This window comes from Mesorhizobium sp. M1027, from assembly GCF_040318745.1.
Lineage (GTDB): Bacteria > Pseudomonadota > Alphaproteobacteria > Rhizobiales > Rhizobiaceae > Mesorhizobium.
In genome coordinates, this window is record NZ_JAMYMW010000011.1 from 1 (window position 1) to 115,343 (window position 115,343).

The following is a 115,343-nucleotide window of genomic DNA, read 5'->3' on the forward strand; positions in this document are numbered from 1 at the left end:
TGACCATCAAGAGCCGCCCATCCGTATCGACGGCAACGTGTCGCTTGCGGCCGACAATCTTCTTGCCGGCGTCGTAACCCTTGTTCCAGCTTGCGGAGCCTTGACAGACTGGCTGTCGATCACCGCCGACGGGCTCGCCTCGCGTCCGGCCCGCTCACGATCCAGGATCAGCGCCACATCGTGGACGGTCTGGAACAGAAACCGCCGCGCCAGCTCTCGAAACCAGCCATAGACCGTCTGCCAGGGTCCAAAGTGGATCGGCAGCATCCGCCAGCCGCAACCCGAACGGACCAGGTAGCGCACCGCATTGATCACCTCGCGAAAATCAACCTCGCGCGGACGGCCACGCCGCCCAGGCTTGGGCATCAGCGGCGCGAACTGCTCCCACTCCTCATCCGTCAAATCAGACGGGTAGCGCAAGGTCTTCTTGGCGGATCTGGGCCATCCGGCCACGGCTCTGTCCGCATCCAAAGCTTGAATCATAACCCAGCCCCAGACGGAACCCATAGTCAGCCGATTTTCAAAACGGTCTCTGAGAAGCTGCTATACATCAATAGACATTACGATCCGAAAGCACCAGTACAGCGGTTGTCCAAATTATCTTGAGATCGAGCTGCACGCTCCAGGACTGTATGTACCAGAGGTCATGCTCTACGCGTTTTTCCATCCTCCACAGCTCCTTCGTTTCCCCTCGAAAGCCATTGATCTGAGCCCAGCCTGTCAAACCGGGTTTTACACGATGGCGATAAGCATAGCTCGCAATAATCGCACTATAGGTATCGTCATGAGCGACGGCGTGGGGTCGCGGCCCCACGAGGGACATTTCCCCCCGAAGCACATTAAATAACTGCGGCAGCTCGTCGATATTTGACTGGCGCAATATTCGGCCAAGTCGGGTAACCCGCGCATCATTACGCTGAGCCTGGCGAATTTCCGCACCGTTCTCCTGCACGGTCATTGATCGGAACTTGTAAATATTGAATGGCTTACCACAAAAACCCCGCCGCGTCTGCCGAAACAGCACTGGGCGACCGCTCTCGAGCGCGATGGCACACGCGACTACGGCCATCAACGGAAACAGGAAGAGCAGTAGCAGTGATGCAAAGGCAATGTCGAATAACCGCTTCAGCAGGCGTTCGGCAGGCCTCAAAGGCGCGCGCTGGACTTCGAAGGCTCGCTGCCAGCCGGTGTGCAGCGAGCATCCGGCCAGAATCTTGTCTATGTAGGCATCGGCGAAAAGATAGATCGGCAGCGGGAGGCGGGACATTTCGTCCAGGATGCCTGCGATCAACTTCCGCTGATCCCAAGAGCAAAAGAGATAAACTGCCCCATACGGGTCACTACGGAACGCAGCCTGCGCAGCTGCGACGGCGGCTTGCACCGGTCGTGCTGCGATCGTGCCATCATGGTTCTCGATGTTCGAAACACCGCAAACCGCGATGCCCTGTTGCCCGAGCTTGCCGATTATCCCCTTTTCCATTCCAGGACCGCCAGCGTAAAACAGATAAACTGTGCGCAGGACGAGCTTCTCGGCGGCCAGAAGCCGTTTCAGCACACGCGCTAGAACCACGTGGCCAGGCAGCAGGGTTGGGAATCCGACCGCAAACGCCAGCGTCAAGGAACCGCGGGAGAACGTCGACGTCGTCTTCGTGAGAAAGGCGAGCCAGAGAATTGAAAAGAAAACGAATAACCACCCGGTGAAGAGTGTTTTGATCACGCGGTGATCGTCCAGGATGCCACTGATCGTGTAGGCGCCTCTGGCCCCCATGAATGCGACAAGCAATAGGCCGGCGGTAACACTTAGATAAATCGTCTCCCAAATATCTGGCGGGCTCACGCCGACGTACCTATGATAGACGTCATTTGACGCAAGAAGTATCGTCTCTCCAAGGAGGAAATCAGCAGTTGCAAGAAACACGCAAACTGCTCCCACAGGAAGCCGTAGCGGTTCTACGCTCCGCTTCAAGAACGCACGCGACGCCTGGGTTGGTGCATGCCGCATGGAGACAAGCCCCCGAATCCTGTTGTATCCCTTCTCCTTCTTGGGGCATGGCACACGCCGTCCCATAGAAGGGGGTTATCCCAACGGCTTTCAGTCGATCACATTTGATTTAAACTCTCTCAGAGACAGGGTCGCTGTTACCCCGGGCACATAGGAGTGCCTATTTTATGCTATCCTAATATGGTAACACTTCTGTCTGAGCGCTCTTGCGCGAGAACGGCCCGAAATCGGGCTCGTTCTAAGAGGTAGTCAAGGCAACGCTTTTGGGGACCGGGGCGCTTTACCCTATCAGGGGGGCAGGAGCCATGGCAGATTGCGGCGCTGAGGTCCGGGTCAAACAGCTCGATAAAATACGCTTATTTCAGCAATTTGACCCAAGTATTCTTAGTGAACTGGCGAAAGTGGCCATTCTACGAAGGGTTCCGAAGAATAAAGTCTTAACTCGCCTTGGCGACGTGCCAATTTATATTTACTACATAATTCAAGGAAAAATTCGGCTTAGTGCTCCCATCTCGGATGGACGTGAATTCATCTTTGCAGATCTTGGTCCCGGTGACACTTTCGACCTGACTAGGTTGTTCATCACGCGAAGAAGTAACATGAATGCTGAGTCAGTTGCGGACAGCGACTTGCTGCAAATCGAAGTAGCTTTCATGGTTAGGGTCTTCGACAAACACCCCGATCTCGCATTAAAGGTGATCCCGTACTTGTGCGAAGCAACCCACGACGCGCAGGAGCGAGTGATCCAAAGTGCGGCCAGTGCCCTATCCACTCGATTGGCGAGCACGCTCTTGCGATTGACAGAGAGGCCGCACAGCACGACTACCGTGGATAGAGCTCTGAGTATCCACATTTCGCAGACCGACCTCGCGGCAATGGTCCCGGCTTCTCGAGCGAAAGTGAATCGTTGCCTGAGAGAATGGGAACGGCGGTATATGACCCGATACGACCACGGCTCGCTGACGATCCTCAATCGCGCCGCGTTAGAGTCTGTTGCTCTTGGCGAGATCGCCTTTGATCGTTCAATGATGCATATCCCACGTGCTCGAGCATCTCCGTGGCATGCTCCGGGGAGACAATGAAACCGGAAGTGGTGCCGGTCGTCCTCGCATCCCTCGGTAAAGTCCTTCTCGTCGGCGTCGTAAGTCGCCGCACCGGACATATGCGCCTTCTCACCGGCGTCAGCGCCAATGAGACAGAATTGGGTTAATTGAGAGCGCAGGGTTTCTGAGTCATCGGAGCCTTTCAAAGGCGCAGAAGGTTTTCGCGCATGGATTCCGTCGGCCAGTCGCGCATGGGCCGGCTGCACGGGGGCCGTCGCGACAAACTCGAAATCAGCCCGAACCCTGAGGGCCGGCCGTCGGCCTAGCGCGGTGGCGCCGGCACCGCCCTGGTCGGCGACGCGGCGACAATGGCGGAGCGGATCGACGAATACCGCGCATTGGGATCGATACCTTCATCCTGCCCGACTATCCGCATCTGGAGGAAGCCTATCGCTTCGGCGAACTGGTGCTGCCGCTTTTGCCGCTCGATCACGAGGTTTCGACGCGGCCAACGGCCGTGAACATGGGGCCGTTCGGCGAGACGTGGCTGGCGACCATCGGCCGTCGGCGCTGCGCGCGAGCCAGTCTTGGGCGTGCGTCGTCTGCTTCCAAGCGTCGTGATGAGGGGAGCGGGCCTTAAGACTACCGGTAACAAGATGCGGCTCAGTTTTTTCAGATCACTACGATCAGTGAATGTCGGTATCGGTGGTTGCGCGTCCCTGATTTGAACCTGCGCCGGCCAAGAGCCGATAACTATCAGGCAGCACGTTTGATGGTCCTCTTGCTCAGCTTTACGACGAAAGCGTTCCCCTTCTTTATGGATGGCTACCGTTTTCCGGCATGTAGTTCCAAGTGGGGCCGCCAGACGGGTACGCAGGGGTAATCCTGCGTGATCAAGATAGGTCGAGATGAATGTGCACCAGCCTCACGGTTGATCGCGACATTCGCGAACCCGTCTGCTCGCAATCGCATTGCGCGTGTCTGCTTTCCGGTGCAGGGCCAATGTTCGTACAGGCGTAATCCCGCCGTGTGCATGTCTTTTCAAGATGCCGCCGCCGAATCTAGGGTGAGGGCTTTGCAGGCCTAGGGGAGGGCAGGGCGCTACGCTAACTTATACCAACGGCCCTCATAAATGACCTGAATGTGCCCACTTCCGCATTCCGATTGAGGTGATTGCGTCGGGCTTTGCGGCAAGCCTTTTCCATGCGTCGCAGGCAGCGTCGATGATGTCGCCATATGTGTCGAAGACGCGGTTGGAGAGGAAGTTGGCGCGCAGATATTGCCAGACCTGCTCGACCAGATTGAGCTCCGGAGAGCGCGATGGCAGCAGGATCGGCGTGATGTTTTTTGGCCAGACGAGATTGCCGGTGGTGTGCCATCCGGCTCGGTCCAGCAGCAGCACGGCGTGAGCGACATCGCGGTGGAGAGAATGCCAGACCGCTCGTTGTCGGATTTGTTCAAGAGCTCGCGCGCCGTTGAGGCGACGACGGGATGCGGGCCGATCTCTCCGAGATGCGGCGTCGTCATCATCGCTGCCAGAGTGGTCTCGATCGGCCGCTTTGGGTCTGACAGGAATCCCGCGACGCCGGCCAGCGTCTTGTCGGGCTCGGAGTAGAGTACGTGCAGGATCGCCCCGACGAGCAGTGAGTGGCTGGTCTTCTCCCGGTGATTGCGCTTTTCGAGCGAGCCTTCGGGATCGACCAGCACGTCGGCGACATTCTGGACGTCACGCACCTCCCACTCGCCGCGGCGCACTTCGAGAAGCGGGTTGTAGGCGGAGGACTTCCTGTTCGTGGGATCGAACAGCAGCACCCGCCCGTGCCTGGCGTGCCTGGCGCGAAAGCCTGCAGCGAGCTGCCAGTTCTCACCCTTGATATCGTGCACGATGGCCGAGCCCGACCTGGTGAGAAGCGATGGCACGACGAGGCCGACGCCTTTGCCGCTTCTCGTCGGCGCGAAGCACAGAACATGTTCCGGCCCGTCGTGACGGAGATAATCGCGATCGAACATGCCGAGTACCACGCCGTCAGCCCGAGCAGACCGGCGGACTTGACCTCATTCGGTTTCGCCCAGCGCGCCGATCCGTATGTCTCGACGTTCTTCGCCTCGCGCGCCCGCCAGACCGAGATGCCGATCGCCACGGCGATGGAGATGAAGCCGCCAGAGGCGGCGATGAATGCGCCCTCGACGAAGATCGGTGGCGCATAGGTGGCAAAGGTCCTCAGCGGTTCAAATCGGGACTAGCCCTTGCGAGCCGTCGCCAACTAGGGTCAGGACCCATTAATTTGTTGAGTTGATCTCTGTTGGGTGATTCAAGGTGGCAGGAGGTGCCGCCTTGAGTGATTTGCTGATGTTGACGCCGGAGCAGATGCGCCGGATCGAGCCCTATTTTCCTTTGTCGCATGGTGTGCCGCGTGTAGATGACCGCCGGGTGCTGAGCGGCATCCTGTTCGTGATCCGCAATGGTCTTCGCTGGCGAGATGTCCCTTCCGACTACGGTCCGCACAAGACTATCTACAACCGCTTCATCCGCTGGAGTCGGCTGGGTGTGTTCAACCGCATCCTGGCGGAACTGGCCGCGCAGGGCGGCGAAACGGACAATCTGATGATCGATGCCACCCATCTCAAAGCGCCTCGCACTGCCGCCCGCCTCCTTAAAAAGGGGCTCTATCCCGATGTATCGGACGCAGCCGAGGCGGACTGACCACCAAGCTGCAAGTGGTCTGTGACGGCAAGGGACGTCCGCGGCTGCTGCATCTGAGCGAAGGGCAGGCCAATGATCACAAGACTGCTGCGGCAGTGATCGAGGATTTGCCCGCCGCCAAATCCCTGCTCGCCGATCGGGCCTACAGTTCAGCGGCCTTCCGCCAGGCGCTCGTCGAGCGCGGTATCACGCCATGCATCCCACCCCATGCCAAGCATCGTGTTCAGCACAGCTACGATCCTGTCCTATACCGACAACGCCACAGGATCGAGAACATGTTCGCACGCCTCAAAGACTGGCGACGCATCCACACCAGATACGACCGATGTGCTCACACCTTCCTGTCGGCGATCGCCTTCGCTGCAGCCTTCATCCTCTGGATCAATGAGTCCTGACCCTAGCGGGGCTCCTTCCACCTCGGCAGGTCATTTCAGGTCGCGACAGCCTAACGCGGAACGCGCACGCAAGTGCAGTTCTCTCGGTGGCTGCTCTCCACAAGTACCCTACAGATTCGGCCGCGGGCGGGGATCGTTTCCGTGCGTGTCTTGCGCATTCAGCGTGGTTAAGACACGGTGGCAGCGGGGACGGCGGTGGTACGACCTGCTGTAGTGAGGGAATAGATGAACAAGCCCCGCATTTTCCTTGGCTCGTCGGGAGCGCAGATGAAGCTGGTGCAGGCGCTTACGCGCGGCCTCGAAGACGTCGCGCATGTCGATCCCTGGACGACATCCTTCAATCCAGGCACGACCACGCTGACCCGTCTCCTCGAGCTTACGCGTGAAGTGGACTTCGCGGCGTTCGTGTTCGCCCGCGACGACTGGACGACGGCCAGCCTGCACGCTTCCCCTTCCGCTGGTTCCGGCCAGGCTTCTCCGCGCGACCATGTCGTCTTCGAAGCCGGTCTTTCAGCAGCGTCCTCGGCTCGCGCCGAACCTTCATACTGCATGCGAGGGGTTCGAAGCTTCCGACCGATCTCCTCGGATTGACGTGCGTACGATACGGCGAAGCGACAAAGGCTGCCGAGATGAGGACCATCAACCAGAAGCTTCGAAAGGCGATCGAGAGCGAGGGCCGCGTCGCACGCATTGAGAGCCTGTGGTGGCAATTCTCCCTCTCGGCGCGCGGGCCCGCGGGAGCCTTCCGCCGTAGGCCTCCTGCGCATCTCGCGAGCCCTCGACAGTACGCTGGAGCTGCGTGGCCGCTCATGGCTGGAGGACGGCACTCTGTCCGCCAGATACTGGAGCGAAGCCCTGAAGGAGAGGAAGGAGCCTGCCGGCGTATTCTACTACTGGAACCGAGAACGGCCCCGCGACCCTAGCGCACCGCAATTGTGCGGTAGGGGAGAGATCCTGCTGGAGTGCGTCGATCGCGCCGCCGGGTATTTTACGACCCGTTCGGACGGCCCCGAGGGCGTGAACGCGCGGACATCCGGTGTCTACCTGGGCGCCGATCCGGCGGATTGGCCATCCTGGACGGAAACGACGATCGCCAGCGCGCGGAGTTGATCGCAGAGCGGCTGGCGCGCTGGAAGTCGATCGCGAACGCCTGAAATCAGGCGTTCGGCATCTCCTTCGCCCACCACGGGAAAAGCCACCAGCGGCCTTGCCGGAGCTTATGGGCGCTGTTCTCGCTAGCTGTCACGAACGGGCACTGGATCAGTCGGAGCGACGTTGTAGGAATAACATCACACGATATCCCTGCTGCCAAAGACATCCAACACAGTTTATGACGCAGTAGAACTAGAGCAGCGCTCGAAAAAGTGGTCACCGGTTTTTCGAACAAAGCGATGCGCAAACAAGAAGCTACAGCGGTGCGCGGTGATCTCGTTCACGGTACACGACTCAGGCGTGTTTTGAGACCGTAATCGATCGTCGGGGTGCTTTTGCGAGCCATGCATGGGCAGCTGCTTTGGGGCTGTTGAGTATCCAGTTCCTCAGCGCGTCGAGACCGATACGGAACCACGACTTCTCCCGTCTACCGTGGCTTTTGCGCGGTATGGCCTTTATGCCCATGGGTCTGGGTGGCGCATCGATAGGCCCATGTGATGGCGAGCATGACGACGACGACGACGATGAGGCTTGCGAACTTCTCGGGATTGGTGATGTGGGTGTCCTCGAGATTGAGGCCTCGTGTCTTGGTATCACCGAACAGGCATTCGATACCCCACCGCTTTCGGTAGTCGTTGAGGGCCTGCTTCGGATCGGGCGATTGGTGGCCACGATCAGCCATTCGCCGTTGCCAAGGCGTTTGGCGGCAAGACGAAGAGGCTCGCGCGTGGCGCCTACTGTGCCGTTGATGTACCCGACGAGGGTTGCGCATCAGGCCCGCCTGCGCCGCAAGAGCGTGGCGAGCGACCATGAGCGACCGTCCTCGAGGGTGACGGTCATGTCGACCTTCACCCGGATGGCAAAGGGGATATTGTTTTCGTTGGGGAAATCCATCCATTCGGCGCCGATGAACTCACGATCGGCGAGCAGGCAGCGGATGGAGGCAGCAGGAAACAGGCTAAGATAACGGCGCATCAGTGCGATGCGGTGACCCGTGTCGGAGTTGCCCTGATGCGGTAGTAAGGCAAACAGCAGCGGCACCCGGAAGCGCCTTGTGACGATCGCCAGCATCAGGATGTTGATGTCGCGCGATCCGAGCTTCCAGTTGGTTGCGATCAAGCGCCAGATACTTTCGTCGCTCCAGGTTGAGCATGTACACTACGAGCCGCGCCGCCACGGCTTGGTCGAGCCGGACGAACTGGAAGAACCGCTGTAGCCGCCGATATTTCGAGGCATGGCACACCGGGCCGCACAGATGCACGGCCAGATGCGAAAGGTTGACGCTGCGCGACTGGGCAAGCCCGGCGATCAGCACTGCAAGCGTCACAAGCCGGCTCTTGCTCAATGCAAAGTGCCAACCTAACGTCTCGATGAGAGCGGAATGAATCAGTGGCATGGGCGAAGATCCTTTTGCTGAGGAATCTTCAATCCAAACACATCATCCCGTTCTCACCCTGACTGTCGTGTACCGTGAGATCTCGTTTTCACGCGCACCGCTGTAGGCGCCGGATCAGATCACGAAAAAATCGTCGGCCAGCAGCGTCGGCCTGTTCGTCAGCGTCGCGAGCTGTGTCACGCCGCCTGCGACGTTTCCGTTGGAATCGTAAAACAACGCACCCGTAGCCTTGTCATAGACGATGTGGTCGTCGGCGTCGTGCGCGCTAGTTCCAGCGAAGAAATACCTTGGCTCGAGGGCTCCGGTGGCTCCCAGCTCCTGCATTACCGCATTCTGGAGCCTGAATGTATCGGCCGTATGGTTGAAATCAGTGATGATGTCGCGGTTTGCCACTGAGAGCGGCGCGCTGAAAACGAAGGAATCGTTGCCGCCGCCACCAGTAAGCTGGTCAATGCCCAGACCGCCCGTTAGTGCATCGTTGCCACCCCGCCCAAGCACGGAATCATTGCCTCGGCCGCCGTCCAGGTTGTTGTCGCTGTCGTTGCCGTCGAGCACGTTGTCGAGGGAATTTCCCGTGGCTCCGACGTTGGCGTTTCCGGTCAGATGCAGATTTTCTACCAGCCGGCGATCGACCGCCAGTGAGTACGTGACCAAGCTGAAAATCTGGTCGAGGCCCGCTTCGTCGATGACGTTGTCCAGTACATTGTCCACATAATAGGTATCGTTGCCGGCACCGCCATTCAACAGGTCGGCCCCGGTCCCGCCATCGAGCCGGTCCGCGCCATCATAGCTAGATAACCGGTTGTTCCCATTGTTCCCGGTCAGCTCGTTGTCGGAAGAATTGCCTTGGGCGTTGATGTTGGCGACGCCCGTGAGAGTCATATTTTCGACATGGCTGGGCAGTGAATAGGTGATCGAGCTGAATACCCGGTCGTTGCCCGCCGCGTCGCCCTCGACCACGCGGTCGAGCGCATTGTCAACATAGTAGGTATCGTTGCCTGCGCCGCCCTCCATCTTGTCGATTCCGACCCCGCCGGATAGCAGGTTCCTGCCGGCGTTGCCGACCAGCGTGTTGTCGAGTTCGTTACCCATCGCGTCGATGTCGGCAACGCCGGTGAGCGTGAGCTGCTCTATTTGCCGGCCGGACAGCGAATACGATATCAGGCTGGAGACCAGATCGATTCCGGCGCCCTCAGCCTCAATGACTACGTCGAATGCGTTATCGACGCGGTAGGTATCGTTGCCCAGACCGCCGGACATTCTGTCAGCACCACCTCTGCCGTTCAGAACGTCATCAAAATTGCCGCCCTTCAGGATATCCGCCGCACCCGTCCCGGTCAGGTGCTGCTCCATCACGTTCGGCGCGGCATAGGCGCGGACGTAGTCGACCACCATCTTGTACGTGCCGGACGCCTGCTCGACCTCTTTGGGATTCATGGCCAGCGAGACCACCATATAAAGTGGCGTGCGGAAGAACTCGCTCATTGGAAAGCGGCTCAACTCTTGGCCGTCATAGTAGACGGTGATCCAGTCCGTCGTGATCCTCGCGCCATAGGTGTGAAACGCCCCGTCGAACATCGAATCGGCCAGGCGCGTATAGTCGCCCCGAGCGTAACTTTCCGAAGTGCGCAAGTGCACCGCCCGGTGATGACCATCAGGATCGCCGCCATACGCTTCAACGATATCGACCTCAGGACGCGGTACGGAGGTATCCTGCGGCAGCATCCAGAAGGCCGGCCAGGCTCCCGCCCCGCCGTGAAAGGCGGCGCGCATCTCGAAATACCCGTTCACTTGCGCGAAACCCTGGCCGGCGCTGTTAACCGTTTGCATCGTTCCCGACTGCCAGACGCCGCCCGCCTGCTTCATGGTAATGGTCAGCTTCCCGTCAGAGACAGAGAACGGATTCGTTGCCCCCACCGGCGACATGAACGTGGCGGCCCCGTAGGGGGAGTGTACCGGCGCGAACCACTTGCCGGTGCCGTTGTTCGGCACGACATCAAGCGTGTTGAACTCGTCAGAAAAGGAGAGCTTGAACCCCGAGAGGTTCAGTTTCGATCCCTTGTACTGTCCGGTCCAATCGCCAGGAAGATCCGTCGCAGCCATTGATGGGCACCTCGTTCTCTCAACATTCTTGCGGTTAACCCCACCAAGGCCTAATCGTGTAGTGGACACCCATTCCGTCGCAATGCGGCCAGTACGGTTATCCCCAACATTTCATGAGAAATTTGGGAGATGTCGCAAATCGGTTGACGTAGCCGGCACACGATACTGCGTATCCTCCGATACCGTGACGCCTGGCTCGAACGCGCCGCAACCAGCCGCTCCTTCACCGCCCGCGACCAGCGCCGCCGGCGCTGCACCAAGGTGATCACTTCCACGCGCGGAATCGTCATAGGACTCCTCCCAGGATTATTCCCCGGACTTGCAATGTTCGTCCCAAGGCGACAAGGCGGCCTTCACCGTAGGCTTGTAGGCCGGCGGAGGCGGCCTTCAGTCGGAGTTTCAAGAGGCTCACGGGCGTCTCGCCAGCGGGGTGGCGCGACGGTCGGCGCAGATGGATGGCCGAACGTCCGTTTTCTCAATCCGATTCGGACCTGCAATCTCGCCTCCGGAATGACCATTAGGGGTGTGCGCCGTGACAAGGCGGCACTTTCCAGTGGGTGCAAGCCCCACCCGGCAACCGCTCCAGCCGGAAGCAATCGGAGCAGTCATGGAGGTGACGAAATGGCTGAAGCCGTCGATTAGCGGGTCACGAATTGGTGACCGCGCGAGTGTGCAGGCCGCAACGTGAGTGAACGCTGAGCAAGCCTCGAAAAGGTCGATGTGCAGGCCGACCCGACAGCCCTTTCGGGGAAGGCTGATACGGATGGGTGAATTTGAGCGACGTTTGAGCCCATCTGCTGCACCGGGGTAGTGGCGGCAGCATGTACACAAGGAAAGTGCACGCAACACGGGAAGCCCCAGGACGTGGTCAGGGATGACCAACCGGATGCCCGCGAGGGACAGGCCGGGCGCCCTGGGGTGGCGGAGAGGTTCGTAGTACCGCTGAAGCCGGGTAACGCCGGTGGAGGGAAGGCACCTCAGTTCAAGACGAACGCAATAAGCGGAGAGGGACCTGGCGATTGGGCAACCTATCAACTCCGAAAAGTGTTCAGGAACTTTCAGACGGCGTTACATGCGAAAGCGAAGGCAGAAGCCGGTTATCGTTTCTATGCCCTGTACAACAAGATCAGCCGCGAGGATATTCTGGCGTACGCCTATGCCCAGTGCCGCTCCAACAAGGGCGCGCCGGGCGCAGATGGTCGGGACTTTGCGGACATCGAAGCCTATGGGGTCGAACGGTGGCTCGGTGAACTGGCGCTTGCACTCAGGCAGGAGACTTACCGGCCGGAAGCGGCTGAACCGGATGCTGCGCGGATGGGCCAACCCTCCCCAGGGACACGCCGAAGGGGACTCTACTCCCTCCCTGACCGACATCAATGCCATGTATGAATCGTACATTGGTACGGTGCTGGGCCGCAACTGTCAGGAATGTTTGGCTAGAGTTTCTGAGCCGGTGATCGGATATATTGGCTCGCGCGAGGACCTCCCATGCCCCTCTCGACCCTATAGAGCGCTCCTCGATCCGCCTTTCGTCCCACAACCTGGGTCGGTCGTCCCGACGTACACCGGAGGGTTGAACCAATGGAGAGCGCCATGCCGCTATTCGCGAAGGTCGAACGCGACGAACAGGCCAAAGGCTGGGGCAAAATCGACAATAAGCCCCACCAGATCGCAGTCAGTTTCCGCCAGATGTGGCCCGTCTCGACGCACCGCTGCGATAGTCTCTTTGACGGAAATGATTTGGCCGCGCCGGTCTTCTAAAATCAGCTCTTCAACAAGCTCATTGGCAGTCACTTTGTTGGGTCGGCAGTTCGTCCGAACGTTCATCCAAGGCCTCCACCTCAGCGATACCCAAGGGAACATTGATGATCCTCTGTCGGGAAAAATCAAGGGGAATGTTTGTAGGAATTTTCTAAGAGGGGATCAGAGAAACCAGCACGGAGCGAGCCTCTGTTTAACGCTTAGCCAGCCCGCTACCTTCTTCGGTCGGCCCCTGTTTGGCCCGATCAATAGCCGCGAGTAATGACGCTAGGGTCGGCGGCAGTTCTGGTTCGACTTCTAGCCTTAACAGCTTGTGCATGTGACGACGATTGTCTTCAGAACGGATCAGTTTCCGAACTGCTTTGGAGACGGACTGATAATCTTCTTTGTTTCTCTTTGTCATGTTCGGGGCGTCCCTTCCCAGTCAGCCGCAACTCGCGTAGGCGCGGATGAGGGAACGATGTAGGCCCTCGCGGGTTTAGAGCTCGCAGCGGTCGATTCTTCGTGGATGTGCAGCCGCTGTGGGGGGTCCGTCGCCTCTCCCTCACCGCGGCGGGCTCCTTTCGCGAAGGCGGTGTTGGTCAGAGACACATAGAACCTCATACCGCAATCCAATTTAGCTAGTTGTCCTTGGGGGGAGTAACGTCCCCTCCTCTTTTGCAGCAGCCAGGAATGCCTTGCGGGCCTCCTCAGGTTCCATCTCGTCGAAAATCACTGCGATGCAAACGCGCACCGCGAGGTCCCACCAAGGGCCACGGATGGTCCACTTCATCAGCTCCTCGCCGGCTGCCTCGGCATTGTTGACGTTGCGGATGATCCCGGGACGCTCGGTCTTGACGGGGACCGGAGGGTTGAACCAGTGGGGGGCCATGAAGGGACCTCAGGGCGGCTAGCGGGTTTCGTCTCTACCAACCGGCTCAGCGATGAGGACGGTTAACCGTTTGTTAGGCATGTCTGAGTCCGTGACGGGCTGTTTCCAAACGTTCATCGACGGTTGTCCGAGCGGTCGGTACGAAGCCGGTATACGCTTGCCGCGGCATGCCGAATCGACGGCTAACAGTCCTTGGGCCGAAGTCGGGCGCGGTTTTCCCTGACCCCAGTCGCGCCGCCATGCGCGGTATCTAGTTTTCGCACATGGCGGACAGTTGGGTCAGCCGTAAACCTGCTTCGGAACGGCCTTGCTCATATCCAAAGCTGGTAGCGGGAATGGTTCGACTTGTCCTCCGGTCTTGTCCAGATACTGCATCAAGGCCGTCACGAGATGGTAGAAAATGCTCGCGGGGACCTCAGTCGCCAGTGACCTTCCGCGCTCGTCAATCCTGTCGACCCACAAGCCAAGCGGTGCGGGATCGATATGCCATTTGAAGAGGCGGGCGACACGAGCTTCGATCTCTGGTTTCAGATCGGGCCCGCCAATTCCGTCCAGGGCGATGGACGCCTTGATGGCTTCGCATTGCGGCCAGCTGCGGGAGAGCCGGTCGAAGGGCATTCCCTGCCGCGACACGGCTGCATAAGCCAGCCCCGTGGCCCGGTTCAATCCGCTGGCGATCGCCGACGAATAGAGCTTCCTTGCGTACGCTGCCAAGTCTCTCTGCCCGCTCGCCCGCGCGAAATCGACGAGGAGCGAGGCCCATTCGAAATGGTGCCCTGGTTCGGTCCACTGTCCCTCGTCTCCCGGCAACGGTAGCCACTCGACATCGAAATGTTCCCCAAGCGTCCAGCTCTCCTGGTCGAAGAAATGGCACCGAAAGAGATCGACGATGCGTGCCGCCCGACGGAGATATGCACGGTCGCCGGTGACCCCATGCCAAGCAAGGAAGGATTCCAGCATGTGCATATGCGGGTTCGAGAACCGCACCCCGTCCCGGCCGGAGGGTTCGAGAAAGCCGTTGAGGTTATCGTCCTCGAGATGGGTGTCGATGAAATGGAACGTCTCTTGTGCCAGCCGTAGGGCGTCCTGATGGCCGCATCGATGAGCATGGGCAAGCGCCAGGAGAACGCAGGAATGATCGTAGGCGTCCTCCGCCGGGTCAGCCACGCTACCGTCGGAATTAAGGGTGCGCACCCAGCCACCGCGATCGGTGCGGCCGTGTCTCGCGATGAAGTCGATGCCGTGGTCGATGAGCTTGTCGGCCGGACCGACCCAGCCGCGTTCTTTGGCCACCGCGAACGCGTAAATCTGGCGAGCCATCGTGCGCATGCGCTTGCGTTTCCCCAGCGGCCTTGCATCGAAACCGAGAGCCTCGTGGAAGCCGCCATACACATCGTCGACACCTGCAGTGGACCACAGCGGCAGGGTTTCGTTGAAGAGCCAGTGCTCGACGCGCTTGCGCCATGACCCGCTGATGATGACCCGGTCTTCCGACGCCGTGAACTTCGTCTCGAGTCGTCCGCTCTTCTCGAGTTGTTCGACGACTTTCTTGACATTCTGGCTGTGGCTGACAGGAGCGACGAAAACCGCGTCCGGTGTTGTCACCACCGCCACATTTTTCATTCCGATGACTGTCAGCAGTCTGCCCTGGCTCCGGAGATAGGAGTTGCCGCAATCCAGGGCGACAACGTCGCCGATTACGACATTGCCGTCGCGGTCCGTCGGGCTGGCTTCCAGCAGCGATTGCCACGATCCAAGGTCGTTCCAGCGGAAGGAAGCCGTGACCATCGCAATACCGCGTGCATGCTCCATGACTGCGTAGTCGATCGACGTCGATGGGACAGCCGAATAGAAGCCCTGGGGCAGGTAGATGCCCGAGACGTCGGTCCGTGCAGTTTTATAGGCCCGTTCCGCGGTGTCCCAGATGTCCGGCCGGAAGTCGAGAAATGCCTTCCGCATCGTGTCGGCACGAAACAGGAAGATGCCGGCGTTCCAGTAGAATCTTCCCGAAGACACATATTTGCGGGCCGTCTCGGCATTGGGCTTTTCGACAAAGTGCAAAACGGAAACGGCGGCCCCGCCGTCACTATTTGCCGTAACCTCGATGTAGCCGTACCCGGTTTCGGGATGCGTCGGCCTGATGCCGAAAATGACAATGCTTCCTGAATCGGCGGCGGGTATGCCCGCCTCGACGGTTTCCCAGAATTGCGTTTCGGTCGATATCTGATGGTCGGAGGGGACCACGAGCACAAGCGCGTCACCGCCATATCCGGAGATCGTGTGCAAAGTGGCTATGGCCACCGCCGCGGCGGTATTGCGGCCGACGGGTTCGAAAATCGGTCTGCCGCCATTTAGGCCAAGCGGACCGATGTCCGAGATAACACGGTCGGCATGCCGCTCGGAAGCTATCAGGTAGATCGGCGTCTCGCCGTCCTTCCGCGCCTTGAGGCGCCGGACAGTCTTCGCAAGCATGGAGCCGTCGCCCGAAAGGTCGTGGAATTGCTTGGGATTGTCTTCGCGCGAGAGCGGCCACAGCCGTGAGCCGACGCCCCCGCTCATGACAAAACTTACGATCCGCTCCGGCATGGTCCAGTCCCTCTCAGAATGTCTGGTTGTAGGCTCCGACCTCTGGATTGCGGCGCCGCTCGGCATCGAGAGCCCCGAACATCTCGCGACGTCGCGCCGGAGACCAGCACCATCTTGCTCCGCCCTGGCGCGGAACAGCCCTAGCACGCTGCCGGGCGCAGGCCCCCTCATGAATTCGAGTAGTCCTAACACGCTGGTTCGCGCCCCCTCATCCAATGGGAGCATCCATGCCGATGGCCGAAATGATGACGCGTCCAGGCGTGGTAGTGTATTCCTGAAGCTGCACTCTGCTCGGGCGCCGACGACAAGGATGCGTTGCAAGATGCCGCGGCCCGCGGGTTCCTTGTCCGCGAGAATGTCGGCGAAAGGTGTTTCTGACGCTTGGCTCGCCTTCTCGAAGGCATTCAAGGAAATCCAACGGCATCCGCGGAACTCCGCCCCCCGTGCGAAGAAGGATGACGGACTGTGCGCCGTTCGCACTGGAGGCGATCGAAAACGGCGAGACCCCGAACGTATGTGCGCGAAGATCGATACCTCACGCGGAATGTAGCGATCAACCGCGGACGGCGAGTCTCGTTGGAACCGCAATATCATTTGTCGACAGATCGAGAACGAGGCCTGCCGCGCATTCTCTCCTCCCATAGGGCGTAGGCCCATACGCCCATTGGCGGCGTTTACCTTTCCTGGCGCAGGGGTAGCCTTTTGCGGCACTCTGGGAACGCCGGGCCTTCGCTTTCATGAAAACATCGGCCGAATGCCATGGACCGCTTGCGTCGAGACGGCGTGCGCGCAGGATTTTTCCGCACGCGTGCTGGAGAACGTGATTGGATCGCATATCCCCCCACCAATGGGCCTCGACAACTGACTTGCAGCCTTCCGCTAGTCAGGAGTTTATCAGCCTCGCCGATATAGCCGGATTTCTGAGGCGCTATTTCGGAACGATCATTGCCTGTGTGGCCGCAGCTGTCTTGGTGGCCTGGTTTCACAATTTGACCACCGACCCAGCTTTCACTGCCAGCACGCAAATCCTGATCGAGCCGAAACTGCCGCAACACCTGCAGGAGGGGGGCGAAGTCAATCTGTCATTGGACACTGCCCAAGTGGAAAGCCAGATCGCAGTCATGCAGTCGGAAAAGATTGCGGTCATGGTCCTCGATCGGTTGAAACTCGTTGACGATCCCAAGTTCAACCGTCCACAGGTTCCGATTTTGGTGGAGAGAATCAGGAAAATAAAAGCGATCCTGGTTGAAGCTTTCGAGCTCCAGAAAAGCGCTTGGCTCACCTCGCTTTGGGAGTTTTCTGGCTTGGACGTGCCTGACACGCCTGTGATGCTGACCGATTACCAGAAGTCCCGGCGCACCATGTTGATTTTCCGCCAAGGCCTCGACATCCGCAGAGTTGGCGTTTCCTACGCCATCAACATATCCTTCACCTCACTTGATCCCGAAGGCGCAGCCAGGATTGCGAACGCCACTGCCGATGCTTTCGTGCGTGAGCAGATCGAAACCAAGGCCGAGGCAGCAAGGGAAGGCGGCGCATGGCTGGAGAAGCGCCTTCGCCAATTGCGCACCCAGATGAACAGGGCCATGGCGAAAGCGCAGGAGTTCCGTTCACGGCACGATTACAGCGTCGGCGAAGAAGGCGAAGCGGAGGACGGGGCAAACGCCGTCCCGACGCTTGAGGAGCTTGAGGTAACTGCCGAAACCTACCAGAAGATGTATGAAAGCTTCCTGCAGGCATACACCAACTCGGTGAGCCAGCAGTCGTACCCGGTTGCAGACGCAAGGGTGATTACAGCTGCGACGGCGCCGCTCCAGCCGAGCGCTCCAAGGCCGAAGCTGATGCTGGCTTTCGCGGCGGTTTCCGGGTTCATTCTCGGTATCGGCGTTTCGTTAGCAAGGCATACGCTCGACTGGACCGTAAGGTCGCCCCGACACATCCGGGAGAATCTAGGTGTGGAATGCGTCGGAGAACTACCGGCCATCAGCAGGAGGAGGGCATCAGGCCACGTCGACGAAGTGGCAAGATATCCGCACTCCCGATACAGCCAGAGCCTCAGGAAAGCGAGGACCGAAATCAGCCTTGCGGAAACCAACCACCCGATCAAATTCCTTGGGTTAACCGCTGTATCCAATGACAGTTCGAAGAGTTCCGTTGCCAGCAATCTTGCCACCCTTTACGCGATGTCCGGCCTGAAGTCATTGGTGATCGACGCCGACGTCTGGCGGCCGGCTATGACCAAGCGGCTACTCGGCCCATCGGGCGCCCTGGACAAACCGTTCCAAGATCCTGTCCGGCTCAACATCGTCTGCGCTCCGGGGCGGTCGTTCGACCTGCTTCCAAGTTCGGTCGTCCAGGCCAAGAACCTGCTGGCACCACGTAATATGGAGGCGTTTCTCTCGGACCTTGCCGCCTGCGACATTACCCCCTACGACATTGTCATCTTCGACTTGCCGACACTTGCCTCGGGAGCCGACATGCTGATGGTCGGATCCGTCCTGGACGGCGTGGTCATCCTCGCCGAGTGGGGTAAGGTACACGTCGAAACGTTGCGGGGACTAGTCAGAACGCTGCAGGCCAGCAGGACGCCCGTCCTTGGCGTGCTTCTGACGAAGGCGCGCGCCAAGCACCGCAAAGCATGAACGGATGGCGAGGTATTCTCCTTCGAAAGTCGCAAAAGCGTGTGGGGGATCATTCCTTGGGATTAGCGTGGGATTAGGGGGATAGTTCAGGACCGCCACGCTACCTCCTTTGCCTTTCTTGCCGACGAGCTCCGACCTTGGAAAAGTGTGGAGAACAATTCGAAACAGCGACCCTCCCATGACAACGAATGCCGTCGAGAAGCCGTCGCATCAGGGAACCCCGATCTGGGTTCAGTCACCTCGACTGTCGGCGACCGACAGCAGAACGATAGCACTGCCCGTTATTCCCGCGCCCGACCAGGACAGTGCCGGGACAGTGTTGACAGACCTGTCGCCCGCCACCAGTACACGAGCGACGGAGCCTCCCTTGGGAGGTCTCCTGAAGCGGATCATGGATCTGGTCGTAGCGGTCATGGCACTTGTGATCGCCGCGCCAGTGATGATCGTCGTCGCCCTGCTGATCAGGGTGACGGCGGGAGGCCCAGCAGTGTTTTCGCACAGCCGAGTTGGCTTCGGCGGGAAACCGTTCAATTGTTACAAGTTCCGCTCGATGGTTGCCAATTCGGAAGAAGTTCTAAAAGCATATCTCAAAGCCAATCCGGGAGTCGTCTTGGAATGGGAGGAAACCCACAAGATCCGGGACGATCCTCGCGTCACATTCCTTGGGTGGATGCTTCGCAAGTCAAGCCTGGACGAACTCCCCCAGCTCTTCAACATCATCCGCGGCGACATGAGCTGTGTGGGTCCAAGGCCCATCGTGAATGACGAACTCAAACGGTACGGCGACCACCTGGGGGAATACCTTCGGACGCGGCCGGGACTCACTGGCCTGTGGCAGGTGAGCGGAAGAAGCAGCATGGACTACGCCAACCGCGTGGCGCTGGACAGCCAGTACGTGCGGAACTGGTCGGTCTGGGTCGACGTCGTGATCCTGTTCAGGACCGTGTTCGCGGTCATTCGCATCGACAGAGCTTGCTGAAGTCCGCAAGGATCACCGTTCGTCCCGCCTCCGGTGCACGGAAAGGAACAGACCTACGATATAAGCGCAGGCCAATGCGAATGCCAGGATCAGGAATTTGGCGACGGTCACGTAGCCCGGCAGCCCTAGGGAATTCCAGACAAAACTCCCGATCAGTAGCAGGCCGGTGGCCGCGATAAGGGCGGGAGCCTTGAACCGCACTCCCAACATAACGCCGACCGCCGATACGGCCACTACACTTATGAGCACGATATCTCCACTGGTATCCCGCGGGACCAATTGGCTCTTTGCGGCAGGGAAGGTTCAGTCAGGGTGTGATTTCTGTCACGTTTGGCGGCTCCCTGATAGGGTGCCTCAAAGTACATGGCAACTGCCCCGGTTCACGCCAACGCGTCAATTCTGTGGGTGACCGATCAACGAGCGAACGAGGCGAAGGCCGCGCTGGACCATACAACTTGATCAGTTGGCGCCCAGAACCGCTATCGGCTCCGCCTGAGAGCTGCCGCCTGCAGGCAGCGCAGCCAAGCCTGACTGCGGCAGTGGGATCTCGATCTTCACGGTATCGCCGGGCTCGACCGGCGTCGTTTCCTCAACCGTGAGTTCTTCCGTGCCGCTGTCGGACGTCCTCACGATCTTGAAGATCGGCTTGGCCCTTTCGGAGCGTTCCCTGAGGGCGAGCAGAGCAGGGGCCGTGACCTCGGTTTCGTGCAGCAACTGTACTGCGGTGTCGACTTTACTGCCGACTTCATTGAGCTGTAGCTGCGTCTCCCTCAACGTCTCGGCGACCTCGCTGGTATGGCGATTGCTGAGGTCGAGGATCTCGATGTCAGTCTTGCTTATCTCCTGCCTGACCCGCAAGAGCGAGGTCTCGGCAGCCAACCTGTCGCTTTGCATCTGGGCGACCATTCCCGCCAGAGAGAATTCCCGCGGAGCAACCGCAAGCCCTTTCTCGACAAGGGTCGAAACGCCCGCAAGCTCCTTCTGGACGAGTTCGACCCGTTTGTCGTGGAAGGTCAGCTGCTTCTCGAGCGAGACCAGTTCGTTTTCCAGGAACTCCCTGAGTTCGTGAAGTGCACGGAGTTGCGTCGTCAGCGCGTCCTTGCGAACAGCGAAGATCTTGCGCTCCTGCTCCATCGTCAATCCGACCGTTCCATTCGAAGCCCTGTTCTTCAGTTCTGCAGGGAAAGAGATGTCGTTGCTGCCAGCCAGTTCGGATTCCAGTCGCGCCTTGCGGGCAAGCAAGCTGACGTTGGTCAGCGCCAGCAATCCCACGTCACCTTGGCCCGCGATCACTTCACGCTCGAGTCTCAAGACGTCTTCCTCGCGTGTCCGCAGGCCGCCCGCGATCCCCACCGCCTGCAGCACCGTCAGTCCGGGCCTATAGGGAAACTCGCCGGGCTGCGCGACGTGGCCGACTATGTAGAACGGTCTGTACTGGACGATTTCGACGGCGACATCCGGCTGGCGGCCGAGGCCCATATGCTGCGTCAGGCGGTCGCTGATCGCGCGGGCGAGGTCGCCGGGGGCGGTGCCTTGCGCGCGTATCTGGCCCGCAAATGGAAGGAAGAGCGTGCCGTCGGCGCCGACAACGAAATCGTCGTTGAGAGCCGTCCATTCGAAGATCACATCGCGTGATGCGCGCCACTCGTAAATTTTGAGCCTGACCTTATCCTGCGGTCCCAGGAGATACTCGGCAGCCACCGTCGGCAAGGGGCAGGCCGCGGCCACGTGTGAAGCCGCCACCACCCTGACCAGCCATTTTCGCATTGTCTTCCTCACATCAGATTTTCAGGATGTATTCGGGTTCGATCCGTCCTGTAGCCACGTGCAGGATCGCAAGCATGTTGCCCCTGAGCCTGCCCCTCCGATCGACAAACGGCTCGGGCCACAGGCTCTTTGCGAGGTTGGCCGCTATGTTCCTGAACATCAGGGGAAGCGCGAAAGAGGCCGGAACAGTGCCCTTCTTGATCAGGTAGATCGCATTCGCAACCTGGGAGTATCCGAACCGCTCTCCGCTGACACGCCCTGTCTTGATGCCGAGATGCACGCCCGTGATTGAAGTCACGCAGACCACTCGGCCCCGGGACCTCATCTGGCTGGTGAAGTCGATGTCTTCCTGCCAACCATAGAGGACGAGCCGTTCGTCGAAGCGCAAGTCGTCCACAAACGAGGAACGGAAGGACATGTTACATCCGTATGCGCCGAGATGGTCGACCACCGATGGTCCGTCTTGTTTTTTACCCTCGGCCTCCCGCAGGGCGGCTTCGGCGTCTTCCCAGGTGAGCCCCGCGTTGTTGGCCCCGTCCCTGACGACCGCGCCCGTCACCACCGCCCAGCCGCTATTTTCAACGAAAGCCTTCTCGACCTGCTCCAGGTATTCGGCGGACGGAACGAAATCGTCGTCGAAGAATGTGATGATATCGAAGCGCTCCAGGGAGGGTACAAGAGCCGTGTTCCGCTGGGCAGACGATCCTATCGGCCCGAAAACGAGCGACAAAAGGAAAGGACAGCTTTCCGGCAGCTCGACATGCGCGGCGTCGGGCGCCGACACTATGACCTCGTCGGGAAGTCTCGTCTGGCCACCCAAATATCTGAGCAGGCGCGCGACCTGTCCGCTGCGGCCAAGAGTCGGGATGATTACGGCGAGTCTCATGCTGGATCCCGTTTCGGTTCCCGCGGACCGTAAGCCGACGAGAGGACCGAGACAGCCTGCATAAAAGGAGACGGCAGGAGCTTGGCCTACCTCGGGACACAGGCTTTCGGAGTACAGCCGGTGAATGCCCCACAGCCATATGTACTAGGCAGGCATGCACCCGGATCAACCTGTAACCGATCGGACAACTTGCCGGAGCCATAACACGGAATGGAAACTGCTGGCCTGCTGAGGCTAGGCGAACCATGCTCCACGAACGCTCTTCCGATTTGGCCATCGCGGCCAAGGTCAACGTGCCGATCGAGGAGTTGCCCGCCGCGCCGGGGCCCGACGTCGACAGGTACGCGAAGATCGCGGTCGTTCATGACTGGTGCCCGAATTTCCGGGGAGGTGAACGGGTTCTGGCGCAAATTTGCAAGCAGTTTCCTAATGCCGAAGTCTTCACGCTTTTCGATTTCTTGCCAGCCGATGTAAAGGAGAAATATTTCCGCGACGTAGAATTCCATACGTCCGCAGCCAACCGCATACCAATGGTGCACAAATTCTATAGGTCTCTCTTCTTCTTTTGTCCCTTCCTGATCGAACAGTTCGATGTGACAGGTTACGACGCGGTGATCTCGTCGTCGGCCGCATTTTCGCGCGGCGTGATCACCAGGCCGGACCAACCGCACCTTTGTTATGTGCACAGCCCCGTCCGCTACGCCTGGGACGAGCAGTTTTCTTATCTTCAGCAAGCGCGGCTTGGTTTCGGTCCCAAGGGAATGCTCTATCGGTACATGCTGCACCGCCTGAGGACGTGGGACACCAGGACCGCGCACGGGCCGGATATGATGCTGGCGAATTCGAACTACGTCCGCTCCCGAATCCAGCACATTTATGGGCGCCAGGCACGCGTCGTTTTCCCGCCTGTCTCTCTGGGAGAACTGCCCTGTGTGGAGGACAAGGACGACTACTACGTTTCGGCGTCCTTCCTCGCCCCTTACAAGCGCACCGACCTCGTCATCCGGGCCTTCAACGAAATGCCGTCGCGGCGGCTAATCATCGTTGGCGAAGGGCAGCAATCATCCACTCTGCGAGCGCTTGCCGGCCCGAACGTCACCTTCTCGGGTTATCTGCCTCGGAAAGACTATGTGGACAGCTTGGCGCGGGCAAAGGCCATGGTCTTTGCGGGCTGCGAGGATTTCGGCATAGCGCTGGCCGAGGCGCAGGCCTGCGGAACGCCACTGATTGCCTTCGGCCGCGGCGGGGCGGCAGACATCGTGCAGCGCCTTGGATCATCCCTCGAACCGACAGGAGTGCTGTTCAAGGCTCAAACTGTCGATCACCTCAAGGAGGCAGTCGAATGGTTCGAAGAGAACAGCTATGCCATCACGCCCAGCGCCTGCACCAGGAATGCAGGACGCTTCTCCGAAGAGAACTTCGACCGCGCGATCCTGGAATCGCTCGGGGCTGTCCAGGCACTTCACGAGATCATGTAAGTTCGCGCGCTCTGACGACCTTCGTTTCCGTATCGATTCCGTCAGCAGCAGCCATTACCTCGAGATAGCGTAAGGCGGTAGCCCTCCAACTGTATGCCGAGGCTCTCGCCCTGCCCTTGCCTATCAACTGGAGTCGCAAGGCCTGAGAACCGTGAAGCTGCACGAAGCTTTCGAACCATGCTTCCGGGTCGTCGGGAGGTGCAAACAGGGCTGCGCTCCCGCAGACTTCCGGCAGGCTGGCGCGGTCGGAAACCACCACAGGGCAGCCGACCGCCATCGCCTCGAGGACCGGGAGGCCGAAGCCCTCTGAAAGGGAGGGGAAAGCTAGACACAGCGAGTCCCTCAGGAGGGCCGCCAACTCGCCATCGGAAATGCGCCCGAGCCAGTGGATGTTTCGGGCTTCGGCCCGGGCTGATGGTGATCTAAAAACACGAGAATCCGACATCCCGACAATCGCGATCCTGAGTCCGGCCTCGCCAAGATGGTCAGCCATGTTCAGGATGAGCTCCACATTCTTGTGGGGTGCGGCACTGCCGATCATAACGATGGTTTCCCGCGAGGCCGCCAGGCGTGTCGCTACCGAGTGTTCAGGCCTCCACCGCAAGGCATGCTCATGGCCGTTCGACGCTACGAAAGCCCCTTGTGCCGGGATGACGCCGCGGCGGACCAGTTCGCCCAACGAGTAATCGGAAACCGTCGAAATACCCCACGCCGTCTTGCCGAGCCATGGCAACAGATTCCTATAAACTACTCTAAAGGCGATGGAATAGCTCTGCGGAGCGTTCCAGACGTTTGCGTCATGAATGCAGACGATGTGCTTGTGGGAAAGCAGCGGTCCGGTGTTGCAGAGGCTGAGCAGTCCGCTGCCGTTTAGCGATGACGGGAGTTGCACCTGCTCCCAGACATGCCCCCTCTTGCTGCCGATCTCGCGGCGTTCTATGGAAACGAGGGGGATGTCGCCCGACCCCGGCGGACAATGCAGTCCGACTTCGAGACCGCGGGCGAGAGGCTCCTGTTCCGCGATCAAAGCGTCGAGCGAACGGACGACCTCGCGCGCATAGCGCTGGACGCCTGTCGTCGGTTGGGAAAGAAAACGCCCATTTATCGTCCAACGCCGTGCCATGCGTTCCCCTTTTTAACCCTCAGTGTGCAGCCGCGAAGACGGGCGGTCATCACGGCCATTGGGTCATCGGGGCTGACCGGGAATCATCCAGATAGGCGAGGGGGATAGTGTGCCTACCTCAAACGTCTGAGGACCCTTGCACCCCCGAGAATGCTAGTCTGGCTCGCGACGCCGAAAGGGCGGGGGAGCGACATGGGCAATCTCGAAACCGATACGACAAAGTGGCCACCAAGACGGCCCAAACAGGTGAACAGAAACAGCGCCGACACAGTGCTGGCGAGATCGCTTGCCGAAGATCCCGAATATCTGGTCGCGCATCCCGGCAGGACGTGGGCGGACAGCGAAACTGCGAGGCGGCGTTGGACGATAAACGGCGACTTCACCACGCTCAGACCGACCGGAATAGCTCGCTACGCCAGCGAGGTGACCATGGCTCTCGACGCCCTCATTTCGGAAGGGCACCCGCTTGGTCGCGATCTGGAGATCGATCTCGTGGTGCCGCGTCCGCTTTCCGAACCTTTCCGCCTCAACGCCATCTCCACCCGAGTCGTTCCCGAATTCAACTTGCCGCGACTTCCCCAATTGTGGGTGCAGGCGCAGTTGCCCTGGCACGTGCCCGGAGGATTGCTAAGCTTTTGCAACCTCGCTCCCATCGTGCTGAAGCGCCAGATCGCGTGCATCCATGATATGCACACTAGGCTCATGCCGTCGAGCTACGGGCGGGGTTTCAGGTGGGCGCACCGACTGATCTTGCCGGCACTTGGCAGGCGAGCCGCCCGCATTACGACGGTGTCGCAACTCTCGCGCAGCCATCTTGTCAAATTCGGGATCGCGCCAGCGGAAAACATCGTCGTCACTTACAACGGCAGCGACCATGCCAAGAGATGGAATGCAGCAAGATCGTCACTGACCGTGGACCGCGGCAGGCCGTACGTCCTCTGTCTTGGAAGGCGGGACCAAGAATACAAGAACATGGGGCTTCTCGCCAAGCTGGCCCCGCTCCTCGATGGGATGGGTCTCGATCTCTGGATGCCCGGCGATGTCAATGAGAACACGGTCCTGCGGTACGTCCCGGAAATGCCCGGGAACATCGTCCTCCTTGGCCGCATAGGGGACGACGACTTTAAGAAGGCGCTCGAAGGCGCCCTGTGCTTCCTGTTCCCGTCACGGATCGAGGGTTTCGGGCTACCCGCCGTCGAAGCGATGGCGTCGGGCTGCCCGGTCGTGGCCTCGACCTCGCCGTGTCTTCCCGAAATCTGTGAGGATTCGGCTCTCTATGCCGATCCCGACGACGTCCATTTGTGGGCCGAAACCGTCCGCCTGCTGATGCTCGACCCAGCGTTGCGGGAGCGGTTCATCACCAAGGGATACGCCAGGGCGAGCAGTTATTCCTGGCGATGGATTGCGTGGAAATACCTCGAACTCATGATACAGGTCGACGCTGATTTTGGGGAGTTCCGCAATTGACCGGCTGGCAATCTGCGGCAAGCAGAGCCAGGAAGCCGAAAACAGTGAAGGGCTAGCGGGAGAGCCAATTGGCAAGCCTCGACGTCGTTATACCGTGCTACAACTACGAGCATTTTCTGTCCGAGTGTGTCGGCAGCGTGCTGTCCCAGGATGTCGAACGCCTCAGGGAGATCATCATCGACAACGCTTCGACGGACGATAGCATCGGGGTGGCAAGGTCTTGCGGCACAGGACCCGAGGGTTGAAGTCGTTTGCCACGAGAAAAACCTTGGGCGCAACGTCTCCTTCAACGAACCCATCGACAGGGCCGAGGCCGACTACTTCATGAACCTTTGCGCCGACGACATTCTCGCAGCAGACACGCTCGGCCACGGAGCGAAGGCGCTCAAACGCGCAACAGCGGCCCTTCCGGAAAAAGTCGGAATTAAAGGGATCCGGCAGATAAGAGTCGCAGGATTTTTGCCTTCCTCGTGATCTTGCGCCATGGGTAGATCCAGTTGAGCCTGTTTTTTGTCCGCCGCCTATGCGAAATTCCCGCGCGCATCTGAGCCTCAGGCGGCTTCGGCGTTTTCACATCGCAGTCTACGAGCAGCAGCTCTGCCATCCGGTGGAATCTGTTAAAATACTCGTCCCAAGGCCATCCCGGCCTATCCCAAGGCTTTGGCCCGCCGGTGAAGTGCCAAATTGCCGGCGCGAACCCGTTCCTACGCGGGTCGAGGACCATCATGTGCTCGCTCTGGTAGTTGTATGTGAGCGGCAGCATATCAACGCGGCCGTAGGCGGCGTGATTCAGCGCGCTCTGATCTGACGAGCGGCAGCGTTCAGGGTGCTCGAATAGGAATTCCAGCGCCTCCGGAACGATGCTGTTCCAAGCCTCGCGCGACGTGTAGATCACACCCGAATTGAAGTAGCTGTCTGCATCGCAGTCCAAGCCGTTCAGGTAGGCGAGCTCGTGCTTCTTGCCCCGGCTTTTCTCGTCCATGAACATGCGCATTACATCCGGGGCCGCCATGATCCTTCCGGGGGAAGGCCGCACAGCCAAGAGGCTGTCCAACTCTCCGTCGACCATCGTGTCTCCGTCGATGTAGAAGAATCTGTCTATTTCCTGGTCGAGCAACCCGTCGAACCAGAGCCGAGCCAGTGCGATCGCGGGCAGATATCTGTCGCGGTGGAACCGGGTTGCTTCCTCGAGCTGAGATAGATGAGCCGCCTCTATCCTGATCTTGGTGCCCGCCACCGCATGGTCGAACTGGCTGGCCCATCCGGGATCGGAATTGACCACGAATATATAGACCGGCACATCAGCCGCTGTGTGGTGATCAGCCGAAAGAGCCGCCGAGAAGGTCGGCAGCAAATAGTTCTCGTTACAAATAAGGACTATCGCAGAGCCTTTTGTTTCCGAAGGAGTTGCTGACAGAACATTCTCCTATGCGCAAGCCTCATTCACCCGGGCGGAGCTTGGCTCGCCGGAATACCGGGATGGTCTTCATTATCTCGTCAAAGAGCGGATGTCGGGTAAGAATCAATGCTGTTGCCCATCCGCTCAACGCAAACAATCCCGCCCCGAATGCCTGCCCGAACAAAAGGGCGAAGCCGGAGCCTGACAAAGCGATCACGGACAGCGGAGCAGCCGCGCTCGCCATGGCCACGACAGCGCTTCTCCATAGCGCTGCAGCGATGTCCCTGCGTCTCAGTCCCAGCCTGCGCCGAACGAAGCTCAAGGCAACGTATGCCTGGAAAGGAAGGTCACCAGCATGCACCAGGCGGCCGCCTGCAGTCCGCCGAAGATCACGGCTATGGACAGGAGAATGCCGGAAAGCGGGAAGACGATCAGTGCGCGGATAAACAAGTCGCATCCACCGCAACCATCACCGGGTAATTGAGTTCGAAACTGAAGGAGAAGAGGAGCGCGACTGCGACGACTTGCACGAGCGGAGCGACCTCGATCCATTGATGACTGAGCACGACCACGACGGGGTAAGCCAGAACCGAAAGCACGAGGAGAGCGGGCCAGCGGAGTGCGGTGACAAGAGAAAGGGCGGCGAGATACGGGCCCTTCAAATCCCTGCCTTGCCTAACCTCGGCGGAGAAGGCGGGCAGCACGACCGTCATGGCACCTCCGAGGACCAGTTTGTCGGGTATCTGGCCGATCAAGAGGGTTCTGCTGAACAAGGCTGCCGTATGCGGTGACACGAGGCGCCCCAACAGGAGTAGGGGCAGGGCGTCAAAGATGCCGTAAAGTATGGCGACAACGCCGTTGTATCCACCGAACGAGGTCATTCCGCGCCAGTTGACCAGGGACGGCTTGAACATCCAGAAATGGGGTCGCAAGGCGAGGGCGACGCCTGCGGCAAGACCGCTGCCGATCAACCAGCCCCAGGCGAAGCTCATGTAGGTGAAGCCCGCCAACGCCAGCGCGATTGTTGCCGCGGAACCCGTCGTGGTCCCTGTTATGTTGATGGCCGCTACCTTGCCGAAGGATTTCCCGCCGCAGGAGAGCGTTGATCAGGATGAATGAGGCGTCGAGGAAAAGGCAGATCGAGATGACCCGTAAGTAGGAAACAAGATTCGGCTCCCCGTAAAGCGACGCCACGCCAGGGGAACGGCGACAAGAACGGCGGCGATGATTCCCGTAAGGATGAATATCACCATGAAGGCCCCCGATATCCTCGCGGCTCAGTTCGTCGCGCTGGATGAGGAAGTTCGAACTGGAGAACTCCCTAAATGGACATGACAATCGCCAGGATGGCCATGCCGATCACCGAGACCTGATCTCCTCGGGCGTCAATATTCGCGAGACTACGGCTGCAGTGACAAAATTCGTAACGAGCAGGACGTAGCGTTCACCTGTGCTCATAAGGAGTCGCGTTTTACAGAAAGCATGCGTGCCCTTCTTCCCCAACAGGCCGGGCGCGGCCGCCTGGATGCGGCACGGATAGTCCGACACACCGGTTGGAAGGTCATGCCGTCTAAAAGGCTAGGGAAGGCCCCCGTCTAAAGGAGTAGCGGTGCAAAACGCAGCCCCCTATCTGCAGTCGTCGAGTGGACGGCCGATTTCCCCCGGAGGCCGCGATGCCCCCAACACGCGGACCTGCTTTTCCCGATCCGACGACAAGTGCGTAGCCGACGACACCGATCGCGAGATGGCCAGAAAGGGGATTGAGTGAGGAAAGGCAGGGAAGCCGAGTAGCGGACCAACATTATGATTGAGTTTTGCACCAGCCCGCCACCCTCCGGCAACATAGCGGTTGCGTGCTTGAGAGCTGGCCAAGGCAGACGCTGTCGAAAAGCCATGCCTCGGAAAGCATGCTTGCGCTTCTTCACTCCAAGGCGATTTCGGGGAGTTCGACAGTTAAGCGGCTGCCAGTCCGCGGATTGATCTCCAGGAGAGCACGATGAACGAATGGACCGACCCGCACGGACCAGACGCCGCGGGCCTGCCGGCCACCCTATCAGTCGTGTGTTCTTTGCCTGCCCGCTCCGAGTCACATCGCTCCGTCAATCCAACTAAGGCTCGAGAAGGCCCTGCCTCCCTACGCCATCTATGAAGGCGGCTTGTTTTCAGCCACCTGGCCTACCTTGCCGAGCCAGGACAGGAACGGGCCATAGCACGCATCGTAAGAAAAGAGATTGGCGAAGACACGGGCAGTACCTTCGGATTTCTGACGCCGGAGTTCCGTATTGCTCAACAGCGCGATGACCGCCTGCGCGAAGTCTGCAGCGCCGTTAGCGACGATCGCTCCCTCATCGAGTTGATGGGCGTCACCGGCGTCCACCCCTATTGAGGTCGTCACGAGGGGGCGGCCGTAAGACATGGCTTCGGCCACCTTGATCTTGACGCCGGCAGTACCGGATACGAGCGGAGCCACGACAAGCTGGGCGCGTCGATATTCGGGACCAAGGTCCGGGAGCGGCCCCACACGCTCGAGGCCGTCCGCCTCCGGCGTAGCCTCACGCGTGGAGGCAATAGTTCCGACGATCCGAAACCTTGCCGTGGGGCAGAAGGTTCGAACCGCTGGCCAGATCTCCGACAGGAACCACGAGAGCGCGGCACGATTCGGGTCTGTGGCATTCCCAACAAAGAGGGCGACGGGCTCATTGCTTTCCGGCGGCTTTTCGTGATTGCTGAAGCCCATGCCGAGAGGGATCACGTGTCTTACCCCGAGTCGGTCGCGGGCGTAGGAAGCGTCATCATTGCTGTTGAAACCGACGCACTCCGCCGCGTTCAGCGAGTGGGACAGTCTCTGCTCCTCAGCCAAGATTTTGCCCACGCCATGGTTTCCTCCAGCCTCCCAGTGCGACGCCCCACTGCGGTGCTGAAGATGGCCAACGAGCGAGAAAATCCTGTGACCGTTGCGAGAGAGAGAGGGAGCGAAATGTACCGCCTCATGGAACAGTATGACTGCGTCCGGTCTCAGTGCATCGATACGTTCCAGCACCCACTGAATTTCTCCCTCGGGACATTCCGTCCCTGGGGGAACCGGTGCGGCTCTCCGTCCGAGGAACGATCCGGCCAGATTTCTGAGGCCAAGCAGTTCTGTGGATAGAAATGTCCTCCGGCCCAACCTGATGCTTTTACGAACCTGCCACGAAAAATATTCTTCTATTTCATATGCACTCCTGCAGATTGGGCTCCTTCGTCCGCGCGCTATGTCGGATACATACCCGTGTACCTCGTGCCCGGACTTCAAAAGATATTGGCCGAAGGCCTGAATATAGGCACCGTCCCCGCCGAAGAAAGCGTCGTACGGATAGCTATGGACGATTGCTATAGCAGCCATGTCCTACCCCTAGGGGCTTCTCTCGGGCAGTAAGAGTTTCGCCGCCCGGCGCCAATCTATCCAAAACGTCAGGCGATCCGAAGGCGTGTTTCCACAGCCAAGACATTCATCCTGCGCGCCAGGCCTCGCCATTGCCAACTGCCTCAAGCGCCGGCCCGCGCCTCGCCTCGGAAGCTCAGCAGCACATCCTGGAACAGCTTGATCTGCCCCAACACGAACAGCAAGACGAATCCGTAGATACTGGTCAGGACCACCCCTCCCGCCACGAGCCGCAGAAGCGAAGGAACCTCGGGGCCGAGATAGCGCTGGACTGCCAGCGCACCCGCCGAGGCCACGATGCCGGACATCCACGGCCTCATGATCGTCCGCAACAGATCCCCGACTGAAACCGGCGTACGATGCAGGCTCCACGCCAGGTGGGGATAGAGCCAGAGCAGCAGCGCCGTCGAGTAGCTCAGAGCCACTCCCTCGGGGCCGAAGGAAATCCCGACGCAGTAGGAAACGATGACGAGAGGGGCGATGGCAAAGGCCAGATACAGGCTGCGCTTCTGCCTGCCGGTCGAGATGAGCAGCCAATATGTGGGGTTGATGATCCCGAACACCAAGATGGTAGGGGTGAGCAGCCGGAAGATAGTCGCCGCCTCCGTCCACTGCGAGCCTAGCACCACGGTGATGATTTCGTGTGCGAACAGGAACGAGAACATTGTGATGGGAACCGTTACCGCGATGACGATCGAGTATCCCTTGAGGTAGAAGTTCCGTAACCGCGCGGGATCATGCTGCATCCGCGATAACGCCGAGAACAGTACCGCACCGACGGCGCTGTTGATGGTCGCCGTGGGAATGCCGATCAACTGGAAGGCCCGGGCATATAATCCAAGTGATCCGGCGCCCCAGAACCGCCCGAGAAGGACTTTCTCGGCATTGTAGCCAATATAGACGACAAGGCCGTTCAGCGTGACAATTCCACCGAAATGCAAGAGCGAGCCGATATTGGCGCCGCGCCGAGGGAGTCCAGGAATCCACCCAGTGGCGATCCAGTAGCCCAGGCTGCTGACCGCCGGTGAGATAAGGGTCGGGGCGATCAGTGCCCAGTACCCATCGCCACGGAACGCCAGCAGCACACCGGCCATGATGCCCAGGCACAGGGCGCCTGTATCGATTCCGCTCAGGGTGACATAACGCAGATTGCGCTCCAGCAGAGCGGCATGCTGCACACCGGCCGCGTTAAGCAGGAAACCTGGAGCGATCGCGATGGTGATCCAGAGCAGGCGCGGCTCATGGTAGAAGGTGGAGATGAGGTAGGCACTTGCGGCGCAGACCAGTGTGAGGAGGATCCCTACCAGTACATTGATCCAGAACAGGGCCGAGACCTGCTCGAACGAAATCTCATGCCTTTGGATTGTCGCGGAGGAAAGCCCGGCGGTGGTGAAGACATCCAAAATGCCTGTGAGTGCCACCACCATCGCGACCAGACCAAAATCGTTAGGGCTGAGCAGGCGTGCCAATGTGGCAATGTAGCCCACCCTGAGCATCAGGTTCGCGCCCTGGCTCACCATCCTGGCAACGCCACTTTGAATGGCTTCGCTCTTAAGGTTACGGCGCTCGCCTTTCGCGGTCGGGGTCTTGTCGGTCATGTATCACTGGCTGCATGTGCGCTTGGCTCCGTTTGAGCGGTCTGCGCGTGCCTTCTCTGATCAGTCATGTCGCCAGAGGCCCTCTCGAGCCATATCTCTCGCCACCAAGGATAGATGGCTCTTGGGCACTGCATCCGGCAATCGCTATACCGCGAGTTGCACCAGACTTTCTCCAAGATAACGGCCGGCCCTCTGAGATTGGTAAGAAGTCCGGTCTTTTCATTAACGAACGTTGTCACGCGTGATCTGACTTTGAAGATATGACCGCAATAGGGAACCATCTCCGCATCGAAAGTAAGACCCTGGCTCTTGTTGTCGGCATCCAAGGTCGCGAGGATTTCTTCATAGGATCTAACCCTGATCAACTCGCCGGGTTGGAGATCAAGCTTGACAGTCGGAACCGGCTGGCCGGTAGGGATTGATCCCCGATATCGCGGGAAAGGAACGCCACCATAGAGGTGCTGCACCTTGTCATAAACCCAGCTGACACCCAAGGACAACCTGGTGAGGCCTAAACGGCGCGTGTAATGATAGCAACTGAATATCGTTGCATAGACGAACCCGGCGAAGAGGCGCCATGCGCCGGCATTTCCCGATGCATAGTCTTCCGCATATTGCCGAACATCCCACCAAGGAAGAGGGGTAGTCGCCTCCAGAAGTTCTGTGGCTTGGCATGAGTATCTCGGACCACCCGACAAAGGCTGATTCTTGGCGCGCGCACCAGCCAGCACATCGCTTTCTGTGCAACCCGTTCCGTCCGCCATCTTAGTCGGAAGCGAGACAGCCCCATTCGAGGACGGCGAGTCCACAGGCTTAAGCCATGCCTCCTTCCAGAAAACCAGGCACGCCGCCTGACAGCCTCCAAACGCGTTGCCGTCGCACCTCAGTTTTTCAAGATGGATGACGCCGGATAACTTACGTCCGCCAGCAAAGTTGATCGTGTCACACGTCTTGTGCGCGCGCTTGTAAACACGAAAGCGGAGGCCACAATATCGAAACATTTGTGGCATAAAAGGGAGCTTCTCAAGCCGACCATTTTTGTCGAGTGTACGAAGGATTTCTTCCTTAGACCGCACCTCGACCCAGTCTCCGACCCTCAGTGACATGCAGCACCCCCGTTCACAGCGCGCTTCGGAACAATGTCATTTGCCTAGTGTCAAAACCATACCATCTCTAGACTCTGACAGCCGGCCCCGAATTAGCGGTAGCTACCCTCCACTTTTGATTGAGTGGACCAGTAGCTATCCTATTGTTACGATGCAAACGTGGGCCCACGCAGAAGTTTCCTGACCACCGAAAGCGGCTCGGTGCGAAGATGTCGGATCGCTAGTGCGGAGCGGTTTCCCGACGCTGTGCAATAATCTTCTGGAGTGTGCTCATGCCCAGCGTCGACGTAGTCATTCCGAACTATCAGTTCGGGCGCTTCCTGCCCGGCTGTATCAAAAGTGTGCTGTCGCAGGATGTAGAGAATTTGCGCGTGCTCGTCATAGACAACGCGTCGACTGATAACAGCCTCGAGGTAGCCCGTGCTTTAGCGGCCGCCGATCCGCGGATCCAAGTTATCGCCCATCCGGTCAATGTCGGGCTTATGGCCTCCATGAACGAAGGCATCGACCAGGCGAGAGCGGATTACTTTATGATACTTTGTTCCGACGATATTCTTGTGCCCGACAGTCTGTCACGTGCCATCTCTATAATGGAGAAACATCCTACACTAACCGTCGCGCAAGGGGGGGCACAAATCCTTAATGTCGAGGGTGCTCTGCCGACCGAGTTGACCGCTGCAGAGCCGCCGGCTTGGACAATTATTTCTGGATCAGAATATATAGAGGATGTCTGCCGCCGCCCCTTGCAACGGCCGGTCGGGTTCATATTGGTACGAACGGTCGCGCAGAAACGTGCAGGCTATTACATCAGGGAATTGCCGTTCACCAATGACCTTGAGATGCTGATGCGGCTGGCCAGTATCGGGGATGTTGCTGAGACAAATACTATTCAGGGAATCCGAAGGGAGCACAGGAGCAATATTTCGAGCGCTTACTGGCAGGACTTCAAGCTTAGACTGGATTCCGTGTATATGGCCATCGAGACCTTCTTATCGTCCTACAGCATGGTCAAAAACCAATCAGGCAAGTTGCTTATGCTCGCGCGAGTGAGTTTGGCCTGTGATGCCTACTGGTCGGCCGTATCACATCTGATCCGGGGTAGGTATCGTGAGGCCTTTGGTCTGTTCAAGTTCGCCTTCAGCCTGTCGCCGCATTTGGCAGTCCTCCCTCCCGTTGCTCATCTTTTCAGGAGAAAGGATGTTCTCTCTCGGATCCGAGTGGTATTCTCCGAGGTATTTGAACGGGCTGATAAGAGAGGTCGTGCCGCCTCGTATGGACCAAGTATTAGTGCAGCGGACCAGAGTGCCAACCGCAAGCATTGCACAAAAACAGAGACTTGAAGTACCCCGCGTGAATCTTGCCAGGCGCAACGCGCTTTTAAAGAGATCCGGCAGACAGAAATCGGAGAATCTTTCACTTCCTCTGCGTCCCGCTCGGATAGTCTGACAAACCGGGTGAAGGTCATGCCGTCCAATAGGCTAGGGAATGAACACCGTCTAAAGGTCATGCCGTCCAAATAGGCTAGAGAATGAACACCGTCTAAAGCGGTAACGAGAGCTTCCACTCAACCGTATGAGCAAATTGCGCCCAGCGTACGCAATCCCCACTATCCCGAATTTCGAAGTGGGGTAGGGAGGCCCGTGTGCCGTGTCGTTTCGTCTTGCAATCGCTGCGGCCTGCCTGCTCGCAACAGCTGCGCCTGCATCCGCCGATTTCCTCTGGGGCATCAATGGCCATCCAATAGTTTCCTATCCGGGCATCCCGGTCGAAAGGCAACTCGATTTCATCAAGGATCTCGGCCTCAAATCGTACCGGGTCAACGTCACGGCAGAGGACCAGGTAGATAGCCTTGCCCACCTTGTCGAAGCGGGAAAGACGAGAGGGATCGAGATCCTGCCCCTCATCACGCCCGGAGTCGACCTGGACAAGGACAACCCGGACGAGCTCTACGGGAATGCCCGGAGACTGGCGGTCACCCTCGGCACCAGGTTCAAGAACGACATTCGGGTTTGGGAACTCGGTAACGAGATGGAGAACTATGCCATCATCAAGCCCTGTGAGAAACGCGACGACGGCTCGCAATATCCATGTGGATGGGGGCCGGCAGGAGGAATGGGAACGCTCGACTACTTCGGCCCGCGCTGGGTGAAGGTGAGCGCCGTCCTCAAAGGCCTGTCCGACGGCATGACAGAGGTCGACCCGGGGATCAGGAAGGCTTTGGGCACCGCCGGATGGGGCCACACCGGCGCGTTCGCGCGGATGAAGCACGACGGGATCGCCTGGGATATCTCGGTCTGGCACATGTACGGCGAAGATCCAGAATGGGCTTTCCGCGAAATTTCTGGTTATGGCAAGCCGATCTGGGTCACCGAATTCAACAATCCTTCCGGAAGTCAGCGCAGCGAGCGGCAGCAGGCCGACGGTATCAAGCAGGCAATGACGCGGCTTCGCGAACTCAAGGAGAAGTACAAGGTCGAGGCCGCACACATCTACGAACTGCTCGATGAGACCTACTGGGCCCCGAGCTTCGAAGCCAATATGGGGTTGGTGAGGCTCGTGGGTCCCTCCGATGGCAAATGGGTGACCGGTGAACCGAAGCCTGCCTACAAGACGGTACGGGACTTCACCCGCGGTCCTTTGCCGCTGACCAAGCCGCATCGGGACTGCGACACCGAGACCATGGCTGCAGACCAGTCCACGCAGGTGCGGCAGGCAAGTTTCGTCTACTGCCTCATCCTTGGCCACAAGGGCGACACGGCCAGCGTGAATCAATGGTCGGCGGCACTTGAAAGCGGAGACACCAAACTCGCCGACATGATCATGGAAATGATGCGCTCGGACGAATACGAAACCAGATATGCCACGATCGGCCTAACGGACCGCGACTATGTCGGTTTTTTGTATTTGCTGCTTCTGAACCATCCCGCGGACGGTTACGGACTGGAAAGCTACACCCGCCAGTTGCGTGCGGGTTCCATGACGCGTGAGGCCGTGGCCTTCGGAATCATCACTTCGGCGGAGTTCAAATCCAGGCACGCCGCCATCCGCGAAACCTCCACGGTGCCGAACCCTGAGTGAGCAGAGCCAATGAGCGCCATACGTGAGCCACGGGAGGTCGCGGCCTTGCCACGACCGCAAGGCGAGGCAGCGGCAACCGCCGGCGGCAGGGAACCGGGCATCGCCATCTTGGGCCTGTTCGGCTGCGGCAACCTTGGCAATGACGGCTCGCCCGAATCCATGCTCTGTTCCTCAAGGAGAAGCGACCCAACGCGCGGATCGCGAGAGGAGAGGGGATCGCCGGCCTTCTCGACTGCATTTTCCTGAAAATCCCCCGCAAGGTGATGGATTTCCTCCGTGCAGTCCGGCACATCCGCAAGGCGAAAGTCATAGTCGTGCCTGGAACGGGAATCCTTGACTATTTCGGCGACCGCCCGTTGGGCATGCCCTTCGACGTCTTCAAATGGTGCCTTGCAGCGCATCTCGCGGAACGCGCATTGCTTTTGTCAGTGTAGGTGCCGGGCCGGTGGGACATCGCGTCAGCCGATGGCTGATAACAAGCGCGGCCCGCATGCCGGACTACCGGAGCTACAGGGACACTGCCTCGAGGGAATTCATGGCAAGCGTCGGCGTCGACACCAGCCGGGAGTCGATGGATCCCGATCTCGCTTTCACGCTGCCCGTTCCGCAATCTGCCAATGCCGACCCTTCACACCCGCTCACGGTCGGTGTCGGCGTAATGAACTACCGCGGCTGGTGCGGTTTCGAGGAGCGCGGGCTGGGCATCTCTGAATCTTATTTGCCAAAGTAGCGATATTCGTCACCTACCTCCTGGCCAGCGGCTACAATGTCCGCCCTCGCACAGGCGACGAAGGTGATACTCCCGCGGTCGAGGCGGTCCTGGCGGCCCTGGGCGAAACTGATACCCAAGGGCTTTCGTGCCCACCCGTCCATTCCCTTCGCGACGTCTTCGGCCAACTCGCCCTGACCGATCTCGTGGTGGCGATCCGCTTCCAGTATTGTGGCCGCCCTGATGGCGGGAAAGCCCGTGATATCACTGGGCTATGCGCTGAAGAACGACCAATTGCCCGGTCAGAGCGGTTCCGTCAGAATCTTGCCAGCGCGTCGAAAGCTTCGATGTCGAAATCTTGATCAGGCAGTGGCTTGTGGCGCATCGGGAAAGAACATGCGCGCAGGGTCCGTAACAGCGTCGAAAAATTCAGGGAGAGCCTCGAAGTCCAGCACGAATTCCTGCTCTCGACCATTCTTTGACGGAAAAGCCGTCGAAAGGACTAGGGGCTCACCGCCCGAAAGAGGTAGCCGACGGTAAGGCTTCGTCCAACGGGGCATCCTGATCGCCCATTGGCGTTCTCCCCCACTCCTCTCAGCCCACGTAGCCTCTGCGTGATCATATCCGCCCGAGAAGAGGTGTGCGATGAAAGTCATAGTAACCGGTCATCAAGGCTATATCGGCTCGGTGATGGTGACGATGCTGCTCCGTGCTGGGCATTCGGTAACAGGCTACGATAGCGACCTGTACCGGCGCTGCACCTTTGCTTGGGGAGGAGAGCAGGCTTCCGTCCCGTCCATCCAAAAGGACGTCAGGGACGTGCAAGCGCGCGACCTCGAAGGATTCGACGCCGTCATTCACCTGGCGGCTCTTTCCAACGACCCGCTGTCCGACTTCGATCCAGACATCACCTACGAGATCAATCACAAGGGTAGCGTCCGCTTCGCGAAGGCGGCCAAGGAGGCGGGCGTGTCGCGCTTCCTCTTCGCGTCATCGTGCAGCAATTACGGACAGGCGGGCGACGGAATGGTCGACGAAACGGGCGAGCTCAAGCCGGTTACGCCCTACGGCTGGTCCAAGGTGCTTTCCGAACGGGATATTTCCGAACTGGCCGACAGCAGCTTCTCTCCGACCTATTTCCGGCCCGCCACGGCCTACGGGCTGTCGCCCCGGCTCCGCTTCGACATTGTGCTGAACAATCTTGTCGCCTGGGCCGTTACCAGAGGGGTGATCCTCCTGAAATCCGACGGGACACCGTGGCGGCCGATCGTCCACATCGAGGACTTTTCCAGGGCGTTTATTGCCGGACTGGAAGCACCGCGCGAGATCATTCACAACGAAGCCTTCAATGTGGGTCGGACGGATCACAATTACAGGATCCGCGATATAGCCAAGATCGTCGCCGAGGTCGTGCCGGGCTGCCGACTCGAATTCGCGTCCGATGCTGGACCCGACAAACGATCCTATCGCGTCAGCTTCGACAAAATCGCGCGTACCCTGCCTGCCTTCAAGCCGCAATGGGATGCGCGTAAGGGTGCCGAGCAGCTTTACCAAGCTTACCGCAAGTCGAATGTTACTCTCGAGGAATTCGAGGGGCCCCGCTTCCAGCGCATCGGGCATATCCGGTATCTTTTGGCCAACGGACTTTTAGTCGGGCGCATGCGGGTCGCTGAACGTTCGACAACGCTGGATGTCGCAGCCGAGTAATGGGAATGGAACACCTGAACCCCTACGGACTCGGGCCGCGGCCGTCTTCTATCGGCGTCGGCCAGGAAATCTATGCCTTGGTCGAACGTCTCTTTCCGATCTGCAGGAGCATCACCGGAGATGGGGTGCGACAAACGCTGGATATCCTATCGGGACACGTTGATTTGGAAAGGCACGAAGTGCCCACCGGGACGCAGGTGCTCGACTGGACTGTTCCGAGGGAGTGGAACATCCGCTCGGCGAGCATCACAGGCCCGGACGGGAAAACGGTCGTGGATTTCGCCGACTCCAACTTGCACGTCGTCAACTACAGCGTACCCTTCAAGGGAGTCCTGCCGCTCGACGAACTGCGGCCGCACATCCATACGCTGCCTGAACAGCCAGAGGTGATCCCATACCGCACCTGCTATTACGCCCCGGCATGGGGCTTCTGCGTGGCCTACGAATGTGTCGCCAAGATGCCCGACGGCCTCTATCGGGTGGAGATCGATGCTGAACTCAAGGACGGCAGTCTCACTTACGGCGAATACCTGCACTGCGGGCAGACGGAGCGGGAATTCTTTCTTTCGGCACACATCTGCCACCCGTCACTGGCCAACGACAACTGTTCAGGCCTGGCCCTGCTGGCAACCCTTGCTAGAAGCCTGAAGGCAAGGAAAACAAGATACAGCTACCGCTTCCTGTTCGCTCCGGGTACGATCGGCTCCATTGCATGGCTGTCGCTCAACGAGGACCGGACACATCTGATCGACCACGGTTTGGTGCTGTCATGCGTTGGCGATGCCGCTAGCCCGGCATACAAGCGCAGTCGTCAAGGCGACGCCTTCATCGACCGTGCCATGGCCCATGTGCTCGGGCAGGAAGCAGGGGCAAAGTTGATGGATTTCTCCCCTTACGGCTATGACGAGAGGCAATATTGTTCGCCGGGCTTCAATCTTCCAGTCGGCATGTTTCAGCGAAGCGTCCACGGCACCTTCCCCGAATACCACACGTCGGCCGACAATCTCGACTTCATCGGCCCGGAGCACCTGGAAGACTCCTTCCGGATTCTGACGGATGTGATCGACATCGTCGAAGGGGACTGGACGCCTTCGAACCTTTTTCCCAAGGGCGAACCACAGCTCGGCAGACGCGGCCTCTACGCAGCCCTGGGAGGGCAGAAGTCTTCGGGAGCAACCTCGATGTCCCTGCTTTGGGTGCTCAATCTCGCCGACGGACAGCATTCGCTTCTTTCGATGGCGGAGTGCTCGGGTCTGCCATTCAGGGAATTGGCCGCCGCCGCGAGATTACTGTCAGATCACGGTCTCCTGGCCGAGGGGGCCGCATGAGCGCTGTTGAACCTTTCGCTTCCAGTCTTTCGGTTCATTAGGGGACCGGCTTCTTGACCAGCGGCCACGTCCTGTCCTTCTCCGACATCGCGGTCGGCATCAAAGGCCAGTTTATCGAAATGGCGGGGTCGCTGTAGCGGACGCCTTTCGATGCGTGGGGTGTATAGAACTGCGATATGAGATACGAGACCTCGGCGTCCTTCGTCAGGGTCTGGAGCCCGTGGGCGAACCCGGCAGGGATGTAGACCTGTTTCATGTTTTCGGGCGTCAACTCGAAGCTCAGCCAGCTGTGCCGCGTCGGCGAGTTCAGGCGCAAGTCCACGACGACATCAAAAATCGCGCCGCGGACACAGGAGACAAGCTTTACCTCGGCATACGGATCCTCTTGATAATGCAGCCCCCGGAGGGTTCCCTTTTCGACCGAATGAGCGCGGCTGTGCTGGACAAAGCGCGTCACCAGCCCGCAATCAGCCATTTCTTTTTCGCAGAACAGGCGGGTGAAGGAACCGCGGTCGTCAATCACCGGCGTCGGCTCGATCAGCCAGACACCCTTCAGCTCCGTTTCGGTAAACTGCATGTCAACCTTAGCCCCAGTTGCCGGGTAAGGGCCGGCAGTCCAATTGTTGGCATCGCCCGCTCGGGCTGGAAGAGCTACCTAAGTCTTAGGTGGCTTCTCCGATAGCGGTATGCCGGGCCGGTCGCTTACCCGATCGAGGGTCTTGGCGGCTTCACTGCCCCTACGGTTTGCCTATTAGGATTAAGGCAACCCAACGGATTGGCAAATCGAACCCGCGCGCGCACCGTCCTAAGCTGCCGCTGCCATAAAAGAAGCACCTCCTGCGGAGTGCGGCGGCAAAGGTTCTTGGTCAGGCCAATGCGTCTCCGTCTTTTCAAACCGGCGGGACAGGAGCACGGAATGAACATTCAGGCTGTCGAAATCGTTCGCGACCATAACGGGGCACGCCGGACTGCCAGCTGCAGACTTTGCGGATCGCGCCTGTGCCACACACTAGTTGATCTAGGCATGTCGCCTCCTTGCGAGGGCTTCCTGCGGCCGGACCAGCTCGACCAGATGGAACTCTATTACCCGCTCAAAGTACTGGTCTGCGACAGCTGCTACCTGGTGCAACTCAAGGAGTACATGAGCCCCGAGACCATCTTCAGCGAATATGCCTACTTCTCTTCTTTCTCGACAAGTTGGGTAGCCCACTCGAAAGCCTATTGCGAGGCGATCACGAAGCGGCTTGGGCTTGGAACTCACAGCTTTGCGGTGGAACTGGCAAGCAACGACGGTTACCTGCTGCAGCACTTCCTGCCGCTCGGCGTTCCCGTGCTTGGCGTCGAGCCGGCGGCCAACGTTGCGCGCGCTGCGGTCGAGAAGGGCGTGCCTACCCGAGTCGACTTTTTTGGAGCGCGGCTGGCAAATGAAATGGCGGCCGAAGGGCTTCACGCCGATCTCATCATTGGCAACAACGTCCTGGCGCAGGTGCCGAACCTCAACGACTTCGTCGCGGGAATGAAAATCCTTCTCAAACCAGAGGGCGTAATCACTCTCGAGTTCCCGCACATCGAGCGGCTGATGGCCGAGAACCAGTTCGATACCATCTACCACGAGCATTTTTCATATTTCTCGCTGCTGACGATCGATCTGATGGCGGCCCGCCACCGGTTGCGGCTCATTGATGTCGAGGAACTGCCCACCCATGGCGGCTCGCTGCGTGTTTATCTCGCCAACGAGGGCAGCAGCTGGGCCGTGGATCACAATGTCGGCGAACTCCTCGACCGTGAAAAGAGGCACGGGCTGACTGTAATGACGACCTACACCTCCTTCGGCTACAAGGCGCAGCGCGCGAAGCGAGATCTCCTAGCGTTCCTGATTTCGGCTAAAAACGAAGGCAAGAGGATCTGCGGGTACGGCGCGCCTGGCAAGGGCAACACGCTGCTCAACTACTGCGCTATCGGCACCGACTTCCTCGATTTCACGGTGGACCGCAATCCATATAAGCACGGCCGCTTCACGCCGGGCATGCACATCCCAATCAAGCCCATCGACGCGATCGACCAGGCCAAGCCAGATTACATCCTAATCCTTCCGTGGAACCTGAAGGACGAGATCGTCCAGCAGATGCACCATGTCGCCGCTTGGGGCGCGAAATTCGTGGTGCCAATTCCTTTCGTGACAGTGATCGATTCATCGGAGTTACCAAGATGAAAGTCATCCTTTTCTGCGGAGGCCGCGGGACCCGGATCCGGGACTATTCCGAAAGCATACCGAAGCCGATGATTCCGCTCGGCCAGCAGCCGATCCTGCGCCACGTCATGCAGTGGTACAGCGATTACGGACACGACGAATTCGTCTTGTGCCTGGGCTACAAGGCAACCGTCATTAAGGATTTCTTTCTGAACACCCGGCCACAGACCTTTTCCGATTGCGTGGTCACCCATGGTGGCCAAGACGTGAAGCTGCTTGGCGACATCGTCAAGGACTGGAGCATTACCCTGCTCGACACAGGCATCTGGCGCAACATCGGAGAGCGCCTCTGGGCCGCGCGGGATCACGTCAGGAACGAGAGGATGTTCCTGGCCAACTACTCCGACGGCCTGACCGATGTCGACCTCGACGATATGATCGCGAAGTTCGAGGCCAGCGGCAAGATCGGCTGCTTCCTTGCCGTGCACGCGCCGCTGACATACCACTTGGCCGACATCGCGGAAGACGGCCGCGTGCGCGAGTTCCGCACGACGGAAACGTCGGAGATCTGGATCAATGGCGGCTACTTCGTATTCCGCCCCGAAATCTTCGACTACATACGCGACGGCGAGGAACTCGTTCTCGAACCCTTCGGACGACTCATCGCTGACAACAAGCTGATGGCGTACAAGCACGAAGGGTTCTGGCGTTCGATGGACACGCTGCGCGATTGGCAATCACTCGAAGACATGGTCGAAAAGGGCGACATGCCCTGGAATATGAAGGTCACCGCCGAGAAAAACAGGCGCAATGTGCTGCTGGCCGTATCATGAGGGGGCTTGGCCTCGCACGTCGCGGGGAGGAACTCTCGATCCTCTGCCTTGGTGCCCATTCCGACGACATCGAAATCGGTGCGGGAGGCACGATACTCGGCCTGATCGCGTCGGGCGTCAAACTGGACGTCCGCTGGTGCGTGCTGAGCGCAGGCGGTCGACGGGTCGCGGAAGCCAGGGCTTCGGCCGAAGCGTTCCTCGAAGGATCGAGCTCGTCCACTGTCGACGTTGCGGATTTCGAAGACAGCTACTTCCCTGCCCATAGCCGATCGATCAAGCAGTGGCTGACGGATGTAAGATCACGGGTTGATCCCGACGTAGTGTTAACCCACGCCAGGTTCGACGCCCATCAGGACCACCGGGAGGTTAACCAACTGACCTGGAACGTCTTCCGCGATCATCTAGTGCTCGAGTACGAGATCCCGAAATGGGATGGCGACCTTTGCCAGCCCAATGCCTACGTGCCGCTCACGGCCGACGTGCTGAAGCGCAAGATCGAGCTCCTCTACGAACATTTCGGGACGCAGCGCTCCAAGGACTGGTTCGACCGCGAGACATTCGCCGGGCTTGCGAGGTTGCGCGGAATGGAATGCCGAGCACCAGAGCATTTCGCCGAGGCCTTCACGCTCCGGAAGATCAAAATTCTTTAGCAGTTGGCCCATATTCTCCTGTGAATAAGGGTGGATCCACGAATTGATCGAGTGAAACAGCTTGTATTCACCGCCTGAGTTGATAAGAAAAAGAATACATACATTAAATATAACGAATTTTTACTACCATTTTGAATTTGAGGGGTTCACATCAAAATGGGCAAAGCAAAAATAGCTTCTGGATTGTCGTTCAGCGAAGTCCGGATCGGAACGGTCGATGGCGGAGAAGCCGGAGTTCTGGTGTGGAAACGCGACCAACTGGTGGCGGTCCTTACCCAGATCGACGAGGAAGTCTACTCCACGAAAGGCAAATGGTTTCTCGAGACGGGATTCGGGCTGCTGAGCGGGCAGCACAAGAATTTCGACACGATCGAGGAGGCCATACGATGGGTTGGCAGACACACCTATCCCGAGCCTGCTTAGACTGCAGATTGAGCGGCCGATTCCGCGGCAGCAATTAACCCGACTTACGCTCAACTGGGCAAACTGACGATCGTGCCGAAGACCCATGACGGAGGCCCTTCGACTTCCGGGACCCAAGGCAGGCAGCATTATGCCTGGGTCACTCTTGAGCCAGAGTTCCTTCCGCGAGGAGATCGTTGACCTTGTAGGCGACTTCCGTGCGGTTGGTCGCCTTCAGCTTCTTCATGATATTTCGGATGTGGACCTTCACGGTGCTTTCGCGCAGATTCAGTTCGTAGGCGATGATCTTGTTCGCCTTGCCGCGCCGAAGCGCTTGGGCAACCTCGGCCTGCCTGAGCGTGAACATGCCTGTCAAAGGCTGCGTGTCGCGACTGCCCGAATCTATCAGGTGCCGCATGGAAAGGACACTGCTCGCTGGCACGAAGATGCCGCCCGCTGCCGCAAGGTTGATAGCCTCGACACAGACGTCGATACCGACTGAGGTCGGAATGTAGCCGCGTGCGCCGCATTCGAGAGCGGTCAGTATCTGTGCAAGCTCTTCGGTGTCGGCCAGGATGACCACAGGAACTGATTTGAACTCGGACGAAATATGACTGATCTCGTCTGCGATGCCATGATCGGTGACCTTCCGGCCGCCAAGGTTGAAGAGTATGGCTGCAAGGGGAAGGGCCGAACCCTTCTTCACGCGCCATTCGCCGATCGAACCCATGGCGACGACCTGCATGCCGACATCGTGGTCCACGAGAGCCGATGCGAGACACTCGCGGTCTAAGGCTCTTCCGTCCAGGATGAGGAGACATTCCCTGCCTGCTTGCCCGCGGACGCTTTCCGTTCCGTCGGACGGAACTCCTGACCGATTGGCCGAAGTGTAGTTATGCAGTTCTGCTGTGGAATCCATATCAATACCCACTCTTTCCCGAACAAGCCGCCTTGCGGCGGCCGATATAGTATCCTCATTCCCTAGCATTGAAGGTTTGATACCACGCCTTGTGAAAGGTCGAGGCTCGATTACCCCACTAAACCCTTTTGCAGTTCTCCGCCCTCAGCGAGACCAGCTTGGGAAGTGTAAGGTTTATTATTAAGCAGTCTCTAACATAGGTTGTCTTTTCATAATTTTTAGACAATCCCATGCCGAGCTGGACTGCAATCTGGCTGAAGACGCAGGCATGGACCGCCGCAGGCACTAGCGATCGACGTTCGACTGCCTGCTGGCGATGGCCAAGCGGCCCAACGCTTTAGCTCGAGAACGCTTGGTCTACCTGTACTATGTGGGCACTTGCAGATATTTCGGCAGTGCGCCGGTCCTCGCGACAGACCGTGTTGCCGTCGCGGCTGCCGCCGTCGAGACATACGCGGCCCTGCCAGGTATGCGGCGCACGACCAGTTGTCCGCAAACGTCGTGTCTCCCAGCGGAAAATTTACTGATGGCCGATGCGCTGCCGCTCGAACAGAGATACCCGTTACCTGAGATACTCTTTATCGAATCCGGCTGTTTCAACCAGCTTCTTGCGGTTGATCACCTCTACATGGCCTGACTTGAAAGAGACGAGATCGGCCTTGCGAAGTTCCCTTAATGTTCGGTTGACGTGAACGGTGGTCATTCCAAGAATGTCGGCCAGTTCATTTTGGGTAAGGGGACAATCATATCTTCCATGGGCCGACAGCCCAACCATGGAGAGCCTCTCCTCCAACTCGAGCAGGAAATGGGCCGTGCGCCTCATCGCGTTCCGCCGCCCGGTATTCATAAGATGTTCGGCAAGGATGGCGTTCAGGCGGGCCAGGGAGTAGGCGATCTTCTTGCCGAGGCGGCCGTCCGACAAGATCGCCTCTACCAGTTCCTTACTGGAAATTTCATAAACGGCTAGTTCGGTTATGGCCGCCAGTGACGCTAGACGGGGTCCGTCCGCACCACGGAAACCGACAATGTCCCCCCTAAGAGGAGTGTCGATGATCTGCCGTTCTCCGTCCAGTAATCCCTGGTAAAGGATGGCCCAACCCGATTTTACGATGAATATCTCGCTGTTGTCGTCATCCTGGCGGCATATCACCGAATGGGGTTTGTAGATTTTTGCGGTAACACCGAGAAAATCGTCGTTCCCCCACTCGTTCTTTGACAATGTCCCCCCTATGGGATGAGAGCTTATGAACTGCAATAATGTTTGCATGGAGTATCACGAGGCTGCTTCTATTTCCCATCACCTTCAATGTAATCTCCATTATCTCCCGGATAATTTCGACAGAACGACCTCTTACCCTAGGGGCAGGCTGGCCCACTGTCCTCGTCTGTTTGAATGAGGTAAACTGCGTCTAGCTAGGGGTGCTGCAAGGGCGGTTAAGCCTCCGAGTATCCACCGTAAGGAGGAGTGCCTGCCGCGTCCTGCAGTTGCGGGATCTTAGGCTACGCCCTTTGGCTCTCTTGCCCGGAATACCCACCTGCCGAAAGATGAGCCGCCGGACAGCGTCCTGCGTGCGCACACCAGGGCCAAACCAAGCGGGAGGGCCGATCAACAATGCAGGTCTCTTTACCGGGCTTGCTGGTGTGCGCGGCTATTTTGGTCGTTGCCTACTATTCCAGGGGAATGCTGATCATAGGCCTGATAGCTTCCCAGGCGTTCGGCGCGACGGCCCTCATGACCCTGACCTTTTTAGGTGGATCATCTCCACTGATCTACACCATGTTTGCGGCCCTGCTCGTCATGGCGGTTACTGCAAGGCGTCGCATCTGGTTCGACCTTGGCAGCGTATTCGGAAGCATCCGCCCTGTTTGGGTTCTCACGAGCCTCATAGCGTACGCAATCATCGGAGCATGGCTGTTTCCAAGATTCTTCGCAGGACAGACCGCCGTCTTCGTACAGTCGAAAACCCGCGGCGCCGTCGTCGAAGCTTCTCTCGCGCCGGTTTCGGGCAACGTTTCCCAGACGGGCTACTTCATTCTTGGCGGGCTCACCGCCATCGCGCTTTGTGCGCTGCTGCTGCACTCCAACAGGATCGATCAGGTCCGCCGCGGCTTCTTTCTGTGGTGCGGTCTGCACACAGGCATGGGGCTGGTCGATTTCATTGGCAAGAACGCTGGGGCGGGAGATTTGCTCTCCCCGATCAGAACCGCGAACTACGCCCTTATAACGGAGGCGGTCGAGGCAGGATTCGTTCGGATCACGGGACCTTTTTCGGAGGCCTCTTCCTTCGCTGGCGTTTCCCTCGCCTGCTTGGCATTCTGCTACACGTACTGGAGAAAGACTAAATCACGCCTTGCCCAGTGGCTGGCAGGCGTCCTGCTCTTCCTGACCATTCTGTCGACATCATCGACCGCCTACGCTGGTCTGATTCTCCTGTGCATTCCGGTCGCCTTCTCGACGTTGCTTTCGGTCCTCAGGGGGAAGGTTCAGCGCGAGGAGATACTGATAACCGCGCTAATGGCCACAGGCGTGGTGGCCATAATAGGCATCAGCCTCTACAATGCCGAGGTCCTAGAACCGTTCGTCAAGCTAATAAACGCCACCATTATCAACAAGGCGGATTCTGCCTCCGGCGAGGAGCGCACCTACTGGAACATCAAGAGCCTGCAATCCTTCCTGGACACCAGTGGCCTTGGCGTCGGTTTCGGCAGTTCGAGGGCATCGAGCTGGCCGATCGCAGTTCTGTCCCAGCTTGGCGTCTTCGGATCGCTCCTGATGACCATCATGCTCGGTGTCGTCGTCCGCGGAATGGGCCGGGTACGCAAATGGGTGGACCCGGAGACCGATGCAGTCGTGACGAGCGTCAGAAACGCTTCCCTCGCCAGCATAGTTGCCGGCTCAGTGTCAGGTGGCGGCGCCGATCCAGGCATTCTCTTCTTCACCGCATTTGCCGTCGTTGCCGCCACGAGGACGCATGCTCGGCGCACCATGGCAGCAAAACGATCAAACTGGCTACTGATCAAGCATAGCGATCAACAAGCTCGCGACGGTGATGGCGAAGCGGTCTTGGCGGAGGCCTCCGGCCGAACTGTGGCGACGATCGGCGCCGGAAAGCGTGCAGGCACAAAACCTTTTGCGATGAGCGGCTTCGCAGCAGGCAGTGGCGGCGTCGTGTGGGACAGTAACCCGGGCGCACCCAGGGACAAGCGTGCTACCAAAAAAGCAAAGCCGTCCCAGCCCCACCGGAAAGCTGCCTCGCGCACTGCCGAGGCAAGAATGCCGGAGTTCATCGCCCCTCAAATGTGCGAGACCCTGTCCCGACCCCCTGGTGGGCGCGAGTGGGTCCACGAGATTAAGCTCGACGGCTATCGAATCCAGCTGCGTGTTCAAGCCGGCGCCGTCACGCTGAAGACGCGCAAAGGCCTGGATTGGACCTACAAGTTTGCGGCAATTGCAAAAGAGGCGTCAAGCCTTCCCGATGTCATCATCGATGGCGAGATCGTGGCGCATGGCGAAAACGGAGCGCCGGATTTTTCCGCCCTACAGGCAGCTTTGTCGCTGAGGAGAACCAATGACCTTGTCTTCTTTGCCTTTGACATATTGTTCGATGACGCTGGCGAGTTGCGGCAAATGCCGCTCTGCGCCCGGAAGGAGCGCCTGAAACAGATGCTAAGCAATGTTCATCATGGGGAGGGCAGTCAGCTCGTCCGTTATGTGGAACACTTCGCAAATAGCGGTCATGCGGCCCTGCGAGTTGCGGGCATCATCTCGAAGAAGATCGATGCGGTGTACGTGTCGGGCAGAAGCGATGGCTGGGCGAAATCAAAATGTCGGTCTGGCCATGAAGTGATTATCGGGGGGTGGTCATCCACCAACGGCAAGTTTCGGTCGTTGTTGGTTGGCGTCAATCGCGGTGACCATTTCGCCTACATTGGCCGGGTAGGGACGGGCTACAGTAAGGCGAAGGTCAAGCAGCTTCTCCCACGTCTAAAGGCTGCCGAGGCTAAGACGTCGCCCTTCGCCGGCAATGGAGCCCCAAAAGAAGATCCGGCCGTATTTTGGACCAGACCGGAACTTGTTGCAGAAATCGAAATGGCGGGCTGGACACGCGGTGGCAATGTTAGGCAGGCTGCGTTCAAAGGTTTGCGCGACGACAAGTCAGCAAAAGACCTGGGAGCCGAACGCCCCGCCTACGCCGGAACATCGAGGCGCCGAACCCTCAAAAAAGGCAAGTAGTTAAGCCGGCTGGCCGGCACAGGGCCTCATGCATAGGAGACGAGCCTCATGGAAGATACCTGATTTGTTGGTTTGGATATTCACAAACAACGGATTTCGATTGCGGTGGCGGAGAGTGGACGCTCCGGATCTCATGAGATCCGGGTTCCGATGAACGGCTTTTCCGTGGCTCTGTTTGGGCGCTCCAACTTGAGAGCGTAGTCATTGCCTCTATACTAAGGCCGCTGCCAACACTTAGGCCTGCCTCAATCCGACGCCGGGAGTCCCCTGCGAGTTGAGGGAAGCGGCTATTCAATTGCGAAGCATCGGGTGGCCGCAGTTGGACCGCGCGGGCAAGGGATGATCCAGGAGCTCTTGCCTTCTGTTGTCAGATCGGCTTCCTAGTTTGGCGGGGCGTCACCTTTCGGCTCGGACAACTTTACGAGTCGGGCAGACATCGTTTGATGCTGTAAGTCACCGGGTTCGCCACCCCATCCGAGTAGCTGCGAAGGATCCGGCTGGGCTGACCACCACTTGCCTTTGTCTTGGTTGCAAAGGCAGCCAATTGGGCACCCATCCCTTGGCGATCATGTACAAAACGATCTCGCTGATGAAAGTGGTAGGCGGAAAAACAGGTTCCGAAACGCTAATCACTTGCGGTCGCATTAGTATGGCTTGGTCGTGGAATGCAAAGGCTGACCCGATGTCGTCCCGCGATGCGGTACAATCAGAGATCAAGCAAAACGTCGCCTTGTGGGCGGCTGCAGCACGCCAGGACGTAGCCTGCCGATTTGTCCTCCAAGGTCAGCCCGCCTACGTCATCCATGACGACTTCGCCGGACAGCTTGGCGATCCGGCACGTACCGCAAACTCCCTGCTGGCAGGCGGTCGGGACGTAGACGCCACATTGGCGCGCCGCTTCGAGCAAGGTCTCTCCAGGCGCGCAGTGATGCGCAATGCCGGAGCGGGCGAAGCGGACCGAAGACGAAATCTCTGAAGCCAGTACCGAACGCGAATTGTTGCCGCCTCCGAAGCTCTCCTCATGATACTGTGAAGGGGCGAGGCCGATTGCGGCCAGGCAGCCGCGTGCCGCCTTCATGTAGGATTCCGGCCCACAGGCAAAAACGGTGCGGCTGTGGAGATCGCGAACCAGGTTCAGGAGCATCTGACTGTTAATGCGTCCGGTTGGACCGGTCCAGGCTGGGTCTTCCTGACTGCAAATGCAAGTCACTTGAAGATTGGGAAAGCGAGCGGCAAGTGCGTCCAGTTCGAGCCGAAAAATGATGTCGTCCGGCGTTCTCGCACTGTGAATGAAGTGGATATCCTGGTCGGCTGCGCGGTCGGTAAGTGCCCGCAGCATCGACATGACGGGAGTTATCCCGCTGCCACCCGAAAGGAAGAGGGACTTTCCATGCGGCAGATCGTCGAGATTGAACGAGCCGAGCGGCCCTTCGATCTCGATCCCATCGCCCGGCCTCAAATTGTCATGGAGCCAATTCGAAACGAGCCCGCCCGGCGTCCGTTTCACGGTAATCTGAAGGTCGAGCGGTCGCGTTGGCGGTGACGAAACAGAGTAGGAGCGCGTCGCCGCGGCACCGTCGATTCTCAGGTGCACCAGGACATACTGGCCAGCGCTGAAGCAGAACATCCGATCTGAAGCGGGTGTGAGAACGAATGTTTTCACATCGTGCGTTTCGTCGATCACGCGCCGGCAGAGCACAAGTTGCGGCGTGCTCTGGGCCCACTGCCGATGACGCTTGGTGGGGACGAAGCCGGAAGGCCCAAAGTCGGCGTGTGCGTTCATCATTCAACTCGGGTTTGAAGTCGAGCCAAGATGCCATTTCAAAATCCGCTGAACAGCCGCGCAATCCTACCTTTATGATCGGCGATTTCGATTAAACTTCCAGTGACATGACAGCCACCTGGAGGGCTCGGATGCCTTTGCGAATAATGGGTTCGTGTTTGCGGCGCGCGAGTATCGCGGTATGGACTGGCTGGTGCAGCGTCGGCGCTCCCTCGACGAGGAACGATGGGAGTTCAGCTGTGAACCTGTGCGCATCATCGCTGCGCATGTAGCAGGTGCCGCCCGTTCGCCGCAGCATGATCTCCGCGAGAGTTTCCGATCCCGTCGAAAGCCGGCAGATCGCCAGTTGGGCCAGGAGTTCTGCGTGCGTCTTTTCCAGCACGGCGGTGTAGCCCGGGCGAATGTAGGTTTCAGGGTCGACGTCGGACAGCGTTCTGGCAGCCGTCGAAACCATCACATATTCCTCCACCATCAAATGTTCGTAGGCGATCTCAGGCAGGTAGCGAGGCGCATAAAGGACGGCGATATCCAGATTTCCCATGCTTAGGTCGCTGACCATCTGGTTCGAATAATCCGACTCGACATGGATCGAGGATTTTGGAAGCGCCTGGCACAATGTCTCGACCCATCCGGGCAGGACCGAGCGGGTCATGCCCACCTGTGCGGCGATGCGCAAGGTGCCCTCGAAACGGTTGAACGCTCGTACGTCGTGTCGAGCTTGCGACCAGGTCGACAGCAAGGACCTGGCGTAGGCTTCGAACCGCCGTCCGGCGGCTGTCGGCTCAGCACCGGCGCGCCCGCGCTGGAAGAGCTCGGACCCGATCGCGCTCTCCAGATTCTTGATCCGGGTGCTGATCGTCGACTGGGTCAACCCCAGCCGATCGGCGGTACGATTGAAATTTCGCGACTCGATGATGTCGAGAAAGGTTTCGATGTGATCTAGCTGCACGCGACCTCCGATCGAAAAAGTCGATCATATTGCGCAGGATCATAAGCTTGATCAAACAATACTCAAGGCCGAAGCTGCACTCGGTGAAATCGGCCGGCAGATCGACCAGGCTGAAGCTACGGAGCTGAGCAACGTGTTCATAGTCGACTGCGATTGTCACAATTACTGGTCAAGCGCGACCGTGTTGGAGCCTTACCTTTCCGGCCTATGGAAGGACATGTTCGTCGAAGGCGAGAAGACAGGTCCCGTTGGCGCCTTCCCGCATGGCCATCGTCCCTGGTTTCATCCGCAGGACTTCTCCCGCAAGGACGTCCGTCCGAAGACGGAAGCCGACAACTATCTCATCATGAAGGAGAAGCACCTCGACAAGTACAAGGTCGATGTGGCGATCCTGACTGGCGATGAGCCGATCGAGGCTTCCACTCTCGCCAATCCCTATTATGCCAGCGCCCTCGTCAGCGCCTATAATGACTACCAGATCGACCAATGGCTGCCGAAGGACGACCGCTTCATGGGCTCGATCATCATCGCGCCACAGGATCCGAAGCTCGCGGCCGCCGAGATACGCCGCCTGGGCAATCATCCGCGCATGGTTCAGGTTCTTGCCTCGCAAGGCTCCGTCAAGCCCTATGGCGATCCGTTTTACCATCCGATCTACGAAGCATGCGCCGAGGTGGGGCTGCCCTTTGCCATACATCTGGGCGGCCATGGCGGCGTGAATTCGACTGCGATTGCTCCTGCGCCAACGACATTCTTCTGGGAGACCCATGCTATCCTGCACATGTCGGCAATTTCGCATGTCGCAAGCATGATTGCGCATGGCGTCTTCGAAAAATGGCCGGACCTCTACTTCGTGGTCATCGAATGCGGCGTCGCCTGGGTGCCGTCGGTGCTGTGGCGCCTGGACGCAGATTACAAAGCCCTACGAAAAGAGACGCCATGGCTGAAGATGCTGCCTTCCGAATATTGCCGGCGCAACATCCGCTTTTCCACACAGCCGCTGGAGCAGCCCGCAAATATTCAGCATCTCTGGTCCACTCTCGAGGCGATGGACGGTGAAAACACGCTGATGTTTGCCTCCGACTATCCGCATTGGGACTACGACGATGCCAACACGCTGCAAATCCCTCCTGCCTGGAAGAGCAAAATCATGGGGCTGAACGCGCTGGAGGTCTACAAGCGCATCCCTCGCGCGCAAGCGGCGAATGCCGCCTGAGGAAGCACACGATGCCCGAGAAGACATACATCTGCAGAGTCGACGAGATCGAAACCGGATCTCCCTTCATCGCCAAGATCCGCAGCCTTTCGGTCGGCGTTTTTCGCATCGGAGATTCATTCCACGCGCTGCTGAATGTTTGTCCGCACCGTGGAGCTCCGCTTTGCGAGGGACCGCAATGCGGAACAACTGCACCGGTCGAAGAGGCGCAATTCATCTATCACCGCGAAAACGAGATCGTGCGCTGCGCCTGGCATGGCTGGGAATTCGACATCAAGTCAGGCGCGGCCCTGGTCGATCCGTCCGTTCGCGCGCGCACATTTCCAGTCACTGTCGAGGCGGGCAGCATCTATGTGACGGCCTGATTGAGGTGCGGATTTGAGCAGTCAGAAGAAAGGGTGATCGCAGCTAACAAGCAGATTTCTACACAGGGTGCGTGACGAACAATAACGCGGAAAATCCGCAATGGGAGAGTCAAATGTCAGAATCTGAATACAAGCTTGGTATCGCTCAAAGCCTGATTGGTCGCGGCAAGATTTCCCGTCGCGACTTCATTCATCTTGGGCTGGCCGCTGGGCTGACGCTCACCGCTGCGGACAAGCTCTTCGTCAGCACGGCGCGGGCCGAACCGCTGCAGGGCGGCTTCGCTAAGCTCGGCATGGCACATGGCGCAACGACAGATTCGATCGATCCGGCCGGCTACCTGGATACGTTCACACAGACCGCGTTCTCTGGCTCTATGTCCAACAGCCTCACCGAGGTCGACGCGAAAGGCAACGTCCAACCGGACCTTGCCGAGAGCTTTGAATCGTCGGACGGGGCCAAAACCTGGGTCTTCAAGCTACGCAAGGGCGCAACCTTCCACAATGGCAAGAATGTCACGGCGGACGACGTCGTGGCTTCGCTGCGCTATCATATGGGCGACGAAACCAAATCGGCGGCGAAGCCGCTGCTTGAGCCCGTCGCAAGCATCAAGGCGGATGGCCCGGAGACGGTTGTCTTCACGTTGAAGAGCGGCAACGCCGATTTCCCCTACATCATGAGTGACTACCATCTGGTCATCATGCCGGCCAAGGACGGCAAGGCGGATTGGGGATCGGGCGTTCGCACCGGCGCTTTCGTGCTCGAGAATTTCCAGCCCGGCGTTTCGGCCAAACTCAAGCGCAATCCGAACTATTTCAAGAACGGCAAACCCTACCTCGATGAGGTGGAGTTCATCGCCATCACCGATCTCGCCGCCCGCATGGCCGCGCTATCGACAGGGGAGGTGGACTATATTGGCCGCGCCGACCTCAAGACTCTCGGCATGCTGAAACGCAACCCCAAGGTGGAGATCGTCGAGGTCACCGGCTATGGCCACTATACCTTACCGATGAATGTCACGATGGCGCCGTTCGACAATCCGGACGTCCGAATGGCTTTGAAATGGGCGATCAACCGTCAGGAGATCGTCGACAAGATATTTCTCGGCCACGCCACTGTGGCCAACGACAACCCGATCGCGCCGGCGATCAAATTCGCTACGAATCCGCAGCCGCAACACAGTTTTGATCCCGAAAAAGCCAAGCACTATCTGAAAAAGGCCGGAATGGAAAAGCTGAAGGTTGACCTGTCGGTCGCCGATGCCGCCTTTGCAGGCGCGGTGGACGCGGCTGCGCTCATCCGCGAGACGGCAGCCCAGTGCGGAATCGATGTAAACGTCGTGCGTGAGGCCGAGGACGCCTATTGGGACAATGTCTGGCTCAAGAAACCTTGGTGCGCTTCCTATTGGAGCGGTCGCGCGACGGCCGACTGGATGTTCACGCAAGCCTTCGCCGCAGACTCCAGCTGGAACGAGTCGTTCTGGAAAAATCCCCGCTTCAACGAGTTGCTTGTCCAGGCGCGCGCCGAGACGGACGAGGCCAAGCGGGCGGCAATGTATGCCGAGATGCAGCAACTGACCCATGATGATGGCGGCAGCATCGTGCTGGTGTTCAACAATTTCGTCAGCGCCAAATCCAGCAAGCTAGCACATGGCGAGGTGGCGCCGAACTGGGAGAACGATGGACTGAAGATGGCCGAACGCTGGTGGATTGCCACTGCGTGAAAGTGCGGGTCGGACCCGCGATGGTTATTAGGCTCCGGCTTGCAACCGCGTGCCCTGACTGGTGTGGCAGGGCGGCGGCAGCAACGAGAAACGCGTACCCATGAACCCCGTCGCAAGAACGGTTCTGCAGCGCCTTGGCCTCGGCCTGGTCACGCTGTTCATCGTGTCCATCATTATCTTCTCTGCCATTGCAATGCTGCCGGGCGACTTCGCCAAGGCGATGCTCGGGCAATCGGCGACACCCGAAACGGTCGCCGCCTTCCAGCGAGAAATCGGCATCGACCGTCCGCCTGTCGAGCGCTACTTCGTCTGGGTCGGGCAGATGCTCCACGGTGATTTCGGCTCTTCATTCGCCAGTCGCACCGGGTACCGGCGTACCGTCGCCGACATCATCGCGCCACGCCTCTACAATACGATGTTCCTTGCATCGATGACCGCGCTGATTGCAGTTCCGCTAGCCCTGGGACTGGGCATCCTCGCTGCGCTCTACCGCAATGGCTGGTTCGACCGGCTGGTGAACGCAGTGACGCTGACAACGATTTCGTTCCCGGAGTTTTTCGTCGCCTATATGCTTGCCTATCTCGTCATCTCGCGCGACACGTTCATCGGATCCGAGTTCGCACAATCACTGCCACACTGGCTTGCGGTCTCATTGAACTGGATACTCAATGCAGTTCCCAAGTTTCCGACATTGTCGAATGTGAACGACCAGACGCCGTTCTGGGAGCATGTTTGGAGAGTAGCCTTGCCGGCGATCACGCTTACGCTCGTCATCGTGGCGCACATGATGAGAATGACACGAGCGGCGATCATCAACATGCTGGCAAGTCCCTATATTGATATGGCGCGGCTCAAGGGAATGTCGCCCATGGCTATCGTACTCAGGCACGCCTTGCCCAACGCATGGGCGCCGATCGTCACGGTGGTGGCGTTCAATCTGGCTTATCTCGTCGTCGGAGTGGTCGTGGTCGAAGTGGTGTTCGTCTATCCCGGCATTGGTCAGCTGATGGTTGATGCGGTCAAATCCAGGGATGTTCCGGTTGTCCAGGCCTGCGCCCTGATTTTCGCGGCGACCTACATCCTCCTCAATCTGACTGCCGATGTCATTTCCATCGCCACCAATCCAAGGCTCTTGCATCCACGATGACCAGCTACGAACCCATCGCTCAGGTTCCCAGGCTGAGGCACTCGCGCGCCACCCGGGCCAAAACGGCGCTGAAGAAAGCACCCTTCAGTGCCTGGTTCGGCATCCTCGTGATCCTCGGCTATGTCATCGTTGCGGTGTTCGCGCACTGGATCGCCCCATATGGCGAAACGCAGGTCTTCAGCGAAGCCTTCGCACCGTGGAGCCAGCAGTTCAAACTGGGAACCGACCAGCTCGGCCGCGATATGCTCACGCGCTTGATCTATGGAGCTCGCAACACCATCGGTATCGCGGTTGCGACCACATTGCTCTCCTTCGCAGTCGGCGTCTCGCTCGGCCTTCTCGCGGCATTGTACAGGGGATGGCTCGACCAGATACTGTCGCGTGCGGTGGACGTGTTGATGTCGATCCCAAGCCTGATCTTCGCCCTGGTACTGCTCTCGATCTTCGGCTCGTCGATCACCAGCCTGATAATCATCATTGCGCTGCTCGATTCCACCCGCGTCTTTCGGCTCGCACGCGCCGTCGGGCTTAACGTGGCGGTGATGGAATATGTCGAGGTGGCCCGATTGCGCGGCGAAGGCCCGAAGTGGATCATCGCCAAGGAAATCCTCCCCAACGTCATGCCGCCGCTCGTCGCGGAGTTCGGCTTACGATTTTGCTTCGTATTCCTCACGATCGCGGCACTGTCCTTCCTGGGCGTCGGTATTCAGCCACCGACCGCTGATTGGGGGTCGATGGTGCGCGAGAATGCAACCCTGATCACCTACGGGGATGTCACGCCGCTGCTGCCGGCCGGCGCCATCGCCCTCCTCACGGTGTCCGTGAATTTCGTCGTCGACTGGTTCCTCCACGCAACAAGTGGGTTGCGGGATGAAAAATAGCGCCCCCGGCTTGCGCGAAAAAGGCAAGGATCTGCTTCAGATCCGCAATTTGCATGTGGAAGGCTTCTCGGACGAGCGGTGGCATCCCATTGTCCGCGGGGTCGATCTGGCGCTGAAGCGGGGGGAGGTTCTTGGCCTGATCGGCGAGTCTGGCGCCGGCAAATCCACCATTGGCCTTGCGGCGATGGGCTACGCCAAGCCGGGCTGCCGGATCACAAAGGGCTCGATCCTGTTCGACGGTATCGATCTTCTGGCAATCAGCGAAACAGGACGTCGCCGCCTCCGAGGCTCGCGCATCGCCTATGTCGCGCAAAGCGCCGCGGCCTCTTTCAATCCAGCCCACCGACTCCTCGATCAGACTGTCGAAACTGTGGTGGCTCATGGGATTGCCAGCCGAGAAAAAGCGAACCGGAGTGCGGTCGATCTCTATCGCCGTCTTCAGCTTCCAGATCCGGAGACCATCGGCTTTCGCTATCCTCATCAGGTTTCCGGCGGACAGTTGCAACGGGCAATGACCGCGATGGCAATGGCTTGCCATCCGGACCTCATCGTCTTCGACGAACCAACGACAGCGCTCGATGTGACGACACAGGTCGAAGTTCTCGCCTCCATTCGCAATATCGTGGAGGAATTCAACACCGCTGCAATCTATGTGACGCATGACCTGGCGGTGGTGGCGCAAATGGCGGACCGCATCATGGTTTTGCGCCATGGACTTACCGTGGAGGAGGCAGAAACGCGCCAGATGCTCGCCTCGCCCAGCCAGGAGTATACCAGAACGCTCTGGGCCGTGCGCAAGCTCGCAAAGCCCGAAGTTCCGGCCGATGACTATCTGCTTACGATAGACAACGTCACGGCGGCCTACGGCCGAGCGGTCAAGGTGCTTCAGGATGTCTCCATCAAAGTTCCACGTGGAAGAACAGTGGCCGTGGTCGGCGAATCCGGTTCCGGGAAATCGACGCTCGCCCGCGTCGTTACCGGCCTGCTGCCACCGCTTTCGGGGTCGATTTCCTTTGCCGGCCAGACCCTTTCCAAGACCCTGAAGACGCGCCCAAAAGAGATCCTGCGCCGCATACAGATGATTTATCAAATGCCCGACAACGCACTAAATCCGCGCCAGACGGTCGAAGAAGTCATAGCTCGGCCGCTTGAGTTCTACCTTGGCCTCCAGGGTGCGCAGAGGGACCGGCGGATCGACGAACTCATGCACATGGTCGAGATGAGCGAAACTTACCTTGACCGTCTGCCGGCCGAACTATCGGGGGGTCAGAAGCAGCGCGTTTGCATCGCTCGGGCCTTGGCCGCCGACCCGGAACTCATTATCTGCGACGAAATCACGTCCGCGCTCGACCAGATTGTGCAAGAGGAAATTCTGAAGCTGTTAATGCGGCTTCAGCGCGACCTCGGCATGAGCTACATTTTCATCACCCATGACATTGCCACCGTGCGAGCCATCGCCGACGAAATTGTGGTCATGCACCAGGGTAAAGTCGTTGAGCAGGGATTAAAGAGCGAAATTCTCACGCCGCCGCATGCACCCTATACCGAACGGCTTTTGTCCTCCGTGCCGGAAATGGATCCGGACTGGCTCACAAGGCTGCTCGCCAGCCGGAGGATGTGATCGTCGGGCAAAGTGTTCTTCCATATCGCCAGGACTTATAGGCTTCGCGGTGGGCGCTGGGCGAAGCAGCGGTCGATCGCACCGTCCATACGAGGATAGCGAGCCTTTGCCGCCGTTCGGCTTCTGAAATGATGATTGAACACGCGCAATTCGGGAGCCAATAGTCCATGCCAACAAGAAGCGATGCTAGTGAAGCGCGCCGGTGGTTTGCCGAAGACCTGCGTGTCTCGTCACCGGTCTTGCACAACCCTGCGGTCATCGAGGCCTTCGCAAAGGTTCCGCGCGAACACTACCTTGGCAACGGACCATGGCGTATCCATTCGAGATTGCAGATCGGGGCGGTCCATACCAGCCCTTCAGCCGCACTTCATGAGATTTACCACGACGTTCTGGTCTCACTTGACGAAAAGCGCGGATTAAACAGCGGTTTGCCGTCGCTTTGGGCCTTGGTTTTCGACCATGTGAACATCGCTCCCGGCCAGACCGTCCTTCAGGTAGGCGCCGGTGTCGGCTATTTCACCGCCATCCTCGCTGAACTGACGGGTTCTGAAGGACGCGTGATTGCCTATGAGATCGACGAAGAACTCGCCCGGCGCGCGCAAAGCAATCTTGCTCATTATGCCCATGTCGAAGTGGTATCCGGTGATGCAACGCAGGCAGTTGATCTGCCGGACCTCGATGTCGTTGTCGCCTTTGCCGGAGTGACGCACGTGCCGGAACGGTGGCTTTCAAATTTGTCCGACGCTGGCCGGATGGCGCTGCCGTTCACGGGCGAAGACCAACGAGGCTTCATGATGCTTCTGGAAAGGGCTGGCGATACCTTTCCCGTACGATCACTTGTGCCATGCGGGTTTTACCCCTGCAGCGGAGCCAGGCGCAGTGACGAAGAAAAGGCCTTGATGGCCGCCCTCAAGGCTGCGCGAGGCAAGGTTACCCGTCTCGCGCAATATCACCGAGGGCGACCAAAAAATGGCAGCGAGAACGCTTGGTTGGTGACCGACACATACTGGATTTCGAAAGCCTAGAGATCGATGTCGAACTTGCGTGTCACCGTAGTAGCGTGCGGCACGGCATTCCACGAACGATCTATACCATCGGGAGCGGTCCGAAACATCATTGCGTCCTGAGTTTCCCCGATCCGCGCGTGCGGATTGCAGGCGCGGTCCTGGCCGGCTGCAGCACAGGCTTTCTCTTGTCCGACGACTGACCAGACCCACGCGGGGTTGAAAGCGGCGGTGCTGTCTTGGTCAGGCCGGACGGCTTTGTCGCGTGGCGGTCATCGCACGGCGTGCCTGATCCCGTACAGGTGCTGATCGAAACACTTGACGGGTTTGGTTTCCGCACGCAGGCACACGAACACCGTCGGTGAGCGCGCGGATACCTCCTGCGTTCCGCCGCGCCGATGGGCCACCGTGGCCTTGGCAGACCGAATGTCGCCATTACCGCAAATGGTCAATCAAACCGTTCAGCAGGAGCAGCAACGCCCCAGCGACGACAGCCGCGGCGGCATCGTCCAGCATAATGCCGGCCCCACCCCTTACCTTGTCGTGCATGATACGGATGGGCCAAGGCTTGACGACGTCGAAAAACCGGAAAGCAAGGAAGCCTGCTGCCCACCAGAGTGGGTCGATCGGAAGCATGGAAAGTGTCGCGGCGGCGCCGAAGGTCTCATCGATGACGACGATCTGCGGGTCCTCCGTCCCGGTTCGGGAGATGACATGCGACGACGCCCATACGCCGACGGCGAACAGGGCCGCATAGGCAAGCACAGTCAGCCAAGGCGATGCCGGTATCAGAGCTGCGGCAACAGCCACTCCAACCATTGCGCCGGCCGTGCCCGGCCATATTGGAGATAATCCCGCGCCAAGAGAGGTCGCGAGCAGGTAAGCAAACTTGGGTGAAAATCTATGCATCGAGTTTCGGCCGGCTTCCGACGGATGGCAAGCAGTCATAGTCACATCGTTCGGGCGCGGCCGCCAGACCGCCGGTCGATTTGCGCCGTCGGCTTGGCGAGCGCCTTAATCCGCCGGCCGCATTCGCCGAAAGAAATCGCTGTTGCGGCGAGTTGGGAATGTTGCTGAGCCCGGTCTCGGCCCGCTTTGACCAATTGGAACGGTAGCGACGGTGGAACAAACCCGCAAATTGCTGGTAAAGCTCGGTGAAACGACATCATCAGAGGAGCCGCCATGATCGCCGGTCTCATGAAAAGTCGCATCGACCCGCTATGGGAGCAGGCCGCTTCTCCGCTGATCGGGATCGGCATGACGCCGAACCAGGTTACGGCCAGTGGGCTCGTGCTAGTCGCTTTGTCGTCGGCGGCCTACGTCTATCACCATTCAAGCCTTGCCTTTGGCCTTTGCCTGGCGTTTGCCTTCACCTTCGATGCGCTGGACGGTGCTGTCGCCCGCCGAACAAATATGATCACCAAGGCCGGTGGCTATTTCGACGCTGTCGTCGACCGCTATCAGGAATTGGCCGTCTTTGCGGCTATCGGCTGGGTCGCCGATCTGTGGGCGATCGCAATGGTCGCGTTCGCCGGCGGGATACTCACAAGTTACGCCAAGGCGCGGACGGCGCTGGAAATCCCTGTGGAAAACTATGGTTGGCCGGATTTCTTCGAGCGGATGGAACGTCTGGTTTTCATTTGCGTGCTGCTCGCCGCCGACGGAGTCGCGGCCGCCCTGGGCGCGGCATCGCCCTGGATTCTGGCGGGTGGGTTCGCGCTTTACGCAGTGCTGGCCAACGCCACAGCGCTGCAACGGATCAGTCGCGCATTCACGATGCTGAAACGAGCCGACGGAAAGCAGCCGTGAGACTGCAGCCCACTTGCGCGTAGTCTCACATGAAGGTATATCATGCTTCACATGAGGAGGCAGTGATGATGCTGGCGTTCGGAAATGTCGCCGACGTGCTGGGCTTGCCGCCCAAGGAAACGGCTGCACGGTCGCCATTCGGGCTGATGGCTCGAATTGAAGACGGATTGCCCATCGGCGCGCTCGAACGCGTCTCACAATTGCTGGCACCGGCCGATGCCCAGTTCAAATATCGCCTCGTTCCAAAGGCAACCTATGAACGTCGCAAGAGGGGTGCTCTTCGACTGTCTTCGGAAGAGGGCATGCGGGTGGCACGAGTTGCTCGTGTATGGGACTTGGCCCTCGACGTCTGGAAGGTCGAAGATGAGGCTCGTGACTTTCTATTTCGGCCTCATCCCATGCTGGAAGACCGGCGCCCGATCGAAATGGTCATCCAAAACGAGATCGGCGCCGAGCTGGTGATCGATATCCTTGCAGGCCTGAAGTACGGCACCGCCGCTTGACGGCGCAGATACTCGATCGGACGCTGCTGTGCTTCAGGATCGGCGATCCTGCCGGCACTTATCCGATCTTTGACGCGACGGGCTCGACGATTGCGCCCGGCCGCTGGAACACGCCCGGCAGCCCGGTGATCTACGCCAGCGAGCATTATTCGACTGCCTTGCTGGAAAAGCTAGTGCACGGCAGCGGCAGACTGCCGCCCAACCAGCACTACGTCCAGATCATGGTTCCGCGCGGGCTGAGCTACGAGACCTTTTCTCAGCCGTCGCTGCCGGGTTGGGACGTAATGCCGGCAAAGGTGAGCAAGGAATTCGGTGAGACTTGGTGTATCGAGCGCCGCAGCGCGATCGTAATCGTACCAAGCGTCGTGGCTCGCCTCGACAACAACGTGTTGATCAATCCGGCCCATCCGGAGTTTGCCTTGATCACAGCCAGCCTGCATCAGCCCGTGTATTGGGACAGGCGGCTGTTCGGTTCCTGAGCGGGGCCGGGAGGGGAGGTTCCTGCCTCCTGCGGTCGATTGCTCAAACTCGTCAGCGCCAGCCCAAGCCCGGAGCGACATGGGTCAGGATCGCCTCGATGACGTGGGCATTGTAGTCGACGCCGAGCTGATTGGGGACGGTAAGCAGCAGCGTATCGGCCTCGGCGATGGCTTCGTCGCCCTTTAGCTGCTCGATCAGGACGTCCGGTTCGGCGGCATAGGAGCGGCCGAAGACGGCAAGCCTGTCTGCCTCGATGTAACCGAAATGATCTCCGCTTTGGTTGCCGCCGAAATAGGCCCGGTCGCGATCGTCGACAAGCGCAAAAATGCTCCGGCTCACCGACACCCGCGGCTCGCGCGTGTGTCCGGCCGCCTTCCAGGCCTCACGAAAAGCCCGGATCTGTTCGGCCTGCTGGATGTGAAACGGCTTTCCGCCCTCGTCGAATTTGAGCGTGGAGCTCTGCAGGTTCATCCCCAGTTTCGCCGCCCATTCGGCGGTGGCGTTTGTGGCGGCGCCCCACCAGATGCGCTCGCGCAGGCCCTCCGAGTGCGGCTCGACGCGAAGCAAGCCAGGCGGGTTGGGAAACATCGGCCGCGGGTTGGGCTGCGCAAAGCCTTTGCCCAGCAACACTTCGAGCAGCACTCCGGTGTGTCTGCGGGCCATGTCGGCATCGCTCTCGCCCTCTTGCGGGGCGTAGCCGAAGTAGCGCCATCCCTCGATTACCTGCTCCGGCGAGCCGCGGCTGATGCCCAGTTGCAGACGCCCTCCGGCGATTAGGTCGGCGGCACCGGCGTCCTCCGCCATATAGAGCGGGTTCTCGTAACGCATGTCGATCACCGCCGTGCCGATCTCGATTCGGCTGGTCTTCGCCCCAACCGCTGCCAGCAGCGGGAAGGGCGAAGGCGAGCTGGCGCGCGAAGTGATGCACGCGGAAATACGCGCCGTCTGCACCCAGCTCCTCGGCCGCGACGGCCAGCTCGACGGACTGCAAAAGCGCGTCGGCTGCCGTCCGGGTCTGTGATTGCGGCGAGGGCGTCCAGTGCCCGAACGAGAGGAAACCAATCTTCTTCATGAAATAGCCAGCCTAGAGGGAAGACAGTGCAGACTATGCTTCGACGCGGAGCAAAGCACTTCAAAAATGTTGCCCTGACGGCACTCTTGAAAGCCGCTCCGGCCGATTTGGGAGTGAGGGCAGGCGACGAGTTTTGGCAATGCAGAAGCACATGTGCTACCCGAAAATGGACGCGTGGCGAGGTGTGACGCTGGTCGACACCAACGTTCTGCTCAATCTTGTCACCAATGATCCGAACTGGGCGGATTGGTCGATCGCCCAGCTTGAGGCGCAAAGCCTGAATGGACCGCTGTTGATCAACGATGCTGTCTATGCCGAGTTGGCTTTCCGATACGGGGCGCATCGAGGATCTCGACGCGTTTCTTGACAAAGCTGTCTCGAAATCGCTCCGATACCATAGGCAGCACTGTTCCTCGCGGGAAAGGTCTTTACCCAATACTACGCGAGATCGAGCGGGTTGAGCACCGGCGTGCTGCCTGACTTCTTCATCGGCGCGCCCATGCCGCGGTCAATGGGCTGCCGCTGTTCACGCGCGATGCTGGTCGCTATCGCACCTATTTTCCATCACTCAAGCTGATCGCACCGAACTCGTGAATAGCCCGCCGAATAGGGTCCGCTAGGAAAGCGCCGCGAATGCGAGCACTATCGCGATGAGGATCAACAGCGGCCCCATCCATTTAAAATGGGTTCCAAAGTTCGTCCACCATGCCTGCCGTTGGCCGGGGCGAGCTTGAGAGGGGTCCGAGAAGAATCCGAAGCCGACGCCAGCCATCCACAACCCGGCGCAGAACATGATGAACTCGTCGATGTAATCCGCGACCACGCTTCGAAGCTTTCGAATTTATGCCGCCGCTACATGCGCCGAATTCGAGCCGATATAGTTACGGATCGTTTCGATGATCCGGTCCTGGTCAGCCTCGCTCAGATAGGGATGCATCGGCAGGCACAGGATGCGCTTCGGCAGCTCTTCCGAAACGGCAAGGCCGGTCGGGGTGCGCGGATAATCGCGATAGGCAATCTGGCTGTGCAGCGGTTTCACATAGTAGATGACCGACGGAATGCCCTTTTCACCGAGATGTGCCTTGAGCCCGTCGCGTTTCGGCGTTTCGATGGCGTATTGCGCCCAGGCCGAGCGGCCGCCGCCCAGATTGCGTGCCGCCTTGACGATATCGCCGAGACCTTCGGCATAGCGATTGGCGACCGCTTGCCGCGCCACCATCTCGTCCTCGAGGATGGCCAGCTTCTCTATCAGGATCGCCGCCTGAAGCGTGTCGAGCCGTGAATTGATGCCGACGCGGACATTGTCGTATTGCGTTTCGCCTTTGCCGTGAAAGGCGAACGAGCGCAGCTGTTCGGCCAGCGCATCGTCATTGGTGAACATCGCACCGCCGTCGCCATAGCAGCCGAGCGGCTTTGCCGGATAGAAGCTGGTCGAGCCGACGGTGCCGAACGAGCCGCACATCTTGCCGTCGGCCGAGCCCCCGGTCGCCTGCGCCGCATCCTCGATGACCATCAGGCCTTCGCGATCGGCGATGGCCATGATCGCCTCGTAATCGGCGGCGAGGCCGAACAGGTCGACGGGAATGATTGCCTTCGGCCTCAGCCGGCCTTCCGCCTTGATCATGGCGATTGCCGCCTCGAGGCTGGCGGTGTCGATATTGTAGCTGTCGGCATCGACATCGACGAACACCGGTTCGGCCTTGGTCAGCGCCACCACTTCGGCCGTGGCGGCAAAAGTGAAGCTCGGCACGAACACCGCGTCGCCCGGGCCGATGCCGGCGGCAAACAGCGGCAACAGCAGCGCATCGGTGCCGTTGGCGCAAGCGACCACATGCTTGGTGCCAATATAGGCGGCGAGCTTGTTTTCGAATTCGGTGACCTGAGGTCCGAGGATATAGCGGCCTTCGTCGACGACCCGGTCGATTGCCGCTTTCAGCCTGTCGCGGATGCGTTCGCGCTGCGCGCCAAGATCGATGAACTGCATGTCGGCCTCAAACGGTTTAGTCAGATAACCGGCCGCTGGTAGCAGACTTGGCACGGCCGAGAAAGCCGCAGGGCAAAACCCTGAATTGCTCAAATGTCGCAGCCTGTTACCGCTGACTTCCGACCTGCCCTCTTAAACGCGGGGAAATCCGGGCTTCGGCCGGCTCGATATGGACCTCACAGCCCGTCCCGCCGGGTCGACGAAACATAAAGTGATCGCGGCAGGCAGGTCCTTGAGCGTGTTGCCAGCCGGTTAGGCAATTTCATGCCGCGACGGCGGGTTGGCGCCGGCCCGCGAGACCGTCACAGCCGCGGCTTTCGCGCCGAGCGTCAGCGCCTTATGGATGGCTTCTTCCGGCAGGCCGGCGATGGCCGTCTTCGACAACAGGCCCTGTTCGTGCAAGGAGGCAAGGATGCCGGCATTGAATGTGTCGCCGGCGCCGACCGTATCGACCACCTCGACCTTGTCCGGCACGACCGTGACCCGGTGCCGGCTGCTGTAACCGACCGCGCCCTCGCTGCCGTGGGTGACGACGATCAGCTTCGGACCGCGGTCCAGCCAGTTGCGCACGACGTCCTCATGCGAGCCGGCTTCGTCGAACCAGTTCAGATCCTCGTCCGACAATTTGACGATGTCGGCCATCGCCATCATGCCGCGGATGCGCCTGAGGTGCTTGGCCTTGTCGGGAATGAAGTTTGGCCGGATGTTGGGGTCGAGCATCATCACTCGGCGCTCATGCTCGCGTCGCATGAACTCTTCATAGGCCGACCCGGCCGGCTCCGAGATCAGGCTGATGGCGCCGAACAGCATGGCCTCGATCTCGCTGCCGAGTTCCGGCAGGTCCTCGATGGTCAGCATGCGCCCGGCGGTGTTCTCGTCGTAGAAGGTGTAGGTCGCCTGGCCGTTGTTGAGCCGCACGAAGGCGAGCGTAGTCGGGCGCGGCGAGGTGTGTGCATAGGTGGAACTGACCTTGCTGGCTCCCAGTGCCTCCCTGAGCTGGCCCCCGAACAGATCCGACGACAGGCCGGAGAAGAAGGCAGCGGGCGCGCCGAGCCGGCCAAGCGCAATTGCCGAGTTGAAGACGGCACCACCAACATAGGGCGCAAAGGCCGACTCGCCCTCCGTCGTGGTCCGCGGCAGCATATCGATCAGGGCTTCGCCACAGCAGAGGATCATGAAGTCTTGCTTTCCGGCGGATAGATCACGCCCTTGCGAATGATGATGTTGGCATAAAGCCGCGGCTCGCTCGTCGCGACAATTGCATGTGCGGCCTTGACCCGTGCATAAAAGTCGGCGCCGGCAAGCGCAACCACCTTGCGGCCCGGCGCACGGCTGGCGCAGATCGCTTCCATCTCATGGTGAACCGGATCGGCGAGCAGGGGATCGCCTTTGGCCGAGGCGCGAAACAGCGCCTGCGGCACGGCGTCGTCGACCGGCAATACGCTCAATACCGCATCGAGCACCGGGACGAGATGATGACCGTCGGCGCGGATCAGCCGGTGTGCCTGCTGCTCGGCCGGGTAGTTGCCGTCGACCAAGGCTATCTCGTCGCCATGGCCCATGGCGCGCAATATCGCCAGAAACTCCGGGCCGAGCAGCGCCGGGATGCCGATCAGCATGCTCAGAAGCTCCGGGAAATCGTGGTCGAACCGATGAGGAAGCGCTCCGACAGCGGCAGGCTGGCGCCACCCAGCGCCCGCGCATGGATGCCGACGGTTCCCTCACGAATGGCCGGCAGCCTCAGGCCCTCGCCGTCGATCCGGCCGATGGCCTGGATGACGGCATCGACAAGCCGACTGCGCACGGCAAGCGGCATCCACCCGTCGATCACCGCGGCTTCGAAATCAATGACGGAGGACGCCGAAACGATGGCATAGGCGAGCGCCTGCGAGGCGCTGGCGATCCAGTCGTCGAGCTCGGCGCCGATCTCGCCCCAGTCCCCCGGTGATGTCCACAGATGCGAGGCCTCGATGCCGCGCGCGTTGAGCGCCTTTTCCAGCATGGCGATCGACGCCACGTCGATCAACTGCGTCGGCTTGCCGTCCGGCCCGGGCACGGGCATCGAGCCCAGCGCGCCGGCATTGCCGGTTGGGCCGCCAAACAACCGGCCGTTCAGCACGATGCCGCCGCCGGCAAAGGCGCCGATGTAGAAATAGACGAAATCGCGTGCCGCACCTGCCGCGTGACCGAACACGAGCTCGGCACCGCAGGCCGAGGTGGCATCGTTCTGCAGATAGACTGGAAATTCGCATTGCGCCTGGATGTCGGCGCGGATGTCGCGATGGCGCCATTCGTCCATGATTTCGCGCGGCGCGCCCGCGGTATCGGCCCAGTTCCACAATTCGAACGGCATGGCGATGCCAAGCCCGGCAATGCGCTTGTCTTGCGCCGGGGTGAGCTCGCCGCGCATCTTGTTCATGCCGCCTGTGACGAATTCCACCGTCTCGCGCGGGGCAGGGTAGCGGTAGGAATGCTGCAGCATCGAGCGTACGTTGCCGAGGAAATCGATCAGCACCAATTCGGCGCTGCGGCGGCCGATCTTCAGGCCGATGAAATAGGCACCGTCGGGATTGAGCGCCATGGGTATCGAGGGCTGGCCGATCTTGCCGCGCAACGGCGCCTGGCGGACGAGCAGGTCGTCCTCCTCCAGCTCGCGCATGATCACCGAGACCGTCTGCGCCGAAAGGCCGGTCATGCGTGCAATGTCGGATTTGGCCAGGCTGCCATGCTGGCGCACCAGCGACAGCACCAGCCGCTCATTGTGGTCCCGCATGCCGCTTTGATTGGTGCCGCGGTGCAGACGGCTTTCGGCCGCATTGGGCGAACCGTGCCTCGTAACGCCGGTCTCCACCCTGTTCCTCCGTCGTTTCCCCTCAATGCTTTTGGTCTAGAGTGGGTGAACAATCCTGCGTTGTCAATAATAAATAAGAGTGATTTAATTATTGACAGTGCTGGCGGACTGGTGTCTCTTGGGATCGGCGCCGATGCTGGGAGATTTCGTCGGACGCGCTGCAGATGTCGGTTGGCCGGCATCCTAAATGGTTCCATGGGAGGAAAATCGTGACCACGTCAAAACTGTTGAAATCCACCGTGTTCGCCGCGGCCGGACTGAGCCTGATGGCCTTTGCGTCGACGGCGTCGGCCGCCGGGGTCGGCGCCTGCTTGATCACCAAGACCGACACCAATCCCTTCTTCGTCAAGATGAAGGAAGGTGCGACGGCCAAGGCCAAGGAGCTTGGCGTCGATCTCAAGACTTACGCCGGCAAGATCGACGGCGACAGCGAGAGCCAGGTTGCTGCAATCGAGAGCTGCATCGCCGACGGCGCCAAGGGTATCCTCATCACCGCGTCCGATACCAAGGGCATCGTGCCGACGGTGAAGAAAGCGCGGGACGCCGGGCTGTTGGTGATCGCGCTCGACACGCCGCTTGATCCGATCGATGCGGCTGACGCGACCTTCGCGACGGACAATCTGGAAGCCGGCAAGCTGATCGGCGCATGGGCCGCCGCGACACTCGGCGATAAGGCCAAGGATGCCAAGATCGGCTTCCTCGACCTGACGCCGTCGCAGCCGACGGTGGACGTGCTGCGCGACCAGGGCTTCATGATGGGCTTCGGCATCGACGTGAAGGACCCCAACAAGATTGGCGACGAGGACGACCCGCGCATCGTTGGCCATGACGTGACGAACGGCAATGAAGAGGGCGGCCGCAAGGCGATGGAGAACCTTCTGCAGAAGGACAACACCATCAACGTCATCCACACCATCAACGAGCCGGCAGCTGTCGGTGCCTACCAGGCGCTCAAGGCCGTCGGTCTCGAAAGCCAGGTGCTGATCGTCTCGGTCGACGGTGGTTGCCCCGGCGTGAAGTCGGTCACCGAAGGCGTAATCGGCGCTACCTCGCAGCAATATCCGCTGCAAATGGCGGCGCTCGGCATCGAGGCGATCGCCACTTTCGCCAAGGACGGGACGAAGCCGAAGCCGACCGAAGGCAAGAACTTCTTCGACACCGGCGTCAACCTTGTCACCGACAAGCCCGCCAACGGTGTGAAGTCCATCGACACCAAGGAAGGCCTCGCCAAGTGCTGGGGCTGAGGCTGGCCTGACCGGCAACAGATCGCGATCGGCCGGGGCTTGATCCCCGGCCGCTCAGGGTGGACGATGTGCCGGTCTAAACGCAAATAGTCCCGGCGGCAGACCGGAAGGCGTGGACGGCGTTGGCTCTTGGCTGAAGCCCAGGGGAGGAAACATGTCTCAAGCACAAGAATTCGAAAAAGTTCTATCGAGCAGCGACACAAGCGTCGCCGCGTTCGACGAGCATAAATCGGCCGTCAAGCGCGCCCAGCATTTCCTGCATTCCACGCCGGCAGCGGTGCCGCTGATCGTGCTGGTTCTCGCGATAATTATCTTCGGCATCACCATCGGCGGGCGTTTTTTTTCATCCTATACGCTGACGCTGATCCTTCAGCAGATCGCCATTGTCGGCATTCTGGGCGCCGCGCAGACGCTGGTAATCCTGACCGCCGGCATCGACCTGTCGATTGGCGTGATCATGGTGATTTCGGCTGTGATCATGGGCAATTGCGCGGTCAGCTACGGTATGCCGGCCGTGCTCGCGGTGGCAATCGGGCTTGTCGCTGGTGGCGCATGCGGCCTGCTCAACGGGGTGCTGGTCGCCTACATGAAGCTGCCGCCATTCATCGTGACGCTGGGCACCTGGAACATCGTCATGGCCACCAACTTCATCTATTCGGCCAATGAGACGATCCGCGACACCGACGTCGACGTTCAGGCGCCTCTGCTGCACCTGTTTGCCTTGAGCTTTAAGGTCGGCACGGCCGTGCTGACGCTTGGCGTCATTGCCATGGTCGTTCTCGTGTTGGTCCTCTGGTACGTGCTCAACCACACGGCGTGGGGCCGCCATGTCTACGCGGTTGGCGACGATCAGGAGGCCGCGAAACTGTCGGGCATCCAGACGAAGAAGGTGCTGGTGACGGTCTATGCCCTTGCCGGGCTGATCGCCGCCTTCGCAGCCTGGGTCTCCATCGGCCGCAATGGCTCGATCTCGCCTTCCGCCGCCGTGACCGACTACAATCTTCAGGCCATCACCGCGACGGTGATCGGCGGTATTTCGCTGTTCGGCGGGCGCGGCTCGATCCTCGGCACGCTGTTCGGCGCCATGATCGTCGGCGTCGTCTCGATGGGCCTCAACATGCTGGGCGCCGATCCGCAGTGGAAGGTGCTGCTCACCGGCGTGCTGATCATCGGCGCCGTGGCGATCGATCAATGGATCAGAAAGGTTTCGGCATAGCCATGACCCAGGAACCCATCCTCACAGCGCGCAGCCTGGTCAAGCGCTACGGTCGCGTTACCGCACTCGACAATGCCGATTTCGATCTCTATCCGGGCGAAATCCTTGCCGTCATCGGCGACAATGGCGCCGGCAAATCGTCGCTCATCAAGGCGATTTCCGGCGCGGTCGTGCCCGATGAAGGTGAGATCCGGCTTGAAGGCAAGCCCGTCGCCTTCAAGTCGCCGATGGAGGCCCGCGAGGCCGGCATCGAGACCGTCTACCAGAACCTGGCTCTGTCGCCGGCGCTGTCTATCGCCGACAACATGTTCCTCGGCCGCGAGATACGCAAGCCGGGGTTCCTCGGCGAATGGCTGCGCATGCTCGATCGCCCAGCCATGGAAAAGCGCGCTCGCGACAAGCTCACGGAGCTTGGCCTGATGACCATCCAGAACATCAGCCAGGCCGTGGAAACGCTTTCTGGCGGCCAGCGTCAGGGTGTGGCGGTGGCGCGCGCCGCCGCCTTTGGCAGCCGGGTGGTGATCATGGATGAGCCGACGGCGGCACTTGGCGTCAAGGAGAGCCGCCGCGTCCTCGAATTGATCCTCGACGTGAAGAAGCGAGGCCTGCCGATCGTGCTGATTTCACACAACATGCCGCATGTCTTCGAGGTGGCCGACCGCATCCACATTCATCGGCTTGGCCGTCGCCTGTGTGTCATCGATCCCAAGCAGCATACGATGTCCGACGCCGTCGCCTTCATGACCGGCGCCAAGGTGCCGCCGGAAGCGGCGCTGGCAGCTTGAGCAAGAGCTTGAGGCCCATCGCCGAGGAACCCGAACGCGCTGTTTCCAAATGCCAAATTGCCGCAGGGCAACCCGGCTTTCGGTCGACTGAATCGATTGAACATCCTGTGGGATACACTAGCATTGGTAGAGATGGTGAAAGCCGCATGATCCTGGCAACGTCACGAGAGGCAGCATGACGCGCGCGATGACAACCGAAGCTCCTCCGCCCACGCTCGAAAACCCGGATCCCAAGACGCTCGCCGACGAAGTCTTGCAGGCCCTCAAATACAGGGTCGGCAAGGGCACCAACGTTGCAACCCAGTACGATTGGCTTACCGCCTCAATCAAGGTTGTGCGCGACCGCATCGTCGATCACTGGATGCAGGCAACCCAAGAGGCCTACGCCCAGCAGGAAAAGCGGGTCTATTACCTGTCGCTGGAATTCCTCATCGGCCGCCTGATGCGCGATGCCTTCTCCAATCTCGGCCTGATGGACAATATGCGCGAGGCGCTGTCGTCGCTTGGCGTCGACCTCGACATCATTGCAGCGCTCGAACCGGACGCTGCCCTTGGCAATGGCGGTCTTGGCCGGCTCGCCGCCTGTTTCATGGAAAGCATGGCTACCGTCGATATCCCCGCGCATGGCTACGGCATTCGCTATGCCAACGGCATGTTTCGGCAGGAGATTCATGACGGCTGGCAGGTGGAACTGCCCGAGACATGGCTCGATCACGGCAATCCCTGGGAGTTCGAACGCCGCGAGCGCTCCTTCGAGGTCGGCTTCGGCGGCTCGGTGGAATCGATCACCTCGAAGGACGGCAGGCTCGAGCGCCACGTCTGGAAGCCGACCGAACATGTTCTGGCCGTTGCTTACGATACGCCAGTGGTCGGCTGGCGGGCCAATCGCGTCAATACGCTGCGTCTGTGGTCCGGCATGCCGGTCGACCCGATCCTGCTCGACAAGTTCAACGCCGGCGATCACATCGGCGCGCTCGCCGAAAGCAACAAGGCCGATGCATTGTCGCGCGTCCTTTACCCGGCCGATTCCCACAAGGCCGGCCAGGAGCTGCGACTGAGGCAGGAGTATTTCTTCTCCACCGCCTCGCTGCAGGACATCGTCCAGCGTCATCTTAGCCAGTATGGCGACTTGCAATCGCTGCCCGACAAGGCGGCGATCCATCTCAACGACACCCATCCGGCGATCGCCGTAGCTGAGCTGATGCGCCTGTTGATGGATGTCCACGGCATGGATTTCGACCAGGCCTGGAGCATCACCAAGCGCACCTTCGGCTACACCAACCACACGCTGCTTCCCGAAGCGCTCGAAAGCTGGCCCGTGCCGCTGTTTGAGCGGCTGTTGCCGCGCCACATGCAGATCGTCTACGCCATCAACGCCGAAGTGCTGCTCGAGGCGCGCGCCTCCGACCAGTTCTCGGACGAGCAGATCAGCCGCATCTCGCTGATCCAGGAAAATGGCGATCGCCGCGTGCGCATGGGCAATCTGGCCTTTGTCGGCTCGCACTCGATCAACGGCGTCTCGGCCCTGCACACGGAATTGATGAAGGAGACGGTGTTTGCTGATCTCCACAGGCTCTACCCGGACCGCATCAACAACAAGACCAACGGGATTACACCGCGGCGCTGGCTGATCCAGTGCAATCCCGGCCTCACGACACTCACCCGAGAGGCGATTGGCGACGGTTTCCTCGACGACATCGACGAGATAAAGCGGCTTGATCCTTTCGCCGGGGACGCCGCCTTCCGCGACAAGTTCGCCGCCGTCAAACGGGCGAACAAGACGAGGCTTGCCAATCTTGTTGCCGACCGGCTCGGCATCAAGGTGGACCCCTCGGCGCTGTTCGACATCCAGGTCAAGCGCATCCACGAATATAAGCGCCAGCTCTTGAACATTCTCGAAGCGGTCGCGCTTTACGACCAGATCCGCTCACATCCAGAGCGCGACTGGATGCCCCGCGTCAAATTCTTCGGCGGCAAGGCGGCACCCAGCTATCACAATGCCAAGCTGATCATCAAACTTGCCAACGACGTCGCCCGTGTCATCAACCGCGACCCCGCGGTGCGCGGCTTGCTGAAAGTGGTGTTCGTGCCGAACTACAATGTCAGCCTGGCCGAGATCATGATGCCGGCCGCCGATCTTTCGGAGCAGATATCGACCGCCGGCATGGAAGCCTCCGGCACCGGCAACATGAAGTTCGCGCTGAACGGCGCGCTGACCATCGGCACGCTCGACGGCGCCAATGTCGAGATCAAGGAATGCGTCGGCGACGACAACATCTTCATCTTCGGCCTGACCACAGAGGAAGTCGCCGAGCGGCGCAACAATGGTTACGATCCGCGCGCCGTGATCGAGGGCTCGCCCGAATTGGCGCAGGCCCTGTCGGCGATTTCATCGGGCGTCTTCTCACCTGACGATCCGGACCGTTATCGCGACCTGATCAACGGTCTTTACCAGAGCGACTGGTTCATGGTCGCCGCGGATTTCGATGCCTACGCCGCCACCCAGCGCGACGTCGATGCCGTCTGGCGCAACAGCCCGGACTGGTACGCCAGGGCCATCCGCAATGTCGCCCGCGTCGGCTGGTTCTCGTCCGACCGCACGATCCGCCAATATGCGAAAGACATCTGGCACGTGCCCGCCTGATGTGATTGCATGAGACCAGGAACAATGTGGCCCTAGTGGAGTGATTTGACCTTCGCATCCCTTGGAAGGTCAGGCGGCCTGCGACTGTCGAATTCAAAACTCCACTAGAAACATACACTTGGTGCCCGGGGAGGATCACTGCCTGATGAGCAAGCCGCGCGCGACCGTTGCGACAAGCGGGCCGGACGGACTGGCGCAAACCAGCGATGTCGCGGCGATTGTCGCGGGCACGCACGGCGACCCGTTTGCCGTGCTCGGCGTGCATGAGGCAGGGAAGGGATTTGTCGCCCGTTGCTTTGTTCCTCATGCCGAGTCCGTCACTGCCTATACGCTGACCGGCAAGAAGGCTGGCGAGCTGTCGAGGCGTGACGATCGCGGTTTCTTCGAAGGCAAACTGTCGCTGCGCAAACGCCAGCCGCTGCGCTATCATGCAAGGAATTCCGGCGGTGACTGGTGGCTGACCGATCCATATTCCTTCGGCCCCGTGCTCGGTCCGCTAGACGATTACTATATCGCCGAAGGATCGCATCTCAGGCTGTTCGACAAGCTCGGCGCCCATCTCATCGACCATGAAGGTGCATCGGGCGTACATTTTGCGGTGTGGGCGCCCAATGCAAGGCGTGTCTCGGTGGTCGGCGACTTCAACGAGTGGGACGGCCGCAGGCATACCATGCGCGTCCGCCGCGACACCGGCATCTGGGAGCTATTCATTCCCGACATCGGCGCTGGCCGCCCGTATAAGTACGAAATCATCGGGCCAGATGGCGTGAGATTGCCGCTCAAAGCCGATCCGTTCGCCTTCAAGTCCGAACTGCGCCCGGCCACCGCCTCGGTGACGGCTTTGCCGCCGGCGCATGAATGGGGTGACGAGGCGCACCGGAACTACTGGCGCAATGCCGACCACAGGCGCGAAGCCGTATCGATCTACGAGCTCCATGCCGGGTCATGGCGGCTTCACGACGACGGCAGCTTTCTGTCGTGGGATGAGCTCGCCGACAGGCTGATCCCGTACGTGGTCGAGACCGGTTTTACCCACATCGAATTCATGCCGATCTCCGAACACCCTTATGACCCGTCCTGGGGCTACCAGACGACGGGTCTTTATGCGCCGAGCGCCCGCTTTGGCGATCCGGACGGTTTTGCCCGCTTCGTCGACGGCGCCCACCGTGCAGGCATCGGCGTCATCCTCGATTGGGTGCCGGCGCATTTCCCTGTTGACGAACACGGTCTGGCAAAGTTCGACGGTACCGCGCTCTACGAACATGCCGATCCGCGCAAGGGCTTCCATCCCGACTGGAACACAGCGATCTATAATTTTGGGCGCCGCGAAGTGATTTCGTTTCTGGTCAACAATGCGCTGTTCTGGGCCGAGAAATATCACGTCGACGGACTGCGCGTCGATGCGGTCGCCTCGATGCTTTATCTCGATTATTCGCGCAAGGCCGGCGAATGGATCCCCAACGAGAAGGGCGGGCGCGAAAACCTCGAGGCGGTCAGCTTCCTGCAGCGTATGAACAAGGAGGTCTACGGCCACCATCCGGGCGTGATGACCATCGCCGAGGAATCGACCTCGTGGCCGAAAGTCTCGCAGCCAGTGCATGAAGGCGGGCTGGGCTTCGGCTTCAAGTGGAACATGGGCTTCATGCACGACACTCTGGAGTATTTCTCCAAGGAGCCGATCTTCCGCAAGCATCACCACAACGACATCACCTTCGGCCTGGTCTACGCCTTCAGCGAGAATTTCGTGCTACCGCTGTCCCATGACGAGGTGGTGCACGGCAAAGGCACGCTGCTCAACAAGATGGCCGGCGACGACTGGCAGAAATTCGCGACGCTGCGCGCCTATTACGCCTTCATGTGGGGTTATCCCGGCAAGAAGCTGTTGTTCATGGGCCAGGAGTTCGCGCAGCGCCGCGAGTGGAGCGAGGCGCGCGCGCTCGACTGGAACCTGCTCGATTTCCGGCTCCACCGTGGCGTCTGGCAGACGGTGCGCGACCTCAACTATCTCTACCGCTCGCGCCCGGCGCTGCATGCCCGCGACTGCGAGCCGGAGGGCTTTTCCTGGCTGATCGTCGACGACAGCGCGAACTCGGTCTTTGCCTGGCTGCGCAGCGCGCCAGGCGGCAACCCGGTCGCCGTCATTTCCAACTTCACGCCGGTGCCGCGCGACAATTACCGCGTGCCGTTGCCGCAGGCCGGAAAATGGCGCGAGATCATCAACACCGATGCCACGGATTATGGCGGTTCCGGCATGGGCAATAGCGGCGGCGTCGAGGCTCAGGCGGAAGGAGGAGGCATTTCGGCGACGATGCTTTTGCCGCCGCTGTCGACGATCATGCTCGAATTCGTCCCGGACTGAGCTATGTCTGGAGTATCTAACCTGGGAGGATAAGAATGGCTGAAATAAAACGAACACAGCCGCTGGCACGCGACGCCATGGCTTATGTGCTGGCCGGCGGCCGTGGCAGCCGGCTCAAGGAACTGACCGACCGCCGTGCCAAGCCGGCGGTCTATTTTGGCGGCAAGACCCGCATCATCGATTTCGCGCTCTCCAATGCGCTCAATTCCGGTATCCGCCGCCTCGGCGTCGCCACCCAATACAAGGCGCATTCGCTGATCCGCCATCTGCAGCGCGGTTGGAACTTCCTGCGGCCCGAGCGCAACGAGAGTTTCGACATCCTGCCGGCCAGCCAGCGTGTGTCGGAAACGCAATGGTACGAGGGCACCGCCGACGCCGTTTACCAGAACATCGACATCATCGAGGCCTATGGGCCGGAATACATGGTCATCCTGGCCGGCGACCATGTCTACAAGATGGACTACGAAATGATGCTGCGCCAACATGTCGAGGCCGGCGCCGACGTCACCGTCGGCTGCCTCGAAGTGCCACGCATGGAAGCTACCGGCTTCGGCGTCATGCATGTCGATCCCAAGGACACCATCATCTCCTTCATCGAAAAGCCAGCCGATCCGCCGGGCATTCCCGACAAACCGGATTTTGCGCTGGCCTCGATGGGAATCTATGTGTTCAAGACCAAGTTCCTGATGGAGCAGTTGCGTCGCGATGCGGCAGAGCCCGGCTCGAGCCGCGACTTCGGCAAGGACATCATCCCCTACATCGTCGAGCACGGAAAGGCGATCGCCCATCGCTTCGCCAAATCCTGCGTGCGCTCGACCGCCGAGAACGAGGCCTATTGGCGCGACGTCGGCACGGTCGACGCCTATTGGGAAGCCAATATCGACCTGACCGACATCACGCCGGAACTCGACCTTTACGACCGCGATTGGCCGATCTGGACTTATGCCGAGTTGAAGCCGCCGGCAAAGTTCGTGCATGACGAGGATGGCCGCCGCGGGTCGGCCGTGTCGTCTCTCGTGTCGGGCGATTGCATCGTTTCGGGCGCTTCGCTGAAGCGAAGCCTGATCTTCACCGGCGCGCGCATCAATTCTTATTCAATACTGGAGGAGGTCGTCATGCTGCCCGACGTCCATGTCGGCCGCAACGCCAGGCTGAAGCGCGTAGTCATCGATCACGGCGTCAGGATTCCGGAGGGGCTGGTGGTCGGCGAGGATCCCGTCCTCGACGCCAAGCGTTTCCGCGTTTCGGAAAAAGGCATCTGCCTGGTCACGCAGGACATGATCAACAGGCTGGGATCGTAGTGCATGCAGGTTCTGTCGGTGGCGCCCGAGATCTTTCCGCTGGTCAAGACCGGAGGGCTCGCCGACGTAACCGGCGCCTTGCCCATGGCATTGGCCGGCAAGGGCGTCACCATGCGCACGCTCGTCCCCGGCTACCCGCAGGTGATGGGCGCGTTCAAGAAAAAGAAGGCGGTTCAGCAATATCCGCTGCTGCAGGGCGGCAGGGCGTCGGTGCACGCCGTCCAGATCGCCGGCCTCGACCTGTTCGTGCTCGACGCGCCGCATCTTTTCGACCGCCCGGGCGGTCCATACGGCAACGCGACCGGCGCCGACTGGCCGGACAATTGGCGGCGATTCGCTGCCTTGAGCCAGGTAGGCGGCGACATCGCCGGGGGCTCCATCTCGGGCTACCTGCCCGATATCGTCCATGCCCATGACTGGCAGTCGGCAATGACGCTCGCCTACATGCGCTACGGCAAGGCGGTCGGCACGCCGTCGATGATCACCGTGCACAACCTCGCCTTCCAAGGCCAGTTCGGCGCCAGCATCTTTGGCGAGCTTGGCCTGCCGGCGGCGGCGATGGCGCTCGACGGCGTCGAATATTACGGCGGCGTCGGCTTCCTCAAAGCCGGCCTGCAGGCCGCCTGGGCGATCACCACGGTCAGCCCGACCTATGCGCAGGAAATCCGTTTGCCCGAATTCGGCATGGGCCTCGACGGCCTGATCAACATGCGCTCCGTCGATCTCCATGGCATCGTCAACGGCATCGATACCGAGATATGGAACCCGGAAACCGACAAGCATCTGGTCTCCAACTACACGGCAAAGACGCTTAAGGCACGAATGCCCAACAAGGCCGCGGTCGAGGACCGTTTCAGCCTCGATCGCGATGACAGCCCGATCGTCTGCGTCGTCAGCCGGCTGACCTGGCAAAAGGGCATGGACATATTGGCTGCGGCCGTCGACGGCATCGTCGCGGCAGGTGCACGGCTGGCAATCCTTGGGTCTGGCGACGCTGGGCTGGAAGGCACGTTGCTTGCCGCCGCAGCCCGCCATCGTGGCCGCATCGGCGTCGTCGTCGGCTATGACGAGGGACTCTCCCACACCATGCAGGGCGGCTGCGACGCCATCATCATCCCGTCGCGCTTCGAACCTTGCGGGCTGACGCAGCTTTACGGCCTGCGCTATGGCTGCGTGCCGGTCGTCGCGCGCACCGGCGGCCTTGCCGACACGGTCATCGATGCCAACGAAGCCGCCATCTCTGCCGGCGTGGCGACCGGCTTCCAATTCGCGCCCGCCAATGCCGGCGCCTTGCTGCACGCCGTCCGCCGCCTTGTCGAGGCGCATGCCAATCCCGCGGTGTGGACGTCGATGCAGCGGCAAGGCATGAAGGCCGACGTTTCGTGGGACAAAAGCGCCGAAAAATATGTTCAACTCTATCGCTTGCTGCTTTCGAAAAGGGCTGCCTGACTGATGATCCGCACCGTCGCCACCAAACCCTATCCCGACCAGAAACCCGGCACCTCCGGGCTGCGCAAGAAAGTCCCGGTGTTCCAGCAGGAGCACTATGCCGAGAACTTCATCCAGTCGATCTTCGACGCGCTGGATGGATTCGATGGCAAAACCCTGGTGATCGGCGGCGACGGCCGCTTTTATAACCGCGAGGTCATCCAGAAGGCCATCGCCATGGCCGCGGCAAACGGCTTCGGCAAGGTGATGGTCGGGCAGGGCGGCATCTTGTCGACGCCGGCCGCTTCGCATGTAATCCGCAAATACAAGACCTTCGGCGGCATCATCCTGTCGGCCAGCCACAATCCGGGTGGCCCACATGAGGATTTCGGGATCAAGTACAATGCCGGCAACGGCGGCCCGGCGCCGGAAAAGCTGACCGACGCGATCTTCGAAAAAACCAAGGCGATTTCAAGCTTCAAGATCGCCGATATCGGGCCGGTCGACATCGACACGATCGGCACGATCACGGCGGCTGACATGATCGTCGAAATCATTGATCCGGTTGCCGACTATGCCGATCTGATGGAAAGCCTGTTCGATTTCGAGGCCTTACGGGCGCTGTTCAAATCGGGCTTCCGCATGCGCTTCGATGCCATGCATGCGGTGACCGGCCCCTACGCCAAGGAGATCCTCGAAAACCGGCTCGGCGCGCCGAATGGCACCGCCCGCAATTTCATTCCGCTGCCGGATTTCGGCGGCCACCATCCCGATCCCAATCTGGTGCATGCAAAACACCTCTACGCCGAGATGATGGGCCCGGATGCGCCCGACTTTGGCGCTGCCTCTGATGGCGATGGCGACCGCAACCTGATTATCGGCAAGGGCATTTTCATCACCCCGTCGGATTCGCTGGCGATGCTCGCCGCCAACGCCCATCTGGCGCCGGGCTACAAGGCCGGGCTGAAAGGCATAGCCCGTTCAATGCCGACCAGCGGTGCTGCCGACCGCGTCGCCGAAAAGCTCGGCGTCGGCATCTATGAAACGCCGACCGGCTGGAAATTTTTCGGCAATCTGCTCGACGCCGGCATGGCGACGATCTGCGGCGAGGAGAGTGCGGGGACCGGCTCCAACCATGTACGCGAAAAGGACGGCCTGTGGGCGGTGCTTTTGTGGCTCAACATCCTTGCCGTGCGCGGCGAAAGCGCCAAGCAGATCGTCACCCAGCATTGGGCAGCCTACGGCCGTAACTACTATTCGCGGCACGATTACGAGGAGGTCGAGACCGACCGTGCCAATGCGCTCGTCGACGAACTGCGCGCCAAGCTCGGCTCGCTGCCTGGCACCAGCGTGCGCGGCATGACGATCGCCAGCGCCGATGATTTCGCCTATCACGATCCGGTCGACGGCTCGGTCAGCAAGAACCAAGGCATCAGGGTGTTGTTCGAAGGTGGCTCACGCGTCGTCTTCCGCCTGTCCGGTACCGGCACCTCGGGCGCGACACTGCGGCTTTATGTCGAGCGCTACGAGCCGGACACGAACCGCCACGATCTCGACACCCAGGAAGCGCTTGCCGGTCTGATCGCGGCGGCCGACGACATCGCCGGGATTCGCAGCCATACCGGCCGCGCCAAGCCGAGCGTGATTACGTGACTTTGGTTGACAGCCGGCCGTCTGAGTTCGGCCTGCGTTGCGAGGCTCCCCCTTCTCCCCTTGTGGGAGAAGGTGGCCGAGCGAAGCTCGGTCGGATGAGGGGTGTTCCAGCTTGGCGCACACCTTTGCTCAAATCGCCCATGCCTCGTTTCTTCCAGCACCCCTCATCCGTCTCGGCGCTGCGCGCCGATCCACCTTCTCCCACAAGGGGAGAAGGAGACGCCGTATGAGCCAACTCGGCGCAACCATCACCAAAGAAGGCATCCGCTTCGCCGCATGGTCCTCGTCGGCTCGGCGCATCTGGGTCTCGATCTTCGACCAGCGCGGCAACCGCGAAATCGACCGGCTGCAACTCCAGTCGGAAGGCGAGGGCGTGCACGCGCTTTTTGTTGCCGGTCTCGCCGCCGGCAGCCGATACGGGTTCCGCGCCGATGGCGACTACGCGCCGGAGCAGGGCCTTTGGTTCGATCCCGACAAGATGCTGGCCGATCCCTACGCCGTCGAGGTCGACAGGCCTTATGCCTATGACGGCCGGCTGGCCGCGCGGCGGGGCGAGGGGGCCGATACCGCGCCGCTGATGCCGAAGGCGATTGCCGGCGCCTTGCCGGAACCCTGGCCCGCCTTGCCGCCGCTGTTTCGGCCCGGCGGCCTAATCTACGAAGTGCCGGTACGCGCCTTCACAAAGCTGCATAAGGACATCCCCGAGAAACAGCGCGGCACCATTGCAGCTCTCGCTCACCCCCTTGTTGTAGAGCATCTGCAAAAACTCGGTGTTGCAGCCGTTGAGTTGATGCCAGTGACGGCATCGATCGACGAACGGCATTTGCCGCCGCTCGGGCTGCGCAACGCCTGGGGTTATAATCCCGTGACCTTCATGGCGCTCGATCCGCGACTGGCGCCCGGCGGTCTGGCCGAGTTGCGCGGAACGGTCGCCGCGCTGCGCGAGGCCGGCATCGGCACCATTCTCGACCTGGTGTTCAATCACACCGGCGAAAGCGACCGGCTCGGCCCGACATTGTCGCTGCGCGGCCTAGACAGCCGCGCCTACTACCGGCACGAGGCCGACGGCGCTCTGGTCAATGACACCGGAACCGGCAATACGGTGGCCTGCGACCATCCGGTCGTCCGGGACATGGTCCTCGACACGCTTCGCCACTTTGTCCAGCGCGCTGGTGTCGACGGATTCCGCTTCGACCTGGCGCCGATCCTCGGCCGCGGCGACGGCGTTTTCGACGCCGATGCGCCGCTGCTGAACGCCATTCGCAACGACCCTGTTCTTGGCGACCGGGTGCTGATCGCCGAGCCTTGGGATGTCGGACCGGATGGCTATCAGCTCGGCAATTTTCCGCCGCCCTTCCTAGAATGGAACGACAGATACCGTGACGATATCCGCCGCTTCTGGCGCGGCGACGGCGGCATGATCGGTGCGCTGGCGACGCGGCTTGCCGGTTCGTCCGACGTCTTTTCCAAAGCAGGCCAGACAGCGAGCCGAAGCCTCAATTTCATCGCTGCGCATGACGGCATGACGCTGGCCGATATCGTTGCCTACGAGCACAAGCACAACGAGGCCAATGGCGAACAGAACCGCGATGGTCACGATGACAACCTGTCCTGGAACAATGGCGTCGAGGGTCAGACGGATAACCAGTCAATCGTTACGGCCCGTTTCGATGACCAGTGCGCGCTGCTGGCGACGCTCTTTGCCTCGCGCGGCACGATCATGCTGACGGCCGGAGACGAGTTCGGCCGCACGCAGCGCGGCAACAACAACGCTTACGCGCAGGACAATGACATTACCTGGCTCGATTGGTCCGGGCGCGACCGGGCGCTGGAGCGGTACACGGCTCTGCTCGCCAAGATGCGTCGTGCCGCGCCGGCGCTTTCGGACACCAGGTTCCTGACCGGAGAACTGCCGGCCGGCTCGCAAATACCTGACGTCGTCTGGCTGACGGAAACCGGCGTGCCGCTGGATGAAGCAGCCTGGCACGATGCCAGGCGGCACCGGCTGGTCATGGTTCTCGGTAGCGGTGAGAACAGTCGCCTTGCGGTGGTCATCAACGGCGACCGCCGGGCCTGCGTGTTCACGCTGCCGGAACGGGCGGGTTTTCACTGGCGCCCAGCCATCGAAACGGACACTGGCGACATCTCACGGCCGGTGCCTGGGCGAACGGTCATGTTCATGATTGAACACTGGGCCGGGCAGGAGCGCGCAGGGGGAAGCTATGATGGCTGACAATGCCGAATGGTGGCGCGGCTGCGTCATCTACCAGATTTACCCGCGCTCCTTCCAGGACACGACAGGCGACGGCAGCGGCGATCTCAGCGGCATCACCTCGAGGCTGGCCCATGTCGCATCGCTCGGGGTCGACGCAGTCTGGCTGTCGCCTTTCTTCAAGTCGCCAATGGCCGATATGGGTTACGACGTTTCGGATTACTGCGCCGTCGATCCGATGTTCGGCACATCAGAGGACTTCGACGCGCTGGTTGCCGAGGCACACCGGCTCGGCCTGAAGGTGATCATCGACCAGGTCCTGTCGCACTCATCGGATCGGCACGAATGGTTCGTCGAAAGCCGCACGAGCCGCGACAACCCCAAGGCCGACTGGTACGTCTGGGCCGATGCGAAGCCCGACGGCACCGCCCCCAACAACTGGCTGTCGCTTTTCGGCGGCCCGGCCTGGGAATGGGACGCAACGCGCAGACAATATTACCTGCACAATTTCCTCGCCTCGCAGCCGGACCTGAATTTCCACAACCCGCAGGTGCAGGACGCCTTGCTGGAAACGGTGCGGTTCTGGCTCGAGCGCGGCGTCGACGGTTTCCGGCTGGATACGGTCAACTATTACGTCCACGACCGCTGGCTGCGCAGCAACCCGCCTTTGGCGGAAAGCGTCGCCGGCACCAATACGGCAACCAGCCCCTATCTCTATCAGGAGCATCTGTTCGACAAGAGCCAGCCGGAAAACCTTTCTTTTCTCAAGCGCTTCCGGGCCTTGCTTGACGAATATGAAGGCCGCGTCGCTGTCGGCGAGATTGGCGACGAAACTCGTTCCTTGCAGACACTCGCCGCCTATACCGGCGGTGGCGACAAGCTCCAAATGTCCTACACCTTCGACCTGCTCGGCCCGCAATTCTCGGCGTCGCATGTGCGTGGCTGTGTCGAGGCCTTCGAGAGTAAGGTGTTCGACGGCTGGGTTTGCTGGGCGTTCTCCAACCACGATGTCGTGCGCCATGTCAGTCGATGGACAAGGCCGGGCGGCGATCCGCACAGGGTGGCGAAATTCTCGATCGTGCTGCTTTCCTGCTTGCGCGGATCGATCTGCCTTTACCAGGGCGAAGAACTCGGGCTGGAGGAGGCCGAACTGGCGTTCGAGGATTTGCGCGATCCCTTCGGCATCCGCTTCTGGCCGGCAATCAAGGGGCGGGATGGGTGCCGAACGCCGATGGTCTGGGAGGCTGGCGCCGACAATGCCGGCTTTTCAACCGGCAAGCCGTGGCTTCCGGTCCCGGCAAGCCATCGCGCCCGGGCGGTCGACGTCCAGAATGGCGAGCAAACTTCCGTCCTGGCGAGCTACCGGGCGATGCTGGCCTTGCGCAAGCAGCATCCGGCGTTGGTTCGAGGCTCGATCCGGTTCCTCGATGCCGAAGGCGACGTCCTTGCTTTCATTCGCGAAGGCGGTGACGAAAAGCTGCTGTGTGTCTTCAATTTCGCCGACGAGCCGGCCGGCTGGCAATTGCCACCGGATCTGGAAGCGATTGAGCCGAGAGATCTTGGCGGTGCTGCCGGCGTCTTGCAGGAAAGAACTCTGTCGCTGCCGCCGCTGGGCTGTTTCCTCGGCCAGATCGGCTGAGCTCTATTTCATCATTTCATTGAACAAGCACGGAGCGCCCGCAAGTCGCGCCGACAACCCGCACATCGGCCTCGCCGACATGCACGCCGACAGCCGCAAGCACGTTGTAGACCAGTGCGTCGACCGGCGCCGTCACGCCGTTCAGAACCGTTACCACCGCCGGCTTAACCGTTCCGAGCAGGGCCGTCACGTCCAGCCCGAGGCCCAGTGCATTGACGGAGAGCGAGAGGCCGCTGACCAGCGATGTCGTGAGCGATTGCGTCAGGTTTTTTGTGGCGACAGTTTTTATCGTCTTGTTGGCGATATCGGTGCTGTCGAAGGTCAATGTGGTCGGATCGTTGTTGGTGATGGCAAGTGATGAAGAACCCTTCACATCGAGCAGATTGAGGGTAAGCAGCAGAAGCTTCACGCTTACCTGGGCAATCGTGGCATCGGAGAACGATTGCGGATTGCTGAAATCGGCGAAGGCCGATGGATTGTTGTCGGCGTCGCTGGCGGCTAGGTGCAACGAGGCCACGCCAGGCTGCGCGGCGATCGACACCTTGATGCTATCCGGCCGGCCAGTCGGGCAGCTGATGTCAGTCAGCTTGGCTTCCGCATAGGCGACTTCGACATGCAGAGGCAGATTGACGGACAGCAGACTGATGCCGCCGCCGAGATTGGAATTGCCGATGCCGACTGTGGTGACCAGCTTGATTCGTGTCTGCGCGGTGCGCACCACGGTGCCTTTTTCACCTACGGCCAGCCAGGGTGAATATTGCAACGGTTCACCGATGGCGATGGCGAGCGTAGTGGAGGTAAGTCCCGGAATAGTGGCGCCGAGATCGACCTGGACCTGGTTTGAGCCATTGGCCAGCGAGGCGGCGGCACCCAGCATGCCCATCGCGCTTGCGTCGACGGAAAAGCCGGGAGACTTTTGTCCGAGGCCGAGCTTACCGATCGGGCCAAGATCGATAAGATGACTGAGGGGTATCTTGACCGTGTTCGTGGCCCTTGACGCGATCGTCTGCAGCACAAGTTTGCTGGCGCTGCCCGACCCGGACGCATTGGCCATGGCGGTCGCGATCTGGCCTACCGTCGCTTTTGACGCCAGCACGTCGGCATAGCTGACACCTGTCAGTTGCAACTGTACGGCAAGGGCATCGACGAACGAAAGCACGTTGACGTCGGCCGAGATCAGCGCGTTGTAGTCCATGACGCTGAGCGAGATGTTGCCGCCCAGCAACTTGCTTAGAAGCGCGTTAAGGATGCCGCCATTGACGCTGAGGAGCCTTGACCCGACCGAGAACATCGCTTGCGGGGTCACGCTGGCAATGGCTTCGGTGCCGATAACCGGAGTAGGGATGAGCGAACTGGCGAAATACCGGGCGGGGATTTTGTGCAGAGTGACGCGAACGGCGTTGTACGGCGTTTTACCGGCTTCGAAGCGCTTGTCGACACCAACGGAGGAAGCCGCTGAGTATCGACCGCCGGTGACGGACACGACGGTTTTCCCAGCCGTGGGGACGATTGTCTGACCTGGCTTTTGAACAATGATGCCGGGCATTCGGTTGTCACTGAGCGTGGTTACCGCCGCGGCTTCCATATTGTTGATGTTCGACGCCGCGGTGATCGCCGCCAGATCAGTCATCGCCTGGGCCTCCCTGCGCTCCGTGTAGATCGAACCTTCGTCGACGGCGAAGGCCGCAAGCCCCAGGGCGAATGGCGCTATCAGCGCCGTCATGACGGCAAAGTTCGCCTTCTCGTCGCCAACCAGCGAGCGAGCGATCCGCCTGATGCCCCTCAGCAAGAACTGCGACATTCAAATGCCTCCAATCCTTATGGTCGACCTGCGTGAGATCGTGGTTTGCGGCATCGCAAGGCTTGGTAACAGGTTCCAGATCGGCAGGTTGCTCGCATCGTACTGGATCGACACGACGAACTGATTTCCATCGGCCGTGCTGTCCGTCGCCTGATATGTCAGCTTGCCGGAATCGACGAACGGGTATCCACTGGCATTGTTTTTGACGAAACTCGCCACCAGCGCCTGGCGCTCGGTTTGGTTCAATCCGGCAATCGCAGTGCGGGCGGCATCGGCGGCGATCTGCTGCAAGGAGTTGCTTGCACCAAAATAGATACCATATGCAACCATTCCGAGCAGGAGCAGGATGAAGACCGGTGAAAGCAGGGCAAATTCGATCGCGGAAGTTCCGGACTCATCTCCAACTTTGCGTAGATTTGTCCTTATTCGACGCGGGTTTTTTGCCGCTAATGAGACAGCTTTACTGTCTGTCTTATCCATTGCCCTTGTCCACGGAACTTAAGAGGGATGTGCCGAACCCGTCCAAATATGTAACCCGTGGTTGACTAAGAACCAATTAAGACATTCCCGCAAACTGAAATGATCCGCCAGATTATCTCCCACGCACGGGCGTTTTCTGGGCGATGAAACGCAGCCAAGCCCATGGTTCGATCATTGATTGGCCGTTCGCAAGGCGACTATCCCGGCGCCTTACTTTGGGTGACCCCGAGAGACTGTTGAAATAAAAAATCTCCACGTTACTGTTTGGCCACCAGCTGCCGGAAAGGGAACCGGCTGCGCGCTCGAAAGGAACCAGCCAATCGGTTTCGGGGCGTCAACGCTTAGAGACGTGGCTGAAGGGCGACGTCATTAGGGAGAACTCCATGTTGAAACATGTGCTGAAGGCGACGGTACTCGCCACGACTATGGCCTTGGCCGCCGGTACGTTCTACACGCCGGCTTTCGCCGAGACCGTCTACAACCGCGGAGCCGCCGCCGAAGCGGAGACGCTCGATCCACACAAGACCTCGACGGTCTACGAAGCCGATATCATACGCGACCTGTTCCAGGGCCTCGTCATGCATGACCAGAAGACGAACCTCATTCCGGGTGCCGCCGAAAGCTGGACGGTCTCCGACGACGGCACTGTCTACACCTTCAAGCTGCGCAAGGACGGCCTCTGGTCGGATGGCAGCCCGGTGACGGCGGACGACTTCGTTTATTCGTTCCGTCGGCTGGAAGATCCGGCCACCGCTGCCGAATACGCTTCCATGCTCTATCCCGTGAAGGGTGCCGAGGAAGTCAACACCAAGAAGGGCAAGCCGGAGGATATGGGCGTCAAGGCGATTGACGCAAATACTCTCGAAGTCACGCTCAAGGCGCCAACGCCTTACTTCCTGGAGATGCTGACCCATCAGGCGACCTATCCGGTTAACAAGGCGTCCATCGAAAAGCTTGGCGCCGACTGGATCAAGGCAGGCAAGCTGGTCTCCAACGGGGCCTTTACAGCGGCGGAGTGGATTCCCAACGACCATCTGAAGCTGGTCAAGAATCCGAAATTCTGGGACGCCGCGAGCGTCAAGTTCGACGTGGTCAACTACATCCCGACCGAGGATCGCTCGTCTGCGATGAAGCGGTTCGAGGCCGGCGAACTCGACAGTTACGGTGACCTGCCGACCGAACAACTCGCCGATCTCAAGGCCAAATTCGGCGACCAGGTCCGCGTCGGGCCATATCTCGGCATCTACTATTATGCGATCAAGACCGACAAGGCGCCGTGGGACAATGTCGAACTGCGCAACGCCATCTCTATGGCGATCGATCGCGACTTCCTGGCCGAAAAAGTCTGGCAGAATTCGATGCTGCCCGGCTATTCGATGGTACCTCCGGGCATCGAAGGCTACACGCCGGCACTGGCAAAATACGCCGACATGCCGCAGATCGACCGCGAAGATGAAGCCAAGAAAATCCTGGAGAAGCTCGGCTATACGCCCGAGCATCCGCTGAAGATGCAGATCCGCTACAACACTTCGGAGAACCACAAGAACACCGCTGTCGCCATCCAGGAACAGCTGAAGCCGCTCGGCGTCGAGGTCACGCTGCTCAACACCGACACCAAGACCCACTACTCCTTCCTCGAGCAAAAGGGTGACTATGACGTGGCGCGTGCCGCCTGGATCGCCGACTACAAGGATCCGGAGACCTTTCTCGGCATCTCTCGCAAGGCCAGCGGCAACAACTATTCGGTTTACAACAGTCCGAAATTCGAGGCAGCCATGGACGAGGCGGCCGCCGCGGGCGGCAAGCCCGAAGAGCGTATGAAGAAACTCGCCGAAGCCGAGCGCATCCTCGTCGACGATGTCGGCGAGATCCCGCTTCTCTACTACAGCTACCACGATATCGTTTCCTCGAAGCTGCATGGCTTCGACGACAATGTGATGGACATCCATCCGTCCCGCTTCATCAGCAAGGACTGATCCTTCGCTGGGCCGCCGCGCAACTCAATGCGCGGCGGCGCTGGTTTGCCATCGCATCGGCCCGGGAACCGGAATAGATTTTCGGCAATGTCGGTGCGAAGATTTGAAGGCTAGAGCGCAATCGTCCAGCTGGACGCGCGCTCTGGATCAAGCGGGGCACCGATGCTGCGTTACGTATTCCGGCGGCTTCTGACCGCCATTCCGACGCTGTTCGTCATCGTGACCATAGCGTTCTTCCTGATACGTGTCGCGCCGGGCGGCCCGTTCAACCAGGAGCGGGGTCTGAGCCCCGAGATCAGGGCCAATCTCGAAGCCCAGTTCGGCCTCAATGATCCGCTCTGGTTGCAGTACGTCCACTATCTGGGCAATCTTCTGCGCGGCAATTTCGGTCCCAGCTACAACATGCCGGATTTTACCGTCGGCGAGTTGTTCAGGGAGGGCCTGCCGATCTCGATCCAACTCGGCGCTTCGGCACTCGTTCTGGCGCTGCTGCTCGGCAGCGTGCTCGGCACTGTTGCGGCGCTCAACCAGAATAAGCTTGCCGACTATTCGGTGATCGCGCTGGCGACCGCCGGCAGCACCATTCCGACCTTCGTCATCGCCCCGGTAATCCAGCTTGTATTCGGATTGACCTGGAAGCTGCTGCCGATCGGTGGCTGGGGCGATGGAGCCCTTATCAACAAGGTCGGCCCGGTACTGACGCTCGCTCTGCCGCAGATCGCCATCGTTGCCCGCCTGATGCGCGGCTCGATGATCGAATCGCTGCACTCGCATCACATCCGTACCGCGCGCGCTCTCGGCCTGTCCGACTGGTCAGTCGTCGTCAAGCATGCGCTGCGCGGCGCCATCCTGCCGATCGTCTCCTTTACCGGTCCGGCAGCTGCAGCCCTTCTCACCGGCTCGATCATCGTCGAGACCATCTTCTCTATACCGGGCATCGGCCGCCATTTTGTCGTTGCCGCGCTCAACCGCGACTACACTCTGGTTATGGGGACGGTGGTGGTCATCGCGCTCTTCACCATTGTCTTCAACCTGATCGTCGACGTCCTCTATGGTGTCGTCGATCCGAGGGTGCGCTATGACTGATATCGCAGTTGCCGCACCGGTCGTCGGCCGATCCCTGTGGGGTGACGCCTGGGCGCGCCTCAAGGCCAATCGGGCGGCCATGTTCAGTCTGTATTATCTTGCCTTCATCACCGTCATCAGTGTGTTTGGGCCCTATTTCGTGCCGCACCAGTATACCACCATCTATGCCGACTATGTGCGCACGCCGCCGAGCTTCTCCGCCTATCCGCAGGCCGACATGATCGAAGGCGCTCTCGATGAGGCGATCAGGCGTATGCGCGTCGACATCAAGGATTGGCGGCAGGAGGGCAGCCGTGTGTTCGTTACCGTCAGATCGTCCAAGCCGATCGACGACCGCAACATTCGCTACCTTGATCGTTCCGATACCTTTGATGACACAAAGATCGAGAGCAAATCGCCGGATGGTCTCGAAATGGTGATGAGTGCCTCGATCAAGCAGCAATATTTCCTGTTCGGCACCGACAACACCGGCCGCGATCTGCTATCGCGAACGCTGATGGCCGGGCGCATATCGCTGGCCATCGGATTGCTTGCCGGCATTGTGGCCGTGGTCATCGGCGTGCTCTACGGCGCCACCGCCGGCCTTGCCGGCGGCAGGGTCGACGAGGTGATGATGCGTGTCGTCGACGTGCTCTATTCTTTGCCGTTCATCTTCTTCGTCATCATGCTGGTTGTGTTTTTCGGCAGAAACTTCGTGCTAATGTTCCTGGCCGTCGGCGCGGTGCTGTGGCTCGACATGGCGCGTATCGTGCGCGGACAGGCGCTGTCGATCCGCCGGCAGGAATATGTCCAGGCGGCAGAGGCGATGGGCGTCGGACAGCGTGGCATTTTGCTGCGCCACGTTATCCCCAATTTGCTCGGGCCGGTGGTGATCTACATGACGCTGCTGGTGCCGCAGGTCATTATCCTGGAGAGTTTTTTGTCGTTCCTCGGGCTCGGCGTCCAGGAGCCCATGACAAGCTGGGGCGTGCTGATCTCGGTCGGCGCCCAGAACATCGGCTCGGCCAACTGGCTGCTTTTGTTCCCGGCATTCTTTCTCGTCTCGACGTTGTTCGCGTTGAATTTCGTCGGCGACGGCCTGCGTGACGCGCTCGACCCGAAGGATCGTTGAGAGATGGCTGCTTCCGAAACCATCCTCAGCGTCAAGGACCTTCGGGTCCGCTTCCGCACCCTCGACGGTGTGGTGGAGGCGGTGAAGGGCATCAATATCCACGTCAAATCAGGCGAGACCGTCGCCGTCGTCGGCGAATCCGGTTCCGGCAAGAGCCAGACGATGATGGCGGCGATGAGCCTGCTCGCCTCGAACGGCGAGGCCACCGGCACCGTCGATTATCGCGGCCGCAATCTTTTGACCTTGAGCAAGCCCGAGCTCAACAAGATCCGCGGCCGCAAGATCAGCATGATCTTCCAGGAGCCGATGACTTCGCTCGACCCGCTCTATTCGATCGGCAACCAGTTGATCGAGCCGATCCGCAAGCATCGCGGGCTGGGCGCCGCGGCGGCGCGCGAGGAGGCGCTCAAGCTGCTGCGGCTGGTCCATATTCCCGATCCGGAGCGGCGGATGAAATCCTACCCGCACGAATTGTCGGGCGGTCAGCGCCAGCGCGTCATGATCGCCATGGCGCTGGCCAACGACCCCGACATACTGATCGCCGACGAGCCGACGACCGCGCTCGACGTCACCATTCAGGCACAGATCCTCATGCTGCTCGCGGAATTGCAGCGCAAGCTCGGCATGGCGATCGTCTTCATCACCCACGATCTCGGCATCGTCCGGCGCTTTGCCGATCGGGTCTATGTGATGCGCTATGGCGAGGTGGTCGAGGAGGGCGAGGCGGAAGCGATCTTCGCCAACCCGCAGCACGCCTACACCAAGATGCTGCTGGCCGCCGAACCGACCGGCACCAAGGCGCCGCCGCCGCCGAATGCCCCTGTCCTGCTTGAAGGCAGGAACGTCGAGGTGACCTTCAAGATCGGCGGCGGATTTCTTGGCGGCGAGCCGCTGCTGCTGCGCGCCGTCGATCGCATTTCGATACGGCTGAAGCGCAACCAGACGATCGGCATCGTCGGCGAATCCGGCTCGGGAAAATCGACGCTTGGCCGCGCCTTGCTGCGGCTCCTGCCCAGCGACGGCATCATCCGGCTTGGCGACCGCGACATTTCCCACGCCGACCGCCAGGCGATGCGGCCGCTGCGGCGCGAATTACAGCTGGTCTTCCAGGATCCATTCGGCTCGCTGTCGCCACGCATGACCGTCGGCCAGATAATCACCGAGGGGCTGCTGGTCCACGAGCCCAATCTGTCTGGCAGGCAGCGCGATCTCCGCGCGGTCGACGCCTTGCTCGAAGTCGGGCTCGACCCGAACACGCGTAACCGCTATCCGCATGAATTCTCCGGCGGTCAGCGGCAGCGCATCGCCATTGCACGCGCCATGATACTCAAGCCTAAAGTGGTGGTGCTGGACGAGCCGACCTCGGCGCTGGACCGCTCCGTGCAGAAGCAGATCGTCGAATTGCTACGCAAGCTGCAGGCCGACCACGAGCTGTCCTATCTGTTCATCAGCCACGATCTCGCCGTCGTGCGCGCCATGGCCGACTACATCATCGTCATGAAGCAGGGCAAGATCGTCGAAGAGGGACCGGCCGAGGCGATCTTCAGTAATCCGCAGGCAACCTACACACAGACACTGATGGCCGCGGCCATCGATGTCACGCGATTTCGCCTGAGCGCATAGCGATTGGTCAGAACTGCGGCGGATAGTGGTTGTTTCGGGAACAAAAACAGCTAAGCCGCTGTTTTTTCTGGTCGGAGTGGCAGGATTTGAACCTGCGACCCCATCGTCCCGAACGATGTGCGCTACCAGGCTGCGCTACACTCCGTGACCAGACCGCGGGCTTATAGCCGCCGCGTTTGGTTACTGCAAGCGCCAATGGAGGCGCTTCTGTCGCATTTCTTTCGCTTTCGCCGCCACGTCATACAGGTTTCAGTTTCCTGTCGCACAAACACGGCTTAAAGGGCTTCTAGGTAACCGTCGCCTTGCCTCGAAGCACCTGATTCAGCAGCCTGGAGTTTGCAGCCTTGTCGATGAAGATCGTTAGCGATGTCAGACCAAACACTTTTGAGTTTGAAACCTCGGCGCTGATCAAGCCGTCCGGGTTTCGCGAATATGATGCGCGCTGGTGGTTCGGCCATCCCGGCTCGAACGAAACGCCAGAACTCAATCTGATCGGCGTCCAGGCGCTCGGCATGGGGCTCGGCACGCTGATCCGTCGCCTGGGTGCCGGGCCCGACATCGTCACCGGTCACGATTTTCGCTCCTATTCGCTTGCCATAAAGCTGGCGCTGGTTTCCGGGCTGATGGCAGCCGGCGCACGGGTCAAGGATGTCGGGCTGGCCCTGTCGCCGATGGCTTATTTCGCCCAGTTCGCGCTCGACACGCCGTCCGTCGCCATGGTCACTGCCTCGCACAACGAGAATGGCTGGACCGGCGTCAAGATGGGCGCGGCGCGCCCGCTGACTTTTGGTCCGGAGGAGATGAGTGCGTTGAAGGCGATCGTGCTGTCCGGCGATTTCGATCTTGTCGGTGGCGGCTCCTATGACTTCGTTGCGGACTTCCGCAAAACCTACCTTGACGATCTGACAGCGGGAAAGCGTATCTCCAGGAAGCTCAAGGTGGTGGCCGCTTGCGGCAACGGCACCGCTGGGGCTTTCGCTCCCGAGGCACTGGAAAGGATCGGCTGCGACGTGATCCCACTCGACGTCGAGCTCGATCATACATTTCCCAATTACAATCCAAACCCCGAAGACATGCAGATGCTGCACGCCATTCGCGACAAGGTGCTGGAAACGGGCGCCGATGTCGGGCTCGGTTTCGATGGCGACGGCGATCGCTGCGGCGTGGTCGACAATGAAGGCAACGAGATCTTCGCCGACAAGGTCGGTGTCATGCTGGCGCGCGACATTTCACACCTCTATCCCGGCTCGACTTTCGTCGTCGACGTCAAGTCGACCGGATTGTTCATGACTGACAAGGTGTTGCGGGAAAATGGCGCGGTCACCGACTATTGGAAAACCGGTCACTCCTATATCAAACGGCGCGTCGCCGAACTCGGCGCCGCCGCCGGTTTCGAGAAATCGGGCCATTTCTTCTTCAATCCGCCGATCGGCCGCGGCTATGACGATGGCCTGGTAACGGCCATCGCCATATGCCAGATGCTGGATCGCAGTCCGCAAAGTAGCATGGCCGATCTCTACCGCGATCTGCCGCTGACGTTCGGCACGCCGACCATGTCGCCACACTGCGCCGACGAGCTCAAATACGGCGTCGTCGAGCGCGTCGTAGGCGATTTTCGCAAGATGAAGAACGACGGCGCGGTCTTCGCCGGCCAGAAGATCGCCGAACTGATCACCGTCAACGGCGTCAGGGTCGTGGCGGAGGACGGCACCTGGGGCCTGGTGCGGGCATCCTCGAACAAGCCGGAGCTTGTCGTGGTGGTCGAAAGCCCGGTATCGTCGGAGCGGCGCCGGCAGATGTTCGAAGCCGTCGATGCCGTGCTGCGCCGCAGCCCCGAAGTCGGTGCCTACAATCAGACCTTTTGAGCACGAGGCTTGTTTTCATGACCGAACGGATCGTCAGTTTTGTGATGAGCGGCGGCGTCGGCTCGCGGCTGTGGCCACTGTCGCGCGAGGACAATCCCAAGCAGTTCCATGATTTTTCCGGCGACGGCTCGATGCTGGCCAAGACGCTGCGCCGGCTGACCGCGCGGCCGGAGGGCGAAACGCCGGTCTTCCTGATTGCCTCGGAAAGGCACGCCGACCGCGTTCATGCCGATATTGCCGGTCTCGAGCTTTCCGGCGGCGGCCCGCTGTTCGAGCCGACCGGCCGCAACACTGCCGCGGCCGTTGCCTTGGCAAGCCTGCGCACCTTGTCGGAATTCGGCGACAGCCTGGTGCTGGTGGTGCCGTCCGACCACGAGATCGCGACGGCGCAGCAATTCTGGCAGAGCGTCGAAGCCGGCACCGCGGCGGCGCGCGAGGGCAGGCTGGTGGTTTTCGGCATCAAGCCCGCGCAACCCGAGACCGGCTATGGCTACATCGAGGTGGCCGGCGAGCGGGACGGCATCTGCGACGTCTCGCGTTTCGTCGAAAAACCCGATCTCGCCACGGCGCAGAGCTATCTCGAGGCCGGTAACTTCTATTGGAACACCGGCATCTTCCTGTTTCGCGCCAGCGCCATGCGCGACGCATTCATGGCTTTCCAGCCCGATATCTGGAGCGCCACCGAGGCTGCCTTTCAGGCGGCGACATCAGACCTTTCGGGCCTCTACATGCCTCTGGAGCTCTATGCCGCCATCCCATCGACATCAATCGACTATGCGATCATGGAGCGCGCCAGCGGCATCGCCATGGTGCCGGCGGGCTTTCGCTGGAACGATCTCGGCTCCTGGCAATCGCTGCTCGACGTCGGCCCTTCCGACAGGCAGGGCAATGTCATCGTCGGCGATGTTGTCGCCATCGATTGCGAGAACTCCTATATCCGCAGCGATGGTCGCCTGCTGTCGGCCATTGGCCTGAAGGACGTCGCCATCGTGTCGACCGCCGACGCCACTTTCGTCGCGCCGGTCAGCCACAGCCAAAATGTCAAAAAAATCGTCGAGCAGCTCGAAAAGAGCGGTCGCCTTGAGACCAGGTTCACGCCCGCCGACGATCGCGTCATCGAAAGCGGCGCCTGGCAGCGCCGCGTGCACCATTGGCTGTTCGAGGAGACGGTGCCGTTGTGGTCGACGGTCGGCGTCGATGAGCGCCATGGCGGTTTCCACGAAGCGCTCGGCTTCGATGCCGCCCCGCTGATGAAACCCAAACGCATGCGCACGCAGGCCAGGCAGATCTACGCCTTCGCCGTCGCCAAGGCGCGCGGCTGGAACGGCCCGGCCGATCGGCTGATCAGCCACGGCCTCGAATTCATGGCCAGGCACGGACGTACCGACAATGGCGGCTGGGTACGCACCCTCAACATCGACGGCACCGTCGCCGACGGCGCCGAGGATGCTTACGATCATTCCTGCGTGCTCCTGGCGCTGGCGCATGCCCATATGTGCGGCAATCCCGATGCGTTGCGGCTTGGCGAGGAGACCTTTGCGTTCATCGACGCGCATCTCGAGGACGAACGCCTGACCGGCTTCCGCGAGACCTCGAGCGGCGAGGGCGAGCGCCGCTCCAACCCGCACATGCATCTGCTCGAGGCGTTCCTGGCCTGGCATCAGGCGACCGGCGAGCGCGCTCATCTCCGCCGCGCCGCGCGCATCGTCGATCTGTTCCGCAGTCATTTCTTCGACCCGGAAAGCTGGACGCTGGGCGAGTATTTCGACGATGAATGGCGGCCGGCCCCTGGCGAGAAGGGCACGTGGACCGAACCCGGCCATCATTTCGAATGGGCTTCGCTGTTGGTCGACTTCGCCGGCCGCAGCGGCCAGAGCGGCTTGACCGGCCTCGCCAGGAAGCTCTACGCGTCGGCGATCGCCAATGGCCTGAACCGCGCCACGGGCCTCGCCTACGGCGCCGTCTCGCGGCAAGGACTGCCGCTCGACCGCGTCTCGCGCAGCTGGCCGCAGGCCGAAGCGATCAAGGCGGCGATCGCGCTGGACGGTTCGGGGGGGCCCGACCTGAAGCCGGAAATCGAGGCGCGGGTCGGCCGGCTGTTCCGCTGGCACATCAATCCGGCACCGCTCGGCCTGTGGATCGACCGCATCGACGAGCGTGGCCGCTCGCTGGCAAACGAGGTGCCGGCCAGCATCTTCTATCATCTCGTCTGCGCGCTGACCCAGTATCTCGACGGCACGGCCCGCAAGGATCAGTACGGGCTGGCGACATCCCCGGTCTCGACATAGACCGACTTCAGCTGCGAATAGAGTGCTAGCGCCGCGAGCGAATTCTCGCGGCCGATGCCGGACTGCTTGAAGCCGCCGAAGGGGATTTCGACCGGCGTCAGATTGTAGGCGTTGATCCAGCAGGTGCCGGCCTGCAGTTCGGCGATCACACGATGGGCGCGCGCCAGGTCGCGGGTGAACACGCCGGCGGCGAGGCCGAATTCGGTATCGTTGGCGCGCTCGATCACCTCGTCCTCGCTGTCGAACTTCAGCACGCTCATCACCGGCCCGAAAATCTCCTCGCGCGCTATGCGCATCGTGTCGGTGACCTCGGTGAACACCGTCGGCTCGACGAAGAAGCCACCCTGGAAACCCTGCAGCGAAGGCACATTGCCGCCGCAGGCGAGCACCGCGCCATCCTGCTTGCCGGCCTCGATGTAAGAGACCACCTTGTCGTGCTGCGCCTTCGAGACCAGCGGCCCCATCTGCGTGTCCGGATCGAGCGGATCGCCGATGCGGATTTTCTTCGTCCGTTCGGTCAGCCTCTCGACGAAACGGTCATGGATGCCGCTCTGCACGAAGACCCGCGTGCCGTTGGAGCAGATCTGGCCGGTCGAATAGAAATTGCCGAGCATCGCGCCGCCGATGGCATTTTCGAGGTTGGCGTCTTCGAAGACGATCAGCGGCGACTTGCCGCCGAGCTCCATCGTCGCGTGCTTCATCTTCGAGCCGGCGAGTGACAGCACCTTGCGGCCGGTCGGCACCGAGCCGGTCACCGAGACCTTGGCGACGACATCATGGCCGACAAGGCCAGCGCCGACATCGCCCAAACCTTGCACGACATTGAACAGCCCGTCCGGCAGGCCGGCCTCGGTGTAGATTTCGGCGAGCGCCAGTGCTGAGAGCGGCGTGTTCTCCGACGGCTTGAACACCATCGCATTGCCCATGGCGAGAGCCGGTGCGGATTTCCAGCCGGCGATCTGGATCGGGTAGTTCCAGGCGCCGATGCCGACGCAGACGCCGAGCGCCTCGCGCTTGGTATAGGCAAAGGGCCCGCCGAGATCGACGGCCTCGCCATTAAAGGCGGCAACGGCGCCGCCGAAATATTCCAGGCAGTCGGCCGCCGACGGGGCGTCAGCAACCAGCGTCTCCTGGATAGGCTTGCCGGTATCCAGCGTCTCGATGCGCGCCAGATCGGCATTGCGCGCGCGCAGAATGTCGGCGGCACGGCGCAGGATGCGGCCGCGTTCGACCGGCTTCAGCCGCGCCCAGGCCGGTTGTGCCGCACGCGCCGCCTCGATCGCCAGCTCCAGCACGTTCGGCGTCGCCGAGCGCAGCATGGCGATGGTCTCGCCGGTTGCCGGATAGATAACCGGCAGCGCTGCGCCGCGCTCGTCGTCGATATAGCGTCCATTGACATAATGCGATGCCGTTGGCTGGGCGCGCATGACTGTTCTCCAAATCGTCTTGTCGCGGCATGCGGAATATGCGTCCGCCGGATCATGGCCTATCTGTCCGACACCTGCCAGCGCGGATTGATCCATGGTTCCTGGTTGGAAGGTGGCAGCGGCGTGCGCCCGAGAATGTGGTCGGCGGCCTTCTCGCCAGTCATGATCGACGGCGCGTTGAGATTGCCGTTGGTGACGCGCGGGAAGATCGAGGAATCGGCGACCCGCAGCCCTTCGATGCCGATGACGCGGCATTCGGGATCGACGACGCTCATCGCATCATCGGCACGGCCCATCTTGCAGGTGCCGCAAGGATGGTAGGCGCTTTCGGCGTGATCGCGAATGAAGGCGTCGAGTTCGTCATCCGATTGTATATGCGAGCCCGGCGACAGTTCCTTGCCGCGGTACGGATCGAAGGCCGCTTGCCCGAAGATCTCGCGGGTCAGCCGGATGCAGTGGCGGAACTCCTTCCAGTCGTCCGGATGCGACATGTAGTTGAAGCGGATCACCGGCTTCGATTTGGGATCGGGAGAGCGCAGCGTGACCGAACCGCGCGACTTCGACCGCATCGGCCCGACATGCGCCTGGAAACCATGCGCCTTGGCCGCCGCCTTGCCGTCATAGCGGACCGCGGCCGGGATGAAGTGATACTGGATATCGGGATAATCGACGCCAGCGCGCGAGCGCACGAAGGCGGCCGCCTCGAAATGGTTGGTGGCGCCGAGGCCGGATTTGAAGAACAGCCATTGTGCCCCGATCATCGCCTTCGAAAACGGATTCAGCACCGAGTTCAGCGTGATCGGCTTTGTCGATTCCTGCTGGATGTAGAGCTCCATATGATCCTGCAGATTGCGGCCGACACCCGGCCGGTCCGCGATCACCGGAATGCCGTTCTCCCTAAGGTGTTGGCCGGGGCCGATGCCGGACAGCATCAGGATCTTGGGCGAGTTGATCGAGGACGCGGCAACGATCACCTCGCGCCGCGCTCTGACCACCTGAATCCGTTTGCGCGCTTCGATCTCGACGCCGGTGGCGCGTTGATTCTCGATGATCACCCGCCGGGCGAAACCCTTGACCAGGATGACATTTTTCCGCCTCAGCGCCGGCCTCAGATAGGCGCTCGCCGCCGACCAGCGACGGCCGCCGCGGATGGTCTGCTCCATCGGCCCAAAGCCCTCCTGCTTCGCGCCATTATAGTCGTCGGTCAGCTCGAAGCCGGCCTGACGGCCTGCCTCGACGAAGGCGCCATAGAGTGGGTTCGTCCTCGAGCCGCGCTGCACAGTCAGCGGGCCGCCATGGCCGCGCCAGCCGTCCTCGCCGCCTGCGCTGTCCTCCATGCGCTTGAAATAGGGGAGCACGTCGGCAAACCCCCAGCCGGCCGCGCCCTGTTCGGCCCAGTGGTCGAAGTCACGGGCATGGCCGCGCACATAGACCATGCCGTTGATCGACGACGAGCCGCCGATGACCTTGCCGCGCGGCGTCGCCAGCACGCGGCCACCGAGGTGCGGCTCGGGCTCGCTGGCAAAGCCCCAGTCGTAGAGGCTCATATTGAGCGGGATCGACAGCGCCGACGGCATCTGGATCAGCGGCCCGATATCGCTGCCGCCATATTCGATGATGATCACCGAATGCTTGCCATCCTCCGACAGACGGTAGGCCATGGCCGAGCCGGCCGAGCCGGAGCCGATAATGACGAAATCCGCTTCAAGCATGGTTCATGCGCGCCCGTGGTTCATATGCGCAATGAAATCGGCCAGCGAGACGTTGCCGCCGGTTGCCACTACGAGAACGGTCTTGCCGGTCGCGTCGACCTTGCCGCCGAGCAACGCCGCCAGCGAAGCAGCGCCGGATGGTTCGAGCACCAGCTTCAGCCGCTCGAAGGCGATGCGCATGGCGCGCCGCACCGAAGCATCGTCGACGGTGACGCCGCGAACGCCGGCCGCCTTCACCGCTGCGAACGGCGCGTCGCCCGGCCGCCGCGACATCAGCCCGTCGCAGATCGATTTCGGCCCGATCGGCATGGTTTCGATGGCGCCATGCGCCAGCGACGAGCCCATGCCGTCAAAACCTTCGGGCTCGACGCCGATGATCTCCGTGGCGGGCGACAGGTAATGGAAGGCCAGCGAAACGCCGCCGATCAGGCCGCCGCCGCCGACTGAGCAGAACAAGAGATCGGCCTCCGCTTGCCTGGCGGCGAGCTGGTTGAGTGCCTCCAGCCCGGCACCGGCCTGGCCGGCGACGATCTCCAGATCGTCGAACGGGTGCAGCAGCGCCAGGCCTTCGCCCGCAGCGATCTCGCGCGCCTTGGCGGCGGCGACTTCCTCACGCGCGCGCTCCCCATGGTCAGTCAGCACCACGCGCGCGCCGTAACCCGATGTGGCGTCGCGCTTAGCGGCCGGAGCGTCGATCGGCATGACGATGGTGACGGGAATGCCAAGCGCCTGGCCTGCCGCCGCCAGCCCCTGCGCAAAATTGCCGGAGGAGTAAGCGACGACGCCCTTTTTGGTTTCGTCAGGCGAGAGCTTCTTCAGCCGCCAGTAGGCGCCGCGCACCTTGAACGATCCGGCCCATTGCAGCGATTCGGCCTTGACGAAGACGCGGGCAGCGCCGGTCTCGCGGGCGAGTGCCGCGGATTCCAGCAGCGGCGTGACCTGCGTTGCCTTGGAGGTGACGGCATAGGCCTGCCTGAGATGGTCGAGCGAGGGGACGAGACGGTCTGCCATCATTTGCCTCGCGGAAAGCGCTTCTGCTCTTCGAGCAGGTCGAGGTTCATGTGGTTGCGCATGTAGCGCTCCGATGCCTTCTGCAGCGGCTGGAATTCCCAGGGATAATGGGTGCCGTTGCGCAGCGCCGGGTAGACCACCCAGCGGCGTGCCTGGCTGGCACGCACTGCGGCATCGAACGCCGCCATGTCCCAACGCGCCCGCACCTTATCGATGAAAGCGGCCACCAACGCCGCATTGGCCGGATCGGCGGCGAGGTTGGTCAATTCCCGCGGATCCGATTCAAGATCAAACAGTTGCGGCGGATCGATGTCGCAATGGATGAATTTGTAGCGGCCCTCGCGCATCGCCACCATCGGCGCGTTGGAGCCTTCGGCGGCATATTCCATCAGCACCGGCGCGGAGCGTTTCTTTCCGTTCAGCAACGGCAGCAGCGACTGGCCGTCGGTCCACGGGGCAATCGCGCTGATGTCGATGCCGGCGAGGTGGCAAAGCGTCGGCGTCACGTCGAGATTGGAAACCGGCGTCTCGATCAGCCCGGCGTGTACGCCCTTGCCGGCGATCATCAGCGGCACCCGCGCCGAACCTTCGAAAAAGCACATCTTGAACCATAGGCCGCGCTCGCCGAGCATGTCGCCGTGATCCGAGCAGAACAGGATGATCGTATCGTCGAGCATTCGCGTGCGCTCGAGTACCGACAGCAATTCGCCGACCTTGTCGTCGAGATAGGAGATGTTGGCGAAATAGCCGCGCCGCGCGCGGCGTATCTGCTCAGTGGTGATGTCGAAGCTGTCATAGTCGCTGGCGCGGTAGAGCCGCTGCGAATGCGGGTCCTGCCTGTTGTAGGGGATGAAGCCGACCTCCGGCTCGAGCGCCGGGCAATCCTCGTAGAGATCCCAGTAGCGCCGCCGTGCGACGTAGGGATCGTGCGGATGGGTGAAGGAAACCGTCAAGCACCAGGGCCGATGTGCGGCATCGTCGGAGACGCGGGCAAAATCGTAGAGCTTCTGCACCGCATGGAAGGCGACCTCGTCGTCATATTCCAACTGGTTGGTGATCTCGGCAGTACCGGCGCCGCTGACGGAGCCGAGATTGTGATACCACCAGTCGATGCGCTCGCCGGGTTTGCGATAGTCGGGTGTCCAGCCGAAATCGGCCGGATAGATGTCGGTGGTCAGCCGCTCCTCGAAACCGTGCAACTGGTCCGGCCCGACGAAATGCATCTTGCCGGAGAGGCAGGTGTGATAACCTGCGGCGCGCAGATGATGGGCAAAGGTCGGGATCGAAGACGCGAATTCGGCGGCGTTGTCATAGACACCGGTGCGTGACGGCAACTGGCCGCTCATGAATGCGGCGCGGCCCGGGGCGCAGAGCGGCGAGGCGGTGTAATTGTTGCAAAAACGCACCGAACGCGCGGCGAGCGCCTTCAGATTCGGCGCGTGCAGGAAGTCCGCCGGCCCATCCGGGAACAGCGTTCCGTTGAGCTGATCGACCATGACGATCAGGATGTTGGGTTTGGATGTCACTGCTTCTGCCGCCCGCTGAGCTTCGTTTCGAGATAGTCCTCGATCAGTGCGATTGCGGTCGCGGCATCGGGGACGCCGTCCTTCAGCGCGCGCCTGATATAGAGCCCGTCGATCAGCGCCGCAGTCGCTTCGGCGACCCGGTCGGCCTCGCTCCTCGGCAGGATGCCGGTCAGCCCGCTGAGCAGATTGGAATGCAGCCGCCGCGCATAGACCTTGAGCAGCCGACGAAGTGCTGACGACTTCTGCGCCTCGACATAGAAGGCGAGCCAGGCGGCGATCGTTTCGGGCTGGAACTGGATGTCGGAGAAGTTGACCGCGACCACCGCCGAGACGCGCTGGCGCGCCGTGCCGGCCGCGCGAAGTGCACGGCGCGTATCGGCGGTGAGTTCGCTGAGGATGTGCCGCATGGTCGCCAGCAGCAATTCGTCCTTGGCGCCGAAATAATGGTGGGCAAGTGCCGAGGACACGCCGGCGCGCCCGGCGATTTCCGACATCGTCACATCGAGCGAACCGCGCTCGCCGATCGCCGAGATCGTTGCGTCGATGAGCGCCCTGCGGCGCAACGGTTCCATTCCGAGTTTCGGCATTCTTGCTCCGGCCTGTTGGCACCAAGATTATTTTTTATTGACGCATCAATCAACAAAAATCCGGTCTGATTTGCTGGCAAAAGCCAGGCACTATGACCAGATGTTCAAGATCAAGCGATTGTGCGGTTCTGGCCCCTTCACGAAGCCGGCGGAACGGTTCATGCTTGAACAATGCTGAGGCGCGCCGCAAGTATCGCGTACCCCGGGTCCACAGGATGGAGATCGCCATGACAGCATGCATCGTCGGTTGGGCGCATTCGCGCTTCGGCAAGCTCGAAGGCGAGACGCTGGAGGGCCTGATCACCAAGGTGGCAGTCGAAGCGCTTGATCATGCCGGCATCGGTCCGGATGACGTCGACGAGATCGTGCTCGGCCACTTCAACGCCGGGTTTTCCGCCCAGGATTTCACCGCGAGCCTGGTACTCCAGGCCGACGACCGGCTGCGCTTCAAGCCGGCGACCCGCGTCGAGAACGCCTGCGCCACCGGCTCGGCGGCAGTCAGGCAAGGCATCCGCGCCATCGACGCCAATGCTGCCCGTATCGTGCTGGTGGTCGGCGCCGAGCAGATGACGACGACATCAGGTCCTGAGATCGGCAAGAACCTGCTCAAGGCCTCGTATCTGCCGGAGGACGGTGAGACGCCGGCAGGCTTCGCCGGCGTCTTCGGCAAGATCGCCCAAGCCTATTTCCAGCGCTATGGCGATCAGTCGGATGCGCTGGCGATGATCGCCGCCAAGAATCACAAGAATGGCGTCGACAACCCCTACGCGCAGATACGCAAGGATTTCGGCTACGAGTTCTGCCGGCAGGAAAGCGAAAAAAACCCCTTCGTCGCCGGTCCGCTGAAGCGCACGGACTGCTCGCTGGTCTCAGACGGCGCCGCCGCGCTTGTCCTTGCTGATACGGCCACGGCGCTGAAGATGCGCCGCGCCGTCGCCTTTCGCGCCAATGAGCATGTGCAGGATTTCCTGCCGATGTCGAAGCGCGACATTCTCGCCTTCGAGGGCTGTGAGCAGGCCTGGAACCAGGCGCTGAAGCAGGCGGGCGTGACGCTCGGCGACCTTTCCTTTGTCGAGACGCATGACTGCTTCACCATCGCCGAACTGATCGAGTATGAGGCGATGGGCCTGGCCAAGCCCGGCGAGGGCGCCAAGCTGGCCCTGGATGGCGAGACGGCGAAGAATGGAAGGTTGCCGGTCAATCCGTCGGGCGGGCTGAAGGCCAAGGGCCACCCGATCGGTGCCACCGGCGTATCCATGCATGTGCTGAGCGCCATGCAGCTTGTCGGCGAGGCGGGCGGCATGCAGGTGCCGGGAGCAAAACTCGGCGGCATCTTCAACATGGGTGGTGCCGCGGTCGCCAACTACGTTTCCATTCTCGACAGGATCAGATAAACCCGCCCGCATTTGCGGGAGGTGACATGGCAAATCCGGTTCTGGTCGAAGTCTTGCGCGGCGCAATCGTCGAGAGTGCCCATCGCGGCGCTGTTGCCGTCTTCGACGCCGATGGCAAGCCTGTCTGGGAGATCGGCGACACGGCACAGCCGGTGTTCCCGCGTTCGGCGGTCAAGGCGATCCAGGCGCTGCCGCTGGTCGAGAGCGGCGCTGCCGATGCCTACGGCTTCGGTGATCGGGAGCTGGCGCTGGCCTGCGCCTCGCATTCCGGCGAGCCGCCACATGTCGCGTTGGCGCGCGCCATGCTGGCGAAGGCCGGCCTGGACGAGACGGCACTCGAATGCGGCGCGCATTGGCCGTCGAGCCATGGAGCGACGCTGGCACTTGCCCGCGCCGGCAGCGTGCCGAGCGCGCTGCACAACAATTGTTCCGGCAAGCACTCAGGCTTCCTATGCACATGCGTTCACAGCGGCATCGCCCATCGTGGTTACGTCAAGGCTGGCCATGCCTCGCAGGAGATGGTGCGCGAAGCGATGCAGGCGGTGACCGGTGCTGCCCATGACGCCGATCACCGCGGCACTGACGGCTGCTCGATTCCGACCTATGCCGTGCCGCTGCGCAGCTTTGCCCTTGGCTTTGCCCGCATGGCGACAGGTGCCGGCTTCGAGCCGGTGCGCGCCCGGGCGGCGAAGCGGCTGCTCTCCGCCTGCATGGCCGAGCCGTTTTTCGTCGCCGGCACGGGCAGGTCCGATGTCGCGATGATGGAGGCCGCGCCGGGCCGGATTTTCGTCAAGGGAGGCGCCGAAGGTGTTTTTTGCGCCGCCCTTCCGGAGCTCGGGCTTGGCATCGCGCTGAAATGCGACGATGGCGCCGGCCGCGCCGCTGAAGCGATGGTCGCGGCCGTGCTGGCTAAGCTGCTGCACGCCGACCAGGCGCTCGCTGCGAAATTGATCGAACAGGCAAATCCGCCCATCGAAAGCCGGATCGGCGCCAAGGTTGGTGCGCTCCGGCCGACGGCCACCCTCAACTGACGTGGTTGCGCTCGACGGTCAAATGCGCGTAGCCGGCATTGCCTGATGCGGCGAGGTCGCCGGTTACCGGTTCGGCCCAACGTTGGCCGACGACCGCGCCATTCTGGACCCCGTCGATGACATTGTCGGAGATGATTGCCGTCCCGGCACCTTCGACCACGGTGACGACGATGCCGGTCCTCGCCTTGCGGATGACGTTTCCCGTGGCGACCACGTTGCGCATGAACGGTCCCCAGCCGATCTGCATGCCGTAGAGCGGCGCATTCTCGACGACATTGCCGGAAACTACGGTGTCTGCCTCGACGCTGATGCCGACGCCGAAGCCGGGCGCGTCGGCAGGGTAGGGGCCGCTGGTCGACAGATTGCGGACGATGTTGCCGGAGCAGACGCCCATGCGGCCGCCTTCGTTGAAATTGACGATCGAAATGCCGTTCGCGGCGCCATCGACGATATTGTTGCCGATGATCGCACCTTCGAATGAGAATTCGGAATACACGGCCGTTTCGCCCGAGCGCGAGCAGGTATTGCCGGTGATCTGCACATTACTGGCACTGTTGGCGCGGATCGCCGAAAACGCGCAGTCCGAAACAATATTGCCGGAGATGATGACGTTGCCGGCGCGGAAGGCATCGATGCCATTGCCGTTCTGGCCGGTTCCGCCGCTGCGCGCCTGGATGCGTTCGATGCGGTTGCCGCTGACGATGGTGCCGTCTTCCGCTGCCTGCCAGCGGTGCACGAGGATGCCGCCATTGGCGCAATCGGAGACGCTATTGCCTGATATTTCCAGGCCATCGGCCTCGACCGAATAGATGCCGGCGTCGGCTGCGCCGGATATCTCCGAGCGCTCGATGCGGCCCGAGGCGTGTTCGAGCGCCAGACCGTTCTTGCCGCTGCCGGTCATCTGGCAGTTGTCGACGACCAGATGGACGATGCGGCGCAGATCGAGCAGGCCTTGCGTGTAGTCGCCCATCCAGCGCTTGCTGCCGTCGAACACGAGCCCGCTGAGTTCGATATGCTCGGCCTGTTCTGCCATGATGAGATGGCCATTGCCGCCATAGACGATCCGCGATGCGCCCGGCACCCCGGACAGGCGCACGCGGCCGGGCAGCGACAGGCTGGAAACGATATAGGTCCCCGGCGGCAGGAACACCGCCATGTCGCGGTCGTGCGCATCGCGCAGCAGCTTGGTGAAAGCCTTGCTCTGGTCGTCAAGCGCGCCGGGCCGGACGCCGAGATCGGTCGCGTTGATCGCGCCGCGCACCGCGGCTTTCTCGATGCCGGGCAGGTTTTTCGCCGCTGCCTTGCCGAGCGAAAGCCCCATGACGGCAAATCCGGCGGTCTGCGCAAGCAGCGTTCGTCTGTTCAACATCGGCACAGATTCCTTGCGTTCAACGGTCGCGCCGCAGGATTCGTGCCAGACAGGATCGGCCCCGACGTCGGTTCGCCGGCTACGGCTTGTGGAGTCGTCGCGTCAGGCATAAGTTCGTCGGATGAGCAGGGCCTTCACCCGCGAGGAAGACAGCGAAAACGCCATCGCCGGCATCGGCGAGCGGCCGATCAGCCATCACCGCAATCTGGTGACGGAACGCGGCCTGGCGCTGATCGATGCGGAGGTGGCCGCTCTGCGCGACGAGCTCGGCCGAGCCGAAAAGCGGGCCGACCGCGAGCGCATCGCGCTGGTGTCGCGTGATCTTCGCTATTGGACGGCGCGGCGCGAAAGCGCCGAACTTTCGGTGCCGGAGCCGGGCAGCGACATGGTCCGCTTCGGCATGGGTGTCACGTTGGAAAGCGACGACGGCAAGAAGGTGCACTGGAAGATCGTCGGCGAGGATGAGGCAAATCCCGCCAAGGGGACAATTTCCCATGTGTCGCCGATGGCGATGGCGCTGTTCGGCAAGAAGATCGGCGAAGTTGCCGTGGTCAATGGCAAGGAGTGGGAGATCGTCAAGCTCTCCGACAGTTAGTCTTCGAGCTTGACGACATGATCGCGGAAGAACGCCGCGGCACCAGCCTCGTCGATTTCGCCGGCGGCGACCATCATGACCAGTTGAATAATGTCCGCCTGCTCGGCTTCGATGCTCAAGCCATTGAAATAAAGGAACAGATCGGCCGCCGCGAAAGCAGTACGCTTGTTTCCGTCGACGAATGGATGGTTTTTGGCGATACCGAAAAGATAAGCGGACGCCAGCTCACAGAGATCGGGCTCGCCATAGATTTCCCTCTGCTGCGGCCTGTAGAGCGCCGACTCCAGCATTCCCTGGTCGCGGATGCCCGCTGCGCCGCCGTGGAGGCGCAGCTGCTCGGCGTGAAGCGCCTCCACGAATTCCCGCGAATGATGCTCGGTCATTTTGCGAGCGCGCGGTAGGCAACCTCATACTTCTTCATCCGCTCGCGCGCGATCTTCATCTTGCGCTCGAATTCTTCAGCAGTGTCCTCGGTGCGGCGCAGACGAAGCTCATCGCCTTCCTGAACGATGACGATGCTGTCGCCCGCCTTCAGGTTCATGCGGTCGAGAATTTCCCTCGGCAGGATCACGCCTTCGGAATTGCCGATCTTGCGAATGATGGTGTTCATGGTGAGACATCCTGTTGCACGCTGATTATAACTCTGCGTGTTTCTCGTTACAACAGACATTATAACAAAGCGTCAGCCGGCCTGCAGCAGCCGGTCCATCAGCCGCTCCGCCGCTTCCGGGATAACCGTGCCGGGCGGGAAGATTTCGGCGGCGCCTGCCTGCCGGACTGCGTCGTAATCCTGCGGCGGGATGACGCCGCCGGCGACGATCAGCATGTCGTCGCGGCCGAGCTTCTTCAGCGCATGCTTGAGTTCGGGAATAAGCGTCAAATGGCCCGCAGCCAGCGACGAGGCGCCGACGATGTGCACGTCATGCTCGACGGCCAGCCTGGCGATCTCGTCCGGCGTCTGGAACATCGGCCCGACGGTGACGTCGAAGCCTAGGTCGGCAAAGGCGGTGGCAATCACTTTCTGGCCGCGATCATGGCCGTCTTGGCCCATCTTGGCGACCAGAATGCGCGGCCTGCCGCCCGACTTCTCCTCGAACGCCACGATCTTGTCCTGCAGCCGGTCGACCACTGGACTGTGACCAAGCGCGTTGCGATAGACGCCGGAGATCGTCTGCACCGAGGCGACATGACGGCCGAAGACTTTTTCCAGCGCCAGCGAAATCTCGCCGACCGTGGCATTGGCGCGCGCCGCCCGGATGGCGAATTCCAGCAGGTTTCCGTTGCTCCCGGCAGCACGGGTCAGCGCATCGAGCGCGCTCTCGACGGCGGCGACGTCACGCGTGCCTTTCAGCCGCTGCAGCTTCGACAATTGCCGCGCCCTGACTTCGGCATTGTCGATCTTCAGCACGTCGACTTCGATGTCCGTGCCGGGACGGTGAGCATTGACGCCGACCACGACCTGTTCGCCGGAATCGATGCGCGCCTGGGTGCGCGCGGCAGCCTCTTCGATGCGCAGCTTCGGTAGGCCCTTTTCGATTGCCGCGGCCATGCCGCCGAGGCTCTCGACCTCCTCGATATGCGCAAGCGCACGCGCCGCCAGGTCATGCGTCAGCCGTTCGACATAGGCCGAGCCGCCCCACGGGTCGATAATACGCGTCGTGCCGGATTCCTTCTGCAGGATGAGCTGTGTGTTGCGGGCGATGCGGGCCGAATGGTCGGTCGGCAGCGCCATTGCCTCATCGAACGAATTGGTGTGCAGCGACTGCGTATGCCCTTGAGTCGCGGCCATCGCCTCGATCATGGTGCGGATGATGTTGTTGTAGGGGTCCTGCGCCGTCAGCGACCAGCCCGAAGTCTGGCAATGGGTGCGCAGCGACAGCGAACGCTCGTCCTTCGGCGAAAAATTCTTCAGCATCAGGCTGGCCCACAAAAGGCGCGCTGCTCTCAGCTTCGCGACTTCCATGAAGAAATTCATGCCGATGGCCCAGAAGAAGGAAAGGCGCGGAGCGAAACGGTCGATGTCGAGGCCGGCCGCGACGCCGGCGCGGGCATATTCGATACCGTCGGCAATCGTGTAGGCGAGCTCGAGGTCCGCCGTCGCTCCCGCCTCCTGCATGTGGTAGCCGGAGATGGAGATCGAATTGAACTTCGGCATGTGCTTCGACGTGTAGGAAAAAATGTCCGACACGATCCGCATCGAAGGTTTTGGCGGATAGATGTAGGTGTTGCGCACCATGAACTCTTTCAGGATGTCGTTCTGAATGGTCCCGGCGAGGTCCTTCTGCGCAACGCCCTGTTCCTCCGCCGCGACGATATAGAGCGCCATGATCGGCAGCACGGCGCCGTTCATCGTCATCGATACCGTCATCTCGTTAAGCGGGATGCCGTCGAACAACTGGTGCATGTCGAGAATGGAATCGATGGCGACGCCGGCCATGCCGACATCGCCGGCGACGCGCGGATGGTCGCTGTCGTAGCCGCGATGCGTGGCGAGATCGAAGGCGACTGAGAGGCCTTTCTGGCCGGCGGCAAGGTTGCGCCGGTAGAAGGTGTTGGACTCCTCTGCCGTCGAGAAGCCGGCATATTGCCGGATCGTCCAGGGTTGCTGGACATACATCGTCGGATAGGGGCCGCGCACGAAGGGCGGCAGGCCCGGATAGGTATCGAGATGAGGTAAGCCCTTGAGATCGCCCTGGTTGTAGAGATGCTTGATGGCGATGCCTTCCGGCGTCATCCGCTGACCTTTGACCTCGACAGGCGCCCGCCGTGGCGGCGACCAGGCGATCTGGCTGAAATCCGGGATCATGGTACCGCTCCGATCGACTGATCGATGCGGATCGGAAACAGCGGCTCGCAAACCGCAACGCCTTCGGTGAAGGCTGGCCGCTGCGCCGCCGCCAGCGTCTCGACCGGGCGCTCGGTCTTCGACGGGTGCAGCGTCGTGCCGACGATCGCCCGTTCGCCCGCCTGGTAGGCTGTGTTGCGGCGGGCGGAAGCTGCCTGGACGCGCCTCTGGATGTGGCCTTGCTCAAGGCTGGTCAGCACGCCGCCTTCCGCCTCGATCTGCTGGAACTCCTGCCAGGCGGCCGCGCAGAGCTCCGCAGTCAGCGCTTCGACGGCGCCCGAACCGCAAACCGGATCGGCGACGTGGTCGATGTGGCTTTCATTGGCCATGATCAGTTGCGCGTTGCGGGCAACGCGGCGGGCAAAACCCGCGGGCAGGCCGTGCGCGATCGTGTGCGGCAGGATGGCGATCGAATCCGCGCCGCCGGCGGCAGCAGCAAAAGCGGCGATGGTGGTGCGCAGGATGTTGGTTTCCGGGTCGGCCGTCGTCATCATCCGGAAGGAGGTTTCGGCATGGATGCTGGCGGTGGAGGGCGGTATCGAGCAGGCCTCCTGGACACGCGCCCACAGCCTGCGCAACGCCCTGACCTTCGCCGTCGATACGAACTGGTCCTGGTCGACGCTCAGCGCAAAACCGATATGCGGCGCCGCGTAGACGAGCGGCTGGCGCGCCTTCTCGAACAGCCTCAGATAGGAGACGGCCGAGGCGAGCATGGTGCCAAGCTCCTGCGCCTCGGTGGCACCGGCATTGTGGAATACCCGCCCGTCGGCCTCCAGCAAGACGCCGGGCACACCCATCGAAAAGAAATGCGCCAGCGATTGCGGCATCGAAGCCTGTAAAGCGTCGATCGACATGCGCAGCCTGCCGGTCCCGGCAAAAATTGCCGCCGGATCGATGCCGAAGGAGAGGTTGAGCTTTGCCGGGTCGGAGCGGCGCTTGGTCAAAAAAGCCACCAGCCAGTCTGCCACGGCACGGCTCCAGGGATGGGCGTCGATGCGGATCTGGATGCGGTTGAGCGGCACGCCGTCGAGCACGCCCTCCAGCGCCTTCGCCGTCCTCGGCAAGCCATAGCCGAAGGCGTTCGGCGCACCCTCGAAGACAAGCGACAGTCCGGTGGCACCCTGCGCGACGTCTTCCAGCGCCTGCGCACTGGCCCGGCCTATGTCCGGATCGTCGATGCGCTGGCTGACGATCCACGGTGATCCCGGGTTGGCGCGCACGACAGGCTCGGCGGTTACCGAACGCTCGTAGAGCGGCTCGATGCGGATGGCGTCGTCCGTATGCGAGACGAGCTTTTCCTCGAAGGACCCGCCGGCCAGCGCCTTCTCCGCCATAGCCAGCCATCGTTGCCGGTCGGCGTTCGGAAGTTCGGCATCCTGGGTCAAGGCACCGGCGCCCATCCGTTCTCCTCATTCTAGCGGCCGCAGCGGCCAGCTACGTCAGTCTACGTTCCCCGGTCGCATATCACAATGCAGCGTACACGCCGTGCAACGTCTTGCGTGACTGCGACCGTCAATCGATTGCCAAACATGGGCAGGTTCCGCAAGCTCCAAAAGCCATTTTCGACGACGCCCATTGTCGCTGCGCAATGGCCTCACTATACCTGCGGCGGGGCTCCCTTTTCTTCAAGGGATCAGGGCATTCAACCCTATAGGTTTGCGGAGACCGGGCACATGGCCGACGACACCAGTATCTTCATAGGAGCCAGCCGCAAGCCGGACGACAGCTATCAGCGGCCCGAACAGCTTTTGCTGCAATATGGCAATCGTCACGGCCTGGTCACCGGCGCGACCGGCACCGGCAAGACGGTGACCCTGCAGATATTGGCCGAGGGTTTCTCCAATGCCGGCGTGCCGGTATTCTGCGCCGACATCAAGGGCGATCTGTCGGGTATCGCCATGATGGGCACAGCGCAGGATTTCCTGGTCAAGCGGGCCGAGCAGGTCAAGCTCGATCCCTATGAATTCCAGGAATTCCCGGTCATCTTCTGGGATCTGTTCGGCGAGCAGGGCCACCCGATCCGCGCCACCATCTCGGAGATGGGGCCGCTGCTTCTGTCGCGGCTGATGAACCTTTCCGAGGCACAGGAAGGCATCATGAACATCGCCTTCCGCATCGCCGACGAGGAAGGCCTTCTGCTGCTCGACTTGAAGGACCTGCGGTCACTGCTTGCCAATATCGCCGACCGCGCCGAAGAGATCGGCGCCCGCTACGGCAATGTGACGAAGCCCTCGGTCGGCGCCATCCAGCGCACGCTGCTGGTCCTGGAGCAGCAGGGCGCGGCCAATTTCTTCGGCGAGCCGGCATTGCGGATCGCCGACATCATGCGCACCACGCGCGATGGACGCGGCGCCATCAGCGTGCTCGCCGCCGACAAGCTGATGATGAATCCGCGGCTCTATGCGACGTTCCTGCTGTGGCTGATGTCGGAACTGTTCGAGGAACTGCCCGAGGTCGGCGACCCGGACAAGCCGAGGCTGGTCTTCTTCTTCGACGAGGCGCACCTTCTGTTCGACGACGCCCCGAAGGTGCTGGTCGACCGCGTCGAGCAGGTGGTCCGGCTGATCCGTTCGAAGGGCGTCGGCGTTTATTTTGTCACGCAAAATCCGCTGGATATCCCTGAAACGGTGCTGGCCCAGTTGGGCAACCGCGTGCAGCACGCACTCCGTGCCTATACGCCGCGCGAACAGAAGGCCGTCAAGACGGCGGCCGAGACGTTCAGGCCCAATCCCGATTTCGACTGCGCAACCGTGATCACGCAGCTCGGCACCGGCGAGGCGCTTGTCTCGACGCTGGAAGCCAAGGGCGTGCCGTCCATGGTGCAGCGGACGCTGATCCGCCCGCCATCGTCGCGCCTTGGCCCGATCACGCCCGAAGAGCGCCGCAAGCTGATCACTGAGAGCCCGGTTGCGGGACAATACGACCAGACCGTCGATCGCGAATCCGCATTCGAGATCCTGCAGAAAAAGGCCAGGGACGCCCAGGAGGCACAGGCGCAGCAACAGGACACAGGCCGTTCGCGTTGGACCATTCCCGGCTTCGGCAACGACGATCCCCAGCCAGCCGGCGGCCGCCGCGCGCCGCGGCCCTCCAACCGCCAGACGGTGGCGGAGGCGGCGATCAAATCGGTCGTGCGCTCGGTCGGCTCGTCGGTCGGACGAGCGATCGTGCGGGGTATTCTGGGGAGTTTGGCCAGGGGGCGGTGAAGAGCATCGGACCCGAAGGCGGGCATCGGTGTGGGCAAATTCTGCCTTGGCATGAAGCGCCAGTAGCCAGATCTGGAGGACAGCGGACGGCGGCTATGCGGTCATGAGCTGTCACCGGTGGCGTCTGCCCACAGCGCGGCAACATCCGCTGCTTGGCGAAGCCATCGGACCTAAAGGCCGGCACCGGTACGGGCACGCCGACGCGCAGCAAAACCAGCGGGAGCGAGGAAGACCCCGCCCGCGCTTTCGACCAGCTCAGAAGATCGAGTTGGTCACCGATTTTATCGGGCCGAGCAGGATCGATCCTTCCGGCACGCCGGCGTCGATCGGAATGGCTCTGCGGTTTGCTGTTGCCACCACCGGCTGGCCGACTTCGGCTGTCACCACGACCGGGGTCTTGTTCGGCACACGATCGTAGAGATCGATAATGTCCTGGTTCATCAGGCGCACGCAGCCCGACGACACCGACTTGCCGATCGAGCGCCATTCCGGCGAGCCGTGCAACCGGTACAGCGTGTCCTGGTTACCCTGGAACAGATAAAGCGCTCGCGCGCCAAGCGGGTTGTCCAGCCCGCCGGGCATGCCGCCATTATCGGCACTGTATTTTGCGAGC

At 60.8% G+C, this 115,343-nt stretch carries 91 protein-coding genes, 1 tRNA gene and 9 pseudogenes (1 of these 101 running past the window's edge); 53 read left to right on the plus strand and 48 right to left on the minus strand.

Translation table 11 applies throughout. The features are described from left to right. Nucleotides 1-445, minus strand: a pseudogene (locus NKH50_RS20875) (IS5 family transposase); the annotation flags it as partial. A gap of 105 nt (nucleotides 446-550) precedes the next feature. Continuing rightward, on the minus strand, nucleotides 551-1,918 hold the full coding sequence (locus tag NKH50_RS20880) for an exopolysaccharide biosynthesis polyprenyl glycosylphosphotransferase (RefSeq protein WP_352880781.1): 1,368 nt from the start codon (nucleotides 1,916-1,918) through the stop codon (nucleotides 551-553). Between the two features lie 389 nt (nucleotides 1,919-2,307). Here NKH50_RS20880 and NKH50_RS20885 point away from each other — a divergent pair, with 389 nt between their 5' ends. Further along, a complete protein-coding gene (locus NKH50_RS20885; RefSeq protein ID WP_352705804.1) occupies nucleotides 2,308-3,084 on the plus strand; it encodes a Crp/Fnr family transcriptional regulator in 777 nt (258 codons plus the stop codon). A gap of 179 nt (nucleotides 3,085-3,263) precedes the next feature. After that, nucleotides 3,264-3,666, plus strand: a pseudogene (locus NKH50_RS20890) (alkanesulfonate monooxygenase); the annotation flags it as partial. 505 nt (nucleotides 3,667-4,171) lie between these two features. On the opposite strand, the pseudogene NKH50_RS20895 reads toward NKH50_RS20890, so the two are convergent. Further along, nucleotides 4,172-4,456, minus strand: a pseudogene (locus NKH50_RS20895) (transposase); the annotation flags it as partial. Beyond that, nucleotides 4,456-5,261, minus strand: a pseudogene (locus NKH50_RS20900) (type IV secretory system conjugative DNA transfer family protein); the annotation flags it as partial. The pseudogenes NKH50_RS20895 and NKH50_RS20900, both read right to left, overlap by 1 nt. A gap of 119 nt (nucleotides 5,262-5,380) precedes the next feature. Between NKH50_RS20900 and NKH50_RS20905 the strand changes: the two are divergent. Then, a protein-coding gene (locus tag NKH50_RS20905) for an IS5 family transposase (RefSeq protein ID WP_352880783.1) occupies nucleotides 5,381-6,144 on the plus strand; the annotation gives its coding sequence in 2 pieces (ribosomal slippage) (nucleotides 5,381-5,720 and nucleotides 5,720-6,144; 765 coding nt in all). Nucleotides 6,145-6,369: 225 nt separating this feature from the next. Then, complete coding sequence (locus NKH50_RS20910; protein WP_352738763.1) at nucleotides 6,370-6,735, plus strand: TIR domain-containing protein; 366 nt, start codon at nucleotides 6,370-6,372, stop codon at nucleotides 6,733-6,735. A gap of 988 nt (nucleotides 6,736-7,723) precedes the next feature. Here NKH50_RS20910 and NKH50_RS20915 read toward each other — a convergent pair. From NKH50_RS20915 to NKH50_RS20925, 3 genes are all read right to left on the minus strand, one after another. Next, nucleotides 7,724-8,107 carry a transposase gene (locus NKH50_RS20915; RefSeq protein ID WP_352738766.1) on the minus strand — a complete coding sequence of 128 codons (384 nt, stop codon included), beginning with the start codon at nucleotides 8,105-8,107 and terminating at the stop codon, nucleotides 7,724-7,726. Further along, nucleotides 8,068-8,415, minus strand: a complete 348-nt coding sequence (locus NKH50_RS20920) for a hypothetical protein (RefSeq protein ID WP_352880786.1) — start codon at nucleotides 8,413-8,415, stop codon at nucleotides 8,068-8,070. Before NKH50_RS20920 ends, NKH50_RS20915 begins: the two co-directional genes overlap by 40 nt. 391 nt (nucleotides 8,416-8,806) lie before the next feature. Beyond that, on the minus strand, nucleotides 8,807-10,795 hold the full coding sequence (locus NKH50_RS20925) for a family 16 glycosylhydrolase (RefSeq protein ID WP_352880788.1): 1,989 nt from the start codon (nucleotides 10,793-10,795) through the stop codon (nucleotides 8,807-8,809). A gap of 1,044 nt (nucleotides 10,796-11,839) precedes the next feature. On the opposite strand from NKH50_RS20925, the gene NKH50_RS20930 reads away from it, so the two are divergent. Continuing rightward, nucleotides 11,840-12,184 (plus strand): hypothetical protein, encoded by a 345-nt coding sequence (locus NKH50_RS20930; RefSeq protein ID WP_352880790.1) that lies wholly within the window; start codon nucleotides 11,840-11,842, stop codon nucleotides 12,182-12,184. Nucleotides 12,185-12,394: 210 nt separating this feature from the next. Here NKH50_RS20930 and NKH50_RS20935 read toward each other — a convergent pair whose 3' ends face one another. From NKH50_RS20935 to NKH50_RS20950, 4 genes are all read right to left on the minus strand, one after another. Further along, nucleotides 12,395-12,622, minus strand: coding sequence for a hypothetical protein (locus tag NKH50_RS20935; RefSeq protein WP_352705795.1), 228 nt, complete (start codon nucleotides 12,620-12,622; stop codon nucleotides 12,395-12,397). A gap of 127 nt (nucleotides 12,623-12,749) precedes the next feature. Continuing rightward, nucleotides 12,750-12,959, minus strand: a complete 210-nt coding sequence (locus tag NKH50_RS20940) for a hypothetical protein (RefSeq protein ID WP_352738777.1) — start codon at nucleotides 12,957-12,959, stop codon at nucleotides 12,750-12,752. Nucleotides 12,960-13,172: 213 nt separating this feature from the next. After that, on the minus strand, nucleotides 13,173-13,427 hold the full coding sequence (locus NKH50_RS20945) for a DUF982 domain-containing protein (protein ID WP_352705790.1): 255 nt from the start codon (nucleotides 13,425-13,427) through the stop codon (nucleotides 13,173-13,175). A 279-nt stretch (nucleotides 13,428-13,706) separates the two neighbouring features. Further along, a complete protein-coding gene (locus NKH50_RS20950; RefSeq protein WP_352880952.1) occupies nucleotides 13,707-16,013 on the minus strand; it encodes an AGE family epimerase/isomerase in 2,307 nt (768 codons plus the stop codon). A gap of 824 nt (nucleotides 16,014-16,837) precedes the next feature. Here NKH50_RS20950 and NKH50_RS20955 point away from each other — a divergent pair. Next, nucleotides 16,838-18,655: a GumC family protein gene (locus tag NKH50_RS20955; RefSeq protein WP_352880792.1), complete on the plus strand. Its 1,818-nt coding sequence runs from the start codon at nucleotides 16,838-16,840 to the stop codon at nucleotides 18,653-18,655. A gap of 178 nt (nucleotides 18,656-18,833) precedes the next feature. After that, complete coding sequence (locus NKH50_RS20960) at nucleotides 18,834-19,634, plus strand: sugar transferase (RefSeq protein ID WP_352880794.1); 801 nt, start codon at nucleotides 18,834-18,836, stop codon at nucleotides 19,632-19,634. Nucleotides 19,635-20,093: 459 nt separating this feature from the next. On the opposite strand, the gene NKH50_RS20965 is transcribed toward NKH50_RS20960, so the two are convergent. The 3 genes and pseudogenes from NKH50_RS20965 to NKH50_RS20975 all read right to left on the minus strand — a co-directional run bounded on the left by NKH50_RS20965 (nucleotide 20,094) and on the right by NKH50_RS20975 (nucleotide 22,287). After that, on the minus strand, nucleotides 20,094-20,999 hold the full coding sequence (locus NKH50_RS20965) for an HlyD family secretion protein (RefSeq protein WP_352705827.1): 906 nt from the start codon (nucleotides 20,997-20,999) through the stop codon (nucleotides 20,094-20,096). A 3-nt stretch (nucleotides 21,000-21,002) separates the two neighbouring features. Next, a pseudogene (locus NKH50_RS20970) lies at nucleotides 21,003-21,401 on the minus strand (polysaccharide biosynthesis/export family protein); the annotation flags it as partial. A gap of 13 nt (nucleotides 21,402-21,414) precedes the next feature. Continuing rightward, nucleotides 21,415-22,287: a glycosyltransferase family 2 protein gene (locus NKH50_RS20975; protein WP_352705783.1), complete on the minus strand. Its 873-nt coding sequence runs from the start codon at nucleotides 22,285-22,287 to the stop codon at nucleotides 21,415-21,417. Between the two features lie 245 nt (nucleotides 22,288-22,532). Here NKH50_RS20975 and NKH50_RS20980 point away from each other — a divergent pair, with 245 nt between their 5' ends. Then, a complete protein-coding gene (locus NKH50_RS20980; protein ID WP_502906891.1) occupies nucleotides 22,533-23,765 on the plus strand; it encodes a glycosyltransferase in 1,233 nt (410 codons plus the stop codon). Here NKH50_RS20980 and NKH50_RS20985 read toward each other — a convergent pair. Then, nucleotides 23,758-24,888: a glycosyltransferase family 4 protein gene (locus NKH50_RS20985; protein WP_352821994.1), complete on the minus strand. Its 1,131-nt coding sequence runs from the start codon at nucleotides 24,886-24,888 to the stop codon at nucleotides 23,758-23,760. The genes NKH50_RS20980 and NKH50_RS20985 overlap by 8 nt on opposite strands. Nucleotides 24,889-25,080: 192 nt before the next feature. Here NKH50_RS20985 and NKH50_RS20990 point away from each other — a divergent pair, with 192 nt between their 5' ends. Together NKH50_RS20990 and NKH50_RS20995 are read left to right on the plus strand one after the other, a co-directional pair. Further along, entirely contained in the window at nucleotides 25,081-26,355 is a 1,275-nt protein-coding gene (locus NKH50_RS20990; protein WP_352705776.1) for a glycosyltransferase family 4 protein, read from the plus strand. Between the two features lie 68 nt (nucleotides 26,356-26,423). Continuing rightward, nucleotides 26,424-26,829 (plus strand): annotated as a pseudogene (locus NKH50_RS20995) (glycosyltransferase family 2 protein). Here NKH50_RS20995 and NKH50_RS21000 read toward each other — a convergent pair. The 7 genes from NKH50_RS21000 to NKH50_RS21030 form a co-directional block, all read right to left on the minus strand. After that, nucleotides 26,780-27,772, minus strand: a complete 993-nt coding sequence (locus tag NKH50_RS21000; protein WP_352880954.1) for a glycosyltransferase family 8 protein — start codon at nucleotides 27,770-27,772, stop codon at nucleotides 26,780-26,782. The pseudogene NKH50_RS20995 and the gene NKH50_RS21000 sit on opposite strands and share 50 nt — an antisense overlap. A gap of 22 nt (nucleotides 27,773-27,794) precedes the next feature. Further along, nucleotides 27,795-28,004 (minus strand): hypothetical protein, encoded by a 210-nt coding sequence (locus NKH50_RS21005; protein ID WP_352705773.1) that lies wholly within the window; start codon nucleotides 28,002-28,004, stop codon nucleotides 27,795-27,797. A gap of 68 nt (nucleotides 28,005-28,072) precedes the next feature. Beyond that, on the minus strand, nucleotides 28,073-28,204 hold the full coding sequence (locus tag NKH50_RS21010) for a hypothetical protein (protein WP_352705771.1): 132 nt from the start codon (nucleotides 28,202-28,204) through the stop codon (nucleotides 28,073-28,075). After that, nucleotides 28,186-28,815 (minus strand): oligosaccharide flippase family protein, encoded by a 630-nt coding sequence (locus tag NKH50_RS21015; RefSeq protein ID WP_502906895.1) that lies wholly within the window; start codon nucleotides 28,813-28,815, stop codon nucleotides 28,186-28,188. Before NKH50_RS21015 ends, NKH50_RS21010 begins: the two co-directional genes overlap by 19 nt. A gap of 1,082 nt (nucleotides 28,816-29,897) precedes the next feature. Next, nucleotides 29,898-30,626 carry a glycosyltransferase family 4 protein gene (locus NKH50_RS21020; RefSeq protein ID WP_352880799.1) on the minus strand — a complete coding sequence of 243 codons (729 nt, stop codon included), beginning with the start codon at nucleotides 30,624-30,626 and terminating at the stop codon, nucleotides 29,898-29,900. A gap of 653 nt (nucleotides 30,627-31,279) precedes the next feature. Further along, nucleotides 31,280-32,773, minus strand: a complete 1,494-nt coding sequence (locus NKH50_RS21025; RefSeq protein ID WP_352507544.1) for a lipopolysaccharide biosynthesis protein — start codon at nucleotides 32,771-32,773, stop codon at nucleotides 31,280-31,282. Beyond that, the gene (locus NKH50_RS21030; protein ID WP_352507545.1) at nucleotides 32,770-33,879 is read right to left on the minus strand and encodes a hypothetical protein; all 1,110 of its coding nucleotides are present in this window, start codon (nucleotides 33,877-33,879) and stop codon (nucleotides 32,770-32,772) included. Before NKH50_RS21030 ends, NKH50_RS21025 begins: the two co-directional genes overlap by 4 nt. Before the next feature lie 272 nt (nucleotides 33,880-34,151). Here NKH50_RS21030 and NKH50_RS21035 point away from each other — a divergent pair, with 272 nt between their 5' ends. The 6 genes from NKH50_RS21035 (at nucleotide 34,152) to NKH50_RS21060 (ending at nucleotide 40,701) form a co-directional block, all read left to right on the plus strand. Beyond that, nucleotides 34,152-35,219: a glycosyltransferase family 2 protein gene (locus NKH50_RS21035; RefSeq protein ID WP_352507546.1), complete on the plus strand. Its 1,068-nt coding sequence runs from the start codon at nucleotides 34,152-34,154 to the stop codon at nucleotides 35,217-35,219. Between the two features lie 307 nt (nucleotides 35,220-35,526). Next, complete coding sequence (locus NKH50_RS21040) at nucleotides 35,527-36,957, plus strand: DUF4214 domain-containing protein (protein ID WP_352507547.1); 1,431 nt, start codon at nucleotides 35,527-35,529, stop codon at nucleotides 36,955-36,957. 263 nt (nucleotides 36,958-37,220) lie between these two features. After that, nucleotides 37,221-37,391, plus strand: coding sequence for a hypothetical protein (locus NKH50_RS21045; RefSeq protein ID WP_352880962.1), 171 nt, complete (start codon nucleotides 37,221-37,223; stop codon nucleotides 37,389-37,391). Beyond that, a complete protein-coding gene (locus NKH50_RS21050; protein ID WP_352507548.1) occupies nucleotides 37,340-37,687 on the plus strand; it encodes a polysaccharide pyruvyl transferase family protein in 348 nt (115 codons plus the stop codon). Before NKH50_RS21045 ends, NKH50_RS21050 begins: the two co-directional genes overlap by 52 nt. Before the next feature lie 624 nt (nucleotides 37,688-38,311). Further along, nucleotides 38,312-39,373 (plus strand): NAD-dependent epimerase/dehydratase family protein, encoded by a 1,062-nt coding sequence (locus NKH50_RS21055; RefSeq protein WP_352705765.1) that lies wholly within the window; start codon nucleotides 38,312-38,314, stop codon nucleotides 39,371-39,373. A 5-nt stretch (nucleotides 39,374-39,378) separates the two neighbouring features. Then, a complete protein-coding gene (locus tag NKH50_RS21060; protein ID WP_352880803.1) occupies nucleotides 39,379-40,701 on the plus strand; it encodes a DUF4910 domain-containing protein in 1,323 nt (440 codons plus the stop codon). A 37-nt stretch (nucleotides 40,702-40,738) separates the two neighbouring features. Here the strand turns inward: NKH50_RS21060 and rfbC are convergent, their stop codons facing one another. Beyond that, nucleotides 40,739-41,278 carry a dTDP-4-dehydrorhamnose 3,5-epimerase gene (gene rfbC, locus NKH50_RS21065; RefSeq protein WP_352507552.1) on the minus strand — a complete coding sequence of 180 codons (540 nt, stop codon included), beginning with the start codon at nucleotides 41,276-41,278 and terminating at the stop codon, nucleotides 40,739-40,741. A 339-nt stretch (nucleotides 41,279-41,617) separates the two neighbouring features. Between rfbC and NKH50_RS21070 the strand changes: the two genes are divergently transcribed. The 4 genes from NKH50_RS21070 to NKH50_RS21085 all read left to right on the plus strand — a co-directional run bounded on the left by NKH50_RS21070 (nucleotide 41,618) and on the right by NKH50_RS21085 (nucleotide 44,798). Next, on the plus strand, nucleotides 41,618-42,913 hold the full coding sequence (locus tag NKH50_RS21070; protein WP_352507590.1) for a methyltransferase domain-containing protein: 1,296 nt from the start codon (nucleotides 41,618-41,620) through the stop codon (nucleotides 42,911-42,913). Beyond that, nucleotides 42,910-43,725 (plus strand): sugar phosphate nucleotidyltransferase, encoded by an 816-nt coding sequence (locus tag NKH50_RS21075; RefSeq protein WP_352507553.1) that lies wholly within the window; start codon nucleotides 42,910-42,912, stop codon nucleotides 43,723-43,725. Before NKH50_RS21070 ends, NKH50_RS21075 begins: the two co-directional genes overlap by 4 nt. Beyond that, complete coding sequence (locus NKH50_RS21080) at nucleotides 43,722-44,375, plus strand: PIG-L deacetylase family protein (RefSeq protein WP_352507554.1); 654 nt, start codon at nucleotides 43,722-43,724, stop codon at nucleotides 44,373-44,375. The genes NKH50_RS21075 and NKH50_RS21080 overlap by 4 nt, the downstream gene beginning before the upstream one ends. Before the next feature lie 156 nt (nucleotides 44,376-44,531). After that, nucleotides 44,532-44,798 carry a hypothetical protein gene (locus NKH50_RS21085; RefSeq protein ID WP_352880806.1) on the plus strand — a complete coding sequence of 89 codons (267 nt, stop codon included), beginning with the start codon at nucleotides 44,532-44,534 and terminating at the stop codon, nucleotides 44,796-44,798. Between the two features lie 139 nt (nucleotides 44,799-44,937). On the opposite strand, the gene NKH50_RS21090 is transcribed toward NKH50_RS21085, so the two are convergent. Beyond that, entirely contained in the window at nucleotides 44,938-45,696 is a 759-nt protein-coding gene (locus NKH50_RS21090; protein WP_352880808.1) for a LuxR C-terminal-related transcriptional regulator, read from the minus strand. A gap of 562 nt (nucleotides 45,697-46,258) precedes the next feature. Next, nucleotides 46,259-46,915, minus strand: a complete 657-nt coding sequence (locus tag NKH50_RS21095) for a Crp/Fnr family transcriptional regulator (protein ID WP_352507556.1) — start codon at nucleotides 46,913-46,915, stop codon at nucleotides 46,259-46,261. Between the two features lie 393 nt (nucleotides 46,916-47,308). Here NKH50_RS21095 and ligD point away from each other — a divergent pair, with 393 nt between their 5' ends. After that, nucleotides 47,309-49,930 (plus strand): non-homologous end-joining DNA ligase, encoded by a 2,622-nt coding sequence (ligD, locus tag NKH50_RS21100; RefSeq protein ID WP_352880810.1) that lies wholly within the window; start codon nucleotides 47,309-47,311, stop codon nucleotides 49,928-49,930. 706 nt (nucleotides 49,931-50,636) lie between these two features. Here ligD and NKH50_RS21105 read toward each other — a convergent pair. After that, a complete protein-coding gene (locus NKH50_RS21105) occupies nucleotides 50,637-51,716 on the minus strand; it encodes an FAD-binding oxidoreductase (protein ID WP_352880812.1) in 1,080 nt (359 codons plus the stop codon). Nucleotides 51,717-51,804: 88 nt separating this feature from the next. After that, nucleotides 51,805-52,662: a LysR family transcriptional regulator gene (locus NKH50_RS21110; protein WP_352880814.1), complete on the minus strand. Its 858-nt coding sequence runs from the start codon at nucleotides 52,660-52,662 to the stop codon at nucleotides 51,805-51,807. A gap of 133 nt (nucleotides 52,663-52,795) precedes the next feature. Here NKH50_RS21110 and NKH50_RS21115 point away from each other — a divergent pair, with 133 nt between their 5' ends. The 8 genes and pseudogenes from NKH50_RS21115 to NKH50_RS21150 all read left to right on the plus strand — a co-directional run. Then, the gene (locus tag NKH50_RS21115; RefSeq protein ID WP_352694505.1) at nucleotides 52,796-53,878 is read left to right on the plus strand and encodes an amidohydrolase family protein; all 1,083 of its coding nucleotides are present in this window, start codon (nucleotides 52,796-52,798) and stop codon (nucleotides 53,876-53,878) included. Between the two features lie 11 nt (nucleotides 53,879-53,889). Continuing rightward, entirely contained in the window at nucleotides 53,890-54,243 is a 354-nt protein-coding gene (locus NKH50_RS21120; RefSeq protein WP_292653661.1) for a Rieske (2Fe-2S) protein, read from the plus strand. 113 nt (nucleotides 54,244-54,356) lie between these two features. Beyond that, complete coding sequence (locus tag NKH50_RS21125) at nucleotides 54,357-55,964, plus strand: ABC transporter substrate-binding protein (RefSeq protein ID WP_352880817.1); 1,608 nt, start codon at nucleotides 54,357-54,359, stop codon at nucleotides 55,962-55,964. Nucleotides 55,965-56,064: 100 nt separating this feature from the next. Then, on the plus strand, nucleotides 56,065-57,111 hold the full coding sequence (locus NKH50_RS21130) for an ABC transporter permease (RefSeq protein WP_352880819.1): 1,047 nt from the start codon (nucleotides 56,065-56,067) through the stop codon (nucleotides 57,109-57,111). Further along, nucleotides 57,108-57,992, plus strand: coding sequence for an ABC transporter permease (locus NKH50_RS21135; RefSeq protein ID WP_352880821.1), 885 nt, complete (start codon nucleotides 57,108-57,110; stop codon nucleotides 57,990-57,992). Before NKH50_RS21130 ends, NKH50_RS21135 begins: the two co-directional genes overlap by 4 nt. Then, the gene (locus NKH50_RS21140) at nucleotides 57,982-59,613 is read left to right on the plus strand and encodes an ABC transporter ATP-binding protein (protein WP_352507563.1); all 1,632 of its coding nucleotides are present in this window, start codon (nucleotides 57,982-57,984) and stop codon (nucleotides 59,611-59,613) included. The genes NKH50_RS21135 and NKH50_RS21140 overlap by 11 nt, the downstream gene beginning before the upstream one ends. A gap of 167 nt (nucleotides 59,614-59,780) precedes the next feature. Then, nucleotides 59,781-60,638: a protein-L-isoaspartate O-methyltransferase family protein gene (locus tag NKH50_RS21145; protein WP_352507564.1), complete on the plus strand. Its 858-nt coding sequence runs from the start codon at nucleotides 59,781-59,783 to the stop codon at nucleotides 60,636-60,638. A 203-nt stretch (nucleotides 60,639-60,841) separates the two neighbouring features. Then, nucleotides 60,842-60,982: pseudogene (locus NKH50_RS21150) on the plus strand (aromatic-ring hydroxylase C-terminal domain-containing protein); the annotation flags it as partial. Between the two features lie 70 nt (nucleotides 60,983-61,052). Here NKH50_RS21150 and NKH50_RS21155 read toward each other — a convergent pair. After that, nucleotides 61,053-61,565 carry a phosphatidylglycerophosphatase A family protein gene (locus NKH50_RS21155; RefSeq protein ID WP_352507565.1) on the minus strand — a complete coding sequence of 171 codons (513 nt, stop codon included), beginning with the start codon at nucleotides 61,563-61,565 and terminating at the stop codon, nucleotides 61,053-61,055. Between the two features lie 234 nt (nucleotides 61,566-61,799). Here NKH50_RS21155 and NKH50_RS21160 point away from each other — a divergent pair, with 234 nt between their 5' ends. The 3 genes from NKH50_RS21160 (at nucleotide 61,800) to NKH50_RS21170 (ending at nucleotide 63,408) form a co-directional block, all read left to right on the plus strand. Beyond that, nucleotides 61,800-62,426, plus strand: a complete 627-nt coding sequence (locus NKH50_RS21160; RefSeq protein ID WP_352880824.1) for a CDP-alcohol phosphatidyltransferase family protein — start codon at nucleotides 61,800-61,802, stop codon at nucleotides 62,424-62,426. Nucleotides 62,427-62,494: 68 nt separating this feature from the next. Continuing rightward, nucleotides 62,495-62,929, plus strand: a complete 435-nt coding sequence (locus NKH50_RS21165) for an Xre family toxin-antitoxin system antitoxin (protein ID WP_254819913.1) — start codon at nucleotides 62,495-62,497, stop codon at nucleotides 62,927-62,929. Continuing rightward, nucleotides 62,926-63,408 carry an RES family NAD+ phosphorylase gene (locus NKH50_RS21170; RefSeq protein WP_352507567.1) on the plus strand — a complete coding sequence of 161 codons (483 nt, stop codon included), beginning with the start codon at nucleotides 62,926-62,928 and terminating at the stop codon, nucleotides 63,406-63,408. The genes NKH50_RS21165 and NKH50_RS21170 overlap by 4 nt, the downstream gene beginning before the upstream one ends. Before the next feature lie 52 nt (nucleotides 63,409-63,460). On the opposite strand, the pseudogene NKH50_RS21175 reads toward NKH50_RS21170, so the two are convergent. Next, nucleotides 63,461-64,481: pseudogene (locus NKH50_RS21175) on the minus strand (LLM class flavin-dependent oxidoreductase). A gap of 184 nt (nucleotides 64,482-64,665) precedes the next feature. Here NKH50_RS21175 and NKH50_RS21180 point away from each other — a divergent pair. Next, nucleotides 64,666-65,075 (plus strand): annotated as a pseudogene (locus NKH50_RS21180) (type II toxin-antitoxin system VapC family toxin). Between the two features lie 22 nt (nucleotides 65,076-65,097). Here the strand turns inward: NKH50_RS21180 and NKH50_RS21185 are convergent. From NKH50_RS21185 to NKH50_RS21205, 5 genes are all read right to left on the minus strand, one after another. After that, the gene (locus NKH50_RS21185) at nucleotides 65,098-65,304 is read right to left on the minus strand and encodes a hypothetical protein (RefSeq protein WP_352507569.1); all 207 of its coding nucleotides are present in this window, start codon (nucleotides 65,302-65,304) and stop codon (nucleotides 65,098-65,100) included. A gap of 18 nt (nucleotides 65,305-65,322) precedes the next feature. Then, a complete protein-coding gene (locus NKH50_RS21190) occupies nucleotides 65,323-66,465 on the minus strand; it encodes a DegT/DnrJ/EryC1/StrS family aminotransferase (protein ID WP_352507570.1) in 1,143 nt (380 codons plus the stop codon). A gap of 252 nt (nucleotides 66,466-66,717) precedes the next feature. Next, nucleotides 66,718-67,641 carry a carbohydrate kinase family protein gene (locus tag NKH50_RS21195; protein WP_352647144.1) on the minus strand — a complete coding sequence of 308 codons (924 nt, stop codon included), beginning with the start codon at nucleotides 67,639-67,641 and terminating at the stop codon, nucleotides 66,718-66,720. Beyond that, nucleotides 67,638-68,084, minus strand: a complete 447-nt coding sequence (locus tag NKH50_RS21200; RefSeq protein ID WP_352752383.1) for an RbsD/FucU family protein — start codon at nucleotides 68,082-68,084, stop codon at nucleotides 67,638-67,640. The genes NKH50_RS21195 and NKH50_RS21200 overlap by 4 nt, the downstream gene beginning before the upstream one ends. Nucleotides 68,085-68,086: 2 nt before the next feature. Further along, nucleotides 68,087-69,316 carry an ROK family transcriptional regulator gene (locus NKH50_RS21205; protein ID WP_352705726.1) on the minus strand — a complete coding sequence of 410 codons (1,230 nt, stop codon included), beginning with the start codon at nucleotides 69,314-69,316 and terminating at the stop codon, nucleotides 68,087-68,089. Nucleotides 69,317-69,582: 266 nt separating this feature from the next. Here NKH50_RS21205 and NKH50_RS21210 point away from each other — a divergent pair, with 266 nt between their 5' ends. From NKH50_RS21210 to bglA, 10 genes are all read left to right on the plus strand, one after another. Further along, a complete protein-coding gene (locus NKH50_RS21210) occupies nucleotides 69,583-70,560 on the plus strand; it encodes a sugar ABC transporter substrate-binding protein (protein WP_502894341.1) in 978 nt (325 codons plus the stop codon). A 154-nt stretch (nucleotides 70,561-70,714) separates the two neighbouring features. Continuing rightward, nucleotides 70,715-71,776, plus strand: a complete 1,062-nt coding sequence (locus tag NKH50_RS21215) for an ABC transporter permease (protein WP_352479482.1) — start codon at nucleotides 70,715-70,717, stop codon at nucleotides 71,774-71,776. 2 nt (nucleotides 71,777-71,778) lie between these two features. After that, nucleotides 71,779-72,561: an ATP-binding cassette domain-containing protein gene (locus NKH50_RS21220; protein ID WP_254819893.1), complete on the plus strand. Its 783-nt coding sequence runs from the start codon at nucleotides 71,779-71,781 to the stop codon at nucleotides 72,559-72,561. 175 nt (nucleotides 72,562-72,736) lie between these two features. Then, nucleotides 72,737-75,205: a glycogen/starch/alpha-glucan phosphorylase gene (locus NKH50_RS21225; protein WP_352647149.1), complete on the plus strand. Its 2,469-nt coding sequence runs from the start codon at nucleotides 72,737-72,739 to the stop codon at nucleotides 75,203-75,205. Nucleotides 75,206-75,350: 145 nt separating this feature from the next. Beyond that, on the plus strand, nucleotides 75,351-77,564 hold the full coding sequence (glgB, locus tag NKH50_RS21230) for a 1,4-alpha-glucan branching protein GlgB (protein WP_352507577.1): 2,214 nt from the start codon (nucleotides 75,351-75,353) through the stop codon (nucleotides 77,562-77,564). A gap of 35 nt (nucleotides 77,565-77,599) precedes the next feature. Then, nucleotides 77,600-78,865, plus strand: coding sequence for a glucose-1-phosphate adenylyltransferase (glgC, locus tag NKH50_RS21235; protein ID WP_352687677.1), 1,266 nt, complete (start codon nucleotides 77,600-77,602; stop codon nucleotides 78,863-78,865). 3 nt (nucleotides 78,866-78,868) lie between these two features. Next, complete coding sequence (glgA, locus tag NKH50_RS21240) at nucleotides 78,869-80,314, plus strand: glycogen synthase GlgA (RefSeq protein WP_352687675.1); 1,446 nt, start codon at nucleotides 78,869-78,871, stop codon at nucleotides 80,312-80,314. Nucleotides 80,315-80,317: 3 nt separating this feature from the next. Beyond that, complete coding sequence (locus tag NKH50_RS21245) at nucleotides 80,318-81,946, plus strand: alpha-D-glucose phosphate-specific phosphoglucomutase (protein WP_352880829.1); 1,629 nt, start codon at nucleotides 80,318-80,320, stop codon at nucleotides 81,944-81,946. A gap of 226 nt (nucleotides 81,947-82,172) precedes the next feature. Beyond that, nucleotides 82,173-84,179: a glycogen debranching protein GlgX gene (gene glgX, locus NKH50_RS21250; protein ID WP_352705720.1), complete on the plus strand. Its 2,007-nt coding sequence runs from the start codon at nucleotides 82,173-82,175 to the stop codon at nucleotides 84,177-84,179. Continuing rightward, nucleotides 84,169-85,797 (plus strand): beta-galactosidase BglA, encoded by a 1,629-nt coding sequence (bglA, locus tag NKH50_RS21255; RefSeq protein WP_352880831.1) that lies wholly within the window; start codon nucleotides 84,169-84,171, stop codon nucleotides 85,795-85,797. Before glgX ends, bglA begins: the two co-directional genes overlap by 11 nt. A gap of 16 nt (nucleotides 85,798-85,813) precedes the next feature. On the opposite strand, the gene NKH50_RS21260 is transcribed toward bglA, so the two are convergent. Both NKH50_RS21260 and NKH50_RS21265 read right to left on the minus strand, forming a co-directional pair. Beyond that, nucleotides 85,814-87,520: a pilus assembly protein TadG-related protein gene (locus NKH50_RS21260; RefSeq protein WP_352880833.1), complete on the minus strand. Its 1,707-nt coding sequence runs from the start codon at nucleotides 87,518-87,520 to the stop codon at nucleotides 85,814-85,816. A gap of 78 nt (nucleotides 87,521-87,598) precedes the next feature. Continuing rightward, the gene (locus NKH50_RS21265) at nucleotides 87,599-88,078 is read right to left on the minus strand and encodes a TadE/TadG family type IV pilus assembly protein (RefSeq protein ID WP_352880835.1); all 480 of its coding nucleotides are present in this window, start codon (nucleotides 88,076-88,078) and stop codon (nucleotides 87,599-87,601) included. A gap of 383 nt (nucleotides 88,079-88,461) precedes the next feature. On the opposite strand from NKH50_RS21265, the gene NKH50_RS21270 reads away from it, so the two are divergent. The 4 genes from NKH50_RS21270 to NKH50_RS21285 all read left to right on the plus strand — a co-directional run bounded on the left by NKH50_RS21270 (nucleotide 88,462) and on the right by NKH50_RS21285 (nucleotide 93,874). Then, on the plus strand, nucleotides 88,462-90,054 hold the full coding sequence (locus NKH50_RS21270) for a peptide ABC transporter substrate-binding protein (protein WP_352479492.1): 1,593 nt from the start codon (nucleotides 88,462-88,464) through the stop codon (nucleotides 90,052-90,054). Between the two features lie 162 nt (nucleotides 90,055-90,216). Next, entirely contained in the window at nucleotides 90,217-91,140 is a 924-nt protein-coding gene (locus NKH50_RS21275) for an ABC transporter permease subunit (protein WP_352479493.1), read from the plus strand. Next, a complete protein-coding gene (locus NKH50_RS21280) occupies nucleotides 91,133-92,251 on the plus strand; it encodes an ABC transporter permease (RefSeq protein ID WP_254819905.1) in 1,119 nt (372 codons plus the stop codon). Before NKH50_RS21275 ends, NKH50_RS21280 begins: the two co-directional genes overlap by 8 nt. A 3-nt stretch (nucleotides 92,252-92,254) precedes the next feature. Beyond that, complete coding sequence (locus tag NKH50_RS21285) at nucleotides 92,255-93,874, plus strand: ABC transporter ATP-binding protein (RefSeq protein ID WP_254819906.1); 1,620 nt, start codon at nucleotides 92,255-92,257, stop codon at nucleotides 93,872-93,874. A 68-nt stretch (nucleotides 93,875-93,942) separates the two neighbouring features. Here the strand turns inward: NKH50_RS21285 and NKH50_RS21290 are convergent. Beyond that, a tRNA-Pro gene (locus NKH50_RS21290) sits at nucleotides 93,943-94,019 on the minus strand. Between the two features lie 205 nt (nucleotides 94,020-94,224). Between NKH50_RS21290 and NKH50_RS21295 the strand changes: the two genes are divergently transcribed. Both NKH50_RS21295 and NKH50_RS21300 read left to right on the plus strand, forming a co-directional pair. Further along, nucleotides 94,225-95,739, plus strand: a complete 1,515-nt coding sequence (locus tag NKH50_RS21295; protein WP_502906892.1) for a phosphomannomutase/phosphoglucomutase — start codon at nucleotides 94,225-94,227, stop codon at nucleotides 95,737-95,739. A 17-nt stretch (nucleotides 95,740-95,756) separates the two neighbouring features. Beyond that, on the plus strand, nucleotides 95,757-98,027 hold the full coding sequence (locus NKH50_RS21300) for an AGE family epimerase/isomerase (RefSeq protein WP_352880840.1): 2,271 nt from the start codon (nucleotides 95,757-95,759) through the stop codon (nucleotides 98,025-98,027). Here NKH50_RS21300 and betB read toward each other — a convergent pair. From betB to betI, 5 genes are read right to left on the minus strand one after another with little or no spacing between them, the layout of a single operon-like run. Then, nucleotides 97,991-99,454, minus strand: a complete 1,464-nt coding sequence (gene betB, locus NKH50_RS21305) for a betaine-aldehyde dehydrogenase (RefSeq protein ID WP_352880842.1) — start codon at nucleotides 99,452-99,454, stop codon at nucleotides 97,991-97,993. The genes NKH50_RS21300 and betB overlap by 37 nt on opposite strands. A 59-nt stretch (nucleotides 99,455-99,513) precedes the next feature. Further along, nucleotides 99,514-101,166 carry a choline dehydrogenase gene (gene betA, locus NKH50_RS21310; RefSeq protein ID WP_352880844.1) on the minus strand — a complete coding sequence of 551 codons (1,653 nt, stop codon included), beginning with the start codon at nucleotides 101,164-101,166 and terminating at the stop codon, nucleotides 99,514-99,516. A 3-nt stretch (nucleotides 101,167-101,169) separates the two neighbouring features. After that, on the minus strand, nucleotides 101,170-102,177 hold the full coding sequence (locus tag NKH50_RS21315; protein WP_502906893.1) for a threonine/serine dehydratase family protein: 1,008 nt from the start codon (nucleotides 102,175-102,177) through the stop codon (nucleotides 101,170-101,172). Beyond that, entirely contained in the window at nucleotides 102,177-103,703 is a 1,527-nt protein-coding gene (betC, locus tag NKH50_RS21320) for a choline-sulfatase (RefSeq protein WP_352880848.1), read from the minus strand. Before betC ends, NKH50_RS21315 begins: the two co-directional genes overlap by 1 nt. Then, nucleotides 103,700-104,290, minus strand: coding sequence for a choline-binding transcriptional repressor BetI (gene betI / locus NKH50_RS21325; RefSeq protein ID WP_352880850.1), 591 nt, complete (start codon nucleotides 104,288-104,290; stop codon nucleotides 103,700-103,702). The genes betC and betI overlap by 4 nt, the downstream gene beginning before the upstream one ends. A 227-nt stretch (nucleotides 104,291-104,517) precedes the next feature. On the opposite strand from betI, the gene NKH50_RS21330 reads away from it, so the two are divergent. Both NKH50_RS21330 and NKH50_RS21335 read left to right on the plus strand, forming a co-directional pair. Continuing rightward, the gene (locus NKH50_RS21330) at nucleotides 104,518-105,684 is read left to right on the plus strand and encodes an acetyl-CoA acetyltransferase (protein WP_352880852.1); all 1,167 of its coding nucleotides are present in this window, start codon (nucleotides 104,518-104,520) and stop codon (nucleotides 105,682-105,684) included. A 26-nt stretch (nucleotides 105,685-105,710) separates the two neighbouring features. Further along, nucleotides 105,711-106,715, plus strand: coding sequence for an asparaginase (locus NKH50_RS21335; protein WP_352880854.1), 1,005 nt, complete (start codon nucleotides 105,711-105,713; stop codon nucleotides 106,713-106,715). Here the strand turns inward: NKH50_RS21335 and NKH50_RS21340 are convergent. After that, on the minus strand, nucleotides 106,708-108,084 hold the full coding sequence (locus NKH50_RS21340; RefSeq protein WP_352880856.1) for a TIGR03808 family TAT-translocated repetitive protein: 1,377 nt from the start codon (nucleotides 108,082-108,084) through the stop codon (nucleotides 106,708-106,710). The genes NKH50_RS21335 and NKH50_RS21340 overlap by 8 nt on opposite strands. A 121-nt stretch (nucleotides 108,085-108,205) precedes the next feature. On the opposite strand from NKH50_RS21340, the gene NKH50_RS21345 reads away from it, so the two are divergent. Further along, nucleotides 108,206-108,679: a GreA/GreB family elongation factor gene (locus NKH50_RS21345; RefSeq protein ID WP_352706123.1), complete on the plus strand. Its 474-nt coding sequence runs from the start codon at nucleotides 108,206-108,208 to the stop codon at nucleotides 108,677-108,679. On the opposite strand, the gene NKH50_RS21350 is transcribed toward NKH50_RS21345, so the two are convergent. From NKH50_RS21350 to NKH50_RS21365, 4 genes are all read right to left on the minus strand, one after another. Continuing rightward, on the minus strand, nucleotides 108,676-109,062 hold the full coding sequence (locus tag NKH50_RS21350) for a type II toxin-antitoxin system death-on-curing family toxin (RefSeq protein WP_352880858.1): 387 nt from the start codon (nucleotides 109,060-109,062) through the stop codon (nucleotides 108,676-108,678). The genes NKH50_RS21345 and NKH50_RS21350 overlap by 4 nt on opposite strands. After that, complete coding sequence (locus NKH50_RS21355; protein WP_352880860.1) at nucleotides 109,059-109,289, minus strand: AbrB/MazE/SpoVT family DNA-binding domain-containing protein; 231 nt, start codon at nucleotides 109,287-109,289, stop codon at nucleotides 109,059-109,061. The genes NKH50_RS21350 and NKH50_RS21355 overlap by 4 nt, the downstream gene beginning before the upstream one ends. A gap of 72 nt (nucleotides 109,290-109,361) precedes the next feature. Then, a complete protein-coding gene (gene scpA / locus NKH50_RS21360; protein WP_352880862.1) occupies nucleotides 109,362-111,485 on the minus strand; it encodes a methylmalonyl-CoA mutase in 2,124 nt (707 codons plus the stop codon). Then, nucleotides 111,482-112,924 carry a methylmalonyl-CoA mutase subunit beta gene (locus tag NKH50_RS21365; RefSeq protein ID WP_352880864.1) on the minus strand — a complete coding sequence of 481 codons (1,443 nt, stop codon included), beginning with the start codon at nucleotides 112,922-112,924 and terminating at the stop codon, nucleotides 111,482-111,484. The genes scpA and NKH50_RS21365 overlap by 4 nt, the downstream gene beginning before the upstream one ends. Nucleotides 112,925-113,197: 273 nt before the next feature. Between NKH50_RS21365 and NKH50_RS21370 the strand changes: the two genes are divergently transcribed. Next, nucleotides 113,198-114,730 (plus strand): helicase HerA-like C-terminal domain-containing protein, encoded by a 1,533-nt coding sequence (locus tag NKH50_RS21370; RefSeq protein ID WP_352880866.1) that lies wholly within the window; start codon nucleotides 113,198-113,200, stop codon nucleotides 114,728-114,730. Between the two features lie 255 nt (nucleotides 114,731-114,985). Here NKH50_RS21370 and NKH50_RS21375 read toward each other — a convergent pair whose 3' ends face one another. Next, nucleotides 114,986-115,343: the end of a L,D-transpeptidase gene (locus tag NKH50_RS21375; RefSeq protein WP_352880868.1), read on the minus strand. It continues 467 nt past the right edge of the window; only the last 358 of its 825 coding nucleotides appear in the window; its start codon lies beyond the right edge, outside the window; it ends in the stop codon at nucleotides 114,986-114,988.

Coding starts and splice junctions, on each gene's coding strand:
- NKH50_RS21055 (WP_352705765.1), top strand. CDS start 38,312: ATGAAAGTCATAGTAACCGGTCATCAAGGCTATATCGGCTCGGTGATG.
- NKH50_RS21220 (WP_254819893.1), top strand. CDS start 71,779: ATGACCCAGGAACCCATCCTCACAGCGCGCAGCCTGGTCAAGCGCTAC.
- NKH50_RS21140 (WP_352507563.1), top strand. CDS start 57,982: ATGAAAAATAGCGCCCCCGGCTTGCGCGAAAAAGGCAAGGATCTGCTT.
- ligD (WP_352880810.1), top strand. CDS start 47,309: ATGCAGGTCTCTTTACCGGGCTTGCTGGTGTGCGCGGCTATTTTGGTC.
- NKH50_RS21270 (WP_352479492.1), top strand. CDS start 88,462: ATGTTGAAACATGTGCTGAAGGCGACGGTACTCGCCACGACTATGGCC.
- NKH50_RS21370 (WP_352880866.1), top strand. CDS start 113,198: ATGGCCGACGACACCAGTATCTTCATAGGAGCCAGCCGCAAGCCGGAC.
- NKH50_RS21330 (WP_352880852.1), top strand. CDS start 104,518: ATGACAGCATGCATCGTCGGTTGGGCGCATTCGCGCTTCGGCAAGCTC.
- NKH50_RS21060 (WP_352880803.1), top strand. CDS start 39,379: ATGGAACACCTGAACCCCTACGGACTCGGGCCGCGGCCGTCTTCTATC.
- NKH50_RS21135 (WP_352880821.1), top strand. CDS start 57,108: ATGACCAGCTACGAACCCATCGCTCAGGTTCCCAGGCTGAGGCACTCG.
- betA (WP_352880844.1), bottom strand. CDS start 101,166: ATGCTTGAAGCGGATTTCGTCATTATCGGCTCCGGCTCGGCCGGCTCG.
- NKH50_RS21190 (WP_352507570.1), bottom strand. CDS start 66,465: ATGCAGTTCATCGATCTTGGCGCGCAGCGCGAACGCATCCGCGACAGG.
- NKH50_RS21315 (WP_502906893.1), bottom strand. CDS start 102,177: ATGGCAGACCGTCTCGTCCCCTCGCTCGACCATCTCAGGCAGGCCTAT.
- NKH50_RS21025 (WP_352507544.1), bottom strand. CDS start 32,773: ATGACCGACAAGACCCCGACCGCGAAAGGCGAGCGCCGTAACCTTAAG.
- betB (WP_352880842.1), bottom strand. CDS start 99,454: ATGCGCGCCCAGCCAACGGCATCGCATTATGTCAATGGACGCTATATC.
- NKH50_RS20960 (WP_352880794.1), top strand. CDS start 18,834: ATGACAACGAATGCCGTCGAGAAGCCGTCGCATCAGGGAACCCCGATC.
- NKH50_RS21245 (WP_352880829.1), top strand. CDS start 80,318: ATGATCCGCACCGTCGCCACCAAACCCTATCCCGACCAGAAACCCGGC.
- NKH50_RS21335 (WP_352880854.1), top strand. CDS start 105,711: ATGGCAAATCCGGTTCTGGTCGAAGTCTTGCGCGGCGCAATCGTCGAG.
- NKH50_RS21105 (WP_352880812.1), bottom strand. CDS start 51,716: ATGATGAACGCACACGCCGACTTTGGGCCTTCCGGCTTCGTCCCCACC.
- NKH50_RS20885 (WP_352705804.1), top strand. CDS start 2,308: ATGGCAGATTGCGGCGCTGAGGTCCGGGTCAAACAGCTCGATAAAATA.
- NKH50_RS21155 (WP_352507565.1), bottom strand. CDS start 61,565: ATGACTGCTTGCCATCCGTCGGAAGCCGGCCGAAACTCGATGCATAGA.
- NKH50_RS21195 (WP_352647144.1), bottom strand. CDS start 67,641: ATGATCCTCTGCTGTGGCGAAGCCCTGATCGATATGCTGCCGCGGACC.
- NKH50_RS20925 (WP_352880788.1), bottom strand. CDS start 10,795: ATGGCTGCGACGGATCTTCCTGGCGATTGGACCGGACAGTACAAGGGA.
- NKH50_RS21215 (WP_352479482.1), top strand. CDS start 70,715: ATGTCTCAAGCACAAGAATTCGAAAAAGTTCTATCGAGCAGCGACACA.
- bglA (WP_352880831.1), top strand. CDS start 84,169: ATGATGGCTGACAATGCCGAATGGTGGCGCGGCTGCGTCATCTACCAG.
- NKH50_RS21280 (WP_254819905.1), top strand. CDS start 91,133: ATGACTGATATCGCAGTTGCCGCACCGGTCGTCGGCCGATCCCTGTGG.
- NKH50_RS21260 (WP_352880833.1), bottom strand. CDS start 87,520: ATGACGGCGCTGATAGCGCCATTCGCCCTGGGGCTTGCGGCCTTCGCC.
- NKH50_RS21120 (WP_292653661.1), top strand. CDS start 53,890: ATGCCCGAGAAGACATACATCTGCAGAGTCGACGAGATCGAAACCGGA.
- NKH50_RS21035 (WP_352507546.1), top strand. CDS start 34,152: ATGCCCAGCGTCGACGTAGTCATTCCGAACTATCAGTTCGGGCGCTTC.
- NKH50_RS21365 (WP_352880864.1), bottom strand. CDS start 112,924: ATGGGCGCCGGTGCCTTGACCCAGGATGCCGAACTTCCGAACGCCGAC.
- NKH50_RS21210 (WP_502894341.1), top strand. CDS start 69,583: ATGGCCTTTGCGTCGACGGCGTCGGCCGCCGGGGTCGGCGCCTGCTTG.
- NKH50_RS21200 (WP_352752383.1), bottom strand. CDS start 68,084: ATGCTGATCGGCATCCCGGCGCTGCTCGGCCCGGAGTTTCTGGCGATA.
- NKH50_RS21355 (WP_352880860.1), bottom strand. CDS start 109,289: ATGAACACCATCATTCGCAAGATCGGCAATTCCGAAGGCGTGATCCTG.
- NKH50_RS21350 (WP_352880858.1), bottom strand. CDS start 109,062: ATGACCGAGCATCATTCGCGGGAATTCGTGGAGGCGCTTCACGCCGAG.
- glgC (WP_352687677.1), top strand. CDS start 77,600: ATGGCTGAAATAAAACGAACACAGCCGCTGGCACGCGACGCCATGGCT.
- NKH50_RS20950 (WP_352880952.1), bottom strand. CDS start 16,013: ATGCCGGAGCGGATCGTAAGTTTTGTCATGAGCGGGGGCGTCGGCTCA.
- betI (WP_352880850.1), bottom strand. CDS start 104,290: ATGCCGAAACTCGGAATGGAACCGTTGCGCCGCAGGGCGCTCATCGAC.
- scpA (WP_352880862.1), bottom strand. CDS start 111,485: ATGATCCCGGATTTCAGCCAGATCGCCTGGTCGCCGCCACGGCGGGCG.
- NKH50_RS21130 (WP_352880819.1), top strand. CDS start 56,065: ATGAACCCCGTCGCAAGAACGGTTCTGCAGCGCCTTGGCCTCGGCCTG.
- NKH50_RS21340 (WP_352880856.1), bottom strand. CDS start 108,084: ATGTTGAACAGACGAACGCTGCTTGCGCAGACCGCCGGATTTGCCGTC.
- NKH50_RS21085 (WP_352880806.1), top strand. CDS start 44,532: ATGGGCAAAGCAAAAATAGCTTCTGGATTGTCGTTCAGCGAAGTCCGG.
- NKH50_RS20990 (WP_352705776.1), top strand. CDS start 25,081: ATGGGCAATCTCGAAACCGATACGACAAAGTGGCCACCAAGACGGCCC.
- NKH50_RS21165 (WP_254819913.1), top strand. CDS start 62,495: ATGCTGGCGTTCGGAAATGTCGCCGACGTGCTGGGCTTGCCGCCCAAG.
- glgX (WP_352705720.1), top strand. CDS start 82,173: ATGAGCCAACTCGGCGCAACCATCACCAAAGAAGGCATCCGCTTCGCC.
- NKH50_RS21265 (WP_352880835.1), bottom strand. CDS start 88,078: ATGGATAAGACAGACAGTAAAGCTGTCTCATTAGCGGCAAAAAACCCG.
- NKH50_RS21275 (WP_352479493.1), top strand. CDS start 90,217: ATGCTGCGTTACGTATTCCGGCGGCTTCTGACCGCCATTCCGACGCTG.
- NKH50_RS20910 (WP_352738763.1), top strand. CDS start 6,370: ATGAACAAGCCCCGCATTTTCCTTGGCTCGTCGGGAGCGCAGATGAAG.
- glgB (WP_352507577.1), top strand. CDS start 75,351: ATGAGCAAGCCGCGCGCGACCGTTGCGACAAGCGGGCCGGACGGACTG.
- NKH50_RS20945 (WP_352705790.1), bottom strand. CDS start 13,427: ATGGCCCCCCACTGGTTCAACCCTCCGGTCCCCGTCAAGACCGAGCGT.
- NKH50_RS20935 (WP_352705795.1), bottom strand. CDS start 12,622: ATGAACGTTCGGACGAACTGCCGACCCAACAAAGTGACTGCCAATGAG.
- NKH50_RS21070 (WP_352507590.1), top strand. CDS start 41,618: ATGAACATTCAGGCTGTCGAAATCGTTCGCGACCATAACGGGGCACGC.
- NKH50_RS20985 (WP_352821994.1), bottom strand. CDS start 24,888: ATGGCACGGCGTTGGACGATAAATGGGCGTTTTCTTTCCCAACCGACG.
- rfbC (WP_352507552.1), bottom strand. CDS start 41,278: ATGCAGTTTACCGAAACGGAGCTGAAGGGTGTCTGGCTGATCGAGCCG.
- NKH50_RS21090 (WP_352880808.1), bottom strand. CDS start 45,696: ATGGATTCCACAGCAGAACTGCATAACTACACTTCGGCCAATCGGTCA.
- NKH50_RS21075 (WP_352507553.1), top strand. CDS start 42,910: ATGAAAGTCATCCTTTTCTGCGGAGGCCGCGGGACCCGGATCCGGGAC.
- glgA (WP_352687675.1), top strand. CDS start 78,869: ATGCAGGTTCTGTCGGTGGCGCCCGAGATCTTTCCGCTGGTCAAGACC.
- NKH50_RS20975 (WP_352705783.1), bottom strand. CDS start 22,287: ATGAGACTCGCCGTAATCATCCCGACTCTTGGCCGCAGCGGACAGGTC.
- NKH50_RS21045 (WP_352880962.1), top strand. CDS start 37,221: ATGGATTTCCTCCGTGCAGTCCGGCACATCCGCAAGGCGAAAGTCATA.
- NKH50_RS20980 (WP_502906891.1), top strand. CDS start 22,533: ATGCTCCACGAACGCTCTTCCGATTTGGCCATCGCGGCCAAGGTCAAC.
- NKH50_RS21295 (WP_502906892.1), top strand. CDS start 94,225: ATGAAGATCGTTAGCGATGTCAGACCAAACACTTTTGAGTTTGAAACC.
- NKH50_RS21300 (WP_352880840.1), top strand. CDS start 95,757: ATGACCGAACGGATCGTCAGTTTTGTGATGAGCGGCGGCGTCGGCTCG.
- NKH50_RS21050 (WP_352507548.1), top strand. CDS start 37,340: ATGGTGCCTTGCAGCGCATCTCGCGGAACGCGCATTGCTTTTGTCAGT.
- NKH50_RS21030 (WP_352507545.1), bottom strand. CDS start 33,879: ATGTCACTGAGGGTCGGAGACTGGGTCGAGGTGCGGTCTAAGGAAGAA.
- NKH50_RS21225 (WP_352647149.1), top strand. CDS start 72,737: ATGACGCGCGCGATGACAACCGAAGCTCCTCCGCCCACGCTCGAAAAC.
- NKH50_RS21125 (WP_352880817.1), top strand. CDS start 54,357: ATGTCAGAATCTGAATACAAGCTTGGTATCGCTCAAAGCCTGATTGGT.
- NKH50_RS20940 (WP_352738777.1), bottom strand. CDS start 12,959: ATGACAAAGAGAAACAAAGAAGATTATCAGTCCGTCTCCAAAGCAGTT.
- NKH50_RS21145 (WP_352507564.1), top strand. CDS start 59,781: ATGCCAACAAGAAGCGATGCTAGTGAAGCGCGCCGGTGGTTTGCCGAA.
- NKH50_RS21285 (WP_254819906.1), top strand. CDS start 92,255: ATGGCTGCTTCCGAAACCATCCTCAGCGTCAAGGACCTTCGGGTCCGC.
- NKH50_RS20915 (WP_352738766.1), bottom strand. CDS start 8,107: ATGGTCGCTCGCCACGCTCTTGCGGCGCAGGCGGGCCTGATGCGCAAC.
- NKH50_RS21160 (WP_352880824.1), top strand. CDS start 61,800: ATGATCGCCGGTCTCATGAAAAGTCGCATCGACCCGCTATGGGAGCAG.
- NKH50_RS21080 (WP_352507554.1), top strand. CDS start 43,722: ATGAGGGGGCTTGGCCTCGCACGTCGCGGGGAGGAACTCTCGATCCTC.
- NKH50_RS21345 (WP_352706123.1), top strand. CDS start 108,206: ATGAGCAGGGCCTTCACCCGCGAGGAAGACAGCGAAAACGCCATCGCC.